The sequence below is a fragment of the Pararhodobacter sp. SW119 genome (genome assembly GCF_017811755.1).
In the GTDB taxonomy this organism is placed as follows: domain Bacteria; phylum Pseudomonadota; class Alphaproteobacteria; order Rhodobacterales; family Rhodobacteraceae; genus Pararhodobacter.
In genome coordinates, this window is the sequence record NZ_JADDJF010000017.1 from 1 (window position 1) to 83,749 (window position 83,749).

91 protein-coding genes and 2 pseudogenes are annotated in these 83,749 nt (G+C 65.6%); 31 read left to right on the forward strand and 62 right to left on the reverse strand.

Annotated elements, in window-relative coordinates:
- The 4 genes from IM708_RS11435 to IM708_RS11450 form a co-directional block, all read right to left on the reverse strand.
- The coding region (locus IM708_RS11435; RefSeq protein ID WP_209426661.1) for a hypothetical protein at window positions 1-288 on the reverse strand (288 nt) is incomplete at its 3' end.
- Window positions 289-332: 44 nt separating this feature from the next.
- Window positions 333-605, reverse strand: coding sequence for a hypothetical protein (locus tag IM708_RS11440; RefSeq protein WP_209426662.1), 273 nt, complete (start codon window positions 603-605; stop codon window positions 333-335).
- Between the two features lie 790 nt (window positions 606-1,395).
- Window positions 1,396-1,770: a VOC family protein gene (locus tag IM708_RS11445; RefSeq protein WP_209426663.1), complete on the reverse strand. Its 375-nt coding sequence runs from the start codon at window positions 1,768-1,770 to the stop codon at window positions 1,396-1,398.
- A 130-nt stretch (window positions 1,771-1,900) separates the two neighbouring features.
- Entirely contained in the window at window positions 1,901-2,131 is a 231-nt protein-coding gene (locus IM708_RS11450) for a hypothetical protein (protein ID WP_209426664.1), read from the reverse strand.
- A gap of 174 nt (window positions 2,132-2,305) precedes the next feature.
- Between IM708_RS11450 and IM708_RS11455 the strand changes: the two genes are divergently transcribed.
- From IM708_RS11455 to IM708_RS11495, 9 genes are all read left to right on the forward strand, one after another.
- Window positions 2,306-3,310, forward strand: a complete 1,005-nt coding sequence (locus IM708_RS11455; RefSeq protein WP_209426762.1) for an ATP-binding cassette domain-containing protein — start codon at window positions 2,306-2,308, stop codon at window positions 3,308-3,310.
- 5 nt (window positions 3,311-3,315) lie between these two features.
- A complete protein-coding gene (locus IM708_RS11460) occupies window positions 3,316-4,110 on the forward strand; it encodes an ABC transporter permease (protein WP_209426764.1) in 795 nt (264 codons plus the stop codon).
- A 454-nt stretch (window positions 4,111-4,564) separates the two neighbouring features.
- Window positions 4,565-4,954: a ParB N-terminal domain-containing protein gene (locus tag IM708_RS21660; RefSeq protein ID WP_348524962.1), complete on the forward strand. Its 390-nt coding sequence runs from the start codon at window positions 4,565-4,567 to the stop codon at window positions 4,952-4,954.
- Between the two features lie 101 nt (window positions 4,955-5,055).
- Window positions 5,056-5,883, forward strand: coding sequence for a CPBP family intramembrane glutamic endopeptidase (locus tag IM708_RS11470; RefSeq protein WP_209426665.1), 828 nt, complete (start codon window positions 5,056-5,058; stop codon window positions 5,881-5,883).
- Window positions 5,880-7,025 (forward strand): serine hydrolase domain-containing protein, encoded by a 1,146-nt coding sequence (locus IM708_RS11475; RefSeq protein WP_209426666.1) that lies wholly within the window; start codon window positions 5,880-5,882, stop codon window positions 7,023-7,025. Before IM708_RS11470 ends, IM708_RS11475 begins: the two co-directional genes overlap by 4 nt.
- A gap of 322 nt (window positions 7,026-7,347) precedes the next feature.
- Window positions 7,348-8,271 (forward strand): alpha/beta fold hydrolase, encoded by a 924-nt coding sequence (locus IM708_RS11480; RefSeq protein WP_209426667.1) that lies wholly within the window; start codon window positions 7,348-7,350, stop codon window positions 8,269-8,271.
- 139 nt (window positions 8,272-8,410) lie between these two features.
- Window positions 8,411-10,291 (forward strand): serine hydrolase domain-containing protein, encoded by a 1,881-nt coding sequence (locus tag IM708_RS11485; RefSeq protein ID WP_209426668.1) that lies wholly within the window; start codon window positions 8,411-8,413, stop codon window positions 10,289-10,291.
- 103 nt (window positions 10,292-10,394) lie between these two features.
- Window positions 10,395-10,643, forward strand: a complete 249-nt coding sequence (locus IM708_RS11490) for an alpha/beta hydrolase (protein ID WP_209426669.1) — start codon at window positions 10,395-10,397, stop codon at window positions 10,641-10,643.
- A 30-nt stretch (window positions 10,644-10,673) separates the two neighbouring features.
- The gene (locus IM708_RS11495) at window positions 10,674-11,528 is read left to right on the forward strand and encodes a DUF6544 family protein (RefSeq protein WP_209426670.1); all 855 of its coding nucleotides are present in this window, start codon (window positions 10,674-10,676) and stop codon (window positions 11,526-11,528) included.
- A gap of 30 nt (window positions 11,529-11,558) precedes the next feature.
- Here IM708_RS11495 and IM708_RS11500 read toward each other — a convergent pair whose 3' ends face one another.
- Window positions 11,559-12,071: a serine hydrolase gene (locus IM708_RS11500; protein ID WP_245243149.1), complete on the reverse strand. Its 513-nt coding sequence runs from the start codon at window positions 12,069-12,071 to the stop codon at window positions 11,559-11,561.
- Between the two features lie 2 nt (window positions 12,072-12,073).
- Between IM708_RS11500 and IM708_RS21665 the strand changes: the two are divergent.
- Window positions 12,074-12,250: pseudogene (locus IM708_RS21665) on the forward strand (peptidase M15); the annotation flags it as partial.
- Here IM708_RS21665 and IM708_RS11505 read toward each other — a convergent pair.
- The 6 genes and pseudogenes from IM708_RS11505 to IM708_RS11525 all read right to left on the reverse strand — a co-directional run bounded on the left by IM708_RS11505 (window position 12,210) and on the right by IM708_RS11525 (window position 15,605).
- Window positions 12,210-12,560 (reverse strand): hypothetical protein, encoded by a 351-nt coding sequence (locus tag IM708_RS11505; protein ID WP_245243139.1) that lies wholly within the window; start codon window positions 12,558-12,560, stop codon window positions 12,210-12,212. The pseudogene IM708_RS21665 and the gene IM708_RS11505 sit on opposite strands and share 41 nt — an antisense overlap.
- Complete coding sequence (locus tag IM708_RS11510) at window positions 12,544-13,176, reverse strand: D-Ala-D-Ala carboxypeptidase family metallohydrolase (RefSeq protein WP_209426672.1); 633 nt, start codon at window positions 13,174-13,176, stop codon at window positions 12,544-12,546. The genes IM708_RS11505 and IM708_RS11510 overlap by 17 nt, the downstream gene beginning before the upstream one ends.
- A gap of 72 nt (window positions 13,177-13,248) precedes the next feature.
- A pseudogene (locus IM708_RS21575) lies at window positions 13,249-13,392 on the reverse strand (DUF6127 family protein); the annotation flags it as partial.
- Between the two features lie 21 nt (window positions 13,393-13,413).
- Window positions 13,414-13,902 carry a hypothetical protein gene (locus IM708_RS11515; RefSeq protein WP_209426673.1) on the reverse strand — a complete coding sequence of 163 codons (489 nt, stop codon included), beginning with the start codon at window positions 13,900-13,902 and terminating at the stop codon, window positions 13,414-13,416.
- 73 nt (window positions 13,903-13,975) lie between these two features.
- On the reverse strand, window positions 13,976-14,767 hold the full coding sequence (locus tag IM708_RS11520) for a DJ-1/PfpI family protein (RefSeq protein WP_209426674.1): 792 nt from the start codon (window positions 14,765-14,767) through the stop codon (window positions 13,976-13,978).
- 67 nt (window positions 14,768-14,834) lie between these two features.
- Window positions 14,835-15,605: an AraC family transcriptional regulator gene (locus IM708_RS11525; protein WP_209426675.1), complete on the reverse strand. Its 771-nt coding sequence runs from the start codon at window positions 15,603-15,605 to the stop codon at window positions 14,835-14,837.
- Between the two features lie 268 nt (window positions 15,606-15,873).
- On the opposite strand from IM708_RS11525, the gene IM708_RS11530 reads away from it, so the two are divergent.
- From IM708_RS11530 to IM708_RS11540, 3 genes are all read left to right on the forward strand, one after another.
- The gene (locus IM708_RS11530) at window positions 15,874-16,320 is read left to right on the forward strand and encodes a FixH family protein (RefSeq protein ID WP_209426676.1); all 447 of its coding nucleotides are present in this window, start codon (window positions 15,874-15,876) and stop codon (window positions 16,318-16,320) included.
- 9 nt (window positions 16,321-16,329) lie between these two features.
- Window positions 16,330-17,610, forward strand: coding sequence for a cytochrome c peroxidase (locus tag IM708_RS11535; RefSeq protein WP_209426677.1), 1,281 nt, complete (start codon window positions 16,330-16,332; stop codon window positions 17,608-17,610).
- A 104-nt stretch (window positions 17,611-17,714) separates the two neighbouring features.
- Window positions 17,715-19,361, forward strand: coding sequence for a type I restriction endonuclease (locus tag IM708_RS11540; protein WP_245243140.1), 1,647 nt, complete (start codon window positions 17,715-17,717; stop codon window positions 19,359-19,361).
- A 376-nt stretch (window positions 19,362-19,737) separates the two neighbouring features.
- On the opposite strand, the gene IM708_RS11550 is transcribed toward IM708_RS11540, so the two are convergent.
- From IM708_RS11550 to IM708_RS11560, 3 genes are all read right to left on the reverse strand, one after another.
- Window positions 19,738-20,046 (reverse strand): type II toxin-antitoxin system RelE/ParE family toxin, encoded by a 309-nt coding sequence (locus tag IM708_RS11550; RefSeq protein WP_209426678.1) that lies wholly within the window; start codon window positions 20,044-20,046, stop codon window positions 19,738-19,740.
- Between the two features lie 4 nt (window positions 20,047-20,050).
- Window positions 20,051-20,305, reverse strand: coding sequence for an addiction module antitoxin (locus tag IM708_RS11555; protein WP_209426679.1), 255 nt, complete (start codon window positions 20,303-20,305; stop codon window positions 20,051-20,053).
- Between the two features lie 97 nt (window positions 20,306-20,402).
- The gene (locus IM708_RS11560; protein ID WP_209426680.1) at window positions 20,403-20,708 is read right to left on the reverse strand and encodes an XRE family transcriptional regulator; all 306 of its coding nucleotides are present in this window, start codon (window positions 20,706-20,708) and stop codon (window positions 20,403-20,405) included.
- A gap of 315 nt (window positions 20,709-21,023) precedes the next feature.
- On the opposite strand from IM708_RS11560, the gene IM708_RS11565 reads away from it, so the two are divergent.
- The 6 genes from IM708_RS11565 to IM708_RS11590 all read left to right on the forward strand — a co-directional run bounded on the left by IM708_RS11565 (window position 21,024) and on the right by IM708_RS11590 (window position 31,043).
- Complete coding sequence (locus IM708_RS11565) at window positions 21,024-22,595, forward strand: recombinase family protein (RefSeq protein WP_209426681.1); 1,572 nt, start codon at window positions 21,024-21,026, stop codon at window positions 22,593-22,595.
- Window positions 22,595-23,503, forward strand: coding sequence for a plasmid partitioning protein RepB C-terminal domain-containing protein (locus IM708_RS11570; protein ID WP_209426682.1), 909 nt, complete (start codon window positions 22,595-22,597; stop codon window positions 23,501-23,503). Before IM708_RS11565 ends, IM708_RS11570 begins: the two co-directional genes overlap by 1 nt.
- Complete coding sequence (locus tag IM708_RS11575) at window positions 23,500-24,417, forward strand: plasmid partitioning protein RepB C-terminal domain-containing protein (protein WP_209426683.1); 918 nt, start codon at window positions 23,500-23,502, stop codon at window positions 24,415-24,417. The genes IM708_RS11570 and IM708_RS11575 overlap by 4 nt, the downstream gene beginning before the upstream one ends.
- Before the next feature lie 478 nt (window positions 24,418-24,895).
- Window positions 24,896-26,122 (forward strand): DUF6361 family protein, encoded by a 1,227-nt coding sequence (locus IM708_RS11580; RefSeq protein ID WP_280860411.1) that lies wholly within the window; start codon window positions 24,896-24,898, stop codon window positions 26,120-26,122.
- Window positions 26,119-27,972: a phospholipase D family protein gene (locus IM708_RS11585; protein WP_209426685.1), complete on the forward strand. Its 1,854-nt coding sequence runs from the start codon at window positions 26,119-26,121 to the stop codon at window positions 27,970-27,972. The genes IM708_RS11580 and IM708_RS11585 overlap by 4 nt, the downstream gene beginning before the upstream one ends.
- Window positions 27,969-31,043, forward strand: a complete 3,075-nt coding sequence (locus IM708_RS11590) for a helicase-related protein (RefSeq protein ID WP_209426686.1) — start codon at window positions 27,969-27,971, stop codon at window positions 31,041-31,043. The genes IM708_RS11585 and IM708_RS11590 overlap by 4 nt, the downstream gene beginning before the upstream one ends.
- Before the next feature lie 171 nt (window positions 31,044-31,214).
- Here IM708_RS11590 and IM708_RS11595 read toward each other — a convergent pair whose 3' ends face one another.
- The 19 genes from IM708_RS11595 to IM708_RS11685 form a co-directional block, all read right to left on the reverse strand.
- On the reverse strand, window positions 31,215-31,472 hold the full coding sequence (locus IM708_RS11595; RefSeq protein WP_209426687.1) for a hypothetical protein: 258 nt from the start codon (window positions 31,470-31,472) through the stop codon (window positions 31,215-31,217).
- A complete protein-coding gene (locus tag IM708_RS11600) occupies window positions 31,472-32,152 on the reverse strand; it encodes a D-Ala-D-Ala carboxypeptidase family metallohydrolase (RefSeq protein WP_209426688.1) in 681 nt (226 codons plus the stop codon). The genes IM708_RS11595 and IM708_RS11600 overlap by 1 nt, the downstream gene beginning before the upstream one ends.
- A gap of 111 nt (window positions 32,153-32,263) precedes the next feature.
- Complete coding sequence (locus IM708_RS11605) at window positions 32,264-32,554, reverse strand: DUF6127 family protein (RefSeq protein ID WP_245243142.1); 291 nt, start codon at window positions 32,552-32,554, stop codon at window positions 32,264-32,266.
- Window positions 32,551-33,543 (reverse strand): FscB, encoded by a 993-nt coding sequence (locus IM708_RS11610; RefSeq protein ID WP_209426689.1) that lies wholly within the window; start codon window positions 33,541-33,543, stop codon window positions 32,551-32,553. Before IM708_RS11610 ends, IM708_RS11605 begins: the two co-directional genes overlap by 4 nt.
- Complete coding sequence (locus tag IM708_RS11615) at window positions 33,540-34,418, reverse strand: hypothetical protein (RefSeq protein ID WP_209426690.1); 879 nt, start codon at window positions 34,416-34,418, stop codon at window positions 33,540-33,542. Before IM708_RS11615 ends, IM708_RS11610 begins: the two co-directional genes overlap by 4 nt.
- Window positions 34,415-35,089 carry a DUF2793 domain-containing protein gene (locus tag IM708_RS11620; protein ID WP_209426691.1) on the reverse strand — a complete coding sequence of 225 codons (675 nt, stop codon included), beginning with the start codon at window positions 35,087-35,089 and terminating at the stop codon, window positions 34,415-34,417. Before IM708_RS11620 ends, IM708_RS11615 begins: the two co-directional genes overlap by 4 nt.
- Before the next feature lie 60 nt (window positions 35,090-35,149).
- Window positions 35,150-38,281 carry a phage tail protein gene (locus tag IM708_RS11625; protein WP_209426692.1) on the reverse strand — a complete coding sequence of 1,044 codons (3,132 nt, stop codon included), beginning with the start codon at window positions 38,279-38,281 and terminating at the stop codon, window positions 35,150-35,152.
- Window positions 38,268-38,480 carry a hypothetical protein gene (locus tag IM708_RS11630; RefSeq protein ID WP_348524963.1) on the reverse strand — a complete coding sequence of 71 codons (213 nt, stop codon included), beginning with the start codon at window positions 38,478-38,480 and terminating at the stop codon, window positions 38,268-38,270. Before IM708_RS11630 ends, IM708_RS11625 begins: the two co-directional genes overlap by 14 nt.
- A gap of 5 nt (window positions 38,481-38,485) precedes the next feature.
- Window positions 38,486-38,734 carry a hypothetical protein gene (locus tag IM708_RS11635; RefSeq protein ID WP_209426694.1) on the reverse strand — a complete coding sequence of 83 codons (249 nt, stop codon included), beginning with the start codon at window positions 38,732-38,734 and terminating at the stop codon, window positions 38,486-38,488.
- Window positions 38,735-38,772: 38 nt separating this feature from the next.
- Window positions 38,773-39,633 (reverse strand): phage BR0599 family protein, encoded by an 861-nt coding sequence (locus IM708_RS11640; RefSeq protein ID WP_209426695.1) that lies wholly within the window; start codon window positions 39,631-39,633, stop codon window positions 38,773-38,775.
- A gap of 311 nt (window positions 39,634-39,944) precedes the next feature.
- A complete protein-coding gene (locus IM708_RS11645; RefSeq protein ID WP_209426696.1) occupies window positions 39,945-40,727 on the reverse strand; it encodes an alpha/beta hydrolase in 783 nt (260 codons plus the stop codon).
- Between the two features lie 209 nt (window positions 40,728-40,936).
- Window positions 40,937-41,743: a methyltransferase domain-containing protein gene (locus tag IM708_RS11650; protein WP_209426697.1), complete on the reverse strand. Its 807-nt coding sequence runs from the start codon at window positions 41,741-41,743 to the stop codon at window positions 40,937-40,939.
- A 408-nt stretch (window positions 41,744-42,151) separates the two neighbouring features.
- Window positions 42,152-43,306: a hypothetical protein gene (locus tag IM708_RS11655; RefSeq protein WP_209426698.1), complete on the reverse strand. Its 1,155-nt coding sequence runs from the start codon at window positions 43,304-43,306 to the stop codon at window positions 42,152-42,154.
- A complete protein-coding gene (locus IM708_RS11660; RefSeq protein WP_209426700.1) occupies window positions 43,299-45,734 on the reverse strand; it encodes a tape measure protein in 2,436 nt (811 codons plus the stop codon). Before IM708_RS11660 ends, IM708_RS11655 begins: the two co-directional genes overlap by 8 nt.
- A gap of 47 nt (window positions 45,735-45,781) precedes the next feature.
- The gene (locus IM708_RS11665; RefSeq protein WP_209426702.1) at window positions 45,782-45,985 is read right to left on the reverse strand and encodes a hypothetical protein; all 204 of its coding nucleotides are present in this window, start codon (window positions 45,983-45,985) and stop codon (window positions 45,782-45,784) included.
- 53 nt (window positions 45,986-46,038) lie between these two features.
- Window positions 46,039-46,476 carry a hypothetical protein gene (locus tag IM708_RS11670; protein ID WP_209426703.1) on the reverse strand — a complete coding sequence of 146 codons (438 nt, stop codon included), beginning with the start codon at window positions 46,474-46,476 and terminating at the stop codon, window positions 46,039-46,041.
- Window positions 46,476-47,417 (reverse strand): phage tail tube protein, encoded by a 942-nt coding sequence (locus IM708_RS11675; protein ID WP_209426704.1) that lies wholly within the window; start codon window positions 47,415-47,417, stop codon window positions 46,476-46,478. Before IM708_RS11675 ends, IM708_RS11670 begins: the two co-directional genes overlap by 1 nt.
- A 24-nt stretch (window positions 47,418-47,441) precedes the next feature.
- Window positions 47,442-47,858 (reverse strand): acyl-CoA transferase, encoded by a 417-nt coding sequence (locus tag IM708_RS11680; protein ID WP_209426706.1) that lies wholly within the window; start codon window positions 47,856-47,858, stop codon window positions 47,442-47,444.
- Between the two features lie 53 nt (window positions 47,859-47,911).
- Complete coding sequence (locus IM708_RS11685) at window positions 47,912-48,082, reverse strand: hypothetical protein (protein WP_209426707.1); 171 nt, start codon at window positions 48,080-48,082, stop codon at window positions 47,912-47,914.
- 73 nt (window positions 48,083-48,155) lie between these two features.
- On the opposite strand from IM708_RS11685, the gene IM708_RS21260 reads away from it, so the two are divergent.
- Window positions 48,156-49,259: an endonuclease/exonuclease/phosphatase family protein gene (locus IM708_RS21260; RefSeq protein WP_209426709.1), complete on the forward strand. Its 1,104-nt coding sequence runs from the start codon at window positions 48,156-48,158 to the stop codon at window positions 49,257-49,259.
- A 106-nt stretch (window positions 49,260-49,365) separates the two neighbouring features.
- Window positions 49,366-50,097 (forward strand): phosphatase PAP2 family protein, encoded by a 732-nt coding sequence (locus IM708_RS11695; protein ID WP_209426711.1) that lies wholly within the window; start codon window positions 49,366-49,368, stop codon window positions 50,095-50,097.
- A 153-nt stretch (window positions 50,098-50,250) separates the two neighbouring features.
- Here the strand turns inward: IM708_RS11695 and IM708_RS11700 are convergent, their stop codons facing one another.
- The 8 genes from IM708_RS11700 to IM708_RS11735 all read right to left on the reverse strand — a co-directional run bounded on the left by IM708_RS11700 (window position 50,251) and on the right by IM708_RS11735 (window position 56,005).
- Window positions 50,251-50,883 (reverse strand): DUF6441 family protein, encoded by a 633-nt coding sequence (locus IM708_RS11700; RefSeq protein ID WP_209426770.1) that lies wholly within the window; start codon window positions 50,881-50,883, stop codon window positions 50,251-50,253.
- Window positions 50,884-51,004: 121 nt separating this feature from the next.
- The gene (locus IM708_RS11705; RefSeq protein WP_209426712.1) at window positions 51,005-51,415 is read right to left on the reverse strand and encodes a hypothetical protein; all 411 of its coding nucleotides are present in this window, start codon (window positions 51,413-51,415) and stop codon (window positions 51,005-51,007) included.
- Window positions 51,416-51,491: 76 nt separating this feature from the next.
- Window positions 51,492-51,803 carry a hypothetical protein gene (locus IM708_RS11710; protein WP_209426713.1) on the reverse strand — a complete coding sequence of 104 codons (312 nt, stop codon included), beginning with the start codon at window positions 51,801-51,803 and terminating at the stop codon, window positions 51,492-51,494.
- Window positions 51,803-52,816, reverse strand: coding sequence for a major capsid protein (locus tag IM708_RS11715; protein ID WP_209426715.1), 1,014 nt, complete (start codon window positions 52,814-52,816; stop codon window positions 51,803-51,805). Before IM708_RS11715 ends, IM708_RS11710 begins: the two co-directional genes overlap by 1 nt.
- A 44-nt stretch (window positions 52,817-52,860) precedes the next feature.
- Window positions 52,861-53,232, reverse strand: a complete 372-nt coding sequence (locus IM708_RS11720) for a head decoration protein (RefSeq protein ID WP_209426716.1) — start codon at window positions 53,230-53,232, stop codon at window positions 52,861-52,863.
- 6 nt (window positions 53,233-53,238) lie between these two features.
- Window positions 53,239-54,246 (reverse strand): head maturation protease, ClpP-related, encoded by a 1,008-nt coding sequence (locus tag IM708_RS11725; RefSeq protein ID WP_209426718.1) that lies wholly within the window; start codon window positions 54,244-54,246, stop codon window positions 53,239-53,241.
- Between the two features lie 4 nt (window positions 54,247-54,250).
- A complete protein-coding gene (locus IM708_RS11730; protein ID WP_245243143.1) occupies window positions 54,251-55,786 on the reverse strand; it encodes a phage portal protein in 1,536 nt (511 codons plus the stop codon).
- Between the two features lie 3 nt (window positions 55,787-55,789).
- A complete protein-coding gene (locus tag IM708_RS11735) occupies window positions 55,790-56,005 on the reverse strand; it encodes a hypothetical protein (protein WP_209426719.1) in 216 nt (71 codons plus the stop codon).
- A 92-nt stretch (window positions 56,006-56,097) separates the two neighbouring features.
- On the opposite strand from IM708_RS11735, the gene IM708_RS21265 reads away from it, so the two are divergent.
- Window positions 56,098-56,994, forward strand: coding sequence for a DUF1186 domain-containing protein (locus IM708_RS21265; RefSeq protein WP_245243144.1), 897 nt, complete (start codon window positions 56,098-56,100; stop codon window positions 56,992-56,994).
- Here the strand turns inward: IM708_RS21265 and IM708_RS11745 are convergent.
- Both IM708_RS11745 and IM708_RS11750 read right to left on the reverse strand, forming a co-directional pair.
- Complete coding sequence (locus tag IM708_RS11745; RefSeq protein WP_209426721.1) at window positions 56,972-57,643, reverse strand: urea carboxylase-associated family protein; 672 nt, start codon at window positions 57,641-57,643, stop codon at window positions 56,972-56,974. The genes IM708_RS21265 and IM708_RS11745 overlap by 23 nt on opposite strands.
- A gap of 87 nt (window positions 57,644-57,730) precedes the next feature.
- Entirely contained in the window at window positions 57,731-60,226 is a 2,496-nt protein-coding gene (locus IM708_RS11750) for a phage terminase large subunit family protein (protein WP_245243145.1), read from the reverse strand.
- 203 nt (window positions 60,227-60,429) lie between these two features.
- Between IM708_RS11750 and IM708_RS21670 the strand changes: the two genes are divergently transcribed.
- Together IM708_RS21670 and IM708_RS21675 are read left to right on the forward strand one after the other, a co-directional pair.
- Entirely contained in the window at window positions 60,430-60,699 is a 270-nt protein-coding gene (locus IM708_RS21670; RefSeq protein ID WP_348524964.1) for a hypothetical protein, read from the forward strand.
- 152 nt (window positions 60,700-60,851) lie between these two features.
- Entirely contained in the window at window positions 60,852-61,034 is a 183-nt protein-coding gene (locus tag IM708_RS21675; RefSeq protein ID WP_348524965.1) for a DUF3489 domain-containing protein, read from the forward strand.
- Between the two features lie 165 nt (window positions 61,035-61,199).
- Here the strand turns inward: IM708_RS21675 and IM708_RS11765 are convergent, their stop codons facing one another.
- The 4 genes from IM708_RS11765 to IM708_RS11780 form a co-directional block, all read right to left on the reverse strand.
- Window positions 61,200-62,405 (reverse strand): cation:proton antiporter, encoded by a 1,206-nt coding sequence (locus IM708_RS11765; RefSeq protein WP_209426723.1) that lies wholly within the window; start codon window positions 62,403-62,405, stop codon window positions 61,200-61,202.
- Between the two features lie 192 nt (window positions 62,406-62,597).
- Entirely contained in the window at window positions 62,598-63,041 is a 444-nt protein-coding gene (locus IM708_RS11770) for a hypothetical protein (RefSeq protein ID WP_209426724.1), read from the reverse strand.
- 39 nt (window positions 63,042-63,080) lie between these two features.
- Entirely contained in the window at window positions 63,081-63,302 is a 222-nt protein-coding gene (locus IM708_RS11775) for a hypothetical protein (protein WP_348524966.1), read from the reverse strand.
- Window positions 63,303-63,316: 14 nt separating this feature from the next.
- Window positions 63,317-64,642: a ParB N-terminal domain-containing protein gene (locus IM708_RS11780; protein WP_209426728.1), complete on the reverse strand. Its 1,326-nt coding sequence runs from the start codon at window positions 64,640-64,642 to the stop codon at window positions 63,317-63,319.
- Window positions 64,643-64,761: 119 nt separating this feature from the next.
- Here IM708_RS11780 and IM708_RS21270 point away from each other — a divergent pair, with 119 nt between their 5' ends.
- The 3 genes from IM708_RS21270 to IM708_RS11795 all read left to right on the forward strand — a co-directional run bounded on the left by IM708_RS21270 (window position 64,762) and on the right by IM708_RS11795 (window position 68,874).
- The gene (locus IM708_RS21270) at window positions 64,762-65,199 is read left to right on the forward strand and encodes a hypothetical protein (RefSeq protein WP_245243146.1); all 438 of its coding nucleotides are present in this window, start codon (window positions 64,762-64,764) and stop codon (window positions 65,197-65,199) included.
- 921 nt (window positions 65,200-66,120) lie between these two features.
- Window positions 66,121-66,996, forward strand: coding sequence for an MBL fold metallo-hydrolase (locus tag IM708_RS11790; RefSeq protein ID WP_209426729.1), 876 nt, complete (start codon window positions 66,121-66,123; stop codon window positions 66,994-66,996).
- A 264-nt stretch (window positions 66,997-67,260) separates the two neighbouring features.
- The gene (locus IM708_RS11795) at window positions 67,261-68,874 is read left to right on the forward strand and encodes an AMP-binding protein (protein WP_209426730.1); all 1,614 of its coding nucleotides are present in this window, start codon (window positions 67,261-67,263) and stop codon (window positions 68,872-68,874) included.
- Window positions 68,875-68,885: 11 nt separating this feature from the next.
- Here the strand turns inward: IM708_RS11795 and IM708_RS11800 are convergent, their stop codons facing one another.
- From IM708_RS11800 to IM708_RS11855, 12 genes are all read right to left on the reverse strand, one after another.
- Entirely contained in the window at window positions 68,886-69,308 is a 423-nt protein-coding gene (locus IM708_RS11800; RefSeq protein WP_209426732.1) for a DUF6362 family protein, read from the reverse strand.
- Window positions 69,301-69,495, reverse strand: a complete 195-nt coding sequence (locus IM708_RS11805) for a hypothetical protein (protein ID WP_209426777.1) — start codon at window positions 69,493-69,495, stop codon at window positions 69,301-69,303. Before IM708_RS11805 ends, IM708_RS11800 begins: the two co-directional genes overlap by 8 nt.
- Window positions 69,496-69,500: 5 nt before the next feature.
- Window positions 69,501-70,019, reverse strand: a complete 519-nt coding sequence (locus tag IM708_RS11810; protein WP_209426733.1) for a hypothetical protein — start codon at window positions 70,017-70,019, stop codon at window positions 69,501-69,503.
- A gap of 359 nt (window positions 70,020-70,378) precedes the next feature.
- On the reverse strand, window positions 70,379-72,703 hold the full coding sequence (locus IM708_RS11815; protein WP_245243147.1) for an AAA family ATPase: 2,325 nt from the start codon (window positions 72,701-72,703) through the stop codon (window positions 70,379-70,381).
- A gap of 44 nt (window positions 72,704-72,747) precedes the next feature.
- Window positions 72,748-73,515, reverse strand: coding sequence for a PD-(D/E)XK nuclease family protein (locus IM708_RS11820; RefSeq protein ID WP_209426736.1), 768 nt, complete (start codon window positions 73,513-73,515; stop codon window positions 72,748-72,750).
- Window positions 73,515-73,715 carry a DUF6511 domain-containing protein gene (locus tag IM708_RS11825; protein ID WP_209426738.1) on the reverse strand — a complete coding sequence of 67 codons (201 nt, stop codon included), beginning with the start codon at window positions 73,713-73,715 and terminating at the stop codon, window positions 73,515-73,517. The genes IM708_RS11820 and IM708_RS11825 overlap by 1 nt, the downstream gene beginning before the upstream one ends.
- 221 nt (window positions 73,716-73,936) lie before the next feature.
- Window positions 73,937-75,601 carry a DEAD/DEAH box helicase gene (locus IM708_RS11830; protein ID WP_209426739.1) on the reverse strand — a complete coding sequence of 555 codons (1,665 nt, stop codon included), beginning with the start codon at window positions 75,599-75,601 and terminating at the stop codon, window positions 73,937-73,939.
- 13 nt (window positions 75,602-75,614) lie between these two features.
- On the reverse strand, window positions 75,615-76,244 hold the full coding sequence (locus IM708_RS11835) for a hypothetical protein (protein WP_209426741.1): 630 nt from the start codon (window positions 76,242-76,244) through the stop codon (window positions 75,615-75,617).
- Between the two features lie 19 nt (window positions 76,245-76,263).
- Window positions 76,264-77,136 (reverse strand): ATP-binding protein, encoded by an 873-nt coding sequence (locus tag IM708_RS11840; RefSeq protein ID WP_209426743.1) that lies wholly within the window; start codon window positions 77,134-77,136, stop codon window positions 76,264-76,266.
- Window positions 77,133-77,621, reverse strand: a complete 489-nt coding sequence (locus IM708_RS11845; protein WP_209426744.1) for a hypothetical protein — start codon at window positions 77,619-77,621, stop codon at window positions 77,133-77,135. The genes IM708_RS11840 and IM708_RS11845 overlap by 4 nt, the downstream gene beginning before the upstream one ends.
- Before the next feature lie 33 nt (window positions 77,622-77,654).
- Window positions 77,655-77,990 carry a hypothetical protein gene (locus IM708_RS11850; protein ID WP_209426746.1) on the reverse strand — a complete coding sequence of 112 codons (336 nt, stop codon included), beginning with the start codon at window positions 77,988-77,990 and terminating at the stop codon, window positions 77,655-77,657.
- 140 nt (window positions 77,991-78,130) lie between these two features.
- Window positions 78,131-78,370 carry a helix-turn-helix domain-containing protein gene (locus IM708_RS11855; RefSeq protein ID WP_209426747.1) on the reverse strand — a complete coding sequence of 80 codons (240 nt, stop codon included), beginning with the start codon at window positions 78,368-78,370 and terminating at the stop codon, window positions 78,131-78,133.
- A gap of 392 nt (window positions 78,371-78,762) precedes the next feature.
- Between IM708_RS11855 and IM708_RS11860 the strand changes: the two genes are divergently transcribed.
- Window positions 78,763-79,200 carry a potassium channel family protein gene (locus IM708_RS11860; RefSeq protein WP_209426749.1) on the forward strand — a complete coding sequence of 146 codons (438 nt, stop codon included), beginning with the start codon at window positions 78,763-78,765 and terminating at the stop codon, window positions 79,198-79,200.
- Window positions 79,201-79,323: 123 nt separating this feature from the next.
- On the opposite strand, the gene IM708_RS11865 is transcribed toward IM708_RS11860, so the two are convergent.
- The 3 genes from IM708_RS11865 to IM708_RS11875 all read right to left on the reverse strand — a co-directional run bounded on the left by IM708_RS11865 (window position 79,324) and on the right by IM708_RS11875 (window position 81,040).
- A complete protein-coding gene (locus IM708_RS11865) occupies window positions 79,324-79,596 on the reverse strand; it encodes a DksA/TraR family C4-type zinc finger protein (protein ID WP_209426751.1) in 273 nt (90 codons plus the stop codon).
- A 68-nt stretch (window positions 79,597-79,664) separates the two neighbouring features.
- The gene (locus IM708_RS11870) at window positions 79,665-80,288 is read right to left on the reverse strand and encodes an SOS response-associated peptidase (RefSeq protein WP_209426753.1); all 624 of its coding nucleotides are present in this window, start codon (window positions 80,286-80,288) and stop codon (window positions 79,665-79,667) included.
- 92 nt (window positions 80,289-80,380) lie between these two features.
- Entirely contained in the window at window positions 80,381-81,040 is a 660-nt protein-coding gene (locus tag IM708_RS11875) for a hypothetical protein (RefSeq protein WP_209426755.1), read from the reverse strand.
- A gap of 97 nt (window positions 81,041-81,137) precedes the next feature.
- Here IM708_RS11875 and IM708_RS11880 point away from each other — a divergent pair, with 97 nt between their 5' ends.
- From IM708_RS11880 to IM708_RS11890, 3 genes are all read left to right on the forward strand, one after another.
- Window positions 81,138-81,812 carry a S24 family peptidase gene (locus IM708_RS11880; protein ID WP_209426757.1) on the forward strand — a complete coding sequence of 225 codons (675 nt, stop codon included), beginning with the start codon at window positions 81,138-81,140 and terminating at the stop codon, window positions 81,810-81,812.
- A 307-nt stretch (window positions 81,813-82,119) separates the two neighbouring features.
- Window positions 82,120-82,575 (forward strand): DUF2924 domain-containing protein, encoded by a 456-nt coding sequence (locus tag IM708_RS11885; RefSeq protein WP_209426759.1) that lies wholly within the window; start codon window positions 82,120-82,122, stop codon window positions 82,573-82,575.
- Window positions 82,572-83,749, forward strand: a 1,178-nt coding sequence (locus tag IM708_RS11890) for a recombinase family protein (RefSeq protein ID WP_209426760.1), incomplete at its 3' end; no start/stop codon positions are given. The genes IM708_RS11885 and IM708_RS11890, both read left to right, overlap by 4 nt.

The window sequence follows — 83,749 nt, forward strand, 5'->3', positions numbered from 1 at the left end:
TCGAATGCACGGGTGTAAATCCGCGCCAGCGGGGTCGGACGAACAAGTAGCGCAGCGGGGCGGGGCGCCCGCTTGAAGCCTGTCTGCCTTTCTGTCTGTTCGGGATGGGTGGCTCCGTCCGTCGATCTCGAACGCCGTTCCCCGCAGGATGTCCTCGAGATCCTCGCGCGGATTCATGCGAGCTTCCTTGCAGTCTGCCTGGCCCTGTTGCGTGGCAAGGTCGATATCCGCGAAGAGGTCGACCGAGGCCGTGGCGCCGTCGGAACGGTTGAAGCTCTGCAACTCCATGCGCGATATTCCTTCATTGGGAGAGGGGAGGGGCATTCGAAGGGCTACCGCGACTCTTTGAGGTTGAGTTGAAGTGTGCGTACTGCGCTCCGCGATGTTGGCCTGCGCGGGCCGGCCAGCTGGAAGTGGATCGTGCCGGCGATGGCGATTACGAGGGAGCCGAATGCCCCGAGCCAGACGCACATCTCGGCGATGTGGTCATGACCGATACCGTGGAAATGCGCCGCACCCCAGAGGGAACCGAGGACTACCAGGGCGGAAACCGCTTCGGCTGCGATCGCAAGCAGCTGACATGCGCGATTGAGAATCCTGACCATGTCTCGATCCTTCCTGTCGGCCTTGCTTCGCAGATGAAGAAAGACAGACGGGGAGGATCTTCCCGGGCTTCGGTCCCGAGGGCTTAGGTCCGGCTTTACCGCAGGGCGATGCCCCGCGGCAGGAACGACCGTCGGCAGCCTCCGGTCCGGCGCGCCAGAAGCGCGGACCAAGAATGTCACTTTCGCGGTCTGTGCCACACTCTCCGCCTGCGCGCAGCCTGGGTGACGCTGGTGATCGAATCCACGGATCGCTTCCATATGTTCACCTTATGTTCGCAAGAGGCTTGAGGCAACATTCTTCGCGGTGAGACGCTCAGTCTCTCCCCGCCGTGACCTGGCGCGGCTTCTCGCGGTGTCTTAACGCGGTCCGCGCGGGCATCGGTGTCGGTGAAATCGGTATTGAGGTGCGAGACCCGCCATTGGTATCCGACGCGCACGAAGACGATCGGGCGCCTGCGACCGGGCAAGAGTAACACAACCCCGGCTTGCTTCCGGCGCCAGCCGGCAGTGGTTCACTGCGCTGAACGCAGTGGACGATGGTCAAGTCGATAGCGAAACGCCCACAAAGTGTTGAGAACGCAAAGCTCGGCGCTGCCGTATCCTGGGGTATTTGAGTGAGCCGAAATGGTCCGGGCATGCAGGCGCCTGGGTGGGATCGGCGCGCTGAGGGTGCTCGGCTGGCGGCGGATGCGGGGCTGACCACCGTTACTCGGCGCCTACATTGCTGAGCTTACTCTTTGGCTGGTGCCTCGCGGCACCTCGGCCCGCGGAGCGGCAAAGTCGGGACTGTTCACATGCAGAAAAAGTTCAACTTGTTGCCGTCGAGGTCGCGAAAATACCCGGCGTAGAAATCGAACCCCGAACGCGACCGCGGCCCCGGCGCGCCCTCGTCGCTTGCGCCAAGCTCGAGCGCCCGGGCATGCAGGCGTTGCACCGCCTCGGGTCCGTCGGCGGCAAGGGCTATCATCACACCGTTGCCGACGCTCGCCGCGTTGCCATCGTGGGGTTTCCCGAGCCCGAAAAAGGGCGTGCCTTCAGCGCCGGCGTAGAGGATCACGCCTTCGAGTTCCAAACCGCGGCGGCCGCCGATCTCGGCAAGCAACGCATCATAAAATTCGCTCGCACGTTCGAAGTTGTTGGTCCCGAGCATGGTATAGGCGATCATCGGCAGTCCCTCCGACCGGATGAAGCGCAGTCCAAATTCACCATGAAGATCGTAGTCGAAATGCGGTCGCAAAGCAACGCTTCGAGATGTCTTCAGCGGCGACACCAGACCCGGGAACAACCGTTTCCGATCATGCCGTGATCGTCTGGGCCTCAGAGGGTCCGCGTCCGGGAACAAGAAAATCCAAGACGTCGAGGAACCGCTCGAGCACAAGGTTTCCGTAAAGGTGCGTCAGCCAGCCGATCAGCACCGCGCGCGCGACAAGGTTCAGGGCCGCGACGCCGGCGGGCAACCACCAGTCTCGCCCCCCGTCGCGCCGCATGGCCTGCAAGGCGATGATGAGCGCGATGGCCGGCGCCATCGTGACGGCGGCGCCCGCAGGGTCAGGCCGCCGGTTTCCGGGCGACCACTGCCGCGAAAGGAGGGGAAGGAGACTGATTGACGCCCGGTCAAGACGATGAGCTCGGAAAAATCGCTGCGGATCAACGAGGCCGTGATATCATCTCGTGAAGTTGAACCGATGCGTAGAGGGAAAATGCCGGAGGCGGGATCGAACACAGTCGCATCGAAGATCAGGAACGACAAAATACCGGCGATCCGGGCGCGCGGACTGGTCAAGCACTATGGAAATCTTCAGGCGGTGGCGGGTATCGACCTTGACGTGTCACGCGGGACCATCTTCGCGATCCTGGGGCCCAACGGCGCCGGCAAAACCACCCTGATGCGGCTGCTCGCCACGCTGACGCGCCCCGACGCGGGCGCCGCCGCGGTGATGGGGTACGATCTGCGCGCGGAGCCGAACAAGGTGCGGGCCTCGATCGCGATGACTGGCCAGTTCGCCTCGCTCGACGAGGATCTGACAGGGCGCGAAAACCTGGTCTTCCTCGCCCGTCTCTGGGGCTTTGGCCGGCAGGCCGCCCGGCAGCGGGCCGACGAACTCTTCGCCGCGTTCGAACTGACCGAGGCGCGGCATAGGCAAGTGAAGGATTATTCGGGCGGCATGCGGCGGCGCCTCGACATCGCCGCGTCGCTGATCGTGACGCCGGGCGTGTTGTTTCTCGACGAGCCGACGACCGGGCTCGACCCCTCCGCGCGGCAGAGGGTGTGGCGTATGATCCGGCAGCTTGCGCAATCCGGCGTCACCGTGTTGCTCACAACGCAATATCTCGAGGAGGCGGATCAGTTGGCTGAGCGGATCGCGGTGATCGACCACGGCCGGAAGATCGCGGAAGGCACGAGCCGGGAACTCAAGGCCGCGACCGGGTCGGGTTTCCTGCACGTGACCGTTGCCGACCCGGCAACGCTCGACCGTGCGGCTGGCGTGCTCGAGGCTCAACTCGCTGCGCCGGTTCAGCGCAACCCCGAAGGCGCGCGCCTGTCGGTCATGGCCCGGACGCCGGAGGCTGCCAATGCGGCGCTGACTGCGCTCGTTTCGGCGGGCATCGCGCTGGAGGATTTCGCGATGGGATCGCCGAGCCTCGAGGAGGTGTTCTTCGCCCTCACGGGCGGCGTCGCGACGCAATCGGAGGATGCTTCGTGACCGAAATCACCCCCGCAACGCTTCGGCACATCGAACGTCCTCCGCGTCCCTCGGCGCTGTCGAATGCGCTGACCTTCGGCTGGCGGGCGGTGCTGAAGTTCCGTCACGTGCCCGAGCAACTCTTCGATTTGATCATGACTCCGCTCATGTTCACGCTGCTCTTTACTTTCGTCTTCGGAGGCGCGCTGGCTGGTTCGACCCGCGATTACTTGCAATTCTTCCTGCCCGGGATTCTCGTGCAGACGGTGGCGTTCAATGCGGTCTATTCCGGCATGGGCCTGTCGACCGACCTTAGAAAGGGGCTGTTCGACAGGTTTCGGAGCTTGCCGATCTGGCCGCTTTCTCCCTTCGCCGGACTCATCGTCGGGGACATGCTGCGCCATCTGATCGCGGGCGCGATCATCCTCGGGATCGGTCTCATCCTTGGCTACCGCCCCGAGGCGGGCCTGCCGGGCGTTGTCGCCGCCTTCCTGTTGCTTCTCGCAATCGGCTTCGGGATCGGCTGGGTGTTCATTGTCCTCGGCCTGCTGATCCGGACCCCCACCACGGTCATGACGCTGGGGTTCACCGTGCTCTTCCCGGTGGTCTTCGCGTCCAACATCATGGTGCAGCCGGAAACCATGCCAGACTGGCTGCGCGCCTTCGTGGATGTGAACCCGATATCGCTGATGACGACTGCCATGCGCGGGCTGATGGCGGGAACGTCGACACCGGGGCAGATCGCACTTGCGCTCCTCGCCCCCGCCCTTCTCACGGCGATATTGGTCCCTGTCACCCTGTGCCTCTACCGGCGCGCATGACGCAAGCGGCTCAAAGCCGCCTTCGAAGGGAATGCCGACTTTTCATCACAACCATACCAGGCGGCCCTTCGAGCCCCGCAGTAGTTTACCCGCGGTCTGCGGGAGGCGTAGCGGATCTTCTCAGCCACCTGCGCGGCGTTTCATGTCTGGCCCCCGGTCCCCGCTACGCTTTTCCACTGCTCAGCCGACTGCTCAGGGCGGGCGGCAACCGAGAGGTGCTGATCCGACCATCTGATCGGCTGATGTTGACGGTCGAGGGTTGCGTCCGAAAAACTCCAGGAGAGTTTCCGTGGTCGGGCGCGAATTCCAACCTCTGATTGACCGGATTGAAGGATGCACAATGAGCCAGGCTTTACACCCAAACGCGATTCCACTGCGGTGGCGCCGGCGGGGATTGACCGTCCGCCTTTGTCATTGTGGCAGTTCGCAAGGCCTTCGCTGCGTGGGATCTCAGGTGTCCGTCGCGGCTGTCGCGCGTGATGTCGGCAATGCGGTCGACAAGGTTCGCGTTCCACATCTGCGGGTGGCAACCCGTGAGTTGCCGGGCGTAGCCACGGGCAGCATCCTTGGGTATGATCCGACGGGGGTGATACGAATGCTCAAACCGAAGATCTTTCAGATCGCGACGATCCATGTTCCGGTGAAGCGCGCCAAGTCGCTCGACAGGTACAAGGTTGGCCAGATCGCCGAAGGCATTCTGGAGGACGGACAGACGGTGCCGATCCAGGTACGCGCGGACGCGGAACGGTTTGTGCTGGTGGAAGGTCTCCACCGGATCGAGGCCATGAAGGCGCTCGGGGAGTCGACGATAAATGGCTACCTGGTGCAGCCTCGACAGCGCTGACGATTGCAATGGGGACGTCCCGAAAACGGAAGTGACCGCCGACGTCATGGTCTGAGGGTTCGGAAAGGTGGTACGTAGCCCGAACCAACCGAGGTGACGCCATGACGAGACGCTTTGCCAACCCACCGGTGCGCTCGGTATTCACTTTCTTCGCACTGACCTTCGGCATCGCATGGGGGCTGTTGGTTCTTCTGCTGGCCTTTCCCGCGCCGATCGAGGCGGCGTTCGGGCCGTTGCGCGCCTCGCATCCGCTCTTCATCCTTGCCGTCTGGTCGCCGGCGATCTCGGGCATCGCGCTGGTTTTATGGTATGGCGGGCTCATCGGGCTGCGCGGGTTCCTGTCGCGTCTGCTGCTCTGGCGCGCCACCGCCGGGTGGTATCTGCTGCTCCTTGTCGGCTTGCCCGCGATCTATTTCATTGGCGCTGCCATTGGCGGCACGCTGACGCGCGAGGCCCTGGCCCAGCCGCCGATCCTTGAGCTGCTCGCGCTGGCGGGCTTCATGCTGATCCTCGGACCCATCGAGGAATTCGGCTGGCGCGGTTATGCCCTGCCACTTCTTCAGCGCCAGATGGCGCCGATCTGGGCGGGACTGATCGTCGGCATCCTCTGGGCGCTATGGCATGTCCCGGCGTTTTTTTTGAGCGGCACACCGCAGAGCGGTTGGGACGTGATGCCCTTCCTGATCGGCGCCACGGCGGCCAGCTTGATCGTGACCGGTTTCTTCAATGCGGCGCGTGGCAGTATCCTCGTGGCCATCCTCTTTCACTGGCAGCTCAACATGCCGATGTGGCCCGATGCGCAGCCTTGGGACATGTATCTCTTCGTCGCGGTTGCCGTGATCGTGGTCTGGGTCGACCGCGCCGCCATGTTCAGCCGAGAAGGTGCGGCGACCGAGGTCATGCCGATCTTGTTGCCGAGACCGGCATGAAGTTCGCCGTGGTTTTCGCCATCGGACTGGCGATCGCGGTTCCTGCGTGGGCCAGCGACCTCGTGCAGTCGACGCTGGACGATCTTCACGCGGAACATGAGTTTCCAGGTGTCACTGTCGCCTGGACCGGAGCCGACGGCGTGGTGCATTCCCGCGCGACCGGCTGGGCGGACCCGGATGCCGGTGTGCCGATGACGGTCGAGAGCCGGATGCTGGCCGCGAGCATCGGCAAGAGCTTCGTGGCCGCGGCGGTGCTGTCGCTACATGCCGATGGGGCGCTCGACCTCGATGATCCGCTTTCGGTCTGGATAGGCGACCGGCCCTGGTTCGACCGACTACCCAACCACGCCGCGCTCACCCTGCGCCAGCTGCTGACGCATACCGGCGGCCTGCCCGATCATGTCGACCTTCCCGCTTTCCGCGCGTTCTTCATGTCGCTCGGACCAGATGACGCCGCGCCCGAACCAGAAACCCTGATCGCCTTCATCCTCGACGCCGAGCCGCTCTTTTCCGCGGGCGAGGGCTGGGCCTACTCCGACACAGGTTTCCTGCTCGTCGGCCTCGCGATCGAGGCGGCGGCTGGGGTGCCGTGGACCGAGGTCGTTCGGACCCGCTTTCTCGACCCCCTCGCGCTCGCCGACACCGAGCCGTCCGACCGGCGCGACCTTGCCCGTCTGGTCGTCGGCTTCAGCGCGCTCGGCGATCCGACAGGGTCACCGGTGCGGACGCTCGACACTGACGGACGCATGGTCTGGCATCCGGGGATCGAGGGCGCGGGGGGAGGCTTCGTCACCACGGCGGCCGATCTGGCCCGGTGGGGCTGGCATCTGTGGTCCGGCCGGGCGCTGGAGGCCGCCTATCTTGACGAAATGTTCGACGCGGTTTCGATTGATCCCGACGCCCCGGGCCGCGTTTACGGTCTGGCCGTCAGCATCGACCATGACGGTGCCTTCGGCGAGGTGCGCGGACATGGCGGTTGGATACCAGGCTATGTCTCGACCTTGCGCTACTATCCTGCGCAGGACATCGCCATCGCGATCCAGATCAACACCGATGTCGGCATGCTGGGCGCCAGAGGTGCCTTCGACGGGATCGAACGCGCGATCAGCACCGTGATCCTTGACGAAAGCGAGCGACAATAGAAACATATGCGCGCAAACCCGGCCTGGCACCTGCCTCACACGTCGGTTCAAACGCAATGTGGCGGGACCTTTCGGATGCCTTGAAATGCCCCGGAATGACAGCTTTGATGCACCGACCCCCGGCAAGAGGCGCCCCGATAGACTTGGGCCTGTCGTGATGTGGTTCTTCGGTGCAGTTCTCCTCACCCTGATCGCGGCGGCGGCTGGGCTCTTATGGATCAGCCCAGGCCGCCCGGCACCGGTTCTCGATACAGAGGGACGGCCCATCCCCGGAAGTCTCTCGGAACGGGTGTTCGTCGAAATCAATGGCGTCCGGCAGGGAATGATCGTCCAGAGCGCCGATGCGGCGAACCCGGTGCTTCTGTTCCTGCATGGCGGGCCGGGAATGCCGGAGTTCTTCCTGAACGGCACCCATCCGACCGGGCTGGAACGTGATTTCACCGTCGTCTGGTGGGACCAGCGCGGCGCGGGCCTTTCCTTCGACCCAGGCCTCCAACCCGAGAGCATGACTTTCGAACATCTCATCGCCGATACGGTCGCAGTGGCGGACTACCTGCGGGATCGGTTCGGGCAGGACCGGATCGTCCTGCTCGGCCATTCCTGGGGCAGCTTCCTGGGCCTGCTGGTTGCCGCCCGCGCCCCCGACCGCTTTCGCGCCTATGTCGGCATGGCGCAGGCCGTGCATCAGCTGCGTTCCGAGACTCTCGCCCATGCCGCGATGTTGGCGGCCTACCGGGCGCGAGGAGATGCGGCGATGGTTGGCAGGCTTGAGGCCGCGCCGGTGTCGATGGAACTCGGCCTGTCGGATGACTACATGCGGCTGCGCGATCCGGCGATGCACGGGCTGGGGGTTGGAACCACGCGCGACATGCGCTCGGTGATCACCGGCGTATTTCTGCCTGTCTGGCGCGAGCCCGCTTACACGGTTCGCGAAAAAGTCTCCGTCTGGCGCGGTCTTCGCTGGTCGCGGCGGCATCTCTGGGACGAGTTCCTGGCGACCGACCTGGGCACCCGCATCGACCGGCTGGAAATACCGTTTTACCTCCTGATCGGGAGGCACGACCTGACGGCGAACCCGGAACTCGCGCGCGCGCTCTTCGAGCGGATCGAGGCGCCGCTGAAGGGTTTTTATACCTTCGAGAATTCCGCCCATAGCCCGCTTTTTGAGGAACCCGAGCGCGCGCGGCAGATCCTGCGGGAGGACGTGCTGACTGGACGCGCCAAGCTTGCCGACAAGCTCCGCTGACTGGCGACCCGCACCAGATCGGCACCTGCACGCAACGTCGAACGCGTTGCGGTTTGATCGTGATCAGGGAAGGGGTCTTGATCCTGCGGCAGGATGGGCCCGGACGCCGACTCGGCTTCGGCGAAATAGGGGTAAGGATATGTTTTTCGAAAGGTTCGCCGGGGCGGTTCTCGGGCTCGGCATAACTCTGGGCGCTCCGGCGCAGGCGCAGATGTCGGACCATGCCACGGGACTTGCCGCGCGGATCGACGGGTTGGCCGCGGGCTTCATGGCGACCGAACAGGTGCCCGGCGCGATCGCGGCGATCGTGATGGAGTACGAGGTCATTCTGCGCGGCTACGGCTCATCGGACCTTGAAGCCGGCACGCCTACAAGCGCTGGCGGCGCGCGTTTCGAAATCGGCTCGATCACCAAGCTCTTCACCTGGACCGCCGTGATGATGCTGGTCGAGGAAGGAAGGCTCAATCTGCACGAAAATGTCGCGGGCTACCTGCCAGGCTTCACCGTGCCGGGCACCGAACCTCTGACGCTGGCGCAGCTGATGAGCCACCGCCCGGGCTATGAGGACAGCTACGACATCTTCGACCAGACCATAGCCGCGCTGCCCCGACCGCAGGCACTCGCGGCATCGGCCCCGGAGCAGGTGTTCCCCCGCGGGACGGTGACGTCGTACTCCAACTGGGGCGTGGCGCTGGTAGGCTTGGTGGTCGAGGAGGTCGCCGGGCAGCGTTGGGAGGATGTCGTGCAGGCGCACATCCTCGATCCCCTGGGAATGGCCGACACGACGACATCCGAAGCCGCGCGCAGCCCCGACCAGCCGCCGCTTTCGCGAAGCTACCGATTGCAGGGTGGCATGGCGCATCCAGCCTTTCGCATCGATATCGGCGCGTTCGCACCGGCAGGCAGCATCGCCAGCACCGCCGCCGACATGGCGCGGTTCACGCGATTCCTTATGGGCGACGGATCGTTCGATGGGGCACGCCTTTTGCAGCCCGAGACGATGACGCAGATGCGCACGAGGCTCTTCGATGACCACCCACAGGCGCCGGATATGGCGCATGGCTTCCAGTCGCGTGCGATCGTCGGAGCCACTGCCCTGGGCCATGGTGGCGGGCTCAACGAGTTCCTGTCGAATCTCGTCTTCATCCCCGAAATCGGCGCGGGCGTCTTCATCTCGCAGAACGGTGGGACGGGGGCGAGCCTGCCTTTCCTCGGCCCCGACCTGATCCTCGCACCGCTTATCGCCGAGGCCGGGCTCGAGGCCACCGCACCGCGGCCCGTTCCCGATGCCGCCGAGCGTGCAGCCGAGGCGGCGGGGCGCTACCTGAACAACCGGCGCAGCTTCTCCGGGCCGACGCAGGTACTGGCCGCGCTTTCGCCGTTCACCATTGCCGCGCTGCCCGACGGAGCGGTGCTGGCGCCGGCCCCGCGGTTGCAGGCCATGGTCCGCTACGAACCGGTTGCCCCTGACCTCTGGGAGGACACGCTCGGCGACCGGCTGGCGTTGATCCGGGATGCGGACGACCGCGTCCTGCGCCTGGCCGACGGGACCGGTGCGCATACCTACGAGCGGGTCACCTGGCGCACGGACCCCGTGGTCTTCCTGGGTGGCTTCGGAATGGCGGCGCTTCTGGCGCTCACCACACTTCTGGGCCTGATCTGGCGGCGCGGGCTGCGCGGTGGGTCGCGGATGGGCCAGCTTGCGGCCGGGGTGGCGGTTGCGGGGGCAGGATCGGTCTGGGCGATGGCCGGGGCGGGGATCGCGGCGGCGGTGACCGCGGCCGAGCTCGGCTCCGAATTCGTGTTCGACCAGCCACAGCCCACGCTGACGGCCTTCCTTGCACTGGGCGACGTGGTCGCGGTCATGGCCGGGCTCGTGCTGCTGTCGCTGGTTGTCGTCTGGCGCGCCCCGGGCTGGAGCATCTGGCGACGCCTTCACCAGAGCGTCTTCGCTCTGGCATTGGCGGGCTTTGCGGCGCTGATGGTCCTCTGGGGCCTCGCCTTCGGTGGATACGTCTGATCCCCATCTGTCGTTGGCGCTCCGGCGAATGCGCAGGCTTCGGGTCGCGGCTTGGGGCGGCTGTCTCCAGGGTGTGTGTCCACTCCCATGGAGAGGCGACCCGATGCCAGAGCTGACCCTTGCCTTGCTCATCTTTCTCCTGCCGCTCGCCTTCAGCCCCGTGCTGATCGTCCATGCCCGCGACGACCGAATCACGCCCTTTTCAACGGCACACTTCACGGCTGAACGGATCGAGACAGCCGAGGTGCAGACCTTCGACACCGGCGGGCACCTGCTTTTGGGCCATCACGACGCCGTCCGACGCCGGATCGCCGATTTCCTTGCCGCCCATACCCAACCCGGCGGCGACTGACCCCGGACCAATCCCTCAGGAAGCATTCCGATGACCATTCTCAAGATCGTCCTCCTCGCCCTGTTCGTCCTCCTGCTGGCGGGCGCCGCCCTTGGCCTTTTGGTCCATTCCCGCGACCAGGCGCAGATGCGTGCCGTCTGGGCGGCGCTGGAGACCGCGCGCGAGGCCGACCCACAGCGCTACGACCCGGCGATGGTCGCGGACCTGCCCGAGATCGCGCAGCGCTACTTCGCCCGCGCCATCGAGCCAGGCACGGCCCTGCACCGGGTGGTGCGGCTGGAGATGGAGGGCAGCTTCATCATGAACGGCAACGCGATGCCGATGACGGCGCGCCAGATCCTTACACCACCCGTCCGAGGCTTCGTCTGGCAGGCCGAGGTCGGTACGGGGCTGATACGGTTCGCGGGCTCGGAAGGCTACCACGCGCCGGCGAGTGGGCCGGTCGAAAGCTGGACCAAGTTCTGGCTCCACGGCCTGATCCCGCTCGCACGTATCGGCGGTACCGAGGACCACGCACACGCGGCCGCCACCCGGGTGATGTTGGAATCCGTCTGGGCGCCAGCGAGCCTGCTGCCTCAGTTCGGCGCTGAGTGGACCCAGACCGGTCCCGACAGCGCCGAGGTGCGCTTCGCCGACGTCCTTGGGATCGAGCCCATGCAGATTACCTTCGACGCTGCGGGCAACCCCACTGAGGTTCAGGCCCTGCGTTGGACCGACGCCAATCCGCAACGGGAATACCGCCTGCAACCCTTCGGCGGCCGGATGCTGGAGATGGGCCGCCACGACGGCTTCCTCCTCCCCATCCGCGTCGAACTCGGCAACAGGTACGGAACGCCTGACTACGTGCCATTCTTCCTCCCCACGATCACCCGGGCCGAGTTCTGACAGAGGCACTGCCAGAGTCCCGGTAATCCATCACATACCCCTGTCCGCGGTGACGGCCCGGGCGATAGCACGGAAGGCGGCGACGCTTTCGTGGTCGTTGTCGTCGAAATCCGGATCGGCGCTGGTCTTGACGACGATCACCCCGCGCGCCGGATCGACATAGATGTATTGCCCCCAAACGCCGATGGCGGTGAAATCGCCCTGCGGGTTTTCCGGTATCCACCACTTGTAGCCGTAGCCGAAGGTCCAGCTGGAGGCCGAGTTGTCGCCCGGTTGCAGATGCGCGGCCTCCGGCGTGACCGAGGCGTCGACCCAGACGGCTGGGATGATCTGCCGACCGTCGCGCGCGCCGCCTTCCAGGTAAAGCCGGCCGAAGCGGGCATAGTCGCGCAAGGTGGCGTTCAGGCAGCAGAGCGCGAATTCCTGGCCCTGGCGGTCGGTGCTCCAGAAGGCGTCACGCTCGGCCCCCAGCGGACCCCAGAGCCGGCTTTCCAGATACTCGGCCACGGGCATCCCCGTCGCCCCCTCCAGCACCAGCCCCAGCGGCGACACTGGGCGCGGTGGGCGTCGAGGTGGCGCAGAGCGTCCTGGCCGAGACCCAAACCGCCATCCTGCCGCTTGTGCCGTACCTCGATACGCTTCGCTAGGTGTTCCTCGCCGTGGCGCTCGGCGGTATCGCCGTCACCGCCCGGCTCGATGATTGGAAGCAGGGGCGGCGTTGATCGCCGCTCTACTTGTCGGAATCGCCGCCAGCTCGTGGACGCGGGTGGCCAGGATGCGTTTGACGGAATTGGCACCGGCGTAGAGCCCCAGCTTTTTCAGCTCCCCCGCGATCCGCTTGTAGCCCCAGAGAAGGTTTTCTGATCCGATGCGGATGACGACATCGCGCAACTCCTGCGTCAGGCGCGGTCGTCCGACAGCCTTGAAAGGGGTCCCGATACGCATCTGAGCGAGCCAGCGCTTGTAGGTCGCGGGCTTGGCCACTTCCAGAAGACCGTCGATCTCATGCCCGCACTCAGCCCCGATGCGCATGAGTTCGGCTTTTTCGGCGGGCGACAGGATAATCCTTTGCGTCGGGATGCGGGCCCGCAAGATCGCGATCTGGGCCTTCAGCAGCCTCAGTTGCGCGTTGTGGCGAGGCATGAAGAACTGGTTCAGGAAGACCAGAAGCACCCCCTTTCATGGTGCGGCACTCGGCCAGCACTTCGCGCGCTGGCGGCGTCTCCGCTGCGATGGCAGTCGCCCGGACCGGGAAGGGCTCGCCCCAGGACCGCGCTGGCCCGAGGTCGATATGCATGAAGCCCGAGCGCGGATAGAAGGCGAAGCCGAGGAACCCAACCTCCCGCGCCGCCGCCTCGAACGCCACCGGATCGTGGTTCGCCATGGCGATATCGAAGGCCGTCCCGTCCAGATGCTTCGAGCGGGTGGCGCCGCCCACGGCGCGGTTGTGCTCTGGGCTGCGGTAGGCCGAGCGGACGATCAGCGGCTTGCCCAGGCGGTCGCGCAGCGCCTGCAGCTTGTCGAGCGCGGGCGCGTTGATCAGCAGCTTGCCGGTGCCCCGGCAGGCGATCTCGGCCGGGCTGAAATTCGGCCAGCGCCAGCCGCTCTCGGGCACGTCGCGCCAATGGCGGTGGAAGGTCGTGGTCATGAGGGTCCTCCGGACAAAAAACCCGCCTCTAGGGCGGGTGCGGTTGGGCTGATGGTTTTGGGTGTTGAGCGGCTACGGGCTGCCGCCGAAGATCTCGAGCTTGATGGCGATGCCAGCCAGCAGCGCCAGCATCACGCCGGTGGTGATCATGCGGACGGCGGTCTGCATCGCGGTGCGGCGCACCAGCCGGATGCAGTCCACGAGGGAGCGCAGATCGCGGACGTCCGGGCGCCCTCTCTATGCCGCCAGTCCCACCCCGACCACGCCGAAGCCGAGCAGGAACATGCTCAAGGAGACGTGGAAAAGTCCCGCGGCGACGCCTCGCCAGCGCATCTGCTCCTGCGGGTCCGACGCGGCCAGAGCGACGATCGCCCGGTACGCCGCTCCCCAGGTGGCCACGCCCGTCGTCACGCCGAATGCCCAGATGAAGAGGGCGCAGGCGATGAATGCCGGGTGCACGAAGTCGATGTGGCTGGCCTGGCTGAGGCCGGCGACCAGCGCGCCCGAGTTGATCGTGACGACGGCGGCAAACCCGGCGCTGGCATAGGCGCGGAGGAGGTCGAGAATGTATTGCTCGGGGATTGCAGCAGTCTCCGACGATTGCGTTTGCGAGGTCGGGGGGCGCGAGCCTGCGGCGGTCAGGCCGGCTGGCCTCCCGAGCGAGCCGGAGTGTCCCAGACCACCGAGGCCAAGGAAGGCGAACGTTCTGATCGGCAGCGCAAGCATCTCGGAGCTCCAAATGTGTCTTGTTCCGGCGGTGGGGTCTGCTCGGTTCATGAGCAGCTTTGGTGTCTGACGGTTACGCGCCCAAGATTCCAAGCGTCCGAGCCTCGTCGACAAAGGGGGCGAGACCCTGGCTGATGAGGTCGACGACTTCGGGTCGGGCAGTCTCGGGCGAGCCCCCGGGGAAGGGAGGATCGGGATCATACTCGGAGACGAGGAGGATGGCCTCCGCATCCAGCATGCCGCGCATCTCGGCCACGAGCGTGCAGCCGAAGTCGAGCCCCGCCGAGACGCCTGCGCCGGTTATGATATTGCCGTCCCGCACGACGCGCCCCGCCGTGGGGATCGCTCCGAACTGGGTGAGCAGGTCGCGGGTGATCCAGTGCGAGGTGGCATGCTTGCCCGTGAGCACACCGGCCGCTCCCAGGACGAGCGACCCCGTGCAGACGCTGGTCACGTAGCGGGCACGGGAGGCGCGGTCCCTGATGAAGTGGACGGTTGTAGGGTCACGCGCGGCTACGACTGTGCCCATGGTGCCGCCTGGGACAAAAATGAGCGTCAGGTCCTCGGGGCAGGTCGCGAATGTGGCCGTAGGCTGGAGCGCCAGTCCGAGGTCGCTCGGAACCGGGCTCAGATCGGGCCCGGTCGTCACGAGATGGACCTCGACCCCGGTCGAAGCGAGGAAGTGATAGGGACCCACGAGGTCGAGCGCGGTCATGCCCGGATAGAGCAGCATGGCGATGTGCTCGTCGCTTGCCGAGCGGGTGGGCGCAGGCGCTTGCTGCTGGGCCTGCAGGAGGCTCGGCAGCGCGGGTGAAAGGGTCAGCCCGGCGAGGGCGGCGAGGACGGAGCGTCTGCTGAGGTCCATGATGGGCTTCCTTGGCTGGATGTGCCTGTCCTACCGCCGGCCGACACGGCGCGCTTGAACGAAGCGGCTAAACCAGCCCCAAGGCGCTGGCCTGCACGCCGAACATGCGCATGAAGGTCCGACTGAAATGCGCCGAGTCCGAGAAGCCGGCCTCAAGGGCGGCTGTCGTGAGGTTTTCGCCCGCAGCCATGTGCTCCACCGCGCGCATGAGGCGCCTCCAGAGGAGCCAGGTTCGGAACGGCAGCCCCGTCACCTCGGCGAAGCGATGGCTGAAGCGGCTCTCCGAAAGGCAAGCCACCGAGGCTGCCTCGGCCAGGGTAAGGTGGTTCTCGACGCGCGGCTCGAGCCAGTCGATTGCCCGCGAGATGCGAGGGTCGAACGCCGGGGGCGCCGGCAGGCCACCAAGCAGCCGGTCGAGGATGCCGCGCCCCAGCTCCGTTATCTCGGCATCGGTGGCGCGCGGCACGCCCCAGACAAGGGAGAGCTGCCGCTCGGCGTCCGGAAGGCGATCCGAATCCAGGCGTGCGACCGGGGCGCCGTCGAGCTCCGCCACGAGGATCTGACCAGTCCGGCTCTCGGGCTCCGCGAAGAGCAGGGCGATCCGCCCCGACGGCTCGAAGGCGTGGGGGGTATCCGGTGCGATCAGCACCAGCGGTCCCGGTGTCCGGCCCTGGTCTGTCCTGATGTGGAAGTCGCCGCCCGCGGCGAGCGTGAGTTGAACGGCGTGATGGGCGTGCATCCGCGTCGTGGCGATATTGCCCGGTTGCGGCGGAACCTCGAAGGCCCACAGGCTCCCGCCGTCCCAAAGCACGATTCGACCGTCCGTCGCGACCTTCATGAGACTCCCGCCCCCAACGACGCACCGCATCATACTACAGGCTCGAACTTGCTCATAGTCGCCTCGCGCCCTGCGCTCGAAGAATGGTAATGCACTCGGGGTCCAGAGCCTCGCCTCAGCGAATGCGGGCGGAATAAAGAAGTCGGTCTGCCTCGCGAGGGCGACATCAAGTCAGCAGCTACATTCAAGCAGACGCAGCCTCGTACCCTGTAGATGTCACCCCGCGTCACGCTTCCGTCCGGGAAGCTCAGGATCAAGGGGAACCGACATGCCGACCTTCACCTCACGCCGCGCGCTCCTGCTCGGCGTTCCCGCACTCGTTATCGTCGCCGGCGTGGCCAGCGCTGCCTGGATGATGCGTCCGCCGCCATCCGATCTCGACCTGTCCCTGCAGAGGGCTACCGACAGCGGGCTATACGTCGCGCGCTTGGCCCCGGAGACCGAGCCCGTCAGCGTGGGGCCTATGCACTCCTGGACCCTCACGGTGGAAGACCGCGACGGAGCGCCGATCGAGGACGCTCGGATCATGATCGGCGGCGGCATGCCTCAGCACGGCCATGGCCTCCCGACGGCACCGGCGGTCACCGAGGCGCTCGGGGATGGCCGGTTCCTGATCGAGGGCATGAAGTTCAACATGCCCGGTTGGTGGGAGATCGACCTGTCGATCGACGGCCCCACCGGCGCCGACACCATCACCTTCAACCTCGTCCTCTGAGGCATCGCCATGCGCCGGGTCCTCTTCGCACTCGCCTTGGTCGCGGCAGGCGCCGGAGCGCTGGCTGTGGGCCTGCCCGTCCTGGTCGGTCCCGGCTGGAGCGACGAGGACCTCGCGCTGGTCCGCTCGCTTTCGCTCGACGCGCTGCCGCGAACTCCGGCCGACCCCTCGAACCGTGTCGCGGACGATCCCCGCGCCGCGGAGCTGGGCCGGGGGCTGTTTTTCGATACCCGCTTCAGTTCGACCGGCGACGTCGCCTGCGCAACCTGCCACCTGCCGGAGCGGCAGTTCCAGGACGATCTCCCGCTCGCGCGAGGCGTCGGTCGGACCGACCGAAGGACCATGCCTATCGCTGGCATGGCGCACAGCCCGTTCCTGTTCTGGGACGGGCGCAAGGACAGCCTTTGGGCACAAGCACTTGGCCCTCTGGAAAGCCCGGTTGAACACGGTGGTGACCGGACCCGATATGCTCATCTCGTGGCGGAGCACTATGCCGAGCACTACGAGGCGATCTTCGGACCGCTTCCTGACCTGGATCTGCTTCCGGCACATGCCGGACCGGTCGCGGAGCCGACCGCCACGGCGGCCTGGGACGGCATGTCCGAGGCGGATCGCGAGGCTGTCAACGTCGTATTCGCCAACATTGGCAAGGCCATCGCCGCCTTCGAGCGGACGATCGATCCGCCCGAGACACGCTTCGATGCCTGGGTGGGTTCGCCAGAGTTCCCTGAACCCGGCCTTCTGACCGAGCACGAGGTGGCGGGACTTCGGCTCTTCATAGGCGAAGGCCAGTGCATCAACTGCCACAACGGTCCTCTTCTGACTGACAACCACTTCCACAACACCGGTATTCCGGCTGCCCCGGATTTGCCGGAGGACCGAGGACGTGAGGCCGGGGCGCGGCTCGTCCGCGAGGATCCGTTCAACTGCCTCGGACCCTACAGCGACGCAGACCCCAGCGAGTGCACCGAGCTAAGGTTCATGGCGCCGGCGAGCCACGAGATGCTGCGAGCGTTCAAGACGCCGTCCCTCCGGGGCGTCGCGGGTCGCCCACCCTACATGCACGCCGGGCAGATCGGGACGCTGGCGGATGTGATCGGCCACTACGCTGCAGCGCCCCACGCTCCGGAGGGGCACAGCGAACTCCGGCCCGTCGACCTTAACGAAGCTGAGCGCGCGCAGCTCGAGGCGTTTCTGCGAGCGCTCGACGAGCCCACGGGTGTGCAAACCGAACTTCGCCAAGTCACTCGCACAAGGGCGGAACAAGCTCCGAGCCCCATTGATCCGTAAGCGAAAAGGACATGATCGAGTGCAGTCACACCGACATGACGAGTGTGAGCAGTTCGGCGTCATCGATGGAGAACCCGCTTGACGACAAAGTCTGAGCCAAAACAATGTCCTTCTACGACCGACACATCGCCCCCCGCCTGATCGACTGGTCCTGCGGTGGCGATCTCGTCACCCCAGAAACGGCAGCGCATCGTTCCGCATGCCGAAGGCCGCGCGTTGAAAATCGGCGCGGGCTCGGGGCTGAACCTCGCCCGTTACGACGCCAGCCGTGTCACGCATCTGTGGACGCTCGAACCCGACGCCGCCATGCGGCGCCGAGAGAAGCCTGCGCCCCCGTCGCACCTGACTGGCTTGACGCCTCCGCGGCGGCCATTCCGCTGGAGACCGAATCCGTGGATACGCTGGTCGAAACTCTCGGGTTCACAAAGGTCGCAGAGTGCGGTGTCGAGGCGCTCGGCATCGGCGAGGATGGACCGAAGCGGCTGCAGTTCCTGCACCGACTGCAGGGCGAGATTGCTAAGCGCGGTGTTATCGACGTGTTGCGCAACGGCGCGAAGCACGGCCCCGGCTCGGTGGAGCTGTTCTTCGGCACACCGACCCCGGGTAACGCCAAGGCCGAGGCGTTGTCCGCCGCAAATATCTTCAGCGTCACCCGCCAGCTGCACTATTCAAAGGACGCCACAAAGCTGTCGCTCGACGTGGCCGTCTTCATCAACGGCTTGCCTATCGCCACCTTCGAGCTGAAGAACAGCCTGACCAAGCAGACGGTCGAGGACGCGATCGAGCAGTACAAGCGCGATCGTGATCCGAAAGAGCTGCTGTTCCAGTTCGGCCGCTGCGTCGTTCATTTCGCCGTGGACGACCACGAGGTGCGGATGTGCACCCACCTGAAGGGCAAGGCGTCCTGGTTCCTGCCGTTCAACAAGGGCTGGAACGACGGCGCGGGGAACCCGCCGAACCCCCACGGGCTGAAGACGGACTACCTGTGGAAGGAGTACCTAACGAAGCGGAACCTCACCGACATCCTTGAGAACTATGCGCAGGTGGTCGAGGAGGTCGACGAGCGCGGCAAGAGGAAGCCGCTGAAGCAGGTCTTTCCCCGCTTTCACCAGCTTGACGTGGTGCGCAAGCTGTTGGCCGATGCCGAAGCCGTAGGGGCCGGAAAGAGATACCTGATCCAGCACTCAGCCGGTTCGGGCAAGAGCAACTCGATTGCCTGGCTCGCTCATCAGCTGATCGGCTTGGATACTGCCGGAAAGACGACCTTCGACTCCGTTATCGTGGTCACCGATCGGCGCGTTCTGGACAAACAGATCCGCGACACGATCAAGCAGTTCGCGCAGGTGTCATCTGTCGTGGGCCACGCCGAAAAGTCTGGCGACCTGCGCGCCTTCCTGAAGGCCGGTAAGAAGATCATCATCACGACGGTCCAGAAGTTCCCCTTCATCCTTGATGAGATTGGCGACGAGCACCGTGGGCGGACCTTCGCGATCATCATCGACGAGGCCCATTCCAGCCAGGGTGCAGAGGAGTTGCCCGCAAAAGTCTCAGCCGACAGGGCATATCAGAATGCCATGAAGAACTCGGACAAACAGAACGCCCGAATCGAGCACGACAAGGCGCTTGAACGCGCAGTGATCGAGCTGCTCTCCGACCATACCGAGTTGTTCAAGCAGTTCTCCGACAATCCGTCGTTCAAGAAATGGCTGTCCGAAACGATCTTCACAGCGACATACGCCGACGCATCGTAATTGCGAGACCGGAAAAGTTCGACGTGGGGGGCGACAGGAAGCGAAGGGAACTGGGATCGGAGTCCGCGCCGGCACAAAATGAAACCGTTCATAGTCAGATGATTACAGGCTATTCACCAAAACGGCGCAGTCAACAGGTGCGGAGAATAACGGCCCGTAGAGACCGCTTCCGGCCCTCCTAGCGCTAGGCAAGGTGAATAGCCCGTCCCGCATAACCCTCGAAAACAACGGAAAAATCCGGCCGCAGCCGGATGGGAAGAACGATTTCGCGAGGGCAAGTGGCGGAGGGGATGGGCCTGATTTCCAACCTTCTCCACCTTGGAAAGCTCCTCGCAGAGCGACGCGAAGGAGACCTTTAATACGTAAAATCAACACTTTATTCGAAGTCTTCCTTGAGGCGCTCGATCTGATGCATCCGCTCGTGCAAGATGGTGACGATCCCGATGTCGCCATTGGCAAGGCGTTTCCAGTACACGAAATGTCGCTCGTAGCGGAAGAAGTAGCCTTCCACCCCGAACTCGGCCGGCACGGGCCTCGACATCACACCGCGTCTTTCAATCCGCTCGAACGCGGAGAAGAGGCCGGTGACGTAGGTTTCAGCCTGCGCCTCGCCCCACCGGTCGCGGGTGTAGCGGTAGATCTCGTCGAGACGGACCGAGGCCGCCTCCTGGACCCGGATCGCCATGGGCTCAGGCCCGGTTCCGGGAGATCACCTCGGCGGCGGTCAGGGGCTTGTAGCTTTCCTCGGGCGCGGCGAAGGCATGGTTCAGTTCGGCTTTCAGACGATCGAAAGCTTCGCGCTCGGCGCGTTCCTTGTCGCGGCGGATGAGATCGCGGATGTATTCGCTTACGTTCTCGTAAGCGCCGCCTTCGCCGACATTGGTCGCAACGAACTCGCTCAGGGTACCGCTGACGCGGACGGTCATGGTCGTTGTGCGGGACATGGGCACGCACCTCCTCTCGGCTCCGTTGTCTTCAAGATAACCAAAAAGGAAGACAGATCAAGCCGTGCGCTACGCTATCGCTCCCGGTTTCTGGCCTTCAATCGCCTTCGTCCTCCACCACATGGCGGCCCGCAAGCGCGAGAAGCATGAACAGCACCGCATCGGAGTGCCGCGCCAGCGCGATGAGATGATCGCCGCTGGGTCCCCGTTCGCCCGCGAGCCAGTATTTCACGGTGCGCTCGCTGGCACCCGTCCACCGCATCGCCATCTTGATCGCACGACTGGTTGAACCGAGTTCCTCGTGCAACGCCATCGCCATGGCTTTCCGGTAGTCAATCGGCTTGTCGATCAGGTGCACAAATGTGCCCATCTTCGGCACAACTGTGCCCATCTTGATCCGCATCTTCTCGTTCCTCTCCGTTAAACATCTGGAGAGCCATGAAAACGGGAGAATCTCTTTTGCGCCCGAGACGACCCTTCGGGGTCGCCTGGCTAATCACTTTGTTATTGGACGGTGACGGCAATGCTTCGAAAATCAGCGCATCACGCGCGCACCCGGGATCTGCGGTTACAGTTGTTGAATTGCAGGACTGGAAAAGACTTGCCCTTTTCAGGAAACGACTTTCCGGGCGCGCCACTGTCTTCTGCGCACACCGATTGTGCCGAGCACACCGAGCAACTGCATCAGCGTCTTGGGTGGTGAAGAGGAGAAGCGCGTGTGAGAGGCGGCCGGGCAAACAAAGAAGACGGTGGCGCGACGGCTGAACAGGACGTCCCGGCCGTCGCCTATGTCCGGATGTCGACCGATCACCAGAAATACTCGACCGAGAACCAGCTGGACGTCATCCGCAGCTATGCCGCCGCCCGCGGCCTGCAGATCCTGCGCGTATTCGAGGATTCAGGGCGTTCCGGGCTGCGGCTCGACGGCCGGGAGGCGCTACAGAACTTGATGGCCGAGGTCCAATCCGGCCTGGCCGATTTCAAGGCGATCCTCGTCTATGACGTCAGCCGCTGGGGGCGGTTTCAGGATGCCGACGAGGGCGCGTATCACGAACACGTCTGCTCCCGCGCCGGGATCCGGGTCCACTACTGCGGCGAACAGTTCGAGAATGACGGCAGCATCGGCTCGAACCTTCTGAAGACCGTCAAGCGGGTGATGGCCGGTGAATACAGCCGGGAGCTGTCGGTCAAGGTCTTCGCCGGGCAATGCCGACTCGTCGAGATGGGCTATCGCCAAGGCGGCGCGGCCGGCTACGGGCTGCGGCGGGCGCTGATCGACGAGCAAGGCCATCCGAAGGGAGAACTGTCTCGCGGCGAGCAGAAGAGCCTGCAGACCGACCGCGTGATCCTGGTGCCCGGCCCCGAGGAGGAGCAGCGTGTCGTTCAGCGCATGTACGAGATGTTCGTCAACGAGGGGCGCCCGGAGCGCGAGATCGCGGATGTTTTGAACGCCGAAGGACACCGCACCGATCTCGACCGACCTTGGACCCGCGCGACCGTCCATCAGGTGCTGACCAACGAAAAATACATCGGGAACAATGTCTTCGCGAAGGTGTCCTTCAAGCTGAAGCAGCGCCGCGTAGTGAACCCGCGCGAGATGTGGATCCGAGCTGAGGGCGCCTATCCCGCCATCGTCGAGCAGGCGCTGTTCCTGCGCGCCCGTGAGATCGTGGATGCCCGCAGCCGCCATTTCTCCAACGAAGAACTGCTCGACGCCCTGCGCGCGATCCTCGAGCGGCAGGGCATGCTGTCGGGGCTGATCATCGACGAGGAGGACAATCTTCCGTCCTCCAGCGCCTATCGTAGCCGCTTCGGCAGCCTGCTGCGCGCCTACCGGTTGATCGGCTATGAGCCGGACCGGGACTACAGCTACATCGAGATCAATCGCGCTCTGCGGCAAGCCCACCCGCAGGTGGTGGCCGAGATCATCTCCGGAGTCACGCGCCACGGCGGGTGGGCCGCGCAGGACGCGGCGACAGAACTGGTTCGTGTCAACGACGAGTTCACCCTGTCCATCGTTCTCGCCCGCTGCACGGCGACAGCGGCCGGGTCGCTGCGCTGGCGCATCCGTCTCGACACCGGCCTCGTACCCGACATCACCATCGCCGTGCGCATGGACGAGGTGAACGAGGCGCCGCGCGACTACTACGTGCTGCCCAGCATCGACATGACCATTCGAAAACTGAAGTTCGCCGAGCAGAACGGCCTCGCGCTCGATGCGTACCGCTTCGACACGCTGGATTACTTCTACGCGCTCGCCTCGCGGGCCAGGATCGCGGAGGTGGCATGATGCCCGACGACATGGAACCGACCAGCCAGAAGCAGGTGACCCTGATCCCGACCGACAGGGTTCGGGTCCTCAATCCCCGCGTCCGCAACCGGCGGACCTTCGAGGCGATGGTGGAGAACATCGCCCGCATCGGCCTGAAGCGCCCGATCACCGTTGCCCCGCGTGCCGGGACCGACCCGCAGGAATACGACCTGGTCTGTGGTCAGGGCCGTCTCGAGGCATTCATCGAGCTCAAGCAGGACCGCATCCCCGCCATCGTGATCGAGGCCGACGAGAGCGACTGCCTCGTCATGAGCCTCGTCGAGAACTGCGCGCGGCGGCAGCACAACCCCATCGACCTGATGCGCGAGATCGGCATGCTCCGCCAGCGCGGCTATAACGACCGCCAGATCGGTGAGAAGATCGGCCTGTCCACCGAATACGTGACCATGATCGCAGGGCTGCTGGAAAAGGGCGAGGAACGTCTGGTCGCGGCCGTAGAGACCGGAGTTCTGCCCCTGAACCTCGCCATCCAGATCTCCAAGACAGATGCGAAGGGCGCGCAGAAGGCGCTGATGGACGCCTACACGCAGAACAAGCTGCGCGGTCGAAAGCTGGCGCTCGTGCGCCGCCTGATCCAGCAGCGCGAACTCCGCGGCCCGCAGATCCAGACCAACCCGCTCGGACGCCGGATTGCGAAACGCGCGCTGACCAGTGAAGGCCTCGTGCGGGCCTATCAGCAGGAAGCCACGCGCCAGAAACTGCTGATCAAGAAGGCTGAACTGACCCAAGGACGACTGATGTTCGTGCGCGAGGCATTCCGCAAGCTCTGCGCGGACGAGCACTTCCTGACGTTGCTCAGGGCCGAGGGGCTTGAGACGATGCCCGCCGATCTCGCACGGTCGGTAACCGAAGGTGCCCCGGCATGAAACGCGAGGCCAAGGAGACCCCGCAAAGCGTCAATCACGGGTTCGAGGACGACTGCGTAACCCTCCCCATCGACGCGATCCTGCCGTTGCGCGCCCTTGGCAAGAGCGCGAAATCCAGCCGGAAATATCGGCAGATCGTGGCCTCCATCGCCCAGATCGGGATTGTCGAGCCGCCCGTCGTGGTACGGAACCCCGACAAGTCTGCCACCTGGTTGCTGCTCGACGGCCACCTGCGGATCGAGGCGCTGAAGGACGCAGGCGCGAGCGAGGTGGAATGCTTGGTCTCCACGGACGATGAGGCCTTCACCTACAACCGCCAGGTCAGCCGTCTCGCGCCGATCCAGGAGCACAAGATGATCCGCAAGGCGATCGAGCGCGGCGTGCCGGAGGAAAAGATCGCGCTCGCGCTCGATCTCAACATGAGCAGCATCCGGCGCAAGGCCCGCCTGCTCGATGGCATCTGCGAGGAAGCAGTCGCGATTCTGAAGGACAAGCCCTGCACCAATGCTGTGTTCGACACACTGCGCAAGATGAAGACCATGCGCCAGATCGAGGCGGCCGAGTTGCTGGTCAACGCGAACAACTATTCCGTCGCCTACGTAAACGCGATCCTCGCCGGAACGCCTCAGGCGCAGTTGGTCGAGGCCTCAAAGCCGAAGAATATCAAGGGCATAACGCCCGAGGCGATGGCGCGGATGGAGCAGGAACTGGCTCGCCTGCAGGAAGGGATCGCTTCCATCCAGGACACCTATGGCCAGGACCATCTGCACCTGACCGTGATCAAGGGCTACGTCGGCAAGCTGCTCGGGAATGCTCGGGTCGTGCGCTACCTGGCGCAGAACCATCCCGAGTTCCTCGGCGAGTTCCAGACAATCACCGAGATCACGCCGACCGAGGCCGCCAACGCCGAGTAGCCGTTCTCGGCGAATGAAGGGGACCCGGACCCGATAAGCGCGGGGACCGCGGGAGACGCCGGACTGTGGGCCGGATCGAGCGCGGCGGTGGGGATGGCGGCGAACCCGCTCGGAGCCCACCAGGCTGGCTCGAGTTTTCGCCAGCTGCGCGGCCGCGCCTGCGGCTGCGTCTCATTCGGGGCGTGTCGGAGGTCGGGCTACTCCGGCACGCCCTTCCGAAGCGAGAGCGTCATCCACCCACTGCAGCAAGAAGGTGTCAACCGTCATCGCCGCATCGCCCTAACAACGACGATGCCGCGAACTCATCATCGCCAGTCGAGAAACGTGTAGACGCCTCGTGATGGCTCGCGCTCGCGGTAAGACCCCTCAGTTCCACCATCGAGATGGTGCCAAGCTTTGATCTTGAATCCTGAACTAAGCCTAGTAGCATGAACCCAATGTTTTCTGGAACTTAGAAGTTGTAATGGGGCTCAGAGCGATGCGCCAGTTAAGATCAACCGGCGCGCGCAATGCGCTGCAAGTGGAGCCGGCGCTAGGCTGGACTTTTCTGTCCCGCGAGGCACTGTCCCGCGCTAAGGCTCAGATGGACGAAGAGTCCATGGGCGTGCGCGACGAGATTGGCTTTCTAACGATTCATCAGCGTTACGCCGACCGCTTCTTTCCGGGCACATCAGTGCTGCATACCCGAGCCCGCTATATTCTTTTTGTGCCTTGGCTGTTCGAGGATTTGGCAGGTTTGACAGGACCTGCTGCCATGCGTGCCATGCGCGAACGGGAAAGGGAGCTCGCTGGGCGGCTCAAGGATGCTGGAGAATCCCAAGTGATCGGGGGGCGCGTCTTCCCCCAACCTTCGAGCCAGCCGCCGTCAACGGTGTACTGGAATGCGCTCGCGGTCTGGGGAATACTGCGTAGGCGCCTTGATGGGCGGACCATTTCCCGGGCGCATGCGCATCGGCTGCTTAAAAGCGCTGGAACAGCGATGGATGACGACGGCCAACCGCTCGTCAGTTTCGATCCACCATTCGTGCCACTCCCTAAACGACCGGAGAACTGGAGAAGTGGGCATATCTCCCTTCAGCTTACGACTGAAGAAGCAACTTTCCTGCGCGAGCGGCTTGGCCAGTTGCGGAGCAATGGTGGACACGAGGCCTCACTGCTCGCGCGATTGGTGCGGACTGAGACTGTGGCACCGGACGGAATGTGGGCCACTGAAACCCGGGAGATCGCCGGCCCCGACAAATCCGCACTTGCGCGCGCTCATCAGGCTGCACACCTCGCGGGTGTCGGCCGTGCTGTCTACGATGCACTACTGGAACGGATTGTCGAGACCGATGACAAGCGGGAGACTTCGACTCGACATCGCGACCACCTTGCTGCCGTCGTCGAAGATCATGGTTCGCTTGCTGAAAAACTTGATGTAGGTGCTCTCGAGGCGGACATTGGCGCGCTGCCAACGAAATTGCGGGCTGTACTGACAACTACTAAGGATTGGGTGGCCTCGAAATCACAGAACCCCGCCCCACTCTTCGACGTCTATGCTGCGGCTGAGGCCCGAAAGGGCCCACGCGCACGCCTCGCGGTTACACCCCATGGTCGTGCCCGACGGCTCGAATGGTCAAGCGATGAACATGGTCTCGCGGGGCCGCTCCACTACAGGTGGGAGCAGGTCAGCATGCTTCTCAATGATCTTGCGGGCGCCCAATGAGCGGCGCAGTCGAAAACTGGGCGGCGCTCTCGTTTCTTGAGGGTTTACGTCCCGGTCCCGATGAAAGTGTCGAGTTGGCACTGCTGGCGTCCTATTCGGCAGACCTGGGATCAATCGGCGCTACTTTGCTTGCCCTGGCAGGCAAAGACACAGATGCGGGCCGAGGTAGTCCCTCAGATTTCGCTGATGCGGTCGAGCGACTGCGAGGGAAGGCACGGATTGTCATTCAGCGTGGCCGCCTAGCAAAGATGCGTCGGACACCGCGCATAGCAGCAGTGTTGGACCAATTCGTGCGCGAGGTCGATTTCGATGAAGCCACCCATAGCTGGCACCCCAAGGTAGCTCTCGTTCGAACACGCAACACGACTGGAGAGACTGGCTGGCGGCTTTGGATCGGAAGCCGAAATCTCACCGAAAACGTGAACCGCGACATCGGGTTACTGCTTGTCTCAGGCACCAAGGGCGGCGCACTGATCGCTGGTGCGGATGAGATGGCGCGTGCGCTGGCTGAAAGGGCCGAACTGAAGGGGCTGCGCCCGGCCTCGCTCGCGGCGACGATCGCAAAGGTAGCTTGGCGTTCTCCGGCGGGCGTACGGGTTGAGCGCATTCGCTGGTCTGCCGGAACTGGAGATCAGCCCGTTCCAGTCCCGCCGCCGGATGTCGATGAAGTCATTGTGGTAAGTCCTTTTATAGACAAGCAATTTCTTGCTCGTCAGCTCGTGAAGGGTACAAAACAGTCTAGGCGTGTTTTGCTGACTACGGTACGTGAGATTGAGCGGATTGGCCCGTCACTGGCAGCATTCGACGACTTGCTGGCGCTGGATGCACCTGATTATCCCGTGGGTGATCCGGAGCTTGGGTCCCGGTCCGCCGAGTGGCCATCCGATGTCACTTCGACCGAGGATGAGGAAGAAGAGGTCGGACGCGGCCTCCATGCCAAATTGCTGTTCATGCGAACTGGGCGCAAACGCACCCTGTGGCTGGGAAGCGCGAACGCGACCCTCCGGGCCTGGACTGGACGCAACGCTGAAGCCACGGCCGAACTGGTTGTCACCGAGCCGGTCGAAAGAGGGCTAAAGGCGCTGCTGGGGTCAGCCCGTCTGGTCGACGCGCCCAGCGGCGAGCATTTGCCCGACGCAGCGGTCTTGGAGGAGGAAGCGCTCGAACGGGCGCGCGCGCAGGTGGCGGCGCGATGGTCCGCTTCGCTCAGTATTGATGGCGAGGGGATACGTCTCAGCCATCGTTCCGATCTACATCCCGACGGGCCACATCCTGACGAAGCCGACATCCTGCTGGAAGTCGGCGCTCTTCACGGTGACCTTCTGATCTGGCCGCCACGACAAGCCGAGGTGTATCTTGGGCATGTCGTTCCATCTGACCGAAGCGAGCTCGTGCGCTTGCGTGTCAGCCGCAAGGACAAAGGTCTCTCATGGCTGCAACGAGCACCGGCGGAGCCGCCGTTTGGGGAGGATCGAGACCGTGCCGCGTTCGTACGCTTTCTTGGTGCGCGAGGGTTTCTTCTTTGGGTGGCCGGATTGCTCGCAAATGACGATACACAGAGCGACGGCGACTGGACGATTGACGAACCGCGGGAACGGACGAGTGAAGAGGAGAAATCAACATTCGACTCCTCGTTGCCAACTTTGGAAGCGATGTTGGCGGCATGGGCCCGCGATCCGGTAAAGTTCCGCGAGATTGAACGGCGGGTCTCTCAGTATCTGCCTGCGGTGCTCAAACAGGCCGAACAGGAAGATATACTAACCGCTGAAATGCTGAGGAGCTTCAAGGAGTTGTGGAGCAAGCTCCGAACTGGGCTGGGCTCCACCGAAGTAAAGGGTAGAAGCCGATGAGCGCGCCCAAGCCGTTCCAGGAAGCTGCAGTCAATGCGGCGCTCGCGGCCTTCGGAGTTCATAATGGGCGTCGGCGATTTCTGGTGGCGGATGAAGTCGGTCTCGGAAAAACAGTGGTAGCGAAGGAATTGGCTCGCCGCATGTCGGAGGATGGTAGGGCGCCCCTGGTCATTTACTATATAGCCAACGGTCATGCGGTTTCGCACCAAAACAAGAGCCGAGTTGTTGACTTCCTTAAGGATTATTCACGTAAAGCCGCTATCGCGACACCAGATCGGCTCTCGCTGATTGCAGTCGCGAGACGGCCGGACAGTCCCGTCCTTGTCTACGCACTGACTCCCGCAACGTCCTTTCCCGGGGGGCGGGTACGTCTGACTGGAGGACGCAAGGAAGAACGAGCATTCCTGAAGGTTTTGCTCGAGCAGAGCTATCCTGCTTTTGCACGCAATCTCGATCCGGACATATTGCAGTTGAGCGCGCGTGGGTCATGGGAGTGGGCCATCAAGGATGCGGAGCACAAGTTCGCGGCGTCGCCGCCCCATTTGCGGAAGAGGTTTCGCGAGGCCCTTGCGGCTGAGTTCGGCGAGCCCGTCCGCACGATGCTCGATCTGGCTGTGTATGGCGACCCGGCCCGAAAAATTAAGCCGCTCAAGCCTACCACCTTCGTTGGCCGCCTCAGGCGCGCCCTTGCACTGGCAACGCTTCGCCATCAGCCGCCCGATTTAGTCATTCTCGATGAATTTCAGCGCTACCGGCAAATTCTTGACGAAAAGGACGCAGACCCGCTTCTTAAGGCTCTTCTGGAACCTGAACATTTGGTTGTCCCGCCGGCAGTCTTGCTGCTTAGCGCTACGCCATATCGGCTATTAAGCACACGATGGGAAGAGGCGCGCGGTGCGCTTGCTCACTCGCAACTTCTAGAACTGATCGAATTTCTTGCCGGCGCCGATGTTCGAGAACGTGCGAAGGTGCTTTTTGCCGATTTCGGTGACAAATTACGTGATATTGCGGCGCATGCAGATGCGAGTAGTCCCGAGTTGGCGGCTGAAGTCGCCCAAGCGGCCAGACTAAGAGATGAACTCCGCGGCCTTCTGACGCCAGTCATGTCGCGCACTGAGCGGGACAGTGTGGCGTCGGCCGATCCACTCGCCGCGACGCAATTTCTCGATGCGGACCCGTTGCCAGAGGATTTTCGGGTCTATCGACATCTCGTCGAGAGCTTTGCAGAGCAGATGCGCTACGAGGCGCTGCCATATTGGTCGTCCGTTCCGATGCCCGCCCAATCGCTTGGTCCACGCTATGCAGCGTGGAAGCGTGCCAAATTCAGGGCAGCACCGAAGCTCACTAAGATGACCCGGGAGCGCCGCAACAAACTCAACGCGCCTACGACATGGCCTGACGCGAAGCTTCGCGCTCTGAACAGCGTGGCTTCTCCCAAGGAGCTTTCGCTCCCGTGGGTCGCCCCGTCACTACCTTGGTGGCCACTATCCGGCGGCTGGAAGGGTTCGGGAGCCGATCCCAAGCTCCTGATGTTCAGCCGCTTTCGCGCAACGCCCCCTAGCGTGGCGGCGCTTCTGAGCTTTGGCGTCGAGGCGCACTGTCTTCCCAAGAATCACGGCGGGTACGAGAAGGCTTATAAGCGCCGTCGTTTCAAGTTGGGGGCCGAGCCGGGGCCAGTGATGGCCGCATTCCATCCGTCGCCATGGCTAATCCGGAACACGAACCCGCTTGCGAAAGCCGGAGCGACGCTCGGCGCTGTACGCAAAGAGGTTCGGCGACAAATTCTCGCCGCACTCCCCAAGGGCATCATTGAACGCGACACCGTGAAGGCCCGCAGGCGGCACAGATCGATTGCCCGGATTCTGTCGTCGATAGAACGGACAGCAGGTGTTGTCGAACAATCCGCCTCAGGCTGGGGCAGCGCAATCGGTGATGATCGTGCCGCGAAGTCTGCGGTTCGAAAATGGCGCCAGGCGCAGCCGATTGAGCGGCTTTCACCTGTCGAGCTTTCTGATCTTGTGGACTATGCGATCGGGGCGCCTGGCGTCGCGCTAGGACGGGCATTGCTACGGCATGATCCGTCAATCCTTGATCCGACACGCTATCCCGAGTTGGTCCAGCTCTGTTGGCAGGGATTGCGCGCCTACCTCGATAACCCGGTGATCCTGTCATCGCTGCCGGGGAAGAGCGCAGTCGAGCAAGTCATGGGCGCCGTGGTCGATGGCGGCTTCGAAAGCGTCCTGGACGAGCATTTCTGGTTGCGATCGCAAAATCTCCAAGAGGGCGCAGCTGGTCTCGCCAAGGACCTTCAATCGTCGCTCGGACTACGCGCAGGCACCTTTAGCTTTCATGCAATAGGAGGTGCGCCACATAAGATCCCGGTGCGCTGCCACGTCGCCGTGCCGTTCGGCGACGCCGAGACCCAACCCGCCGTCAAGGTGGACGGCGGCGTGGGGCAAGCCGCTCCTGTCCGACCCGATGAGGTTCGGCGCAGCTTCAACACACCCTTCTGGCCACATGTGCTGGCAACAACATCGGTTGGTCAGGAGGGTCTCGATTTTCATCCCTGGTGCGCGCACGTGGTTCATTGGGATCTTTCGTCAAACCCTCTCGATATCGAACAGCGAGAGGGTCGCATCCAACGCTATGCTGGTTTAGCCGTCAGACGCAGACTCGCGGTAGATTTGCGTGGTGACGTGCTGAAAGATCGTACTGCGGCACACCATTCCCCTTGGCATTGCGTAGAATTTCACGCTGAGCGTCTGGTCGATGCGAGCGGCCTTCGCCCCTGGTGGGTGTACGATGGTGCCGAAATTCGTCGTCACGTCTTCGAGCGCCCGTTTGGACGGGAGATCGTCCGCTTCGCCCAACTTCGAGAACAGCGCATGATCTATAGGTTGGCTCTCGGACAACCCAATCAGGAGGACTTCATCGACGTGCTTTCACGAGGTGGGGCGACTACCCGCGCTTTGCTGCAACCGTTAATTCTTGACCTGTCTGCGATGGGGCTTCGGCAACGGCCTATGCCATGTGGCAATGAGCTAGAATGCTCTTGGTCATGCAAGAAATGAGCTTGCGATCAGAGTGTGCATGCTTTGGCTTGGTTCCTGATGACGCCGTAGTCGGCGAGCATCTCGACGATGGCGGACATCTCTGGAAGTAACGCGAGTTCCTCAGCCGCGCGCACTTGGACCTCGTTGGGATACTCTACCACGGGCGGGCAGACGGTCGCGATGCCGGGCTCAGAACCGACCGTTGCGCAGCCGCTCAGCAAGCTCAACGCGATCGCGAGGACGGCGAGCCGCCGCTTCCAGCATCTGGCGGTGGATGGCATCGGTTTGCTCCAACATGTCGAGCCGCTCGGCGGCGCGGCCAACGCGCTCGGCCGTGCGGCGGAGGTTAACGATGAACAGGGTGATGGTGAGCGCGACGAGGGCGAGAGCCGCCACCCGCCACGCCCATCGCCGGGCGATCAACTCGGCCACCAGCGTGCCCCACATCAGCGCAGCCCTCGCTTCCAATCGTCCACCCGCGCCCAGACGGCCAGCGCGATCCCCCCGAGCGCCAGCGCAATGAACACCCAGCGGAGCGTGTCCAGATACGGCACCAACGGCAGGACGGCGCCCTGCGCTTCCGCCAGAACCTCCTGCGCGACCTCGACACCAGCGGCGCCGACGGTGGCTACACCGGCCGCGCCAGCACCCCGTAGCGTCCGGCTCTCAGCCAGCGCCTCACGCGCGGGCGGTGTCTCCGCTGCGAAGGCAGTCGCCCGGACCGGGAACCGCTCGCCCCACTGACGCGCGGGGCCGAGGTCGATATGCATGAACCCCGATCGCGGATAGAACCCGAAGCCGAGGAACCCGACCTCGCGCGCCGCAGCCTCGAAGGCCACCGGGTCGTGGTTTGTCATGGCGATGTCGAAGGCGGCGCCGTCGAGGTGCTTGGAGCGGGTCGCGCCGCCCACGGCACGGTTGTGCTCGGGGCTGCGATAGGCGGAGCGGACGATCAGGGGCTTCTCGAGCCGGTCGCGCAGGCCCTGCAAGCGGTCCATGGCGATGGGGTCGAGCTTGAGCGCGCCGGTGCCGCGGCAGGCGATTTCGGGCGGCGAGAAGTTCTTCCAGCGCCAGAGATGCGCGGGGAGGTCGCGGAAGTGGCGGAAGGTGCGGACGGGTTCGGGCATGGTGAGTTCCTCTGGCAAGGTGAATGACGAGAACCGTCCGCAGCGCGAAGACTGCGGATTGGCGGGGTTTCGGCGGTATCTGATTGGGTCGATGGTCGACCCGGCTCGGGGTCAGTCGCCCGGACCGAAGATCTTCAGCTTCACCGCAATGCCGGCGAGCAGCGCCAGGATGACGCCAGTGGTGATGATATGCACCGTGGTCTGCACGGCGGTGCGGCGCACGAAGCGGATCGAAGCCAGGAGACTGCGCAGGTCGCGGATGTCGAGGGCGGCCTCGGTGCCGTCGAGACCGACATCGGCGAGGGCGCGCTTCGCACCTTCCTCGGCGGCCCGTGCCAGCAGTTCCTCGAACTCCGCATCCGGCATGCGGACATGGCCCTCTCCGGAACGGCGCGGGCTCATGCCGAGACGATCCCGACTTCGGCGGGCAATGTCAGATCGGTCCACGGGCTCGCATCGGCCGGGTTCACCGCCCAGCTCGAATAGACCCCCTTGGGCATGAGGCTGGGCACGGTCACCGGGGCGGCGTCATGGTCCACGCCCCCGAGACGCAGGAAGCCGGCCGTGGCCTGCGGCCCAATGGTGCCCGCCTGCGCGATCTGCTTGAGATGCACGCCGGCGATCGCCCCCGCCGGGACGGCCGGGCCGGTGAGCGAGAAGGACATGCGCTGCCCGGCCGCGGCGCTGGCGACGCGCGTGGCGATGTTGCCATCGGCCAGCGCCGCAAGGCTGCCGACCATCTGGTTGTAGCTGGCGATCGCATTCGGGCGGCGGCGCACGAAGCGCCGGCCGATGGTCGAGACCCCGTCGAGGACCGCGATATGGGCGTAGTACCAGGTGCGGACAGAGGTCATGGCGTGCAGGCCCAGATTGCTGAACACGATCAGCCGCGGCTTGCCCTTGCTGCCCGTGTTGGCGGCGGTGGCCGAGCTGTGCAGCACACCCTCGATGTAAAACTCGATGGTGATGTCGGCGCCCACGGCCACGCGCACGTTGACCCAGCTCGGCTGGCCGGCGGCGGCCGTGTAGCTTGAGCCGCCCTGTACGGTCGTATCGCCGTGCGCCTCGGCGTGGTAGCGGTTGGTGGCGGCGAGCGGCTTGACCCGCGCAACCATGACATGGTCCGCATCGAAGACCTCCAGAAACGAGGCAGCGCTTGCAATGATGCTGCTCGCGTCGGCGTTGGGGGGTACGTAACGAAACCCCAGCCACAGGTCGCCCGCGGGCGCTGGAAACCCGATCCCGAGGGGAACTGCATTGTCCCTGTGGGTGGAGATCCGGATGCAGTTGACGTCGAGGGTTGCATCAAACCCGGCCGCGTCCGTGCTCAGAAGCCCCGTGACGCCGGAGAGGTCGGTTGGCTGGTGTCCCAGATGCAGGATATGGGTCATGGCAATTCCACTTCGATGTAGAGGGCGGCATGGGCGGCGGAGAGCGCCGGGGCCCCGCCGTGGTCGAGAAAGAGCGAGACATCGTTCGAGGTGAGGCGCACGCCGCCGCCGAGATCGAGCCAGGCCGCGACTTCGCTGACGCTGAGGTCCGTGTCCCAGCCGATCTCGATGAAGGCATGGGCCTCGTAGATGCGCAGGTCGGGGTCCTCGAAGCCCAGCGGCTGCACCCCGGGCGGGACGGGATAGCTGAACTGCGAGCGCAGCGAGCGCAGCGTGCCGCCGTCTCCCGGATCGCGCCCCTGGACCTGGGGATAGAAGGCGGCGCCGGGCGCGGCGGTCCATGCCGGTGCCCCACTCACAGGATCGTCGCGCCAGATGCCGTTCTTGCCGATCCAGAGGCTCGCGGCGGCCGGATCGAAGACGAACATGGCGACATCGCCCGCGCCGAAGGTGGGTAGTCCGACAAGCTGTTGAATGGAGTTGAAGGAGGGCGCGGAATTGGTCGACCAGAGCGTGCCGTTGCCGCGCCAGCCGATGCTGCCGCCGGAGATCGGGTTCCAGCCCTCGTCGAAATGCGACCGCATGGCCTCGCTGACCACACCGAGATAGCCGTCGAAGCTGCTGGCCCCTCCGGGTGCGCAGCGCACCTCCCAGTAGCGCTTCCCGTCCGAGGGCAGGATCGCCCTGGCCGTCGGCACCCAGCGGCGATAGTCGCCGCCGCCCGAGGTGTTGACGGCGGTCTGGTTTGCGTCCGAGAGCGTGTAGCCCGCGGGGCGCCGCGCCGTGTCGAGCTGCCAGGCGCTGCCGATATCGACCGGCGGCGCCGTGGCCGCGCCTTGCGCGAGAAGCGCCGCGCGCATCATCAGCAGACTCATGCGACGGCGCCCGCCAGCGCGCCCTGGACGGTCCAGGCATCCGCCCCGCGCTTGACGAGCGCCACCCCGGACCACTGGCCATCGAGGGCCACCGATCCGCCGGACACACCGTTGAGCGACACGCCCGCTGCGGCCGCGATCGTCGCCACGCCGGCCCCGACCTGCGTCACGTTGATCAGCGTGCCGGTCTCGAAGGGGACCGATGCCTCGGCCGGGAGGGTCACGGTCACGGCCGAGGAGCCGGTCGTCTCGAGGATGGCGCCGGTATCGGCGAGCTCCAGCGTATGCGCCGTGGCGGTCAGCGTCCGGATCGCCACGATGCCGGGGCGTGGGACCTCGACCCATGCGCCGGCAGTGAAGCGAACCTGCCGGGCCTCGTCGTCGATCCGGAACTGCCAGCCCTCCTGCGGGGTCAGAAAGACCCATGCCGGGGTTCCCGCCACCTCGTCCCAGAGGGCCACGGCATTGGCATTCGCGCCTGCCGCGGCGGGCACGATCGCGATCTGCCCGGCGCTTCCGGTGACAGGCAGGGGGGTGCTGCGCGACGTGGCCCGCGCCTGGAGGAGCGCCGAGACAAGGCGCAGGTCCTCGCTGACGCTGGTGCCCCAGTCGCGCTGGCCAGGGTCGTAGAAGGCGCGCAGCCCCAGCCCCGGCATGATCCGTTCCGGCATGCTCGTTCTCGCTTGTGGTGATGATGGTCGTGATGGTGCCGATGGCACCGATGCCCGGGATCAGCTGCCCCAGAGAAAGCCCCAGCCCCGATCCCATCCGGCGGCGAAGGGCGCGGTCAGCCGGAAGCTCCGGGCCTCGCGGTCAGTGAGCCAGATGCCCTCGACCATGCGGCGGGAGCGAACCGCGACATCGATCTCGGCCGTGCGCGCGGGCGCACCGGTTTCGGGAATGTCCCCGGGCGCCAGCGTCCAGCTCGTGCCGGTGCCTGCGTCGACGACAAGGCCGGGCAGCAGGACAGGCGCGCCGGTGTCCGGATCGATCCAGCGCACCTCGATGATGTAGCTCACGCCCGGCTCCGGGCCGACGGAGGCGGCGGTGTGATCGACGATCACCGGGCTGGTCTGGGTCAGCCGGTCCCGATGCGCCCATGTCAGCACCAGGTCAGCTGTGACCAGCGCATCGACGTCCGGCGCGTAGCTGCCATTGCCCTGCACCCGGCCGGGCGGCAGCGGGCGGATCGCGCGGCGGTCCATGGTCACGCTGTCCTCGGGCGCCAGTGCGAACGCGAGCGTCCCGCGCCCGGTCTCGGGCAGCAGCCGGACGGCAAGCGTCTCGCCTGCCGCCCATGCCTCCTCGCTGATCCGCGCCGCCGCGTCGAAGAAGATCACCGGGGTGCCCGCGGCATGAATACGCGGCACGGTGTCGAGGCAGCCCCGGCCGACGGTGACGGAAGTGGCGGTGACCCCGTCGACGCGGACCAGTTCGCCGCCGATGCTCGCGAGCGTGCCGATCCCGACCTCGCCGATGTCGCGCCAGCCGGTGACCGGGATGACGCGTGCGTCCGGATCACCGGAGAGGTCCGCGGACAGCAGTGCGGTCGGCGCGAAGGCCACTGCGCCCTCAGGCAAAGGGCCGGTGCCCGCATCGATCCAGAGTTCCGCCGCCAGCGCATCGGCGCTCGGCCGCTCGCCGGTGGCGACGAGCGCGCCCGCGTCAGGATCCTCAGCCAGGCGCCGGTCGGCCTCGGCATGCCCCAGCTCGCGCACCAGCAGCCAGTACGGCGCCTCCGCGACCAGGCGCCGGGCCAGTGCCCGCGGCGGGGCGGCAACGCCGGTTCCCGAGGGCATGCGCCCGCCGGCGATGGCGGTGGCGCCGAGCGCAAAGACGTCCTCGGCGAGCTTCAGCCGGATGCCGTTGTCGCGTCCGTCGCCCTGACCGATCTCGGAGAGGCGCATGACGACATCGTTGAGCCCCAGCCGCTCGGAGCGCAGCCGGATCACGTCGCCGGGGGCGAGGCTCGCGCCCTCGCGGTTGACGGTGATCTCGCCGGTGAGCAGCGGCACCGAGAGCGCGCGCAGGTCGCGCTCGGCCACCCGCACGGCAAGCCCCTGGTAGCGGATGCCGGGGTAATCGAGCGTGGTCGCGATCACCTCGCCCATGGCCTGCACCCGGGCGGTGTCGGTGACGCTGACCGCGCCGGTGTCGTCGGTCGCGGCATCGGTAAAGCGCACGGTGACCGAGTTCACCAGGTCGGAAGGGCTGCGCCGTCCGAGGCGCCCCCAGTCGACCACGTTCGTCTCGTCGAAGAGGGGCAGCGTCGAGGCGGTGTAATCGGCGCGGATCAGCTTCAGCTCCCAGAGCCCAGTGCGCCGGTCGATGAAGAGCGTCGCATCGATATGGTCGAGGACACTGGCGATGAAGTCCTCAATCGAGCTGTCCTGCTGCCAGATCAGCGACAGGCCGAAGCCCTCGGTGTAGAGCGTGTCGGCCGCCGCCGTGAAACTCGCCCCGATCTCGACCGCGGACCAGCCCAGACCCCAGTCGCGGTTGGTCAGGCACTCGCGGATGATATGCGCGGGGTTCATGTCCGGCCCGTTGCCGAACGCGCCGCGCAGCGAGGCCGCCAGCGCCTGGCTGTCGCCGGGCGGAATGACCGGGACGCCATCGACGGGCGTGTTGTCGATGCGCGCGGTGCAGGTCGTGTTCGCCAGCGCGATGTTGAAGCCGAAGATGTCGGCGGGCGGCAATGCGGCGATGGTCGCGACCGCGTCGTCGACCGAGGAGACGGGCACGGGCTCGCCGTCGGTGACGAAGATGACGATCCGGCGCCTTGTGCCGCCGCCGGCGAAGAAGGCGCCGGCGTCAGCGAAGGCGGCGTTGAAGTTCGTACCGCCCGAGGTGGTGTTCGAGAGCGCCAGCATCCAGGCCTCGAGCGCGGTGTAATCCTCCGGCCCCATGTTGCGCCGCTCGATCGATCCCGCGACCGCGGCGTTCCAGAGCACGATCGCCATGTCGTTCGGCCGGTCGGGGTCGACGCTGGCGCCGATCTCGCGGATGAGGGCGGCGACGCCGGCCTTCTGCGCGGCCATGCGCGTGCCCGACATCGAGCCCGAGACATCGAGCGCGATGTAGATCGCCGCATCCGAGATACTGGCCTCGGGGACGATGGCGGCCTTCGAGGGATACCATTGCGCCGCACCCGCCTCGCCGGTCAGCACCCGCGTCACCCGCACGGCCCATGGCTTCAGGTAGGGGTTGATGCCGAGGTACACCTGTCGCAGCACCAGGCTGCAAAGCCCGCGCCAGGCCGGGACGTCCCCGCCCATACGCGCGGCGAGATAGTCGTTCGCCCCCTGGCCGGGCCCGCCCGTCAGCACGTCGATATCGCCGACGATCCCGCCCTCGCGGCTCTCGCCACCGAAGAGGTCGGGCTTGTCGATGCGGATGCGGCCCCCACCGGCACCCGCGTTGCTGGCGCCGCTCGTTGCCTCGAGGACCTCGACCGACTGGGCCGGAAAGCTCAAGGCGCCCGGCAGGACCGACCAGGACGTCGTGCCGGTCTCCGCGTCGAACGTCACGCCCTGCAGCGTGACCGTCTGGCTCGAGCCGTTCGCAAGCCGCAGCCGGTAGTCCCGCCCGATGCGCACGCCGGCAAGCGAGCCCGGGAAGGCGATCGTGGCGCCGGCATCGCCGGCCAGCGCCGCGGTCGCTGCCATGCCCGCAACCGTACCGATCCGGGTCTCGACCGCCGCGCCCCCGCCCGAGACGCCGACGCCGGTGGTGACGGACCAGGCGCTACGGCGATCGACGAGGATCTCGCGGATGGCATCGACCGGGCCGTGGCAGAGCGCCAGATGCATCCCCAGCGAATAGCGGTAGCCGACTGTCTGGGATTTGCTACGACCGCCCATCGCCCGACTCCTGCTTGGCCGACTCCCGCATCTCGGCGACCCGGATCACCGGTTCCACCAGCGCATCCCCGGTCGCGCGCAGGCACTCGGCGTCGATGCCGTGCTCCAGAAAATCCTGCCAATCGAGGCCGTGGCGGCGGAACCATGGCCGCACGCCCGCGAGGCAATAGCGCGCGGCGCGGAGGTCCCGGATCGTCACCCGCGTCACTTCTTGCCGCCTTTCTTCCTGATGGGATCGACCTTGAGGTCGCCCGCCCAGACAACATTGGGCCCGGTGATCAGCACGGTGCCGAAGACCACCGGGATCGGTCGGCCTTCCTCGGCCGTCGGCAGGCTGAAATCGTCGAGCCCCGCCGCCTGCGGCTTCTCGATCCTGGGGCGCGGGCTCAGCGCATAGGAAATCGCCGAGAGCACCAGCCCAAGGACGAGCCGCGCGATGAAGGTCCAGGCCATGGGAGGTGCCGCCTATGGATTGGCGCCATGCGGGCGCGTCAGACGATGGAGCCGCCGCCGAAGGGGTTGCGGCCGGGGATCTCGGGAAAGCCCCCGAAGTTCAGAAGATTGCCGAACTTGGCCGCACAGGTGGCCGAACGCAGGTCGCAGCCCGGCGCGATGTCGGCGAGCACCGGCAGCGGTCCACCGGTGTCGGGGTCAATCTCCGGTGCGGTAACGGCGGCGGCCAGCTCCGGGATCGGGCGCGAGAGCGCGAGCGTCGCGCCCGCATGGCCGGTGATGAAGCCCAATTGCGCCCCGAACCGGAGCACGCCGCCGCGATACCAGCCGTCGGGCTGTTCCGCCGCCTCGGGGATTGTCACGGCAGTGCCGGATACGACGGTCACTGTCCCGGTCTGCCAGTGATACGCGATGTCGAGCCCGCAGCCGCGTCCATAGAGCGCATGGCGACAGAGGCGCTGATACTTCGCCCGGACGCCGGCACGCCGCAGCGTGCTGAAGACGGACCCGCAGCTCAGCATGATCCGCTGCCCCTCGACCTCCGCGCCGACCACGCGGCCCTTCCAGTGGGCGACCGTCTCGCCCGGCACCTGCTCGTGACCGCGGAAGATGGTGAGCGTCACCGGCGCGTTGCCCAAGGGCGCGAGGAACCGCCGCGCGAAGGGATGCGAGAGCGGAAAGGTCAGCTCCAGCCGTCCCCGTTCGATTTCGCTCGTCTGCACCACATCGCCGTGGGCCACCGCGGCGGGCTCCCAGGTGATCTCCGTTCCGCCGCTGCCGGCGCTGGTCCAGGCCGTGGCGCGGCTGGTGAAGCGCCAGACCTGATCGCCCTCGACGAACTGGTAGAGAAAATAGGGGCGGCCCTCGGCGGCCGAGGCCTCGATGATGGCGTAGGTCATGGGGAGGTAGGCTCTACGAATGTGGCCGGTGACGCTTAGCGCTCACAGGCCGGGTTGTGCGGAGGCCAGGCACCGTCGCGGAGACGTCAGCAGAGGACACGAAGAGCCCAAACTGACCGCAGCGATGATCGAGAATTTCGCGATTGCAGCATGGGCGGATTCGACACGACCGGCCCATTTCTATTGACTTCGCACGCAAGGCCGCGCCGTAGCTTCCCCAAACCCGTCATTGGTAACTTTGCTTGGCATCTCCACGAGATGGCGGGTCTCTCGCCGACTCGATTCGGTCAGCCGCTGCTACTTGGCCGGGTTTAGGCAGAGAGGAAGCTGATGACTTCGCGCACAAAGAGATCCGGCGCGCTGGACATTGCAGCGTGTCCCTGGCCCTCGAGGATGACGATCCGGCTGTCGGGGAGGGCAGCATCGAGCGCGCGCGTAGGGGCAGTGAACCCAATCGGACTAGCCTCTCCCAGTAGCAGAAGGGTCGGAACGGCGAGACGTCGGAAACGCGCTGGATCAAACCGATACTCCCCGGCGACCATTTCGCGCAATGCGGTGTGCGCGGCCCTCACGCGCCCTTCCCACGACGGGTCGGCGCGCATTGCGGCCAACTGCGCAGCGGAAATTCCCGCAACTTCGCTGAGAAAAGTGATCAACAACTTTTCGCGTTCGTCATCGGCAAGCATCGCGCGAAGCCGAATGTCGAGCCCAGGAGGGTAGACCGGCGCGTCACCGATCGGGAACGGCGGCTCGTAAAGCACCAGCTTACGAATGTTGTCGAGCCTGAGCGCCGCCTCCATTGCACACAGCGCCCCGTAGGAATGACCTAGAAGGCTGGTGCCGGGGCCCATCGCCATTGCGACCGTAGCGACGTCTTCGTATTCCTGTTCGAGCGAATAGGCCGCCGCATCGCCGCTCTCTCCGCGCCCGCGCCGCTCCATGGCGATGACCGAGAACTTCTTCTCAAGGCCTGGTAGAACGTGCACCCATCGCGTGTGGTCCGAGGTCGTGCCATGCACCAGCACCAGCGGCGGGCCGTCGCCGCTTCGAGCGAAGCTGATTTGCGTGCCGTCCGTGGATTTGAGCGATTCCATAGGTGTGCTCCCTGACGTCCAGCCCCTCGCGGCGAGCTCCGTCGTCTTTGTGCGCTCAACAGCCACAGAAGCCATAGGTCTGTGAGGTCAGTGAGCAATCTTCCTCGGTCGACAGACACTGCTCGCCCAACCGTGCTCGGCGTGGCAGCACTCGGATCAAGCTTTCGGGTTGGACCTCTCCTTTCCATGTGGCGGTGGCAGCTGCGGTGTCAGGCAGCAGGTTTGCGGGCGATCAGCGTGACGAAGGGCAAAAAGCCATAGAGCGTTCCGGCCTCGGCGCGGCGCAGGTATTCGGCTTCCAGTGCCTCGGCGAGCGGTTGGCCGATCACGCCGTCCTCGACCAATCGTGCGACCGACATTCGCACCCAGGCGAGGTTGCCCATGCCTTCGGTCACGACACGGATGGCGGTGCCGAAATGCTCAACGACCAGTCCGGCGCGAGCGGCCAGGGGCTTCAGCTTGCCCGTCAGCCACGCATCGGTGACCGACCCGGCGACGAAGGCCTCGGCGCAGGCACCGAGCGGATCGCCTGGCGCGAGTCCAAGCGCCGCCTTGGAGAAATCCGCGTCGCAGATCACCAGCGTGCCGCCGGGGCGCAGGATGCGCAATGCTTCTGCGATCAAGAGGGCTGGATCAATGACATGGGATAGAACGGTATGCAGGATGGAGATGTCGGCGCTGGCATCTGCGAGGTCGAGGGCCGCGCCATCGCCCACGTGAAAGCTCAGGTTGGTGCGGTCACCAACCAGTTTGCGCGCCGTCTCGGTCAGCGCGGTGGAGGGCTCGACGCCGATCACCGTCGCCCCGGGGAAGCGGTCGGCGATGCGCCGGGTCACTCCGCCGGTGCCGCTACCGATATCGATGATCATTCCTCCCTCGGGCACACTAATCGTGTCGAGATATGCGTCGATCACCGGCAACATGGCGGGGTCCGCTGCACGGGTTTCAAGCGCGGCCGCGATCATCTCGACAATTTCGGGCGAGGCGGCATCGACGTTGGCGAAAGGGTCGGGCATAGAACTCTCCAAATGGGGTCGGAGGTTTCCGGCGCCTCGAACGCAGGGTCACTGGCACGCCGTTTAAACGGGCCTTGAGCGTATAGAAATACTCTACCACAGAAACGGCGATCAACCACGTGAAATGCACGGCAAGGTCAAGAATGTGGGCCGCCCCGCCCTCCAATGGCCCCTGAGTAAAGGCGCCGATCAGAACCGTCGTGCCGGTAGGTCGTGGTTTTGCTGGGCATCTACAGGAATGTCTGATCCCTACACTTGCCGCAAATGCGATGCTGCAAAAGCATCGGTCGGCTCTCCGCCCTTCACGACGGGATCGCAGCGACAGCGAACGGCAACTCCTCAACCGCGGCGAATGTCCGGAAGGTCCGCATCTCCGACATTGGCCCGCCGCCGCTCGTCATCTCCAACTCACTCCTTCACCTCCACAACCGGCAGGGTCACCTCGCTCGCCACCGCCCCGTGCTGGATCTCGATCCGGTCGGCATCGGCCCGAACCGCCGTAAGGAAATGCACCTTCGTCGTGAGCGGAACCGGTTCCCCGAGGTTCGAGGACAGCGTCAGCCGGTGGTCATCGCCCTCGGCGATCGCGGCCGTGATTGTCCGGAAGCGGAGAGCGGTCGGCATCTCCAGCATGATCCGGCGGCCGACGTATGCATGTAGTGGAGCGACCGGGGCGACGCGCATCAGCACCGATCCCGAGCTCATCGCCGCGCGCAGCTGCAGCTCATGGCCCCAGGTCGGCAGCCAGAAGCTCGCCTGGCGGCCGCGCAGGGACCAGAGCCAGCGGCGCAGGGCGGAGCGGGCCAAGGGCCCTTGCGCCTTCAGCGTGATCGCCTCGCCGCGCTCGAAGACGTCGCGCACCGGCTCGACCGCCACCGGGCCGAAGCCGTTGTCGATATATTCGACAGCCCGGCGCAGGCTGGCGGTGAGCGGGCGGCGCACGAGGCTCGGGTCGGTCTGGACCGGGCGGCCAAGATAGCTCGGCATCGCCGGGGCCGCGAGGTCGGGCGGGTCGCGGAGCAGGAAGCTCGCGGTCACCGTGCCGTCGCCCTGTCGGCGGCGCGCGATCTCGACAGCCGAGGTCAGCATACCCGTTCGGATCGGCGCGACCGTGAGCCGACGTGCAGCTACCGTCGCGGCGGGCAGCTGCAAGGCCAATGGTTCCGCGAGGATCAGCCGGTCGGGCTGAACGCTGGCGATGGCCACCGGCGCCGCCTCTTTGCCATCCACCGCAATCGCGGCCAGACCGCCGCTGCGGAAATCCGACAGCCCCGTGTCGAGCAGGATCTCGGTCGCGCCCTGCGCCAGGCCGGCGTCCGGCTGCAGCGCCAGATGCCAGAGCGGCACCAGCCAGTCGCCCGCAAAGCCTGCCCGAGCCAGTTCCGCCGCCCGTGCCATGCCGAGCGCGTGGAGCCTGTGGCGCAGGGTGACGATCTCGCGCGGGCGGGGGCGCAACGCGATGCGTTGTTCGCCGGCGCGGGCCTGCAGCACATCGGTGCGCCATTCCAGCACCTCGGCGATCTCCTGCGCCGCCGGGAAGGGCCAGAGGGGCAGCTCAGGCATTCAGCGCACTCCGGTTGCGGCGGATGACGTTCAGGATCGCCCGCTCGCCCGAGGGCGTGGCAAGGTAGTCGCCGACCACCGAGGGATCGAGCACGTTGATGATGCGCGTCGACATGTCCGGGCCTGACGACTGGCCGGCGTCACGGTTCATCTCCACGCCCAGCCTACCGTCGCGACCGCGCCGCAGCGGCAGGATCGCCTCGGGCCCGGCCTCGCCCATCAGGCCGATGCCGCGCGCGAACGGAAACACCGTCGGCCGGTTGACGACGCCCCCGCGCGCGAAGGCAGTCAGTTCCTGCCCGCCGGCGAAGACACCGCCGCGGGCGAAGCCGAAGAGGCCCGAAAGAAACCCGCCACCGCCACTGCTACCCGAGAACGCCCTCATCAGCGCGTTTTCGATCGGCTTGAACGCGAGCTCGATCAGCCGGTTCGCAAGGTTCTGGGCGATCCGCGAGACGGCGCCGGCGAAGGTCTGCCAGCTGAACTCGCCCGACTTCAGCGCCTCCTTGATCGGCCCGGTGATGTCCTGCGCCAGACCCTGCGCGATCTCGCGCGAGCGTTCCTGCGCGGCGCGCACCGCCTCGGCGGTGGCCTCCCAGGCATTGCGTGCGGTGTCGGCGGCATCGCGCAGCGCCTGGCCGGCGCCGCGACCCGCGCCGCCCGCGCGTCCCGCGGCCTCGCTCGTGGCATCGAGCGCGTCCTCGAGCCCCTCGGCGGCCGCTCGCGCGCCGTGCAGCCGGGCCTCGGCCTGCGCGCCGGAGGCGGCGACGGCGTCACGCAGGGCGGCGATGGACGCGAGCGGGGCGGTCGCCGCCTCCACCACGCCGGCCATGGTCTCGCGCAGCGCCTTGGCCTGCGCACGGGCATCGGACGCGTACTCGCCGAGCCCCATGTCGGGCAGCGCGATCGGGTCGGCATTGAAGGCAGCCGCGAAGGCTTCGCGTGCCCGGGCGCCAGCCTCGGCGGCGGCGCCCTCGAACGGATTGTCAATCCGGCCGAGTTCGAGGTTGCCGATCAGCGACACGCGCCGCTCGATGCCCAGCGCTTCGAGCCCGGCGTTGATCCCGTCCAGAAACCCGTTGATGCGGCGCCCGACACCATTCAGCATGGCCTCGACGCCCGCGATCAGCGCGTTCGCCGCCTGGAAGGCGAAGTCTCCGATGGCCGAAGGCAGCGCGCCCCAGAGCACCTCGATCGCGTCCAGCGCCCCCTGGAAGGTGTTCAGCGCCCCGTTACCGAAACCGACCACGGTTTCCAGCGACGTCTGCAGCGCCTCGGCGATGGTGGCCTTGATGTCGGCCCAGCTCGCCATGATCGCGAGACCCATGGCGACGGCGCCGAGCTTCATGCGCTCCCAGACCTCGCGGGCGAGATCGCCCAGAAGCGAGAGCGAATTTCCGAACCCGCCCGCGCCGCGCACCAGCTGCCCGAACCAGTAGATCATTTCGCCTGCGCCCACGATCAGCGCCCCGATCCCGGTGCGGATGATCGCTCCACGCAAGAGCGTCAGCGCGCCCGCGAGGCTGATGGTGGCGACCTGCGCCGCGACAAGACCCGCAACCCAGCGCGCGGCCATGAAGCCCGCGAAAGCAATGCCGATGGCCGCCAGCCGCTCCATGTTGTCGGCGAGCCCGATCAGTGCCTCGGCCACCGTCGCGGAGGCGCCCACCATCTGGTCCCAGGTGCCGACCAGTTGCAGCGCGGCATTGCCGATCAGCGTGAAGGCATCGCCGATGGTTGCCGGCATGCTGTCGGCTTCCTCGCGCAGCAGATCGAGATTGCCGATCAGCGCCGTGCGGATCACCTCGCCGGTGATCCCGCCCTGCTGGCCCAGCCTGCGCAGGCCCGAGACGGTGGTGCCGAGTTCAGCCGCCAGCAGTTCGGCCAGCCGCCCGCCGTTCTGGATCACCGTGTTGAGGTTGTCGCCGCTGAGGGTGCCAAGCGCCATGGCGCGCGAGAGCGCGGCCTGGACCGAGGCCGCGCGTTCGGCGCGCGCGCCGGACACCACCATGGCGTTGTTCAGCGCCTCGGTGAAATCCAGCGACTCCGCCGTCGTCAGCCCCAGCTCGCGCAGCGCAGTGGCATTGGCGAGCCAGGACTCCGTGGTCTGGCCGAGGCTGGAATAGGTCCGCCGCGCCATGGCGGCGAGCCGCTCCATGACGGCAGCGCCCGCCTCCTGGCTGCCGGTGGCCAGATCTACACGCGAGCGCAGGTCGGTCCACTGGTCGGCATAGGCCACGAGCTGGCGCGTACTGATCGCGGCACCGAGGATCCCCATGACCCGGCGCACCACGGCGCCGGTGATGTCGGCCTGCCGCTCGATCCGCTTGAAATTGCGCTCGCCCGCATCGCCGATCCCCTGAAACTCGGCCTTCACCTGCCTGCCGCCTTCGGCGACGAGGCGGACGGAGACGCGTTTCTGGGCCATGGATCAGACTTCCTGACGAGCGGGGCGCGGCTTGCGGGGCGGGTTCATCAGCCGCGGGGCGGAGACGCCCGGTCATCGGCCGCCCTCTGTTCGTTGAACTTGCGGACCATCACGGCCTCGATCACCGGCAGGCATTCGGCCGCGATGAGCGAGTCGACGCCGAGCGCCTGCGCCATGGCCAGTGCCGCGGTCATGTCCCAGCCCAGAACCACAGTCCCGTCGGCGCTGGATGCGACGCGCAGTTGTCCCATCAGGCGCTGCGCCAGATCCCAGACCTGCCAGCCTTCCGGGGTTTCCGGCTGGTTCAGCCGCGCCGGGCAGTCCGGGCACGGCCCTTCGCAGGCTGCACAGTAGCGATCGCCCCCGCCGAGCCACCATTCGGCAAGGGCGCAGAGACGTTTTTTTCCTGCTCGAGGAGCAGCCATTTGGCGACATAGGTGGACTGGAAGGCATCGAAGGCCGGCCAGATGTCGAGGAGCGCGTCGATCCCCTCGGGCGTCACAGGGACGGGGTTGCCCTCGGCATCGCCGACACCCTCCCAATCCAGCACCGCGCGCCGCGCCACGGCCTTGGCCATGGCCATGGCGAGTTCCTCGGGCCCGGCCTCGGGCGGCAGCGCCTGGATCGCGGCATCGCTGCGCGCCGAGACCATCAGCGCGGTGGTCAGCGGACGCAGTTTCAGCCGAACGCCCGGCAGCAGGTCGAGCCAGCGTGGCGCATTCGTCAGATCGAGTGTCAGCATCAGTAGGTCTCCCGTTCGTTCACCAGCGTGACCGTGCACATGCGCCCCGCCACCGAATCCTTCGCCGCCTGCCAGTTGAAGCTTGCCTGCACGCCCTGCGGCCCGGAAATCTCGATTCGCGGGCGCGGCAGGTAGACGGCATGCGCCACCAGCGTCAGGCTTTCGCCCGAGGGCAGCGTGTGGGCGAAGGTCATCTCGCAAGGATCGCCATTGATCGCCTGGTTCACCAGGAGCTGATCCGCGAAGCGCACCTCGATCTGGCCCGTGAGCGCGGCCATGCCGGGATCAGCGCCGTCGATCCGTCCGTCCGAGCGGATGGTTTCGATCCGGTCGAGAGTGTTTGCATAGGTGATCTCGGCCGAGACGATGTTGCCAAGGGGCTGGCCGTTACGGGTGATCGCCCCATTGAAATGCCCGAATCGCTGGAGGTCGAGGTCAGCCAGCGTACCAGCGGCGGAGGTCGTGGCGATCGCCTCGCCTTGTGCGACAAGGCTCGCCGTCGCCGTCAGCAGCCCCGAGCGCTGCATCTGCCAGGACAGCGTATCGAGCACGCATCCCGAATACATCGCGAAGCGCGGCACCTCCGGCATGCCGGTCTCGATGGACATCGACGGCAGCACCCAGCCGCCCGAGCGAAACTCATGGCTGTAGGGCGTGGTGGTGCCGGTGGAAATCGGCTGCCCGAAGGCCGCCTTCAACCAGAAGCCGAAGGCCTCCGCGTCGATCGGCACGACGACATTGCCGTCGGCGGTCACCGCGTCCTTGATCGGCGGCAGCGGATCGCGGCCATAGCCCAGCAACTCCGAGTTCAGGAGCGGCTGCTCGGCGCCGAGCGTGGCGCTGGCGAAAGGCATCCGCGTGAAGCCGCTCGCGGGCGGGGTGCCGTAGGTCGTCTCGAACGCGAGCGCCATCTGCGCCCGCGCCCCGTGGGCGCGTGCCATGGTGTTCTCCTCGGGTTGTTGGGGTCAGGCCAGCGGATCGGCCGTGGAATAGTGCAGCACCACCGGGATGACGGCGGCCTTCAGGCTCGCCGCGCCCTCGACCGGCAGATCGACCGGGCGCGGCGCTTCCGCCTCGACCCAATCGCAGAGCCCGCCCAGCGTGCGGTCGACAGCAATCGCCGCGCCGACGCTGGCGGTCAGTGTGTCAAAGGCCGCGTCACGGTCGGCGCCCTGCACGACCGCCTCGATCTCGGCGCGGTGCTGGTAGTGGTAGGCGAGCGGCGACAGCGTCACCTCGGGTTCACCGGGTTCGCCGTCGCGCAGGATCAGCAGGCCAGTGGCGGGCACGCGCTCGGGAAGCACGTCGCCGCGCAGGACGGTGGCGGGCAGCGCCGAGAGCCGCGTGTGCAGCGCGGCGAGGATGGTTTCACGGGGGGTCACGTGACAACTCGCGTAGTAGATCGCATTGACTGGGTCTTGTTCATTGCCAACCTTCAGACGCTGGGCGCAGCCCTCTTCACGCCGGCGTCGTGAAAGCTCTGCTTGGCGTCCGGTGTCTGATCGCACTGCACGGCGAAGGCCCAAGGGGCGGTCGGGATACTGGAGAGGCTGAAAACCAGAAAGCCGCTCCATTCCGTGCGGCGCACGTGATAATCGTCTGACATCCGGTGCTCGCGACGCGAGACCCATCGCGAATCAGCAGGCCGTTCACGCAACGCTCAGGTGGGGAAAAATGCCGTGAACGATCGAAAAAGCAGATACCGACGAGCGGCGACGAGCACCGTCCTCGCGCTACTGGTTGCACTGACCGCAGGGTCCTTGCTGCCCTTGATCGAGACAAACATCTGGTGGATCCGTTTTCTCGATTTCCCGCGTTTACAGTTCGCGCTGGTCACGATCGTGCTGATGGCGCTTCTTCTTGTTCTAGAAGGACATCCGGGTCGATTCGGTTGGGTGGCCATCTTCGGCGCCATGACCGCACTCGGCTACCATGCTTACAAGCTGCATCCGTATACCAGATTTGTCGAACCCGCCGTCGTGGCGCAGGACGACTGTCCAGAGGGGCGTGCCCTGCGTGTCATGATCGCCAATGTGAAACTCAAGAACGAACGCGCCGAGGCATTTCTCGCTCAGGTCGCCGCCACTGAGCCTGATCTGTTGCTGGTGATGGAAACCGACGCGTGGTGGGACGAGCGCCTCTCGATCCTTGACAAGGATTTTCAGTATCGGATGCAGAGCATTCCTGTTGAGCATGCCTTTTACGGCATGCACCTTTTCTCAAGGTTCGAACTGATTTCGCCCGAGTTTCGCTTCTTTTTCGACGCGGACACGCCGAGCGCGGTGACGCAGGTGCGAATGCCTGACGGCGAGATCATCGGCTTCATCGGCCTTCATCCACGACCGCCCCTCGCCTTTACTCAACCGACGACGATGCGGGACGCGCACATCCTTCAGGGCGCGCTGATTGCACGGGAGTGGGAAGCACCAACTATCCTCGCCGGCGATTTCAATGCCGTCCCATGGGAGCGCGCAACGCGACGCGCCATGCGGATCGGAGAGCTTCTCGACCCTCGCTTCGGGCGTGGACTTTTCCCAACCTATGACACCGAGAGCTATCTGATCTCCTGGCCACTCGACCAGATATTGCTGCAGCCGCAGTTCACCCTTCATGACTTTCACACGCTCCCGGATTTTGGATCGGACCATCGCGCGGTGGCCGTGGCCCTATGCCATGAGCCGGACGCGCCACAACGTGCGCCGCAAATGCTTGCTAATGATCTCGCCGAGGCTGAGGCTTCTATCGAAGCAGCCAGACGTTTGGAAAGTAGCCTGCGCGAATAATATCCGCCGTGGGTTTGCGCGATCGCCCTACACAAGACATGCTCGAACAGATGCCGATGACAACTGCTCGGTCGGAACGGAGCTCGTATCGAATGGTTTTCATCCTATGACCAAAGAGAATTTCAGCAACGCACGCCGCTGGGTGCGGGAGAACGTTGAGTTTGGTACCCTTCTCTTTTTCGCGCTTGGCGTTCTAGGTTTCTGGGCCCTGGCCGAACTGGCCGACGAAGTGATCGAAGGTAGCACGCGCAACCTTGACCGCGACCTTCTGCTCCTGCTCCGAACCACAGGAGACCATAGCGATCCGATCGGCCCTGCATGGATCGAAGAGGTCGTCCGCGACTTTACCGCCATAGGCGGTGTCGCCATCCTTACGCTGACGACACTTGCGGTCGCCGGCTTCTTCCTCCTGCAGAACAAGTTCGCCACGGCTCTCTATCTGTTCGCTGCTGTCGGAGGTGGTCTTCTTATCTCTAGCACCGCGAAGGGGTTTTTCGACCGCCCACGGCCCGAGCTCGTACCCTATGATTCATTTGTGAATACGTCGAGTTTCCCTTCCGGTCATTCGATGATGGCCGCAGTCGTGTATCTCACACTGGGCGTGCTGGTCGCGAGAACGCTTCTGCAGACACGGCTAAAGGTCTACGTGCTGACGCTCGCCGTGATCGCAACGCTCCTCGTCGGGATCAGCCGTGTGTACCTCGGGGTCCACTGGCCCACTGACGTTCTCGCCGGATGGCTCGCAGGCTTTCTCTGGGCCTCCATATGCATGCTGGGCGCGCGCTATCTCGCCCGGCGCGGAGGCGTCGAACAGGAGGCGTCCGGGAAATCGCCTTAAGCTCGCGCGCACGTCAGCCTTCTATGCTGCAAGCTTGGCAAATTGGCGAAGGTAGATTGCCACTCAAGCCAATGACTGTGCGTGCCGCTAACTTGAATCGTACCACCAGAAGTGAACTGCAGGTTGATTTTCAACAGAATATCCGCATAGCTGTCACCCGAACTTTCCTTCCGCCCAATTCGCCACTATCAGCCCCGGCATGCTGTCCAACGCCCGGTCTGCATCCCGTGCCAGATCCAGCCGCTTCGGCAGTTTCACCTGCGGGACCAGCAGGAAGATCGGCATCGTGGTGACCCCCCGCCCGGTCTTCGAGCGCGACGCCACCGCGCGCCCTTTCGTGTTCAGCCGCCCCTCAGCCACCAGCAGGCTCGGACCGGTGTGACGATAGACGAAGCGCAGGCGCAGACCGGTGCGGCGTTCCCATTCCAGCGGCGTGATGCGACCGCCGCGGGAGGACTTGCCCGCCGCCGGTAGCGGGATGGCCAGCCAGAAGCCGTTCTTCGAGCGGATCAGCGGCCCGGTGTCATGCGCGCCGACGATGACCGGGGCCTTCGACCAGACGAGCGCCGCGGCGTTGAGGCTGGGCTTGCCTTTTGGAAACTGCTCGGTCCGGATCGTGCGGGCTAGGCGTGCCCCGAGGCCGGCGCCGGTGATCTGCGCACGCCAGGCGCTCTTCAGCCCGGTCCCGGCCTCGCGGATAGCGGCCGAGACGGCGCGCTCGCCTGCCGCGATCTCGGCCTGCATCATCGCGACGAGGTCGGGTGTGATGTCCAGTTCGAGCTTCAGCACGCGAACCACCGGATCAATTGTCAATGCTGTCGGTCCAGCACGACCGACAGCGGTTCCAGAGATCGCGGGACGCACGTCTCAGCGACGAGTCAATGCGACATGAGCAAAGGCGCAGCGTTCACTCAGCAGGTGTGGCACCGGAGGTCGAGTTTGGCTGCGGCTCCGCATTCGAAAACACGACGACGGTGAAGACGATGACCGACAGAAAGGCGACAATCGACGCGATGGCGAGTGGCACCTCGAACGCCAGATAGCCCATATAGAGAAGGTAGAGCGACGGAGCCATGACGACGACCGCGCCGAAGTAGGACCAGAAGTGGATGACGGCGAGCCGAGTCTCTGCCTTGGCCGGGTTCAGCGCGTAATATCCGCCGAAGATCGCCATTGTCACCCAGCCCAGAAGATTGGTGTGCGCATGTGCGCCGATGACGTTGTGCTCGCCGGAGATCGACATCTGCAGCCCCATCATTATCCCGATGAGGAGAAAGGCTGCGGCGGCCTTGAAGAAGTGGTTCGCGATACGCGGCATGTTGGCTCCTCCCCGCGACAATTCGTCTCATTGAATTCAGCCACAGCGGGGGTTCGGTCAAGCGAAATCTTCTTCATCACGCTGGACGCAGGTCTAGCGTCCAGACCAGCCGCTCTCGATCCCGCACCGGCTCCCCTTGGATGAGAAATGCCTCGCCGTCGATCTCGACCCGGTCGCCCGGGCGCGGGGTCAAAACCTCGGCCACGCGCAGATCGATACGGGTGGTCTCCGACCAGAGCCGCGCCTCGCCGAAGCCGGTGATCTCGTCCGCGCGGCGGGTGACCACGCGGACGAGCTTCGGAGCGCCGCCGTCGGCGATGTAGACGGCGTCGCCCCCGATATTGCCGTCCGTGAACAGCGCGTCGAGCGCCGCGGCGACGGCGTGCATCACGTCCGCCTTGCGCTGCGCAGCACCTGCGGGCGGGTGCAGATCGGCAGCGGATTGCTCTCGATCTCGAGGCGCACCCATTCGTCGCGATCGCGGTCAGGGATCATGCGCGCATAGAGCGGCAAACCGACGGTGTTGACCGTCTCGAAGGTGTCGGCGGGCGCGTAGTAGATCTCGAAGAGCCCCTCGACGCCTTCGGGATAGAAGACCGCCTTGTCGGTCGGCACGCCGAAGCCGAGCCCGCCCCGGTAGCGGCGGAAGGTGATGCCGCCGAAGCTGACCTCCTCGCCCACGCGCCCGCGCAGATCGGCGGCGGCGGCGGTGTTGAGATAAGTCTCGCGCACCTCCTTGTGCGCGACCAGATCGGCGAAGAAGGCCGAGCCGCATTCGGCGCGCAGCTGCACCTGACCGGCGGCGAGGCCGCCCAGCGTGTCCTCGACGCTCTCGATCATCGCCTGGCAGCGCTTGCGCAAGGCACCGGAGGCCGGTGTGGCGTTGTCGAGATCGAAATCCACCTCGGCCGCGGGCGTGATGCCGAACTCGGTGTAGTAGTTGATCACCGTGACCCCATCGCGCGGATCCTTCACCACGCCCTGGATGCCGTTGAAGAGGTGGAACTCGAATGTGGCCTCGGCGTCGTTGCGCAGCCGCCCCAGCTTGCGCGCCACCTCGGTTTGGACCTGCTGCACGGCGGTTTCCGAACCAAAGTCGCGGATCGCCTGGATCTCCGAGGCCCAGAGCACGTCCTGCTTCTTGAACTGCCGGCAGACGAACGCGCGCATGTCGCGGCGCTCGGGGATCTGGCTCTCGTAGGCCGAACCGCGCTCCGAAAAGGGGATGAGTTGCAGCGTGCCATCCCGGCTTTCGATCATCACCGTGCGCGTGCGCACGCCCCGGCTCCCGAAGAGCCCCGCCCCCGACAGGATCGCGGGCTTGAAGGGGATGTTCTCGAGCGCGCGGGTGAGCTCGATGATGGAGAAGGCATCGCCTTCAAAGATGTCCATGGTGGCCATGCGCCAACCTCCTGTCGTTCAGCGAATGAGATGCGCGCTTTGGTTCAGCGCAGGATGATGCCGAGCCCGGCCAGTGCGGTGGTGGCGGTGGCGATCTGCCCCTCGGTGGCGCCGTCGGGCCAGACGATCTCGTGGCGGTTGACGATGGCGGGACCGCGCACCAGCACCACTGCGGGCGCGTCGGCATCGGTGGCATCGGCGTGACCCCAGAGGATGCCGGCGGCGTTCTGGCTGCCGTTCGAGGCACCGGGGGCGAGCGGGGTGAACTTTCCGCCAGTGGTGATCTTGCCGAGCACAGTGCCTGGGACCGGCTTTCCCGCGCCCGAGGCAAGGGTGACGGTGTCGCGGGTATAGTCGCGCAGGACTTCCCAGGTCAGGAAGCCGCCGGGATGGGGGAGCTCAGAAAGCGTGGCCATGGAAGCTTATCCTTTCAACTTGAAGGTACGGGCGATGACGTCGCCCCAGGGACGCGTGGTGGGGCTCGGCCCGGGCTGCGGGTGATGCGGCGCGATCTCGGGCTCGGCCTCGGCCTTTGCGGCCAGAAGCGTTGCCCTCACCTCATCGAGGCTCGCGTCCCCGTCGAGGAAGCGACCGGCCAACTGTGGCTGGCCGGCGAGACGGCAGAGATCGATGACGGCGCGGGCATGGGCGATGGCCTCGGCCCGGATTGTCACAGGATCGGGCGGGGTTCCGATGGGGGGCGGCGTTTTGGCGGGCGTAGGTTCGGGGTCGGTCGCGGCCGAAGGGGTGTTTCCGGCAGGAACACCGGCCTCTCCGGGCTCAGCGGGAGCCGGCAGCTCGGCCGCGGGCTCGACATCGTCGGTGTCCTCGGCCGCCACCGCCTCGACCAGCTCGGGCGGCGCATTGCGGAAACGAGCGATGTCGAACGCGGCGACCATGCGTACCGGCTCGGCGATGCGGGTGGCGAGGCCCGCGTCCAGCGCGTCCCTGGCGTCGAACCAGGTCTCGGCTGTCATCAACGCGGCGATGTCTTCGGCGGCCCTGCCGGACTTCGCCGCGTAGCCCGCGACCAGGCTGCCCTTCACCTTGTCGAGCGCCTCGGCCATGGCGCGCATGTCCGCAGCCGTGCCCATCACCAGCCCCGCGGGGTCGTGGATCATCAGGAAGGCGTTCTCGGGCATGATGATCTCGTCGCCCGCCATCGCCACGTAGGAGGCGGCCGAAGCGGCGATGCCGTCGATCCAGACCGTGACCGGGCCCTCGTGGCGCTTGAGCGCGTTGTGGATCGCCACCGCGTCGAAGACCGACCCGCCGGGACTGTTGAGCCGCAGGTCGATCGGCGCCGCGTCAGGCAGCGCGCCGAGTTCGGCGAGAAACCCTTTCGCCGAGACGCCGTAGGCGCCGATCTCGTCATAGATGGAAATCTCTGCGCCGCCCGCCCGGGCGCGCAGGCTGTACCAGCTTTTCATGGAATTACTCCTGTTCGGTGGCGGGATTGGCCGCCGCGGCGCCAGCGCCGCTGTCGTCGCCTGTGCCGTCGCCGGGATCGGGGCGCGTTGCCGGCGTCGCCCGCGCGCCCTGCGTCTCGCCCGGACTGGTGCGATAGCGCAGGCCCAGTTCGGCCGCGCGCTTGGCGTCGACAGCGTTCTCGCGGTCGACTTCCTCGACATCGTAGCCGGTGGCCTCGACCACCTTGCGCCGCGAGGTGATGCCCGCCTCCATCGCCAGCACCTGCGCCTGGATGTCCTTCAGCGGATCGACCCAGTCCCAGCGCGGTGGGATCCACTGAACCGCGCGGAAGCGGGCAGGGGCCCCGGCATAGTCCGGCAGGTCGAGCGCGCCGGCGAGCATCGCCGTTTCCATCCACCGTGCCCAGATGGGCCGGCAGAGCTGATGTGCGAGCACCCCGTGCTGAAGCTGCTGCACCCGCCTGCGGAATTCGACCAGTTCCGCCCGCAGGCTGGAATAGTTCGCCTGCCGCACATCGCCGGTCACCAGGTGATAGGGCAGCCCCAGCGAGGCGGAGACTGCCAGCAGCGTCCGGTACTGGAACGCCTCGTAGCCGCCGCCGACATCGGCGGGGCTCGAGAACTTCACGTCCTCGCCCGGCAGCAGCACCTGCATGGTGCCGGGCTCGAGGCTGGCAATGGCGGCGCCATCGAGGTCCGCGTCGGTCTCGCCCATCATCGGCTCTTCCGGCGCGGACTTGGTGATGAAGCCCGCGAACATCGCCGCGGTCTTCTTCCGGTCAAGTTCGGCGTCGTCGTACTGGTCGAGCAGGAACAGCCGCACCATCGCCGGCGCCACATGCGGCAGGCCCCGGAGCTGGCCGGCATCGATCGGCCGATAGATGTGCAGCACCTCCGTTGCCGGCACGCGCACCGTCTCCGGGATCACCGCGCCCTGGTCAGTGCTGTCGCCCGGATGACGGCGGCGGAAGTGGTAGGCCACGCGCCGGCCGATCGCGTCGAACTCGATCCCGCAGCGCAGCCGGTTGCCGTTCGCCGCCGTCCCCGTCTTCTCGAAGGGCAGCATTTCCGATTGCAGCAGTTGCAGCTGCAGCGGCACCAGCAGCCCGTCCTCGGCGCGGCGCGGGCGCATCCGGACGAAGCACTCGCCCGCGACGAACATCTCCCGCGCTACCATGGCCTGCAGGCCGTAGAAGTCGGTCAGCCCGTCGGCATCCGCCTCGTCGGTCCAGGCGAGCCAGAGCCGCTGGACGCGATCACGCATGGCCGCATCCTCGATCAGCGAGGAGGGCTTGATCCCGTCGCCCACGAGGTTCGCCGCAAACGCCTCGCAGGCATTTGCCGCATAGCCGTTGGTGACCACCAGTTCGCGCGACCGCGCCAGCAGTCGCGGCCCGCCCGAGGCGACCAGCGCGTTGATGTTCTCCAGTGGCGGGTTCCAGCCCCGCAGCCGGCGCCGGGACATGGCCCCTTCGAGGCGGGCGCGCACGGCCGCGGGGCCGCCGGTCGCGCGGCGGCGGAAGCGATCAATCAGACCCATGGATCAGAGCCCTTTAGCTGTCGTCACGCGCACCTGCCGGACGATCCGCCGCCCCTCGGCGGAGGCGATCTCGCGGTCGAGCGCCTCAAGCGCCCGGTCGATCTCTGCGATGCTGCGATACTCAACGGTCTTGCCGTCGTAGCTGACCCGCGCCACGCCCGAGGACCGCTGCGCGGCTAGCGCTGCGCGGCGCGCGCGGAGTTCTGCGGGCGTGGGCATCGATGGCTCCTGGTAGCTTTTTCCCGGTGGCGGAGGCGCCGCGGGACGGATATTTCCGACCAAAAAACCGGAATCGGAATCGGAGATCAGGCATGTCCCCCAACGAAATCTTCACCACCCTGGCCGTCTCGGAAGGCTTCCCGCGCGAGGCCCTGGTCGCGGCGGGCGAGTGCCGTGACGAGATGGTCCCGCTGTTTCTCGACCAGATCGAGCGGCTCCGGAATGCAGACGCCGACACATCCAGCGAAGCAGACGTCTCTGCCTTCCTCTTCGTCTATTACCTGCTCGGCGAATGGCGCGACAGCCGAGCTTATCACCCGCTCACCGCCTTGCTGCGGCAGGATTCCGACTATCTCGAACTTCTCCTCGGCGATGCCATCACCGAAGGCACCAAGCGCGTCATTGCCGGTGTTTTCGATGGCGATCTGCAGCCGATCCTAGACGCGATCGAGGATCCGACCGCCGACCAGTTCGTTCGCTGCGAGATGATCGACGCACTCGTCATCATCGCTCGGCAGCATCCTGAAACGCGTCCGGATGTCGAAGACTACCTTGAGCGGTTCTTCGCATCCGACTTCAAGAAGCCGGAGATCCTCTGGGGTTCCTGGGCCTTCGCCGTCGCAGATCTCGGCCTTGCGCATCTGGAGCCGCAGGTCCGGGAAGCCTTCGAAAAGGAGTGGGTCTCGCCAGAAGAGGCGGATTTCGACTTCTTTCAACAGGAGTTGCGAAAGTCGGTGGAGGGCGGCCAGTCGCCGTGGTTCCATAGTCGCCGCAAGACCGGACTGATCGACAGCGCCATCGACGAACTCGCGCGTTGGCATTGCTTCTCCGAAGCGTTCCTGAAGGCCCGGGCGAAGGAACGTGCCTCAAGCACCGGGCTGCCCCAGATCTTCGGCGACTCCTTCGAACGCGAGACGCCCAAGGTCGGCCGCAACGACCCCTGTCCCTGCGGCAGCGGCAGAAAGTTCAAGAAGTGCTGCCTGCATTGATATCTGCGGCCAGCGTGCCGCCACCGGCGAATTGGCACGGGTTTGGCAGGATGCGATAGTGCGCCTCGGTCGGCTGGCAAGCGGCGCCGTTTATCGGCAACATGTCCTGCGGACAGGCGGACATGGCGACGATGCAATCCATCTGCGCACGCAGAACGACGTAGTCCCCCGGTTTCGACAGGGGTTCACCCCACCCGGTCAACCCGTCCGCCGAAACCGGGATGTTCATCCAGAGGTTCAGCGGGCTCGGGCATTCGGGTGGTACGCGCCCGATCCGCCTCATGGCAGCATGCAGGTTGTCCGTGCAGTTGTCGTGATACTCCGTGCAGCCCAGAAGGCCGTAGCGATAGTCGTCACAGGCCGCCATGAGTGTGTCATGCCGCCCGGGCGAGGTATCCTCTTCCATGATCATGATCGGCCGACGCCGGTTGGTGATCAGCGCATCTCCCTTTCCAGGCCACAGCTTGCCCAGTGTCGCGCGCATGTGCTCGTTGGACAGAAATTCCGTCAAGTCTTCGGCGCTGAACACCCATGTATCCACCACCTGAGACCCGTGCGTGTTGATGATCTGAATTGCCTGCCCCGTGCCGAGACGCACCGCGCGCCCCCGCCGGGCTGGAAGAGTGGAGAGTTCGGGTTCTGAGGACAAATGCCTGGCTCCGTTTCTGAAGCTCCCCGATCAAAACAGAGATGCAGGAGCCTCGCAAGCGATGGAGCCCCGACATGGCCCGCACGTTTACCTCAGATAACTTGACCGCACAGTCCGCCGTTTCGGCGCGGCAGCTCTCGCAGCCGATGTCCGCGAGGGCGCGCCGCCAACTGACACCTCCTTCTCCACGCCGAGCTGCGACTCCAGATCGGCCCATCGCGCTTCTGGCCAGCGATCGGCACCGGCAATCCAGGCGGCGGCGCGGGCATAGACGCGCAGGTCCAGCGCCTCGTTGCGCTCGCGCAGTTTCTGCCATTCGAGCTTCGAGAAGCCGCGCCTGGTGCGCACCGTCACCAGCTGCTCGGCGGTGAGCTGCTTCAGCCATTCGCCGTCGGCCCAGTCCGGCAGGTGGATGGTGCCGGGCGGGAACGCCGCGCCAGCGTCATGCTCCTCTTTCGTTGGTCGCTCCTGCCGCAGATAGCGATAGGTCTCGGCCTTGAAGGTCGAGGTGGCGACGGTCCAGAGCCGCGCGCCGCGCCGAAGTCGCTTGCCGGCGACGGTCGCGTCGACATAGGTCGGCCCCGTCACCGGGCTCGCGCGGTTGAACCCTTCGACGCCCTTCACTGGGGCCACCTGCGCGAAGCCCACCTGCCGCGACCAGGCATAGACGGCGCTGGTCTCGAAGCCCGTGTCGATGGCAAGCCGGGCGATGGTCAGGTGCTGGCCGCTCGCATGCGCCCATGTCCGGCCAAGCAGGTCGGTGAGCTTCTGCCAGCAGGCCGGATCGCCGGGCCCGCCCTCGATCACCATATGATCCACGAGCCAGCTTTCCAGCCCGCGGCCCCAGGCCCAGACGTCGACCTCGATCCGGTCCTTCTGCACATCGGCGCCAGCTGTCAGGAAAAGCCCGCCTGCAGGCACGGTGCCCGGCGTCCAGGCTTCGCGCCGGTCCGCCAGGCGCTGCCAGTCGGGGGCTTCGCCGGTCTCCATCCAGGTCTCGCCGAGGATGGTGTTCCGGAACGCCCGCATCGCCTCGTCCGATCCCCGTGCTGCCTCATGCGCTCGCGCGATCCGCGCCCAGCTTAGCCATCCCACCGGCGAGTAGAGCGCCGAGAGATGGTAGCCGACCGTGGTCGGATCGGCGGCGGTCGCGGTCGCCCGCCATTCGCCTCGCTCCAGCATCGCCGTCTTGTGGTGCTCGGAGATGGGTGCCTCGCAGCCCTCGCAGTGATACTCCGCCGTCTCCGGCTGCCCCTTGTCCCAGCGCAGCCGCTCGAACTTGAGCCACTGCTCGTGCTCGCATTGTGGACACGGCACGAAGAACCGCCGCTGGTCGGATGCCTCGAACTCCCGCTCGATGCGCGACAGCCCTCGGATCGTCGGGGTCGAGACCAGGAACACCTTGCGCCGGTGCGCGAAGGTCAGAGACCGGGCCTCGGCCAGTGTGACCGGATCACCTTCCTCGTCGGCCGAGGCCGGATAGGCATCAACCTCGTCGAGAAAGATGTAGCGCGCCGGGGTAGAGCGCAGCCCCACGGCCGAGTTGGCACCCGTCATGATCAGGATGCCGCCCGCGAACTCCTTCGACAGCATCGTGTTGCCGGCATCGCGCGAGCGCGCGGGCTTCACCCGCTCGCGCAGTTCCGGGCTTTCCTCGATCAGCGGGTCGATGCGTTGCCGCGAGTTGCGCTTTGCCAGTTCCACCGTTGGCTGCACCGCCAGCATCGGGCCCGGCGCCTGGTGGATCACGAACCCGATCCAGTTGTTGCCAGCCTCGGTCGCGCCCACCTGCGCAGCCTTCTGGAATACGATCCGGCTGCTGGGATCGCCCGGGCTCAGCCGGTCCATGATCTCGCACATGTAGGGCGTGCGGGCAGTACGGTACCGCCCCGGTTCGGCCGAGGCGCGGGAGGCCAGCATCCGGTGCCGATCGGCCCATTCCGAAACCGTCAGGTCCGGGTCGGGACGCATGCCCCGCGACCAGGCGAGGATCAGCCCGGCGGCGCCCTCGAAGGCAAAGACATCCTCATCCAAGCCCGGTCCGGATCTCGGAGAGGCTGTTGAGCTGGGCGCCAGCGCCGCCTCCACCTCGACTCCGTCTCCCAGCACCGCGGTCAGTTCCGATGCCATCAGCGCCGCGACGCGCGCGGGCAAGGTGACCCAGGCATCGCGCTCCTCGCGCGCCAGCCGGAACATCAGCGTTTCGGCCCGCGCCTTGTCGACCAGTTCGCCCTTGAGCTTCTGGAGCCGGATGCGCCGCTCCTGCGCCTTCAGCACCTCGTTCGCAGTCTTCGCCTGCAGGAAGGTCGTGCCGCCGCCAACCGGAGGCGCGGCGAGCCCCTGTTCGCGCAGCGTATCGCCCACCGCGCTGACGGCCGCTTCGGGCACAGGCTTCAGCTTCGGTGCGGGCGGCTTTCTGGTCTTGGACGGGTCCGTCGTCTCAGAGCGCCGCCGGTCGGAAGCCTCGGCGTCGATGGAGCCGTCGGGGAACAACACCAGCCGCTCGGCTGTCTTCGCCTTCTGGATCGCGCCGCGCGAGAGGCCGGCATGCGCAGCGTACTGGCGCTCGCTCATGCCCTTCATCGCCGACCTCTATTATCATTCCGGTTTAGGTGCTTATCGAGTTGATAAGCCCGCCGTGTGGAGCGAACGTCCATCCACAAGGACGATCCAACTCACTGCTCGGGGCCACGACGACGACCTCTGGCCCACGCCGCGCCGACCGCGCGGCTCGGGGTGGTAGGAGGCTCCGCATTCCGCGAGCCTCGACCACCACGGAGACGACCATGAACAAGCTTTCCGATACCCAACTCGTGATCCTCGGCGCCGCCGCACAGCGCGACGACCGCAACGTCCTGCCGCTGCCCGGCAGCCTCCGCGGCGGCGCGGCCGCCAAGGTGGTGGGCGCGCTGCTCTCGCGCGGGCTGATCGCCGAGACGGTGACGACAGCCGGACCAAGGCTGACGCGGTTCTCAACCGCTTCTGGCGCAACGACGCCGAAGGCCGGGCAATTCTGCTGCAAATTACTGACACTGGCCTCGCCGCCATCGGGGTAGAACCGGAGGGCGCGGACAGCGCGAACACGGGCGCGACGGAGGCGCCGGTCGAGGCCGCGCCGAAGAAGGGTCGCGGCCCGAAGAAGGCGGCGCCCACGGGCGCGAACATAGCCGCTCCGCGCAAGACGCGCGACGGCACCAAGCAGGCAACCATGATCGCCATGCTGCGCCGCCCCGAGGGCGCGACCATCGCGCAGATAAGCGAGGCGACGGGCTGGCAGTCCCACACCGTGCGTGGGGCCTTCGCCGGGGCGCTGAAGAAGAAGCTCGGGCTCGAGGTCACCTCCGAGAAGGTCGAGGGTGGTGGGCGGATCTACCGACTGCCGCCGGCCTGATTTCCGCGATCTGCGGAAGCCGCCGCTTCATTGGCGGCGGTTTCTCGTCTGTCTGACGGCATCGATCCGGTCGGCAATTTTTTCCGGGGAGATGAGTCCCGAGTGAAAAGGCTAGAAGGATGAGCTTCGCATCAATCCGCGCCGTCGTGGGGCGCGACTGGCGCGCTACTGGTCTCGAGGTACTCTGGTGTGAGGGTCACGATGGTCTCGCAACCGCCAGGCGGTGGCGCGGGTAAGCAGGGCGCCGCACAGGCATGTGATGAAGATCACCACGATGACGGCGTCGACCACGGTTGCGTCGATCAGGCCGGCGCCCTCGGCTGTGGTGGTGACGGCGAGCGTTGCAGCGGCTTGTGGCAGAGTCATGCCGATCATCGCCCACCGGCCAGTCCGGCTGAACCCGAAGCTGCGGCCGGTGATCCACGCGGCCCCACCCTTGCCGGCCAGGACCGCGAGGACGAGCAGTCCAGCCATCACCCAAGGCCAGATCTCGCCGAACACCGCGAGTTCGAGCTTCATGCCGGTCTGAATGAAGAAAAAAGGGATGAACAGCATCCGGCCGGCGAAAATCAGATGCTCGAACAGAACTTCGCGCCGCTTGAGACTGAGGTTGAGAGCGATGCCGGCGATGAAAGCGCCGAGAATATCCTTGGTGCCGATCAATTCGGCAAGTGCGGCGAGCGCCAGAAGTGCCGCGACCACGAAGAGCGCATTCTCCGCAAGGGTTGCCTCGGGGTCTTCGAAGGTGGCGCGAGCCAGCCGGGGCAGGCCATAGAGCGCCGCGGCGGCGAGGACGGCGAGCAGGACAATCGGGCCGGCCCAGCCGAGCGCACCCTCCTCGGCGCCCGAAAGCTGAAGCACGACCACCAGAACGACCAGGGCGGCGGTGTCGGTGAGCAGGGTGCCGCCAACGGCCGCAACGATCGGTCGGCGATGGATCAAGCCCATGCGTTGGACGATGGGGTAGGAAATCAGGGTATGCGATGCCAGTGCGGCGGCAAGCAGCAGCGCGCCGGGCCAATCCAAGCCGAAGAGAAGACCGACGCCGAGCACGGGTAGGAACGACAGCAGGAGGCACAGGGCGCCGAAAACGGCTGATTCGCGCTTGTGATGGCGGACGATCTCAAGGTCAATTTCAAGCCCGGCAAGAAACATGATGAAGAGCAGGCCGATGGAGCCAAGCAATTCGACGACAGGCTCGGCAGGCAGAATCTGCGCCCCACCCGGCCCGATCAGCATTCCGACGACCAGGAGTCCGATGAGACCCGGTACAGGCACGCGGTGGAAGACACGCTGAACTACCAAAACGACCAGCAAAACCAAGGTGAACTGGAGTAGTGCATCCTCCAGCGGCAGGGTAAAATCCAACATTCCGGCTATCTTTCCATTCCGCTGAGAATTCGGGCTGTCTTACCAGAACCTCCGTGCCACGTTCCGCCGTGGCAACAAAACAGGCGCGCAAGCGTTCCCGAAACGAGCCCTTCCGTGATTGTTGGACAGATACCACGAGGGTTTTGCCTACAGTCGGACCAGCACAATCAATGGCATTTCGTAGAACTTCGTTTACCGCCCGATCTGGCGCTGCTCGAGTGTCTCATCGTCGCCGTCCGACTGCATTACGTCGGCAATCAGGTGGTTCACCATCTCCGCGAAGTAGCTTGTCAGTTCCTTGTGCAGGTTGCGGAACTCGGCGCCGGTGGTCTTTTCGAACTCGGTTTGGCGGACCCGCACCATGACGGAGGTGCGCCGCTGTCGCGGATAGCGGTACGGCTTGACGCCGTTCTTGCGGCACAGCGCGACAAACAATCGAACCGCCCAGACATCGGGTAGTGAGTACTGAACCTCGATCTCGGGCTCCTCCGGTAATGCTGCCCTTGCCGGATCGAGCCGCGCCTGCAAGCGCTTGAGCGCCGCGCCGGCCGCCGCCCGTTCGCCGGCGGTCGCGCCGCGGGCGAACAAAGCCTCGAGCTTTTCCAGTCGTTCCCGAATATCGGCGTAACCGCGCACTTGCCAGTTTCCCGTCTTAACAGGATCCGGCGTAAACCATCACGTCGTGGAGCGGTCAACCGTCCGGGATGCGCGCAGCTGCTCGAAGAACCGGCGCAGCAGGTATCCCCTTGCCAACGAGACCATCACGAAAGCGGCGCCAATCGCCAGATGCTCGCCGAGTGCGGCCTCGATGCCGAACAGCGGGAACACCGTCAACTGCGTCGCGATCGCTAGCACATAGCCCACGACGACATTGGTCGCGGCCTCGACGAAGGACATCTTGCGTGACTGTCTCATGCCGCGGCAGCCTCGGACGCGACCTTCCCCAGCCGCTCGGCTTTCACCTGCGCGAAGGACCGACCGTCACCGTCGAGGATCGCGTCGCGGCCGGTCTCGGCCTGCCAGCGCTCCACGGCGACCTCGACATAGGCCGGGCTGATCTCCATCGCGAAAACGCGACGGCCATTGGCCTCGCCCGCCATGATCTGCGAACCGGAGCCGCAGAAGGGCTCGTAGCAGAGGCCACCGCGGGCGACGTGCTGGCGCATCGGAATGCCGAACGCGTCGATAGGTTTCGGTGTCGGGTGGTCGGGGCGCTCGTCCCTGGCAAAGCTGGGCAGCGCCCATGTGGACGGCAGCGTCTGCTCGGCCACCTTCGGCGGGCGGTTCGGGCGGCGCCAACCCATTAAGCAGGGCTCGTGCTTCCAGAGGTAGTGGGACCGGGTCAGGACGCCCCGATCCTTCACCCAGATGATTTGCTGATGGACGAAGGCCCCGGCCTTTTCCCAGCAGGCTTCCAGCATCGCCTGGCGGCGCGAGGCATGCCAGCAATACCAGGCGGCATCCTCGGTGATGGCTTCCGCCACAGCGGCGGCGATGAAGCCGTCGTAGAGTTCGGCGCCCTGCGAGCTGTCGTCCCAAGTCACGCCGTAGGACTGGCTCCAGTCCTTGTTGCGCGTCGGATGGTTCGAGCCGTCGTAATCGACGAGATATGGCGGGTCGGTCGCGAACAGCACCGCGCGCTCGCCGTTCATCAGGCGGCGCACGTCGTCATGCTTCGTGCTGTCGCCGCAAAGCAGACGGTGATCGCCGAGGATCCACAGATCGCCGTTGCGGGAGGCCGGGTTGCGCGGCGGCTCGGGAATGGTCACCGGGGACACTGAGCCGCCGGCACCACCTTCTTCTTCACCGCCCGCATTCGGATCGAAGGCCAGCAGCTTGTCGAGCTCGCCGTCGGAAAATCCCACCAGCGACAGGTCGTAGTCCTCGGCCAGCAATTCCTGAAGCTCGACCGACAGCAGCGCTTCGTCCCATGGTGATTCAGCGAGTCGGTTGTCCGCGATCCGGTAGGCCCGGCGCTGTGCCTCGGTCAGATGGTCCAGCACGATCACCGGGGCCTCGGTCAGCCCCAGCTGCGTCGCGGCCAGCACCCGGCCATGGCCGGCGATCAGCTCGCCGTCCTCGCCCACGAGGCACGGCACGGTCCAGCCGAACTCCGCCATGCTGGCAGCGATCTTGGCGACCTGGTCCGGCCCGTGCAGCTTCGCGTTCTTCGCGTAGGGCTGCAGGCGCGCAAGCGGCCATTGCTCGATCCGCTCGGGGGCGAAGGCGAGAGTCATAAGTGTTCCTGTTTGGAGAGGCATATTGTGAGATGGCGGTAAGCGGGGAGCAAACACATCGCGCACTGATGGAACCTCGCACCCGTGCACGGGTTGTCACCGCGAAAGCGAGGTGCGCCATGAACCGTGAAGAATTCGAAGCTTTGGAGGCTCGCATCGAAGCCCGGGCCGAGCGTTTGTGGGCTGACGCGGGCAGTCCGAAAGGCGGCTATGAGCGATTCATCGAACAGGCGCGCGAACTGGTCGCAATCGAGGAGGTCGATCCACCGACCCTTGACCCCGAGGAGGCCGCTCAGCCCGTCATTGAAGAGGCCGCGATCCAAGACAATCTTGGAGAGTTCCCGACCCTGCGCGACCAAGGCGACGGGACGACAACCCCGAGCCATGAATCGGAACCTGATGTCGATCCCTATGCCGAGGACGATATCCGGCTATCGGACCGCGATGCCTCGGAAACCGGTGGCGTGCTTCCCGACGATGATTTGCCCGACGACGACCTGCCCGACGGTGCGGACGGCGACGTCGAGAATGACCGCATTCCAGGCCGAAAGCGTTGAACTTGTCATCGGCCTGGATTCCGCCAGTATGGAGTCCAGTGGCTTTCGGGTGGACTCCGGAGTCCAGGGGATCCACACCGGAATCCACCCGGCAAGATTTTGTTATTGCTTGGTTATTCACGCTTCAGGGGTGGCTTCCACGCGGGGTGGCTTCCCAAAAAAATCGCTCTGACGCTGGCGATATTGCGCGCTGCGCCCCCCAGCATACGTTTCCGCCTGGAAAGGAACCATAAAACAATGGGTTATCGGTTCATCTCAGTCCCGTTCGGTAGGCGTTTTCACCGGAAAAACTACCGCTAAATTCGTGTCAGAGAAGGTTTTTGCCGGGGCTTTCGGTGAGCGTTTGCCCACCGCGAACTCGCGCATTCAGACCGATATTCCCCAGCTGCTGGACCCCGCCCGGATTCCACTTGGACCCCGGAAGCCACCCGGGTATCCACCCCGGATCGGCGTCGGTTCGCCTGAGCGCAGGACCCCTAGCATATCGCTATAGATAGCGGCGTAGAGGCGATCCGTCTCGCCTTCCGGTGTCTCGCGGGAAAGTGTCTCACTTGCTCGAAGTCTGTTGACACGGTCATGTGCCCAGCTGGTTGCAGGTCGATGTACTCTGGAGGTAGATATGGACGCGAACCGCATAGAACGGCCGTCGAGCCCTTCAACGAAGTTCCTTCGGTGCGCATGATGCATCGAGCATTGTGCGGGTGTAACGTCTTGGCCGCCAAAGCTGACAACCGGATGACCCAACCGTCGCTTCAGAACGGAATGGTCTCGACCAACACACCATCTGCGAAGTCGTGAGCAACAAGAAATCTCCACGAAATCTCCAAGCGCCGCGTCACCCGCGCGCATAAAGTGCGCCACGATAGGCGTGCGCCAGCGATGCGCCTTGCCCGCCGTAGACGACACGACAGGAGGTCCCGAATGCAGACCCAGAGCAGCCAGGCCTCTGCGGCCACCCGCGTTGGTGATGCCGATATCACGATTGTCAGCGATGGCATCGTCACCTTTCCCATCGATTTCGTGTATGACTCCGCTCCCGCAGAAGAGGTCACTGTCCTGCGCAGTGCCTTCCGCCAGTCGCCGGACACCCAGACTTTGCAATCCAATGTAATGGTCGCCGACATCGCCGGCCGGCGCGTGATGGTCGACGCCGGGGGTGGCGGCAAGTTCCAGCCCGCGAACAGCGGCCTGCCGGCGAACGTGCGCGCCGCCGGAATCGACCCCGAGAGCATCGACCTCGTTGTGTTTACCCATCTGCACCCGGATCATTTCTGGGGAGCGACCGATGAAGACAACGCCGCGCCGACCTTCCCAAATGCGGAACTCATTGCCCCTCAGCCCGACCACGCCTTCTGGAGCCAGCCCGGGCTGGACGAAAAGATGCCCAGTGAATTCGCTGCCTGGATCGCGCGCACCACGCAGGCACATCTCGAACAGCTTGCCAGCCGAATTCGCCTCGTGGGGCCGGATGATGCGATCCTTGACGAGATTCGCTATGTCCCCACGCCCGGCCACACTCCGGGCCATGCGTCGCTTCTGATCGAGCAGGGCGATGATGCGCTCCTTGTTGTTGGCGATGTGCTCACCGACCCGGTGGTGTCCTTCGAGCGGCCCGAATGGGCCGCCGGCTACGACGCGGACGGCGCGCAGGCGTCAACAACGCGCCAAAACCTGCTCGAGCGCCTCGCGTGCGAGCGCTTGCGCGCACTGGCCAACCACCTCCCTTGGCCCGGCCTCGGTTATGTGGCGCGTCACGAGGGACGTTATCGCTGGGTGCCTGCTGACTGGGCGGTGTAAGGGCGCAATGCGCGACCACTCGCAGCACTTCGTGGGACACGGCCTCTTGCCGAAACTGAGGCATCGGAGGTTGGCGGATCGAACGTCGGGTTTCACCGCGCCCGATTGATCACAAACCCCATCGACCGCTTCGCCGGCACCCGCTTCCCATTCAACCGCCAGACAGCGCCCGCGCCCACCGCAGTTCGGCGAGATGTTGTTCGGAAGCTTTTTTCGTGCGATAGTTCTTCCATAGCCGCGAGCACCCAGCGATGGAGGGCCGCCGTGTACGATGTGATGCTTGCGGACGCCGAGTTTCCCGCACAGCACGACCTTCCCTTGATCGACATGACAGTTGCCGACGTGCTTCGGAATGCCGCCGCACGCGCCGCGGACGCCCCGGCGCTCACGGAGATTGCCCTGTCGGGCGACGCCAAGCGCTCATGGACCTACGGTGAACTCCTAGCTGACGTCGAGCGGTTGGCGCGTGCGCTTTCCACCAGATATGCTCCGCTTGAGCGGATCGTGGTCTGGGCGCCAAATGCCCCCGAATGGGTTCTGCTTGAATACGCCTGCGCCCTGGCGGGACTCACACTCGTTCCGGCGAACCCCGCATTCCAGGCGAGGGAGCTCGCCTACGTCATGAAGCAGTCCAAGGCCGCCGGTCTTTTCTTCACGCGAGAGCACCGCGGCAATCCCATGGCCGAGATCGCCGCCGAGGCAGCGGCCGGAGCGCCGGCGCTTCGGGAAGTGTGCGACATTGAGGATGCCGACGCCCTCTTTGCTTGCGGCGGCCGGCCGGAGACCCCGCATGCGGCGAGCCCCTCAGACGAGGCGCAACTTCAGTACACTTCGGGCACCACCGGGTTCCCCAAGGGTGCACGATTGCATCACATGGGCTTGGTCACCAACGCCACGCATTTCATGCAGCGCACCGGGCTCTCCGATGGCGACGTGATTGCAAACTACATGCCCCTGTTCCACACTTCCGGCTGCTGCATGCGGGTGCTGGGTTCGGCCGCCTATCGAGGCCATCTTTTGCTCTTCCGCGTCTTTGACCCCGATGCGATCCTAGACCAAATCGAACGGCACCAGATCGGCCTGCTGTCCGGTGTGCCCACCATGCTCACCGCCATACTCGAGGCGCAGGCCGCTCGCTCACGCGATGTTTCCTCGCTCCGCGTCGCGGTTTCTGGCGGCTCGATGGTCACGCCGGAGTTCGTTCGCCGTATACGTTCGACCTTCGGCTGTCGGTTCCAGGTCATCTACGGCCAGACAGAGGCCTCGCCCCTCATCGCGCAGCACCATCTCGACGACGATCCCGAGACCGTGGCCGAAACCGTGGGACAGCCGATGCCGCACGAGGAGGTTTCGATCCGCCGAGTGGCGGATGGGTCCGTCGCCGCACTTGACGAGGTCGGGGAGATCTGCGTGCGGGGCTACTGCGTGATGCTCGGCTACAACGACGACCCGGAGGCGACGGCGAAAGCAATCGACGCAGATGGTTGGCTGCACACGGGCGACCTCGGGACAATGGACGCCCGCGGCTATCTCCGGGTTACCGGCCGGTTGAAAGAGATGATCATCCGCGGTGGCGAAAACCTTTTCCCGGCTGAGATCGAAAAATGCCTGCTGGAGCATCCGGCCGTGGCGGAGGTCGCCGTAGTTGGCCTGCCGGACGAAAAGTGGGGCGAGATCATCGCTGCCGTGGTGCGCCCGGCACCGGGATCGAAGGCGAACATTGCCGAGCTTCAGGCGCATTGCCGGGCTCGGCTCGCGCCAGTGAAGACGCCATCCGTGTGGCTCAGGGTGGACAGCTTTCCACGCACGGGGCTGGGCAAGGTGCAGAAATTCGCGCTTCGCGATGCTTGGCTGGCGGGTAACCTTGAGGAGCTCTAAACGGATGCAGATCATCTCGCCCCCTCCACCACGAAACCGATCGACCGCTTCCCCGGTACCCGCTTCCCGTTCAGCCGCCACACGATGACCGCGATGCCGTACTGCCATCGCCGGTTTGCCGTGGCCCGGCTGATGCCGAGCTCCCAGCAGATCTTCTTCCACGGCTTGCGGTTGGCCCGCAGCCAGACGATCCGCGTGTCGTCCTTCTCCAGCCAGCGCAGCCAGAGGAGCGCCTCCTCCGCCTCGGTGATGTCGCGGGGGCTGGGCCGCGGCCGGCGCATCCTCGGCTCCTGACCCACCTGATCGCCGAAGCTGTGGAAATACTCCGGCCAGGCGTTGAAGTATCCCTGCGGCCTGACAGAGGGGAGCCGCGCGAACACGTCCGCGGCAAGCTCCAGCCGGTCCTGCACCTGCGCTGTTGTCCAGTTAGCCATGACGCGCCTCCCGTTCCCGCTTGCCGTAGAGCCGCTCGCCGAGCTGGCGGACCAGTTCGCGCTCCGGCCAGGTCAGGCGATCGTCGTCGACAGCCACGGCCAACAAACCCTGTTCCTTCCAGCCGTCGCGCTTGACCTCGTCTGTGTTGCGGCGGTGGCCGCCGTAGCCCTTCGGCGTGAACCGCATGCCGCTCATTGCACACCTCCCCGGGTCTCCAGCGCCCAGAGCAGGATCGCGATGGCGTCGGCTTCGTTGTCGTCGGCGGGGTCGAAACCGCGGGCGCGGGCGGCGGCGATCATGTCCTGCTTCGGAGCGTTGCCGCGACCGGTGGCGTGGCGCTTGATCGTGCCCACAGGCACACCCTGATAGGGCACGCCGGCGGTCTCGGCCCATGCGGTGAGCGTGGCCAGCAACCCGCCGAAGACATGCGCCGCGTCCGTCCCGACATGCCGGCGCACCTCCTCGAAATGGATGGCGCCGATCGGACCGGCGTCCGCGGCCAGCCGTTCGAGCCAGGCGCGTAAGCGGACATAGCGCATGCCGCCGCCATCGTACCGGCTCGGGCGGAACGAGACCGTGCCGCTGGTGATCAGCCCGTCCGCGGCGCGCAGGGCCCAGCCGGTGGTGGTGCCGAGATCGAGGGCGAGGAGGACCGGCACGCCGGGAAACGGGGCGCTGATGGGTGTCGGGGTCAAGGATGCGTGGGCCATGATGGGCTCCTTTCCTGGTTGGTGCTCGATGGGGTGATGGGCGGGGCATGCAGCCCGTGAAATCGACCAAGGGTAGGTGGTGACCCTCCCGCGCTTGGCGGGGAGGTCACCTACCCCTTTAGGGGGGCATTTTCCGAATTCTGAAATCTGCTCCAAGGTATTGATCTGAAACAGAACTTCCAGACTCCGGAGCAGAATCCGGGACGGGCCTTCCGGATTCTGGAAGACACCTTTCAAGCCACTGAAAGTAAACCGGAAAAGCCAGAATCCAGATTTCGCGCGGGGAGCAGAATCTGCGGATTCTGGCCAGAATCCGGGGCTGCAGAGCCAGAATTCGCGAAGCGGAACGGCATGAGTTTTCATGCCTCGTCCTCCTCCTGATAGACCCAGACGGAGGGGTTTTCGACGGGCAGGACGGCCCCGGTCTGCGGGGATTTGTAGTGGCTGGGCAGCACCGGGATCAGCTCCGGCGTGACTTCGCCCGTATCGGGATCGACGGTCTCGACGCCAGTGCCGAACAGCATTCCTTCGACGCAGAGATAGCCGTACTTGCTCCGCTCCGCGGCCAGGCCGATCCGCGTGGCGGCGGGGCCGCGGATGAACTTCACCTTGCCTTTGGTGGCGAGAACGCTGAGCCGGTCGTGGACGATGGTCCGCCCGCCGAGGCCCCCGGTATTTTCGAAGGCTTCGGAGAACTGCGCCAATGTGTAGAGCTTGCCGCGTCGCGCCTCCTCGTAGAGCAGGCCGAGGATGACGTCGTGCTTGCGCATGCGCTCGGCATCGTGCTTCGCCCCCGCCTCGGCGCGCACGAGGCGCTCGTTCATCGGGTTGATCTCGACCCATTGGCCGCCAACCTTGTCGATCACCTTTGGCGGCAGCGCCGGGCCGTTGCGCAGCTCGATCTCGAGTTTTCGCTCCGACAAGTCCTCGTCGGGGCGGTGCAGGATCAGGCCGGAAGTGTAGAAGCCCCGCAGGGCGCTGGCACCTGAAAGCGCGAGAAACGGATCCTCCTTCACCTGGTGTTTGCTGAGCTTCTTGGTGTGGTGGATCAGGATGACCCCGCAGTCGGGATCGATGTGGTCGCGCAGAACCTCGACCCGCTCCTTGAGGAAGAACATCATGGCGGTGTTGTCGTTCTCGCCGCCACCATCGGGTCCGCCATCGAAGAGGTTCCGGATCGGGTCGACGCAGAGGATGTCGGGCGGCGCATCCGGGAATGCAGCCCGGACCGCGCGGGCAATCCGCACGCTGCCTTGAGTGTCGAGCAGCATCTTCAGCTTCGGCGTCGCGACGAAGGTGTCGCGGGCGGCGACCAGAACTTCGGGGGACAGCGCGATCTGCCGCATGCGCTCGCGTAAATAGTGATACTGGATCTCGGCTTGCAGGTAGAAGATCCGCAGCGGCCGTGGCGGCGTGAAGCCAAGGAACGGCACGCCAGCGGCCATGTGGACAAGCCAGGAGATCAGCAGGTCGCTCTTGCCGACCTTGGGCGCGCCGCCCAGCACCAGCAGTCCGCCCGGCGTCAGCACCCGCGGCGCGATGATGTCCTCCGGCATCGGGCTACGGTCATCCAGCAGCGCGCCCAACGTGAAGGCGGGCATCTCGACCGGTCCCGGTGCGCCGGAATCCAGCCGGATCAGCGGCGGTCCGTATTTCTCGACATGCCGTTCCCAGAGCCGCTCGGATTCGCGCTTGAGCCGCTCGACCGGCCACTGGGGCCGCAGCATGGCGGCGTTGTAGCCGCAGATGCCTTCCCAGCCCTCGTTCTTTGTCATCCGGCCCTCATGGACCATGCGGATGAAATGTCCGATCGCGGCCGAGGCGCCCTCGAAACGGGACCAGTCGTCCGCGCCACCCTCCCGCACCGGCGTTACCAGCACCTCGTCCATGGCGGGCTTGTCGGGATGGGTGAACGCGGGCTGCAGGGACACGCCCGGTGCGGGCGGCATGTCGGTCACGGCCTCGATGAACTCGGCCAGATCGCGCTCGCGGTCCGCATTCAGCTCGACGATCCGCACCTGCGTCTTGAGGTGGTTCTTGTAATAGACCGAGCCCGCCACCCGGATCGGTTGGTGCGCCGAGCGGAAATGCATGTCGCCGCCGACCTTGGCGGCGATGTCGCCGCGCAGACGGCAGATGCGGGCTATGTCGTCGCCCTCGGCGGGCTCGGTCAGCGCCCACCAGACGTGGCACTTGCGCTGTCCCTCGGCCGTTACGCCACCGCTTTCCACCACCATGCTGGGCGCGCCGAGATGGCGCTCCAGGTGCGCGCGCCGCGCGGCGATGTCGCCGGTGTCGAGATCGACGACCACGGTCTGCATCTGCAGGATATCGGCGGCCTTGGCTTGGCCGGGCGCGGCAACGGTGCCCGGGATCACGTAGACAGCGGCGCCCTCGCGCGACGCCCATGTCGCGAAGGTGGCCATCTTCTCCGGGGCGGCCTGATCCGCCACGATCCAGATGTTGTGCGGGCGGCCATCGATGCCTTGACCCTTGTCGATGAAGCTGCGGACCGGGATCAGCGCGTCGCAGTAGCCGAAGACGACCTGCATGAACTGGGCGATCTGCGCCGGATCGGGCTCGTCGCCGAAGACGTCGATTTGCGGCGCGGCGTCGTTGAAGTCGCGCCACGGGTTGAAATGGACGATGTTCTCGTTGGGCTCATCGGGCGGGTCATCGCGCATGGCTGGCTCCTGGTCGGGATTGGATGGATCGGTGGGCTCGTGGGTCATGCGGCCAGGCTCCAGCACCGCTCGGCATAGGCGCAGAACCGGCATTCAAAGAAGTCGCGGCGGGCGGCGATGCGGGGCAGCAGCTCGCCTGCGTCGGTGGCCTGCAGGACGCGCACCGCGCGGTCGGACATGCGCTGCGCCAGATCGGCATCGAAGGGCACCAGCTCGTGATGCAGCTCGGCCGTGTCCTTGTTGATGGCGGTGAAGAGCGCCGGCGCGGTTGAAATCCCCGGCACCGCAGGCTCCATGTAGGCCTGATAGATCGCGATCTGGGCGGCATAGACGGGCTTGGAGACGGTTACCCCGTCCTTGACGCAGGCCCGCCAGTTCTTCGCGTTCATCGTCTTGCATTCCCAGAGCGCCGGGGTGCGGAGACCGAGCGCGGCCGGGGCTCCGGCCACGATCCCGTCGACATGGCCACGAATGCGGCCGCCCGCGACGAAGAAGCCGAACTGCTCTCCGTCCGGCCTGTTGCCCTTGCGGGTGTAGAGGTCGATCCCCGCCGCCCGCAGCCAGCGGATCGCCAGATCCTCGAGCTGGTGACCGATCTCGAAGATCCGCAGCGTCTGCCCGCCGAAGTCCGCGCCATCATCCTTTGGGGCGCCTGCAAACTCGAATTGGAGCGCGCGTTCGCAGGCATGCCCCAGACGGGACGCGCCGAGATAGGTCCGGGGCGGCGTGGCCTCCCGCTCGGCGATGAGCGCGGCATCGACCAGCGCGTTGATCCGCTCGGCCATGGAGGGCCGCGGGTTAAAGTCCAGCATCAGAACGGCACCTCGCTCCTGGCGGCGATGCGCGACATCTCGGCGCCATAGCCCTCCAGAACCTCCTCGATCAGCGCAGTGACCTCTGTCGCATCCAGATCTCGCAGCCGCTTGTCCCAGCCGATCTCGTTCATGGTCGTGCCGAGCCGCTTCATCACGATCGCTATGGCGAGGCGTTCTTCATCAGTGGTGCCCTGCATGGTCAGTCCTTTCCGGTGGCGGTCCGCGAAGAACGCCTGGCAGTGCATCGAGCAGAACCAGCGGTGTTCGCGGGGGCGGGGTTTATTGGGGTTGAAGAAACCTAAGCCGCGCGCGGGGCGCAGACAGACGGCGCAAGGCTTGACGCGCGGGTGCCAGAGCCGAATACGCTCCGGGCAATCCGCAGGCGCTGCGGGCGGGGATGGGACTTGCGCGACATGATTCACGCCGCCCTCCGCTCGGGCTCGGCCGCCGTGACGAGGCGCCGGATATCGCGCTTGTTGAACTGGAAGGTGATCAGCGCCGACGCGCGATAGCGCGTCAGGCCGTAGTCGCGCCGGAACTTGGGCGGCAGGCAGTTCAGCTGCTTTTCCGTCGCGTCCTGCTTCAGCCAGCCCCTTGACTTGAAGGCGCTCTCGTCGGTCTCATGGGTGTTCAGCCAGTCGTCGGCCTGCGCGAGACAGACGATGCGCTCGCCCACGCTCAGGAGCCGCGTCGCCTTGCCCTTGGCGCCCCCGACCGCGTGCCAGCGGCCCTCGAGGAAGAACACGCCGCCCCAGGCGTGAAAGCCGTTGGCCATCAGCGCGGCATCATCGCCGAACAGGTCCACCCACGCGAAACTCGATCGCTCGAGAAGATCGAGCTCGGTCATGACGAAACTGTCGATGCGCTCCGCGCCTTCGCGCGGCAGCTCGCACCCGCATATCGGGCATTCGGTGACCGCGATCGGGATCTCGGCCTTGCATTCGGGGCAGAGTTTCGTCGGGGCTTCCCCCGGCGTCGGAACGCGCCCGTCGAGATCGACATCCTGTTCCAGCGTGCCGTGCGTGAGGCTCGACGTCCCGAAGTCGAGTACGATGCAGTCGGTCTTCACAATGCCGGGGTGCTCCTCGGGGTCGACGGTGCGCAGGCCGCGCCCGACCATCTGGATCATGGTGGACTTGTAGGAACTCGGTCGCAGCAGCACGACGCAGGATGTGGGCGGATGGTCCCATCCCTCGGTCAGCACCGCCACGTTGACGATGACGCGGATGTCCCCCGCCGCGTAATCGGCGAGGATCGCCTTGCGGGTCTCGGCCGCCAGATCGCCGTGGATCAGCGCGGCGGAAACGCCCGCAGCCCTGAACGCCTCGGTGACATGCTCGGCGTGAGCGACGGTGGAGCAGAACACCACGGTCTGCCGATAGCCGGCCTTCTCCTTCCAGTGGCGGATCACCTCGTCGGTGACGGGGGCGCGGTCCATGATGCCCGCGACCTCCGCCATGTCGAAATCCGACAGGGTCTTGCGGACCGCGCGCAGCTCGTCCTGCACGCCCACGTCGATGACGAAGGTGCGCGGCGGCACGAGGTGGCCGGAGGCGATCAACTCACCCAGCCGCACCTGATCGGCGACATTGTCGAAGACCTCACGCAGGCCCTTCCTGTCGCCCCGGTTCGGCGTTGCGGTGACCCCGAAGATGCGGGCGTCGGGATTGGCTTCGCGCACCCGGTCGATGATGCGGCGGTAGCTGTCGGCCACCGCATGGTGCGCCTCGTCGACAACCAGCAGATCAAGGCGCGGCATGTCGGCGAGGTTCGAGGCGCGCGCCAGCGTCGGCACCATTGCGAAGGCGACCTGGCCGTTCCAGGATTTCTCGGTGGCGTCGATCACCGAGGTAGCGACGCCCGGCACCACGCGCTGGAACTTGGCGCGGTTCTGGGCGGTCAGCTCATCGCGATGGGCGAGCACGCAGGCCTTCGCGCCGTCGCCGATCATCTCGCCGGTGACCGCCGAGAGCATGATGGTCTTTCCCGCGCCGGTGGGCGCCACGCCTAGCGTGTTGCCGCGGGAGGCGAGCGCAGCCACGCTGCGCTCGACGAAGGTCTTCTGACGGGGGCGCAGGCGCATGGCCGGTCTCCCCCTACTGCGCCCAGCTCGGCCGACCGGCGAACCCGGGGGCGGACGCGGGCTGGCCGGGCTGATGTGCCGGCGCCGCATGGGTGGTCTGCTGCGGGGCATGCCCTGCTGCACCGTGTCCGCCGAACTGCAGCGCCGCAGTCCCCATGACCTGCGCGTAATCGCGGTGATCCGGCGTGACCGCGCTGCGGATCTCGTTCTTGTCGTCACCGCTGGCGTCGGTGCCGATGTCGATGCGGGCGATGAACTCGATCCCGTCGAGATCGGCAAAGCCGTTGATGCGCCGCGCCGCCTGCGCCTCGGCCGACATGTCCTTGTCGGGAATCCCGCGCGCCGAGTTCAGCATGCCGCGCACGAGGCTGCGGCCCATGTTGGCCCAGTCCGGCCCCTTCGGGCTGTAGAGCCCGATCAGGGTGAAGATCTTGCGCCGGGCGAAGGGCCCTTCGGTCACCGTGAACTCGCCGTTGAGGTAGACTGCGCCTGTGGAGCCGCGCGTGGCATAGCCGCCGGTCCAGCCCTGCGAGGCGTCGTCGAACCCGCCGGGGCGGATCGTCAGGCGCACCTTGGCCAGCGTGCCCTTGGGGATCAGGTTGGTGTTGCTCTGCGCGTCGTTGAAGTCGTTCCAGGAACCCATGGGGAACCTCCTTTTCTGATCAGGATTGCGGTTGGGATTGGGCGTCAGCCGCCGGATCGGCAGGTGGCGAGGTGTAGGTCAGGCGCTTGGGCGCTGGCGCGACGGCGGCGCGGATCTTCGTCATCAGGCGGCCGAGGTGAGGCTCCTCGACCTGATCCAGACGCCCCGAGCGGTCCTTGGCCGGAAAACTCCAGGGATTGATCGTCTGGCAGACGAAGGCGCGATACGGATCGCCATCGGCCTTCAGTTCCGCCATGGTGATCACCTCGTCGACGATCCCAGGCAGCTCCAACCCGGTCTTCGAGCCGTCGATCTGCGGCTGGAACACCTTGCGATTGAAATCGTCGAGCTTCTCGTCGAGGATCCCGACGAACCAGACGTTCTTTGCCCGCGTGTGCTGGAGATGAGTGAGCCAGCCGATCATCTCGCGGCCGTGCAGCCCGTAGGCCCCGCGCACATCCGGCTTGCCGGTCTTCTCCGACAGCGCCTCGGGCTGGCCCTTGCACCAGCCAAAGCACAGCCGCCCCGCCACGGTGATCGAGTCCACGAAGATCGTGTCGTAGCGGTCGAGTGCGGCCGGATCGCCGAAGCGGTCGCAGACTGCCTTGTAGTGAGCCGGGCTGTAGGGCTGCTCGTCGCGCAGCGCCGGGTTGGGCCCGCCGATGAACACCGCGAAATCCCGGCATTCCGTCCAGGTTCGCGGCCGGATGCTGTCGCCTGCCCAGCCCTCGATTGCGAGATCGCCCGCCTCAAGATCCATGAACAGGGTCGTCGACGCGTTCAGCGTCCATAGGAGCGAGGTTTTGCCAATTCCGCTGACCCCGAAGATGCAGCCCTTGATGCCACGAGGCTCTGCCAGCCGCTGGTCCGCGCTGATGATCGGGAGGCTCATTGATCGCCCCCCTGCGGGACGATCTCGATCTTCAGCGCGCCGGTCCGGACGGTGCGGGCGGGCTCGAATTCGAGGCGGATCACGTCGGGCCAGGCAGAGTACTTGCGCTCGGGCACCTTGAACGCGATGTCGACATACTGGCTGGGGTCGCCGCCGGCCGTCCGGATGCGCTCGACCAGCTCGGCGAGCCGGTCCTGATCCCAGTCCACCCGCTTCGGCAGATCGGCGGTGACGGTGAACTCGCCGTCGGCGAGGCGGACGGTGCCGGTGTCCTTGCCGCAGGCGCGGCGGGCCTCGGCGGCGCGAGCGGCGTAGCGGATCTCAAGCGCCATGGCGAAGCGCGCGGTCACGGCCTTCATCTGTTTTGCCGCAGCATCGATCTCACGCTGCAGGGCGGCGAGAAGCTCGACCGGCAGCTGCGCGATCTCTCCTGCCGGCAGGTTGATCAGCTCGTCGATGCCTGGAGTATTGCTCGGATAGGTCATGGGTCTTTCCTGCGGTGTTGCCGGGGGCGGGGCTCAGGCTGCGCATGCGTCGAGCAGCAGCGATGAGAGGGAGGCGGCAGCGCCCTTGGGCCTGGCGCGGGCGACGGCGAAGTAGGCGAAGTGGTCGTTCGCGAGCCGCGCCTGGACCAGATGCACCAGGTCCTTCATCGCGGCGCGGAAGGCGGCATTGGCCAACTCGCAAAGCGCGCGCCGCTGATCCGGCGGCAGCTTCGACATCATCTTGTCGGTGTCGATCGCCATGAAACCCCGGTGGTACTCGAGGCGGTCCCCGGGTGCGGCCTGATCGATCCACGCCACGAAGGCGATCTCGTCGAGCAGGAGCCTGGGATGTTGGGAAAGTGCGAGCATGCTGTCGCTCCTGGATCTCGCTTTGGGAAGGATGCCGAACCGGCTCTGCCTCGGTATGCGCAGCTGCGCGTTTCGACGCAAAAACAATATCTTGTCGATGTGGCTGGATCGGACTTGCTCGGGGTTGAACGGGGTTGCGCTCATGATTGGCTCCCCGTCGCGCCGGGCACGGTGCCCACGAACTCGGCCATGGTGGCACAGCTCAGTCGCGCCAGCTCAGCGCGTTCCAGCGCCTCGACATCGGCGAGCCGGTAGAGCACGCGGCGCCCGATCCGGACCGGGTGTGGCGGGCGCCGGCGTCGGCGCCAGTCCTCGATCGTGCGCGGGCTGACGCGCCAACGATCCGCCAGTTCAAGGCTCGTCAAAAATGTCGGGGACATCGCATTCTCCATCGGCTGTTGCCCTCGGAGATTGCAAAACGTGGCGGGCGAACGTCGTCAGACGCAGGGGGAACGCAGGGGGAACATGCGCCTCGGGCAACGTCCGAACGGAATCAGTCACTTGTGCGGGAAGGCAGAGATCGCGTTCCCTGGCGCTCGCCCTTGTTCCCCCTTCGCTCCCGCGACTGCTCCCCCGTCGACCACGGAAGTACCGGCATTGTATGTCGAGTCCCTAAATCGCGGACAGAGTGCCTCCGCGTCAACCCAAGCTCGTTGCACACACCGGACTTTGCGCGGCAATGGCCCCGACTGTCCTGTCCCGCATGTTGACCCGTCGTGAAGATTGAGAGCAACTGCTTCGATACTTTTGAGTTTCTTTGACAAGGGCTGGCATGCACATCCTTATCGTCTCGCTCACGACCGTGCTGCTCGTCTCGGCAACAGTCTTGATCCATTACGAGGTGTTGCGCTTCACCGGGCAACTTCTGCCACGCCTGCCGATTCGACCGCGCCAGCGTGTACTCGTGGTCATCACGGCTTGCTTTGTTGCCCACCTAATCGAGATTGTCCTCTATGCCTTCGCGTTTTCACTGCTCCATCTGCAAGGTTTGGGACGGATCGAGGGGGAGTTCGAGGCGACGGCACTCGACTTCTTTTACTTTTCGCTAACCAGCTACACGACACTCGGCATCGGAGATGTTTATCCGTCGGGACCGCTTCGTGTGCTGGCGGGCATCGAGTCGCTGAACGGCTTTATTCTCATCACCTGGTCGGCATCCTTTGCGTACCTGATGATGCAACGTCACTGGCATCCAGAGCGAGACGAGTGATCCGCGCTGCGGTCGAGGTTTCCTCTGCTGCTGCCTCCGAACAAGGAGCGATCGGTTGCCGAAAGCCGCTCGCGACCCCGGAAGAGCGCGAGCAGATTGAGGAGAGCAGGGTCGACGGCCACGCTATTTCAACTGGCTGTCCTTGGAGCCGCGCCGGTTGACGCCACCGCGCCGGACAGGGGCTGCGTCACGCTCCGTCTGGCAGTCGATGCAGAGCTGCACGCCAGGAAGCGCCTGACGGCGCGCCTCGGGAATTGCTTCCTCGCATTCGGCACAGTGGCTGCGGCTGGGCACTGAATCCTGGCGACGCCTCAGCTTCATGCGCGCCAGCTCGTCCTCGATCGACGCCTCGATCTGTTCATTCACGGCGCCGTCGCGCGCCCAACCACCGGCCATGGCAACCTCCTCAGTTCAGAAAGAGAGATTATGGCGGTTTCGCTCAGGCGCAATGCTGACTGCACGCATCAGATCGGCGTCGGCACCAGCTGTAGCGTGCCGTCCGGCAGCGGTCGCTGAAGGGTAGCCGCCACCTCGACAGGAGCTAAGAGCCACGTCTCCCATTCCTCTGGTTCCGTCAGAATGACGGGCATCGCCTTCGGGTGGATGGCCCCGACCTCGGCATTCGGGGCACAGGTCAGGAAGGCGAACAGATCGTCGGTCGTCTCGCCGTCCTTGACCTTTCGGACCGATGTCCAGCCGCGCACCTCGATACCGGCGAAGAACATGTGCGCGTCCGTGTCGACCGAGGTGAACCACTGGTTGCCGCCCTTCACCGGCTCCGCAAATGACGTGAGCGGAACCAGGCAGCGATGCCCTGGCCTGAGCCACCGGCGCCAGTGCGGGGACGAGAGGTTGCGGACGTTGGTGACGCCGGGATCGCGCTGCGTCTTCAGGACGCCCGGCGGTGACGGCATCCCCCAGCGCGCCTTCACGAGCTCGAGGCCAGTGTCGGCGCCGTGCCGAACGATCGCGCCCTGCTGATCAGGGTAGAACTGTCCCGGCGCCAGGTTGCCCGCGCGGTCGGTCAGGCCGCTGAAGAGCTGACGCATCAGCTCCTGCGTCGTGGTGTTGCTGTAAAGATTGCACATCAGCCAACTGCCTCGTGATCGCCACGCTCCGGAAGCTCATCGACAGGCGGCCCCCATGTCAACAGCGGCAGATACCGTCCTACCGCTGATCCTCACCATGGCGGATGGGCCATGAAGCTTGGCTGCAGCCGGTAATTCCCGCGCTGATCGTGATCAACAATGTTGCGCCATTGCGGCTTGCGGCGGAAGAGATCGCCTGGCTTGACCAGTGCCGATCCGATGTCGGCCAGCAGGCTCTTTCCGTTGAGCCAAGGCTTTTCCGTGAGGCCGGCGCCATGAAGACGGTGCAGGAAGCGCGCCTGCAGGCTCGTGAAGCTGTAGGAAATACCCGCCCAGCTGAACGACCTGAAGCTGTCTTCGGACACGCGATCCCGCATGAGGTTCGGGTGAAGCCGCTCGAACCGCTGGCGCTCTGCTTCGTTCACGACCAGGTCGCCGATGAGGACAAACTGCGGCGTCAGCAGCCTGACCGGATCTCCTTGCGTGTTGATCAGGAGATCGATGAACGCTTCACCATCGCGGAAGATGGCAAAGACATCAGATGACCGAACTCCCAGGAGGCCGCTGAATGTGCGCGGCTGGGGCAGCGTTTTCTTCGACGCGCTGGACCTGCAGCGCCGTATCGGCTCGTCGAACACCCGGATCGAAAGTCGGAGCAGATCGTTCTCGCCGAGATATGCGATATCGGCCAGTCGGACGTTCCACACCTGTGCCAGCCACGCCAGATCATGATATGCGCGCACGACAAGCATGGCCGACTCACCCTTAAGTTGTTCTTGCTTCGTGCTAGCTGATTGACACAATCCCTTCAATCGTGATTTATCCTATTTCATCCACATTGGTATTCACATGACCATCGCCACCTTTCCGGGACGCCTTGAAGCTCGAGCCTACCAGCTCGGCTTGAAGCCCGCGCAACTGGCGGAGTTGGCCGGCGTTTCGCGTAGCTTCATCTACGACATCCTGCGCGGCCGATCGAAACGGCCGGCGCGGGAGACGCTCGCCCGGGTGGCAGAGGTGCTCAAGGTCGACGTCGACTGGCTGATCTCCGGCCGCGGCAAGGTGGAAGGAGATCAGCCAGTGCCGCTGACGGAGGAAGAGGACTTCGTCCCGATCCGCCTCGTGGCGCCGCGGGCCTCGATGGGAGGCGGAGCGGTGGTGGATGACCACGACGAAGACACTGACCGCACCTACCAGTTTCGCAGGACCTGGATCGAGCAGCGGCTCGGAGTGAACCCGTCGAACCTCCGCCTTCTCCATGTCGAGGGAGACAGCATGGCGCCGACGCTCCAGTCGGGCGATATGGTGCTGGTGGACATGAGCCGGCGCAATCCAAACCCACCCGGGATCTTCGTGCTGAACGACGGAATGGGGCTCGTCGCGAAGCGGATCGAGGCCGTGCCCAACTGCGACCCGCCGCGAATCCGGATCCTCTCCGACAATCCTGTCTACAGCCCCTACGAGCAGCTGCTCGAGATGGTGAACATCGTCGGGCGCGTGCGCTGGTTCGCGCGCGAGTTATAACGCACGGTCTAACCGCAACGGCTACGATCCGTCGCGATTGCGAGAACAGCACGTTGGACGCGAGGCGCAGGGTCTGATCTTTTCTCGGCAGCAGTCAAGACCAGATCATGAAACGCCCGAACCCACTCCCGCCCGACCAGATGACCGCCGCCGAGCGCCGTGCCGAACTGTGCGCTTTGCTGGCGCTCGGGCTGATGAGACTGAAATTGAAGAGTGGAGACAAAGTTCCTGACGATAGTGGAGAAATTTGCCTACACTATCCGCTGGACCGATGCCGTCATGCAACTCCAACTCACCGGAGAAACCCATGACGACGCACGATCCCATCCCCGCGCGCCTGGCGGCGCTCAAGACCACGCCGACACTGGATCTGAAGCGCCAATGGCGGGAACTTTTCGATAGCGAGCCGCCGCCGTTCAACCGGCGCTACCTGGAGTCCCGCGTGGCCTATCGCATCCAGGAACTGGCCTACGGCGGGCTCAAGCCCGAGACGATCCGGCGCCTGGAGCGGCTGGGCGAGCAACTCGACGGGGGCGACAAGTCGAAACGCAGCATCCGCGCCGATCGCGACCGGCCGATCATCGGCACACGGCTGGTGCGCGAATGGCAGGGCACGGAGCAGGTCGTCACCGTCACCGCCGACGGCTTCGAATGGCAGGGGCGGCCCTACAAGTCGCTCTCCGCCATTGCCCGCGCCATCACCGGCACGCGTTGGAACGGGTGGGTTTTCTTTGGCATGAAAAATCACCGGAGGCGGTCATGACCAAGCCCGTCGTCCGCAAGCTGCGCTGCGTGGTCTACACCCGGAAATCCTCCGAGGAGGGGCTGGAGCAGGAGTTCAACAGCCTGCATGCCCAGCGCGAGGCCTGCGAAGCTTACATCGCCAGCCAGCGATCCGAGGGCTGGGTGCTGGTCCGCGACCAGTACGACGACGGAGGCATCTCCGGCGGCACGCTGGAGCGCCCGGCGCTGAAGCGGCTCATGGCCGATATCGAGGACGGGCTGATCGACGTCGTGGTGGTCTACAAGATCGACCGGCTGTCGCGCTCGCTGATGGATTTTTCGAAGCTGGTCGAGGTCTTCGACCGCAACGGCGTCACCTTCGTCTCGGTCACCCAGTCCTTCAACACCACGACCTCGATGGGGCGGCTCACGCTCAACATCCTGCTCAGCTTTGCCCAGTTCGAGCGCGAGGTGACCGCCGAGCGCATCCGTGACAAGATCCGCGCGAGCCGCATGAAGGGGATGTGGATGGGCGGCAACCCGCCGCTCGGCTACGACGTGAAGGACCGCAAGCTGGTGGTGAACCCGGCCGAGGCGGATCAGGTGCGGTGGATCTTCGCGCGTTTCATTGAGATCGGCTCGGGCACGGTGCTCCTGCGCGAGGTTGCCGCGCGCGGGATCACCAAGAAACGCGGCAAGCCGGCAGACAAGAAGTACATCTACCGGATTCTGCACAACCGGGTCTATATCGGCGAGGCGGTGCACAAGGGCGAGGCCCGGCCCGGCGAGCACGAGGCGATCATTGACGCCGACACTTGGGCGAAGGTGCACACCATCCTGCAGATCAGTCCGCGCCAGCGCGCCGCGCGCACCCGCGCCGAGACGCCAGCGCTGCTGAAGGGGCTCCTGTTCGGCCCCGATGGTGCCGCGTTTTCGCCGACGCACACGCGCAAGGGCGGCAGGCTCTACCGCTACTATGTCAGCCAAACGGTGCTGAAGCATGGCGCTGGGGCATGCCCGGTCGGCCGGGTGCCTGCGGGCGAGATCGAGGGCGCCGTCATCGATCAGCTGCGCGTGGTGTTCCGCCAGCCGGAGATCGTTGCGGGAACATGGAAGGCAGCGCGAGCGCAGGACGAGGAAATCGCCGAGGCGGATGCCCGCGCCGCCCTGCAGCAGCTTGATCCGCTGTGGGGCGAACTCTTCCCCGCCGAGCA

Coding starts and splice junctions, on each gene's coding strand:
- IM708_RS11830 (WP_209426739.1), bottom strand. CDS start 75,601: ATGCGCCTGCGCCCCCGTCAGAAGACCTTCGTCGAGCGCAGCGTGGCT.
- IM708_RS11575 (WP_209426683.1), top strand. CDS start 23,500: ATGAAACGCGAGGCCAAGGAGACCCCGCAAAGCGTCAATCACGGGTTC.
- IM708_RS11860 (WP_209426749.1), top strand. CDS start 78,763: ATGCACATCCTTATCGTCTCGCTCACGACCGTGCTGCTCGTCTCGGCA.
- IM708_RS11550 (WP_209426678.1), bottom strand. CDS start 20,046: ATGGCGATCCGGGTCCAGGAGGCGGCCTCGGTCCGTCTCGACGAGATC.
- IM708_RS11455 (WP_209426762.1), top strand. CDS start 2,306: ATGCCGGAGGCGGGATCGAACACAGTCGCATCGAAGATCAGGAACGAC.
- IM708_RS11715 (WP_209426715.1), bottom strand. CDS start 52,816: ATGGCCACCATGGACATCTTTGAAGGCGATGCCTTCTCCATCATCGAG.
- IM708_RS11870 (WP_209426753.1), bottom strand. CDS start 80,288: ATGTGCAATCTTTACAGCAACACCACGACGCAGGAGCTGATGCGTCAG.
- IM708_RS11490 (WP_209426669.1), top strand. CDS start 10,395: ATGCCAGAGCTGACCCTTGCCTTGCTCATCTTTCTCCTGCCGCTCGCC.
- IM708_RS11590 (WP_209426686.1), top strand. CDS start 27,969: ATGAGCGCGCCCAAGCCGTTCCAGGAAGCTGCAGTCAATGCGGCGCTC.
- IM708_RS11805 (WP_209426777.1), bottom strand. CDS start 69,495: ATGCGGTTCACGCCGAAGGGCTACGGCGGCCACCGCCGCAACACAGAC.
- IM708_RS11640 (WP_209426695.1), bottom strand. CDS start 39,633: ATGACCTACGCCATCATCGAGGCCTCGGCCGCCGAGGGCCGCCCCTAT.
- IM708_RS11540 (WP_245243140.1), top strand. CDS start 17,715: ATGTCCTTCTACGACCGACACATCGCCCCCCGCCTGATCGACTGGTCC.
- IM708_RS11735 (WP_209426719.1), bottom strand. CDS start 56,005: ATGCCCACGCCCGCAGAACTCCGCGCGCGCCGCGCAGCGCTAGCCGCG.
- IM708_RS11720 (WP_209426716.1), bottom strand. CDS start 53,232: ATGGCCACGCTTTCTGAGCTCCCCCATCCCGGCGGCTTCCTGACCTGG.
- IM708_RS11515 (WP_209426673.1), bottom strand. CDS start 13,902: ATGCTTGCGCTGCCGATCAGAACGTTCGCCTTCCTTGGCCTCGGTGGT.
- IM708_RS11510 (WP_209426672.1), bottom strand. CDS start 13,176: ATGACCACGACCTTCCACCGCCATTGGCGCGACGTGCCCGAGAGCGGC.
- IM708_RS11475 (WP_209426666.1), top strand. CDS start 5,880: ATGAAGTTCGCCGTGGTTTTCGCCATCGGACTGGCGATCGCGGTTCCT.
- IM708_RS11790 (WP_209426729.1), top strand. CDS start 66,121: ATGCAGACCCAGAGCAGCCAGGCCTCTGCGGCCACCCGCGTTGGTGAT.
- IM708_RS11620 (WP_209426691.1), bottom strand. CDS start 35,089: ATGCCGGAACGGATCATGCCGGGGCTGGGGCTGCGCGCCTTCTACGAC.
- IM708_RS11665 (WP_209426702.1), bottom strand. CDS start 45,985: ATGGGACAACTGCGCGTCGCATCCAGCGCCGACGGGACTGTGGTTCTG.
- IM708_RS11585 (WP_209426685.1), top strand. CDS start 26,119: ATGAGCGGCGCAGTCGAAAACTGGGCGGCGCTCTCGTTTCTTGAGGGT.
- IM708_RS11445 (WP_209426663.1), bottom strand. CDS start 1,770: ATGATCGCCTATACCATGCTCGGGACCAACAACTTCGAACGTGCGAGC.
- IM708_RS11765 (WP_209426723.1), bottom strand. CDS start 62,405: ATGTTGGATTTTACCCTGCCGCTGGAGGATGCACTACTCCAGTTCACC.
- IM708_RS11775 (WP_348524966.1), bottom strand. CDS start 63,302: ATGTCCTTCGTCGAGGCCGCGACCAATGTCGTCGTGGGCTATGTGCTA.
- IM708_RS11635 (WP_209426694.1), bottom strand. CDS start 38,734: ATGGCCTGGACCTTCATCGCGCGGCTCGTCCTTGGGCTGGTGCTCTCG.
- IM708_RS11675 (WP_209426704.1), bottom strand. CDS start 47,417: ATGGCACGCGCCCACGGGGCGCGGGCGCAGATGGCGCTCGCGTTCGAG.
- IM708_RS11580 (WP_280860411.1), top strand. CDS start 24,896: ATGCGCCAGTTAAGATCAACCGGCGCGCGCAATGCGCTGCAAGTGGAG.
- IM708_RS11520 (WP_209426674.1), bottom strand. CDS start 14,767: ATGGACCTCAGCAGACGCTCCGTCCTCGCCGCCCTCGCCGGGCTGACC.
- IM708_RS11815 (WP_245243147.1), bottom strand. CDS start 72,703: ATGCGCGATGACCCGCCCGATGAGCCCAACGAGAACATCGTCCATTTC.
- IM708_RS21270 (WP_245243146.1), top strand. CDS start 64,762: ATGAACCGTGAAGAATTCGAAGCTTTGGAGGCTCGCATCGAAGCCCGG.
- IM708_RS11695 (WP_209426711.1), top strand. CDS start 49,366: ATGACCAAAGAGAATTTCAGCAACGCACGCCGCTGGGTGCGGGAGAAC.
- IM708_RS11800 (WP_209426732.1), bottom strand. CDS start 69,308: ATGGCTAACTGGACAACAGCGCAGGTGCAGGACCGGCTGGAGCTTGCC.
- IM708_RS11535 (WP_209426677.1), top strand. CDS start 16,330: ATGCGCCGGGTCCTCTTCGCACTCGCCTTGGTCGCGGCAGGCGCCGGA.
- IM708_RS11645 (WP_209426696.1), bottom strand. CDS start 40,727: ATGGAATCGCTCAAATCCACGGACGGCACGCAAATCAGCTTCGCTCGA.
- IM708_RS11530 (WP_209426676.1), top strand. CDS start 15,874: ATGCCGACCTTCACCTCACGCCGCGCGCTCCTGCTCGGCGTTCCCGCA.
- IM708_RS11840 (WP_209426743.1), bottom strand. CDS start 77,136: ATGAGCCTCCCGATCATCAGCGCGGACCAGCGGCTGGCAGAGCCTCGT.
- IM708_RS21670 (WP_348524964.1), top strand. CDS start 60,430: ATGAACAAGCTTTCCGATACCCAACTCGTGATCCTCGGCGCCGCCGCA.
- IM708_RS11555 (WP_209426679.1), bottom strand. CDS start 20,305: ATGTCCCGCACAACGACCATGACCGTCCGCGTCAGCGGTACCCTGAGC.
- IM708_RS11820 (WP_209426736.1), bottom strand. CDS start 73,515: ATGCTGGACTTTAACCCGCGGCCCTCCATGGCCGAGCGGATCAACGCG.
- IM708_RS11650 (WP_209426697.1), bottom strand. CDS start 41,743: ATGCCCGACCCTTTCGCCAACGTCGATGCCGCCTCGCCCGAAATTGTC.
- IM708_RS11825 (WP_209426738.1), bottom strand. CDS start 73,715: ATGCAGGGCACCACTGATGAAGAACGCCTCGCCATAGCGATCGTGATG.
- IM708_RS11865 (WP_209426751.1), bottom strand. CDS start 79,596: ATGGCCGGTGGTTGGGCGCGCGACGGCGCCGTGAATGAACAGATCGAG.
- IM708_RS11615 (WP_209426690.1), bottom strand. CDS start 34,418: ATGAGTCTGCTGATGATGCGCGCGGCGCTTCTCGCGCAAGGCGCGGCC.
- IM708_RS11705 (WP_209426712.1), bottom strand. CDS start 51,415: ATGCCGCGTATCGCGAACCACTTCTTCAAGGCCGCCGCAGCCTTTCTC.
- IM708_RS11595 (WP_209426687.1), bottom strand. CDS start 31,472: ATGTGGGGCACGCTGGTGGCCGAGTTGATCGCCCGGCGATGGGCGTGG.
- IM708_RS11685 (WP_209426707.1), bottom strand. CDS start 48,082: ATGTCAGACGATTATCACGTGCGCCGCACGGAATGGAGCGGCTTTCTG.
- IM708_RS11835 (WP_209426741.1), bottom strand. CDS start 76,244: ATGGGTTCCTGGAACGACTTCAACGACGCGCAGAGCAACACCAACCTG.
- IM708_RS11625 (WP_209426692.1), bottom strand. CDS start 38,281: ATGGGCGGTCGTAGCAAATCCCAGACAGTCGGCTACCGCTATTCGCTG.
- IM708_RS11855 (WP_209426747.1), bottom strand. CDS start 78,370: ATGTCCCCGACATTTTTGACGAGCCTTGAACTGGCGGATCGTTGGCGC.
- IM708_RS11655 (WP_209426698.1), bottom strand. CDS start 43,306: ATGCCTGAGCTGCCCCTCTGGCCCTTCCCGGCGGCGCAGGAGATCGCC.
- IM708_RS11670 (WP_209426703.1), bottom strand. CDS start 46,476: ATGCTGACACTCGATCTGACGAATGCGCCACGCTGGCTCGACCTGCTG.
- IM708_RS11710 (WP_209426713.1), bottom strand. CDS start 51,803: ATGCACGCCGTCGCCGCGGCGCTCGACGCGCTGTTCACGGACGGCAAT.
- IM708_RS11505 (WP_245243139.1), bottom strand. CDS start 12,560: ATGCGCATCGGGGCTGAGTGCGGGCATGAGATCGACGGTCTTCTGGAA.
- IM708_RS11725 (WP_209426718.1), bottom strand. CDS start 54,246: ATGAAAAGCTGGTACAGCCTGCGCGCCCGGGCGGGCGGCGCAGAGATT.
- IM708_RS11525 (WP_209426675.1), bottom strand. CDS start 15,605: ATGAAGGTCGCGACGGACGGTCGAATCGTGCTTTGGGACGGCGGGAGC.
- IM708_RS11470 (WP_209426665.1), top strand. CDS start 5,056: ATGACGAGACGCTTTGCCAACCCACCGGTGCGCTCGGTATTCACTTTC.
- IM708_RS11480 (WP_209426667.1), top strand. CDS start 7,348: ATGATCGTCCAGAGCGCCGATGCGGCGAACCCGGTGCTTCTGTTCCTG.
- IM708_RS11850 (WP_209426746.1), bottom strand. CDS start 77,990: ATGCTCGCACTTTCCCAACATCCCAGGCTCCTGCTCGACGAGATCGCC.
- IM708_RS11810 (WP_209426733.1), bottom strand. CDS start 70,019: ATGGCCCACGCATCCTTGACCCCGACACCCATCAGCGCCCCGTTTCCC.
- IM708_RS11605 (WP_245243142.1), bottom strand. CDS start 32,554: ATGAGCCCGCGCCGTTCCGGAGAGGGCCATGTCCGCATGCCGGATGCG.
- IM708_RS11570 (WP_209426682.1), top strand. CDS start 22,595: ATGCCCGACGACATGGAACCGACCAGCCAGAAGCAGGTGACCCTGATC.
- IM708_RS11880 (WP_209426757.1), top strand. CDS start 81,138: ATGACCATCGCCACCTTTCCGGGACGCCTTGAAGCTCGAGCCTACCAG.
- IM708_RS11485 (WP_209426668.1), top strand. CDS start 8,411: ATGTTTTTCGAAAGGTTCGCCGGGGCGGTTCTCGGGCTCGGCATAACT.
- IM708_RS11600 (WP_209426688.1), bottom strand. CDS start 32,152: ATGCCCGAACCCGTCCGCACCTTCCGCCACTTCCGCGACCTCCCCGCG.
- IM708_RS11885 (WP_209426759.1), top strand. CDS start 82,120: ATGACGACGCACGATCCCATCCCCGCGCGCCTGGCGGCGCTCAAGACC.
- IM708_RS11560 (WP_209426680.1), bottom strand. CDS start 20,708: ATGCGGATCAAGATGGGCACAGTTGTGCCGAAGATGGGCACATTTGTG.
- IM708_RS11610 (WP_209426689.1), bottom strand. CDS start 33,543: ATGACCCATATCCTGCATCTGGGACACCAGCCAACCGACCTCTCCGGC.
- IM708_RS11845 (WP_209426744.1), bottom strand. CDS start 77,621: ATGACCTATCCGAGCAATACTCCAGGCATCGACGAGCTGATCAACCTG.
- IM708_RS21265 (WP_245243144.1), top strand. CDS start 56,098: ATGTCCCCCAACGAAATCTTCACCACCCTGGCCGTCTCGGAAGGCTTC.
- IM708_RS11660 (WP_209426700.1), bottom strand. CDS start 45,734: ATGGCCCAGAAACGCGTCTCCGTCCGCCTCGTCGCCGAAGGCGGCAGG.
- IM708_RS11780 (WP_209426728.1), bottom strand. CDS start 64,642: ATGACTCTCGCCTTCGCCCCCGAGCGGATCGAGCAATGGCCGCTTGCG.
- IM708_RS11730 (WP_245243143.1), bottom strand. CDS start 55,786: ATGGGTCTGATTGATCGCTTCCGCCGCCGCGCGACCGGCGGCCCCGCG.
- IM708_RS11750 (WP_245243145.1), bottom strand. CDS start 60,226: ATGAAGGGCATGAGCGAGCGCCAGTACGCTGCGCATGCCGGCCTCTCG.
- IM708_RS11495 (WP_209426670.1), top strand. CDS start 10,674: ATGACCATTCTCAAGATCGTCCTCCTCGCCCTGTTCGTCCTCCTGCTG.
- IM708_RS11440 (WP_209426662.1), bottom strand. CDS start 605: ATGGTCAGGATTCTCAATCGCGCATGTCAGCTGCTTGCGATCGCAGCC.
- IM708_RS11450 (WP_209426664.1), bottom strand. CDS start 2,131: ATGGCGCCGGCCATCGCGCTCATCATCGCCTTGCAGGCCATGCGGCGC.
- IM708_RS21675 (WP_348524965.1), top strand. CDS start 60,852: ATGATCGCCATGCTGCGCCGCCCCGAGGGCGCGACCATCGCGCAGATA.
- IM708_RS11875 (WP_209426755.1), bottom strand. CDS start 81,040: ATGCTTGTCGTGCGCGCATATCATGATCTGGCGTGGCTGGCACAGGTG.